The sequence below is a fragment of the Helcococcus sp. SA-HE-C1 genome, from assembly GCF_985670335.1.
Genome location: NZ_OZ484652.1, coordinates 230686 through 346028, shown reverse-complemented (window position 1 = coordinate 346028; position 115343 = coordinate 230686). Strand labels below are relative to the sequence as shown.

Annotated in this window: 109 protein-coding genes and 7 pseudogenes (2 of these 116 only partly in view); 15 read left to right on the top strand and 101 right to left on the bottom strand. The window is 27.4% G+C overall.

Annotation, left to right across the window (positions count from 1 at the left end):
• A protein-coding gene (locus AC4KN9_RS01815; protein ID WP_491016968.1) for an AI-2E family transporter crosses the window boundary here: on the bottom strand, positions 1–581 show its 5' portion. 574 nt of this gene lie to the left of the window's left edge; only the first 581 of its 1155 coding nucleotides appear in the window; its start codon is at positions 579–581; its stop codon lies beyond the left edge, outside the window.
• An 85-nt stretch (positions 582–666) separates the two neighbouring features.
• Here AC4KN9_RS01815 and AC4KN9_RS01810 point away from each other — a divergent pair, with 85 nt between their 5' ends.
• Positions 667–1314: an HAD family hydrolase gene (locus AC4KN9_RS01810; protein ID WP_491016967.1), complete on the top strand. Its 648-nt coding sequence runs from the start codon at positions 667–669 to the stop codon at positions 1312–1314.
• A 309-nt stretch (positions 1315–1623) separates the two neighbouring features.
• Here the strand turns inward: AC4KN9_RS01810 and rho are convergent, their stop codons facing one another.
• From rho to AC4KN9_RS01790, 4 genes and pseudogenes are all read right to left on the bottom strand, one after another.
• Complete coding sequence (gene rho, locus AC4KN9_RS01805) at positions 1624–2976, bottom strand: transcription termination factor Rho (protein ID WP_491016966.1); 1353 nt, start codon at positions 2974–2976, stop codon at positions 1624–1626.
• Between the two features lie 55 nt (positions 2977–3031).
• Positions 3032–3899: pseudogene (gene fba / locus AC4KN9_RS01800) on the bottom strand (class II fructose-1,6-bisphosphate aldolase).
• Positions 3900–3958: 59 nt separating this feature from the next.
• The gene (gene glgP / locus AC4KN9_RS01795; RefSeq protein WP_491016965.1) at positions 3959–5101 is read right to left on the bottom strand and encodes a glycogen/starch/alpha-glucan family phosphorylase; all 1143 of its coding nucleotides are present in this window, start codon (positions 5099–5101) and stop codon (positions 3959–3961) included.
• A gap of 29 nt (positions 5102–5130) precedes the next feature.
• Positions 5131–6339, bottom strand: coding sequence for a glycogen/starch/alpha-glucan phosphorylase (locus AC4KN9_RS01790; protein ID WP_491016964.1), 1209 nt, complete (start codon positions 6337–6339; stop codon positions 5131–5133).
• 113 nt (positions 6340–6452) lie between these two features.
• Between AC4KN9_RS01790 and AC4KN9_RS01785 the strand changes: the two genes are divergently transcribed.
• Entirely contained in the window at positions 6453–6878 is a 426-nt protein-coding gene (locus AC4KN9_RS01785; protein WP_491016963.1) for a deoxycytidylate deaminase, read from the top strand.
• A gap of 243 nt (positions 6879–7121) precedes the next feature.
• On the opposite strand, the gene AC4KN9_RS01780 is transcribed toward AC4KN9_RS01785, so the two are convergent.
• The 4 genes from AC4KN9_RS01780 to AC4KN9_RS01765 all read right to left on the bottom strand — a co-directional run bounded on the left by AC4KN9_RS01780 (position 7122) and on the right by AC4KN9_RS01765 (position 9371).
• Positions 7122–7583: a hypothetical protein gene (locus AC4KN9_RS01780; protein ID WP_491016962.1), complete on the bottom strand. Its 462-nt coding sequence runs from the start codon at positions 7581–7583 to the stop codon at positions 7122–7124.
• An 84-nt stretch (positions 7584–7667) separates the two neighbouring features.
• Positions 7668–7871 carry a hypothetical protein gene (locus tag AC4KN9_RS01775; RefSeq protein WP_491016961.1) on the bottom strand — a complete coding sequence of 68 codons (204 nt, stop codon included), beginning with the start codon at positions 7869–7871 and terminating at the stop codon, positions 7668–7670.
• Positions 7872–7927: 56 nt separating this feature from the next.
• Positions 7928–8302: a helicase HerA-like domain-containing protein gene (locus tag AC4KN9_RS01770; protein WP_491017919.1), complete on the bottom strand. Its 375-nt coding sequence runs from the start codon at positions 8300–8302 to the stop codon at positions 7928–7930.
• Positions 8303–8333: 31 nt separating this feature from the next.
• On the bottom strand, positions 8334–9371 hold the full coding sequence (locus tag AC4KN9_RS01765; RefSeq protein WP_491016960.1) for a helicase HerA-like domain-containing protein: 1038 nt from the start codon (positions 9369–9371) through the stop codon (positions 8334–8336).
• A gap of 134 nt (positions 9372–9505) precedes the next feature.
• Here AC4KN9_RS01765 and AC4KN9_RS01760 point away from each other — a divergent pair, with 134 nt between their 5' ends.
• Both AC4KN9_RS01760 and AC4KN9_RS01755 read left to right on the top strand, forming a co-directional pair.
• Positions 9506–10423, top strand: coding sequence for a polysaccharide deacetylase family protein (locus tag AC4KN9_RS01760; protein WP_491016959.1), 918 nt, complete (start codon positions 9506–9508; stop codon positions 10421–10423).
• Between the two features lie 8 nt (positions 10424–10431).
• Positions 10432–10890 (top strand): hypothetical protein, encoded by a 459-nt coding sequence (locus AC4KN9_RS01755; protein ID WP_491016958.1) that lies wholly within the window; start codon positions 10432–10434, stop codon positions 10888–10890.
• A gap of 186 nt (positions 10891–11076) precedes the next feature.
• Here the strand turns inward: AC4KN9_RS01755 and AC4KN9_RS01750 are convergent.
• Positions 11077–11247, bottom strand: a pseudogene (locus AC4KN9_RS01750) (epoxyqueuosine reductase QueH); the annotation flags it as partial.
• Between the two features lie 68 nt (positions 11248–11315).
• The gene (locus AC4KN9_RS01745; RefSeq protein WP_491016957.1) at positions 11316–11984 is read right to left on the bottom strand and encodes a helix-turn-helix transcriptional regulator; all 669 of its coding nucleotides are present in this window, start codon (positions 11982–11984) and stop codon (positions 11316–11318) included.
• Between the two features lie 198 nt (positions 11985–12182).
• Here AC4KN9_RS01745 and AC4KN9_RS01740 point away from each other — a divergent pair, with 198 nt between their 5' ends.
• From AC4KN9_RS01740 to AC4KN9_RS01730, 3 genes are all read left to right on the top strand, one after another.
• Positions 12183–13385, top strand: a complete 1203-nt coding sequence (locus tag AC4KN9_RS01740) for a MalY/PatB family protein (protein ID WP_491016956.1) — start codon at positions 12183–12185, stop codon at positions 13383–13385.
• Between the two features lie 17 nt (positions 13386–13402).
• Complete coding sequence (locus tag AC4KN9_RS01735) at positions 13403–13771, top strand: Rid family detoxifying hydrolase (protein WP_491016955.1); 369 nt, start codon at positions 13403–13405, stop codon at positions 13769–13771.
• Between the two features lie 159 nt (positions 13772–13930).
• Positions 13931–15346 carry a cation:dicarboxylate symporter family transporter gene (locus AC4KN9_RS01730; protein WP_491016954.1) on the top strand — a complete coding sequence of 472 codons (1416 nt, stop codon included), beginning with the start codon at positions 13931–13933 and terminating at the stop codon, positions 15344–15346.
• A gap of 647 nt (positions 15347–15993) precedes the next feature.
• Here the strand turns inward: AC4KN9_RS01730 and AC4KN9_RS01725 are convergent.
• The 17 genes and pseudogenes from AC4KN9_RS01725 to AC4KN9_RS01645 form a co-directional block, all read right to left on the bottom strand.
• Positions 15994–17163 carry an IS256 family transposase gene (locus tag AC4KN9_RS01725; protein WP_491017918.1) on the bottom strand — a complete coding sequence of 390 codons (1170 nt, stop codon included), beginning with the start codon at positions 17161–17163 and terminating at the stop codon, positions 15994–15996.
• 125 nt (positions 17164–17288) lie between these two features.
• Complete coding sequence (locus AC4KN9_RS01720; protein WP_491016953.1) at positions 17289–17831, bottom strand: restriction endonuclease subunit S; 543 nt, start codon at positions 17829–17831, stop codon at positions 17289–17291.
• A 21-nt stretch (positions 17832–17852) separates the two neighbouring features.
• Positions 17853–18836 carry a site-specific tyrosine recombinase/integron integrase gene (xerA, locus tag AC4KN9_RS01715; protein WP_491016952.1) on the bottom strand — a complete coding sequence of 328 codons (984 nt, stop codon included), beginning with the start codon at positions 18834–18836 and terminating at the stop codon, positions 17853–17855.
• Between the two features lie 50 nt (positions 18837–18886).
• Complete coding sequence (locus tag AC4KN9_RS01710) at positions 18887–22579, bottom strand: N-6 DNA methylase (RefSeq protein WP_491016951.1); 3693 nt, start codon at positions 22577–22579, stop codon at positions 18887–18889.
• A gap of 2 nt (positions 22580–22581) precedes the next feature.
• Positions 22582–22647 (bottom strand): helix-turn-helix domain-containing protein, encoded by a 66-nt coding sequence (locus tag AC4KN9_RS01705; RefSeq protein ID WP_491017917.1) that lies wholly within the window; start codon positions 22645–22647, stop codon positions 22582–22584.
• Entirely contained in the window at positions 22644–22784 is a 141-nt protein-coding gene (locus AC4KN9_RS01700) for a helix-turn-helix domain-containing protein (protein ID WP_491016950.1), read from the bottom strand. Before AC4KN9_RS01700 ends, AC4KN9_RS01705 begins: the two co-directional genes overlap by 4 nt.
• Before the next feature lie 149 nt (positions 22785–22933).
• Positions 22934–23107, bottom strand: a complete 174-nt coding sequence (locus AC4KN9_RS01695) for an IS3 family transposase (RefSeq protein ID WP_491016949.1) — start codon at positions 23105–23107, stop codon at positions 22934–22936.
• 71 nt (positions 23108–23178) lie between these two features.
• Positions 23179–23388, bottom strand: a pseudogene (locus AC4KN9_RS01690) (DDE-type integrase/transposase/recombinase); the annotation flags it as partial.
• Between the two features lie 15 nt (positions 23389–23403).
• Positions 23404–23610 (bottom strand): annotated as a pseudogene (locus tag AC4KN9_RS01685) (IS3 family transposase); the annotation flags it as partial.
• Positions 23611–23958: 348 nt separating this feature from the next.
• Entirely contained in the window at positions 23959–24387 is a 429-nt protein-coding gene (sufU, locus tag AC4KN9_RS01680; RefSeq protein WP_491016948.1) for a Fe-S cluster assembly sulfur transfer protein SufU, read from the bottom strand.
• The gene (locus AC4KN9_RS01675; protein WP_491016947.1) at positions 24377–25597 is read right to left on the bottom strand and encodes a SufS family cysteine desulfurase; all 1221 of its coding nucleotides are present in this window, start codon (positions 25595–25597) and stop codon (positions 24377–24379) included. The genes sufU and AC4KN9_RS01675 overlap by 11 nt, the downstream gene beginning before the upstream one ends.
• A gap of 14 nt (positions 25598–25611) precedes the next feature.
• Positions 25612–25809 carry a SufD family Fe-S cluster assembly protein gene (locus tag AC4KN9_RS01670; protein ID WP_491017916.1) on the bottom strand — a complete coding sequence of 66 codons (198 nt, stop codon included), beginning with the start codon at positions 25807–25809 and terminating at the stop codon, positions 25612–25614.
• Positions 25810–25843: 34 nt separating this feature from the next.
• A complete protein-coding gene (locus tag AC4KN9_RS01665) occupies positions 25844–26644 on the bottom strand; it encodes a SufB/SufD family protein (RefSeq protein ID WP_491016946.1) in 801 nt (266 codons plus the stop codon).
• 9 nt (positions 26645–26653) lie between these two features.
• Positions 26654–28057, bottom strand: coding sequence for a Fe-S cluster assembly protein SufB (gene sufB, locus AC4KN9_RS01660; RefSeq protein ID WP_491016945.1), 1404 nt, complete (start codon positions 28055–28057; stop codon positions 26654–26656).
• Positions 28050–28793 (bottom strand): Fe-S cluster assembly ATPase SufC, encoded by a 744-nt coding sequence (gene sufC, locus AC4KN9_RS01655; protein WP_491016944.1) that lies wholly within the window; start codon positions 28791–28793, stop codon positions 28050–28052. Before sufC ends, sufB begins: the two co-directional genes overlap by 8 nt.
• Positions 28794–28921: 128 nt before the next feature.
• On the bottom strand, positions 28922–29581 hold the full coding sequence (locus AC4KN9_RS01650) for a hypothetical protein (RefSeq protein WP_491016943.1): 660 nt from the start codon (positions 29579–29581) through the stop codon (positions 28922–28924).
• 89 nt (positions 29582–29670) lie between these two features.
• Positions 29671–31527, bottom strand: a complete 1857-nt coding sequence (locus AC4KN9_RS01645) for an acyltransferase family protein (RefSeq protein WP_491016942.1) — start codon at positions 31525–31527, stop codon at positions 29671–29673.
• Positions 31528–31647: 120 nt separating this feature from the next.
• Here AC4KN9_RS01645 and AC4KN9_RS01640 point away from each other — a divergent pair, with 120 nt between their 5' ends.
• Complete coding sequence (locus AC4KN9_RS01640; protein ID WP_491016941.1) at positions 31648–31965, top strand: Asp23/Gls24 family envelope stress response protein; 318 nt, start codon at positions 31648–31650, stop codon at positions 31963–31965.
• Positions 31966–32056: 91 nt separating this feature from the next.
• Here the strand turns inward: AC4KN9_RS01640 and AC4KN9_RS01635 are convergent, their stop codons facing one another.
• From AC4KN9_RS01635 to AC4KN9_RS01505, 27 genes are all read right to left on the bottom strand, one after another.
• A complete protein-coding gene (locus AC4KN9_RS01635) occupies positions 32057–32347 on the bottom strand; it encodes a VanZ family protein (RefSeq protein ID WP_491016940.1) in 291 nt (96 codons plus the stop codon).
• The gene (locus AC4KN9_RS01630) at positions 32337–33146 is read right to left on the bottom strand and encodes an Mrp/NBP35 family ATP-binding protein (RefSeq protein ID WP_491016939.1); all 810 of its coding nucleotides are present in this window, start codon (positions 33144–33146) and stop codon (positions 32337–32339) included. The genes AC4KN9_RS01635 and AC4KN9_RS01630 overlap by 11 nt, the downstream gene beginning before the upstream one ends.
• Positions 33147–33161: 15 nt before the next feature.
• The gene (locus AC4KN9_RS01625; protein ID WP_491016938.1) at positions 33162–33881 is read right to left on the bottom strand and encodes an alpha-hydroxy-acid oxidizing protein; all 720 of its coding nucleotides are present in this window, start codon (positions 33879–33881) and stop codon (positions 33162–33164) included.
• Positions 33878–34162, bottom strand: a complete 285-nt coding sequence (locus tag AC4KN9_RS01620) for a hypothetical protein (RefSeq protein ID WP_491016937.1) — start codon at positions 34160–34162, stop codon at positions 33878–33880. Before AC4KN9_RS01620 ends, AC4KN9_RS01625 begins: the two co-directional genes overlap by 4 nt.
• Positions 34163–34176: 14 nt before the next feature.
• On the bottom strand, positions 34177–35253 hold the full coding sequence (gene prfA, locus AC4KN9_RS01615) for a peptide chain release factor 1 (RefSeq protein ID WP_491016936.1): 1077 nt from the start codon (positions 35251–35253) through the stop codon (positions 34177–34179).
• The gene (prmC, locus tag AC4KN9_RS01610) at positions 35238–36044 is read right to left on the bottom strand and encodes a peptide chain release factor N(5)-glutamine methyltransferase (protein ID WP_491016935.1); all 807 of its coding nucleotides are present in this window, start codon (positions 36042–36044) and stop codon (positions 35238–35240) included. The genes prfA and prmC overlap by 16 nt, the downstream gene beginning before the upstream one ends.
• A complete protein-coding gene (locus tag AC4KN9_RS01605; RefSeq protein WP_491016934.1) occupies positions 36034–36942 on the bottom strand; it encodes a DUF1385 domain-containing protein in 909 nt (302 codons plus the stop codon). The genes prmC and AC4KN9_RS01605 overlap by 11 nt, the downstream gene beginning before the upstream one ends.
• A gap of 205 nt (positions 36943–37147) precedes the next feature.
• Complete coding sequence (locus AC4KN9_RS01600; protein ID WP_491016933.1) at positions 37148–38233, bottom strand: sugar-transfer associated ATP-grasp domain-containing protein; 1086 nt, start codon at positions 38231–38233, stop codon at positions 37148–37150.
• A gap of 253 nt (positions 38234–38486) precedes the next feature.
• Positions 38487–38855: a hypothetical protein gene (locus tag AC4KN9_RS01595; RefSeq protein ID WP_491016932.1), complete on the bottom strand. Its 369-nt coding sequence runs from the start codon at positions 38853–38855 to the stop codon at positions 38487–38489.
• An 8-nt stretch (positions 38856–38863) separates the two neighbouring features.
• Positions 38864–39634 (bottom strand): hypothetical protein, encoded by a 771-nt coding sequence (locus AC4KN9_RS01590; protein ID WP_491016931.1) that lies wholly within the window; start codon positions 39632–39634, stop codon positions 38864–38866.
• A 17-nt stretch (positions 39635–39651) separates the two neighbouring features.
• Positions 39652–40392 carry a C40 family peptidase gene (locus AC4KN9_RS01585; RefSeq protein WP_491016930.1) on the bottom strand — a complete coding sequence of 247 codons (741 nt, stop codon included), beginning with the start codon at positions 40390–40392 and terminating at the stop codon, positions 39652–39654.
• Positions 40393–40494: 102 nt separating this feature from the next.
• Positions 40495–40740, bottom strand: coding sequence for a type B 50S ribosomal protein L31 (locus tag AC4KN9_RS01580; RefSeq protein WP_491017915.1), 246 nt, complete (start codon positions 40738–40740; stop codon positions 40495–40497).
• 77 nt (positions 40741–40817) lie between these two features.
• Positions 40818–41888 (bottom strand): sugar-transfer associated ATP-grasp domain-containing protein, encoded by a 1071-nt coding sequence (locus tag AC4KN9_RS01575; protein ID WP_491016929.1) that lies wholly within the window; start codon positions 41886–41888, stop codon positions 40818–40820.
• Complete coding sequence (locus AC4KN9_RS01570; protein WP_491016928.1) at positions 41885–43102, bottom strand: O-antigen ligase family protein; 1218 nt, start codon at positions 43100–43102, stop codon at positions 41885–41887. Before AC4KN9_RS01570 ends, AC4KN9_RS01575 begins: the two co-directional genes overlap by 4 nt.
• A 12-nt stretch (positions 43103–43114) precedes the next feature.
• Complete coding sequence (locus tag AC4KN9_RS01565; protein WP_491016927.1) at positions 43115–44050, bottom strand: ATP-grasp fold amidoligase family protein; 936 nt, start codon at positions 44048–44050, stop codon at positions 43115–43117.
• An 11-nt stretch (positions 44051–44061) separates the two neighbouring features.
• Complete coding sequence (locus AC4KN9_RS01560; RefSeq protein ID WP_491016926.1) at positions 44062–45216, bottom strand: CapA family protein; 1155 nt, start codon at positions 45214–45216, stop codon at positions 44062–44064.
• The gene (locus tag AC4KN9_RS01555) at positions 45203–46156 is read right to left on the bottom strand and encodes a glycosyltransferase family 2 protein (protein ID WP_491016925.1); all 954 of its coding nucleotides are present in this window, start codon (positions 46154–46156) and stop codon (positions 45203–45205) included. The genes AC4KN9_RS01560 and AC4KN9_RS01555 overlap by 14 nt, the downstream gene beginning before the upstream one ends.
• A gap of 1 nt (position 46157) precedes the next feature.
• Positions 46158–47615: a flippase gene (locus tag AC4KN9_RS01550; protein WP_491016924.1), complete on the bottom strand. Its 1458-nt coding sequence runs from the start codon at positions 47613–47615 to the stop codon at positions 46158–46160.
• Positions 47616–47629: 14 nt separating this feature from the next.
• On the bottom strand, positions 47630–48634 hold the full coding sequence (locus tag AC4KN9_RS01545) for a sugar-transfer associated ATP-grasp domain-containing protein (protein ID WP_491016923.1): 1005 nt from the start codon (positions 48632–48634) through the stop codon (positions 47630–47632).
• A gap of 1 nt (position 48635) precedes the next feature.
• Complete coding sequence (locus AC4KN9_RS01540; protein ID WP_491016922.1) at positions 48636–49715, bottom strand: NAD/NADP octopine/nopaline dehydrogenase family protein; 1080 nt, start codon at positions 49713–49715, stop codon at positions 48636–48638.
• A gap of 9 nt (positions 49716–49724) precedes the next feature.
• Positions 49725–50816: a sugar-transfer associated ATP-grasp domain-containing protein gene (locus tag AC4KN9_RS01535; protein WP_491016921.1), complete on the bottom strand. Its 1092-nt coding sequence runs from the start codon at positions 50814–50816 to the stop codon at positions 49725–49727.
• Positions 50816–51796: an ATP-grasp domain-containing protein gene (locus tag AC4KN9_RS01530; RefSeq protein WP_491016920.1), complete on the bottom strand. Its 981-nt coding sequence runs from the start codon at positions 51794–51796 to the stop codon at positions 50816–50818. The genes AC4KN9_RS01535 and AC4KN9_RS01530 overlap by 1 nt, the downstream gene beginning before the upstream one ends.
• Positions 51797–51812: 16 nt before the next feature.
• Positions 51813–52322 (bottom strand): GNAT family N-acetyltransferase, encoded by a 510-nt coding sequence (locus AC4KN9_RS01525; protein ID WP_491016919.1) that lies wholly within the window; start codon positions 52320–52322, stop codon positions 51813–51815.
• A gap of 11 nt (positions 52323–52333) precedes the next feature.
• Positions 52334–52918, bottom strand: a complete 585-nt coding sequence (locus tag AC4KN9_RS01520) for a sugar transferase (RefSeq protein WP_491016918.1) — start codon at positions 52916–52918, stop codon at positions 52334–52336.
• Position 52919: 1 nt separating this feature from the next.
• Positions 52920–54140, bottom strand: a complete 1221-nt coding sequence (locus AC4KN9_RS01515; protein ID WP_491016917.1) for a nucleotide sugar dehydrogenase — start codon at positions 54138–54140, stop codon at positions 52920–52922.
• A gap of 78 nt (positions 54141–54218) precedes the next feature.
• Complete coding sequence (locus tag AC4KN9_RS01510) at positions 54219–55364, bottom strand: DegT/DnrJ/EryC1/StrS family aminotransferase (RefSeq protein WP_491016916.1); 1146 nt, start codon at positions 55362–55364, stop codon at positions 54219–54221.
• Between the two features lie 8 nt (positions 55365–55372).
• Positions 55373–57355: a polysaccharide biosynthesis protein gene (locus AC4KN9_RS01505; protein WP_491016915.1), complete on the bottom strand. Its 1983-nt coding sequence runs from the start codon at positions 57353–57355 to the stop codon at positions 55373–55375.
• 182 nt (positions 57356–57537) lie between these two features.
• Between AC4KN9_RS01505 and AC4KN9_RS01500 the strand changes: the two genes are divergently transcribed.
• The 5 genes and pseudogenes from AC4KN9_RS01500 (at position 57538) to AC4KN9_RS01480 (ending at position 62486) form a co-directional block, all read left to right on the top strand.
• Complete coding sequence (locus AC4KN9_RS01500; RefSeq protein ID WP_491016914.1) at positions 57538–58761, top strand: aminopeptidase; 1224 nt, start codon at positions 57538–57540, stop codon at positions 58759–58761.
• A gap of 9 nt (positions 58762–58770) precedes the next feature.
• The gene (locus AC4KN9_RS01495; RefSeq protein WP_491016913.1) at positions 58771–59388 is read left to right on the top strand and encodes an aminopeptidase; all 618 of its coding nucleotides are present in this window, start codon (positions 58771–58773) and stop codon (positions 59386–59388) included.
• A 40-nt stretch (positions 59389–59428) separates the two neighbouring features.
• Positions 59429–60013 (top strand): annotated as a pseudogene (locus AC4KN9_RS01490) (aminopeptidase); the annotation flags it as partial.
• A 61-nt stretch (positions 60014–60074) separates the two neighbouring features.
• Positions 60075–61111, top strand: a pseudogene (locus tag AC4KN9_RS01485) (D-alanine--D-alanine ligase family protein).
• 1 nt (position 61112) lies between these two features.
• On the top strand, positions 61113–62486 hold the full coding sequence (locus tag AC4KN9_RS01480) for a UDP-N-acetylmuramoyl-tripeptide--D-alanyl-D-alanine ligase (RefSeq protein ID WP_491016912.1): 1374 nt from the start codon (positions 61113–61115) through the stop codon (positions 62484–62486).
• Positions 62487–62602: 116 nt separating this feature from the next.
• Here the strand turns inward: AC4KN9_RS01480 and murG are convergent, their stop codons facing one another.
• From murG to AC4KN9_RS01300, 36 genes and pseudogenes are all read right to left on the bottom strand, one after another.
• Positions 62603–63679: an undecaprenyldiphospho-muramoylpentapeptide beta-N-acetylglucosaminyltransferase gene (gene murG / locus AC4KN9_RS01475; RefSeq protein WP_491016911.1), complete on the bottom strand. Its 1077-nt coding sequence runs from the start codon at positions 63677–63679 to the stop codon at positions 62603–62605.
• A gap of 12 nt (positions 63680–63691) precedes the next feature.
• On the bottom strand, positions 63692–64960 hold the full coding sequence (gene serS, locus AC4KN9_RS01470) for a serine--tRNA ligase (protein WP_491016910.1): 1269 nt from the start codon (positions 64958–64960) through the stop codon (positions 63692–63694).
• A complete protein-coding gene (locus AC4KN9_RS01465) occupies positions 64938–65606 on the bottom strand; it encodes an NAD(P)H-hydrate epimerase (RefSeq protein ID WP_491016909.1) in 669 nt (222 codons plus the stop codon). The genes serS and AC4KN9_RS01465 overlap by 23 nt, the downstream gene beginning before the upstream one ends.
• The gene (locus tag AC4KN9_RS01460; RefSeq protein WP_491016908.1) at positions 65603–66553 is read right to left on the bottom strand and encodes an ATP-binding protein; all 951 of its coding nucleotides are present in this window, start codon (positions 66551–66553) and stop codon (positions 65603–65605) included. The genes AC4KN9_RS01465 and AC4KN9_RS01460 overlap by 4 nt, the downstream gene beginning before the upstream one ends.
• The gene (locus tag AC4KN9_RS01455) at positions 66550–67377 is read right to left on the bottom strand and encodes a hypothetical protein (RefSeq protein WP_491016907.1); all 828 of its coding nucleotides are present in this window, start codon (positions 67375–67377) and stop codon (positions 66550–66552) included. The genes AC4KN9_RS01460 and AC4KN9_RS01455 overlap by 4 nt, the downstream gene beginning before the upstream one ends.
• The gene (locus tag AC4KN9_RS01450; RefSeq protein WP_491016906.1) at positions 67367–67948 is read right to left on the bottom strand and encodes a GNAT family N-acetyltransferase; all 582 of its coding nucleotides are present in this window, start codon (positions 67946–67948) and stop codon (positions 67367–67369) included. Before AC4KN9_RS01450 ends, AC4KN9_RS01455 begins: the two co-directional genes overlap by 11 nt.
• Positions 67932–68624: a replicative DNA helicase gene (locus AC4KN9_RS01445; RefSeq protein WP_491016905.1), complete on the bottom strand. Its 693-nt coding sequence runs from the start codon at positions 68622–68624 to the stop codon at positions 67932–67934. The genes AC4KN9_RS01450 and AC4KN9_RS01445 overlap by 17 nt, the downstream gene beginning before the upstream one ends.
• Complete coding sequence (locus AC4KN9_RS01440) at positions 68596–69279, bottom strand: DnaB-like helicase N-terminal domain-containing protein (RefSeq protein WP_491016904.1); 684 nt, start codon at positions 69277–69279, stop codon at positions 68596–68598. Before AC4KN9_RS01440 ends, AC4KN9_RS01445 begins: the two co-directional genes overlap by 29 nt.
• A gap of 8 nt (positions 69280–69287) precedes the next feature.
• A complete protein-coding gene (rplI, locus tag AC4KN9_RS01435) occupies positions 69288–69731 on the bottom strand; it encodes a 50S ribosomal protein L9 (protein ID WP_491016903.1) in 444 nt (147 codons plus the stop codon).
• Positions 69728–70663: a DHH family phosphoesterase gene (locus tag AC4KN9_RS01430; protein ID WP_491017914.1), complete on the bottom strand. Its 936-nt coding sequence runs from the start codon at positions 70661–70663 to the stop codon at positions 69728–69730. The genes rplI and AC4KN9_RS01430 overlap by 4 nt, the downstream gene beginning before the upstream one ends.
• A 131-nt stretch (positions 70664–70794) precedes the next feature.
• Complete coding sequence (locus AC4KN9_RS01425; RefSeq protein WP_491016902.1) at positions 70795–71706, bottom strand: GGDEF domain-containing protein; 912 nt, start codon at positions 71704–71706, stop codon at positions 70795–70797.
• Entirely contained in the window at positions 71696–72550 is an 855-nt protein-coding gene (locus AC4KN9_RS01420; RefSeq protein WP_491016901.1) for a DUF2232 domain-containing protein, read from the bottom strand. The genes AC4KN9_RS01425 and AC4KN9_RS01420 overlap by 11 nt, the downstream gene beginning before the upstream one ends.
• 186 nt (positions 72551–72736) lie before the next feature.
• The gene (locus tag AC4KN9_RS01415; RefSeq protein WP_491016900.1) at positions 72737–75499 is read right to left on the bottom strand and encodes a UvrD-helicase domain-containing protein; all 2763 of its coding nucleotides are present in this window, start codon (positions 75497–75499) and stop codon (positions 72737–72739) included.
• 63 nt (positions 75500–75562) lie between these two features.
• Positions 75563–76393, bottom strand: a complete 831-nt coding sequence (locus AC4KN9_RS01410; protein WP_491016899.1) for a purine-nucleoside phosphorylase — start codon at positions 76391–76393, stop codon at positions 75563–75565.
• 215 nt (positions 76394–76608) lie between these two features.
• A complete protein-coding gene (locus AC4KN9_RS01405) occupies positions 76609–78273 on the bottom strand; it encodes an ABC transporter ATP-binding protein (RefSeq protein WP_491016898.1) in 1665 nt (554 codons plus the stop codon).
• Positions 78270–78482 (bottom strand): hypothetical protein, encoded by a 213-nt coding sequence (locus AC4KN9_RS01400; protein WP_491016897.1) that lies wholly within the window; start codon positions 78480–78482, stop codon positions 78270–78272. Before AC4KN9_RS01400 ends, AC4KN9_RS01405 begins: the two co-directional genes overlap by 4 nt.
• A gap of 546 nt (positions 78483–79028) precedes the next feature.
• The gene (locus AC4KN9_RS01395; RefSeq protein WP_491016896.1) at positions 79029–80315 is read right to left on the bottom strand and encodes a C40 family peptidase; all 1287 of its coding nucleotides are present in this window, start codon (positions 80313–80315) and stop codon (positions 79029–79031) included.
• Positions 80316–80526: 211 nt separating this feature from the next.
• On the bottom strand, positions 80527–81093 hold the full coding sequence (locus AC4KN9_RS01390) for a 5-formyltetrahydrofolate cyclo-ligase (protein ID WP_491016895.1): 567 nt from the start codon (positions 81091–81093) through the stop codon (positions 80527–80529).
• A gap of 151 nt (positions 81094–81244) precedes the next feature.
• Entirely contained in the window at positions 81245–82183 is a 939-nt protein-coding gene (locus AC4KN9_RS01385) for an ATP-binding cassette domain-containing protein (protein ID WP_491016894.1), read from the bottom strand.
• Positions 82176–83243 carry an ABC transporter ATP-binding protein gene (locus AC4KN9_RS01380; protein ID WP_491016893.1) on the bottom strand — a complete coding sequence of 356 codons (1068 nt, stop codon included), beginning with the start codon at positions 83241–83243 and terminating at the stop codon, positions 82176–82178. Before AC4KN9_RS01380 ends, AC4KN9_RS01385 begins: the two co-directional genes overlap by 8 nt.
• 12 nt (positions 83244–83255) lie before the next feature.
• Positions 83256–84206, bottom strand: a complete 951-nt coding sequence (gene oppC, locus AC4KN9_RS01375) for an oligopeptide ABC transporter permease OppC (protein ID WP_491016892.1) — start codon at positions 84204–84206, stop codon at positions 83256–83258.
• Positions 84206–85699, bottom strand: a complete 1494-nt coding sequence (locus AC4KN9_RS01370; protein WP_491016891.1) for an ABC transporter permease — start codon at positions 85697–85699, stop codon at positions 84206–84208. The genes oppC and AC4KN9_RS01370 overlap by 1 nt, the downstream gene beginning before the upstream one ends.
• A gap of 180 nt (positions 85700–85879) precedes the next feature.
• Positions 85880–87931 carry an ABC transporter substrate-binding protein gene (locus AC4KN9_RS01365; protein ID WP_491016890.1) on the bottom strand — a complete coding sequence of 684 codons (2052 nt, stop codon included), beginning with the start codon at positions 87929–87931 and terminating at the stop codon, positions 85880–85882.
• Positions 87932–88294: 363 nt separating this feature from the next.
• Entirely contained in the window at positions 88295–89983 is a 1689-nt protein-coding gene (locus AC4KN9_RS01360) for a proline--tRNA ligase (RefSeq protein WP_491016889.1), read from the bottom strand.
• Positions 89983–92100 carry a Tex family protein gene (locus tag AC4KN9_RS01355; protein WP_491016888.1) on the bottom strand — a complete coding sequence of 706 codons (2118 nt, stop codon included), beginning with the start codon at positions 92098–92100 and terminating at the stop codon, positions 89983–89985. The genes AC4KN9_RS01360 and AC4KN9_RS01355 overlap by 1 nt, the downstream gene beginning before the upstream one ends.
• A protein-coding gene (prfB, locus tag AC4KN9_RS01350) for a peptide chain release factor 2 (protein WP_491016887.1) occupies positions 92097–93192 on the bottom strand; the annotation gives its coding sequence in 2 pieces (ribosomal slippage) (positions 92097–93134 and positions 93136–93192; 1095 coding nt in all). Before prfB ends, AC4KN9_RS01355 begins: the two co-directional genes overlap by 4 nt.
• Before the next feature lie 639 nt (positions 93193–93831).
• The gene (locus AC4KN9_RS01345) at positions 93832–94251 is read right to left on the bottom strand and encodes a hypothetical protein (protein ID WP_491016886.1); all 420 of its coding nucleotides are present in this window, start codon (positions 94249–94251) and stop codon (positions 93832–93834) included.
• 256 nt (positions 94252–94507) lie between these two features.
• Positions 94508–97243 (bottom strand): annotated as a pseudogene (gene secA, locus AC4KN9_RS01340) (preprotein translocase subunit SecA).
• A 138-nt stretch (positions 97244–97381) separates the two neighbouring features.
• Positions 97382–97915, bottom strand: coding sequence for a ribosome hibernation-promoting factor, HPF/YfiA family (gene hpf, locus AC4KN9_RS01335; protein ID WP_491016885.1), 534 nt, complete (start codon positions 97913–97915; stop codon positions 97382–97384).
• Positions 97916–98154: 239 nt separating this feature from the next.
• Positions 98155–99522: a S1C family serine protease gene (locus AC4KN9_RS01330; protein ID WP_491016884.1), complete on the bottom strand. Its 1368-nt coding sequence runs from the start codon at positions 99520–99522 to the stop codon at positions 98155–98157.
• Between the two features lie 119 nt (positions 99523–99641).
• Entirely contained in the window at positions 99642–100838 is a 1197-nt protein-coding gene (locus tag AC4KN9_RS01325; protein ID WP_491016883.1) for an LCP family protein, read from the bottom strand.
• A 23-nt stretch (positions 100839–100861) separates the two neighbouring features.
• A complete protein-coding gene (locus AC4KN9_RS01320) occupies positions 100862–103516 on the bottom strand; it encodes an FtsX-like permease family protein (RefSeq protein ID WP_491016882.1) in 2655 nt (884 codons plus the stop codon).
• Positions 103500–104186 carry an ABC transporter ATP-binding protein gene (locus tag AC4KN9_RS01315; protein WP_491016881.1) on the bottom strand — a complete coding sequence of 229 codons (687 nt, stop codon included), beginning with the start codon at positions 104184–104186 and terminating at the stop codon, positions 103500–103502. Before AC4KN9_RS01315 ends, AC4KN9_RS01320 begins: the two co-directional genes overlap by 17 nt.
• A gap of 40 nt (positions 104187–104226) precedes the next feature.
• The gene (locus AC4KN9_RS01310) at positions 104227–105432 is read right to left on the bottom strand and encodes a sensor histidine kinase (RefSeq protein WP_491016880.1); all 1206 of its coding nucleotides are present in this window, start codon (positions 105430–105432) and stop codon (positions 104227–104229) included.
• Positions 105432–106115 (bottom strand): response regulator transcription factor, encoded by a 684-nt coding sequence (locus tag AC4KN9_RS01305; RefSeq protein WP_491016879.1) that lies wholly within the window; start codon positions 106113–106115, stop codon positions 105432–105434. Before AC4KN9_RS01305 ends, AC4KN9_RS01310 begins: the two co-directional genes overlap by 1 nt.
• Positions 106116–106336: 221 nt before the next feature.
• On the bottom strand, positions 106337–107110 hold the full coding sequence (locus tag AC4KN9_RS01300; RefSeq protein ID WP_491016878.1) for a ComEC/Rec2 family competence protein: 774 nt from the start codon (positions 107108–107110) through the stop codon (positions 106337–106339).
• Between the two features lie 113 nt (positions 107111–107223).
• Between AC4KN9_RS01300 and AC4KN9_RS01295 the strand changes: the two genes are divergently transcribed.
• Entirely contained in the window at positions 107224–107436 is a 213-nt protein-coding gene (locus AC4KN9_RS01295; protein WP_491016877.1) for a hypothetical protein, read from the top strand.
• 64 nt (positions 107437–107500) lie between these two features.
• On the opposite strand, the gene AC4KN9_RS01290 is transcribed toward AC4KN9_RS01295, so the two are convergent.
• The 5 genes from AC4KN9_RS01290 to AC4KN9_RS01270 form a co-directional block, all read right to left on the bottom strand.
• Complete coding sequence (locus tag AC4KN9_RS01290; RefSeq protein WP_491016876.1) at positions 107501–108487, bottom strand: ComEC/Rec2 family competence protein; 987 nt, start codon at positions 108485–108487, stop codon at positions 107501–107503.
• A gap of 110 nt (positions 108488–108597) precedes the next feature.
• Positions 108598–109329: an HAD family hydrolase gene (locus tag AC4KN9_RS01285; RefSeq protein WP_491016875.1), complete on the bottom strand. Its 732-nt coding sequence runs from the start codon at positions 109327–109329 to the stop codon at positions 108598–108600.
• Between the two features lie 11 nt (positions 109330–109340).
• Positions 109341–109679, bottom strand: a complete 339-nt coding sequence (locus AC4KN9_RS01280; protein ID WP_491016874.1) for a hypothetical protein — start codon at positions 109677–109679, stop codon at positions 109341–109343.
• 65 nt (positions 109680–109744) lie between these two features.
• On the bottom strand, positions 109745–110491 hold the full coding sequence (gene map, locus AC4KN9_RS01275; RefSeq protein ID WP_491016873.1) for a type I methionyl aminopeptidase: 747 nt from the start codon (positions 110489–110491) through the stop codon (positions 109745–109747).
• 1 nt (position 110492) lies between these two features.
• Complete coding sequence (locus AC4KN9_RS01270) at positions 110493–111407, bottom strand: tetratricopeptide repeat protein (protein WP_491016872.1); 915 nt, start codon at positions 111405–111407, stop codon at positions 110493–110495.
• A 123-nt stretch (positions 111408–111530) separates the two neighbouring features.
• On the opposite strand from AC4KN9_RS01270, the gene AC4KN9_RS01265 reads away from it, so the two are divergent.
• Positions 111531–112337 carry a phosphatase PAP2 family protein gene (locus AC4KN9_RS01265; protein WP_491016871.1) on the top strand — a complete coding sequence of 269 codons (807 nt, stop codon included), beginning with the start codon at positions 111531–111533 and terminating at the stop codon, positions 112335–112337.
• Between the two features lie 52 nt (positions 112338–112389).
• Here AC4KN9_RS01265 and AC4KN9_RS01260 read toward each other — a convergent pair whose 3' ends face one another.
• The 5 genes from AC4KN9_RS01260 to AC4KN9_RS01240 form a co-directional block, all read right to left on the bottom strand.
• On the bottom strand, positions 112390–112962 hold the full coding sequence (locus AC4KN9_RS01260; RefSeq protein WP_491016870.1) for a nitroreductase family protein: 573 nt from the start codon (positions 112960–112962) through the stop codon (positions 112390–112392).
• A gap of 99 nt (positions 112963–113061) precedes the next feature.
• Positions 113062–113883 (bottom strand): Cof-type HAD-IIB family hydrolase, encoded by an 822-nt coding sequence (locus AC4KN9_RS01255; protein WP_491016869.1) that lies wholly within the window; start codon positions 113881–113883, stop codon positions 113062–113064.
• A gap of 15 nt (positions 113884–113898) precedes the next feature.
• Positions 113899–114816 (bottom strand): D-alanyl-D-alanine carboxypeptidase family protein, encoded by a 918-nt coding sequence (locus tag AC4KN9_RS01250; RefSeq protein ID WP_491017913.1) that lies wholly within the window; start codon positions 114814–114816, stop codon positions 113899–113901.
• Position 114817: 1 nt separating this feature from the next.
• A complete protein-coding gene (locus AC4KN9_RS01245; RefSeq protein WP_491016868.1) occupies positions 114818–115102 on the bottom strand; it encodes a serine hydrolase in 285 nt (94 codons plus the stop codon).
• Positions 115099–115343: the 3' end of an aminoglycoside 6-adenylyltransferase gene (locus tag AC4KN9_RS01240; protein WP_491016867.1), read on the bottom strand. The gene runs 580 nt beyond the window's last position; the window shows 245 of its 825 coding nt (coding positions 581–825); the start codon falls outside the window, past its right edge — the gene reads right to left on this strand; it ends in the stop codon at positions 115099–115101. Before AC4KN9_RS01240 ends, AC4KN9_RS01245 begins: the two co-directional genes overlap by 4 nt.

Genomic DNA, 115343 nt, shown 5'->3' with positions numbered 1-115343 from the left:
GATATTGACATTGCTAAAAAAGCTTCAAAAAAACTTGAGAATATTTGACCAACAAAATATAATGTACCACTAAAAACACTCGCACCTTGTGCTCTAATAATTTCAATCCCCCTATTTATTAAATTCCCAACTTGCATAGAATTTATAAATTTCTCAATATTCTTAGCAAACTCTTCAAACCATGCATTTTCTCTCAAATTAATTATTGATTGTTGAATCAACAAAGGCAATTGATACAGCATGCTCACTACTGAATTTATAAATTCTGGGACTACAACAGAAAATACGAATACAATAATTGATAGCAATGTTAAAAAGGCTAGTATCATTGATATTAATCTAGTGGTTTTTGTATTTTTTTTAGTCAAAAAATTAAAAATTTTTTCATATTGATTCATAATCATATTTGCAACGAAAGCTACTATACAGCCAAAAATTATCGGTCTAACAATTGTAGCAATATTTGAAAATATTTTAACAACCATATCGAAATTAAAAACTGAATATACGAATAATACACCAAATATTATTATAGTTAATTTTTTTCTTATATCTCTTTTTTCGTCTTCTGTAAATTTCATATACACCTCACTTTTATAATTATATCATAATAATTTGATGAAGATTATTAATTTATTGTATAATTTTAAGTGCATGGAGGTGTTTATGAAAAAAAAGATAATTGTTTTTGATATGGATGGTACATTATTAGATACAATGTGGATGTGGAAAAATATTTCAAAAATTATCGCTAATAAAGTGCATTTAATTGATAATTTAGAACCAATGGAAACTAACGAAAGTGAAATGGTTAATTATTGCTATTCTATGTCAGAAGAAATATTTAAAAACTATGATAAGGGGAAAGCATTAAGATTACTCTATAATCATATGGAAGATTTTTATACTCAAGATGATTTAGTTAAAAATCATGTAAAAGAAACCTTAAAAAAACTATATGATCAAGGATATAAGATGTACATCGCAACAGCAACAGATAGTACTTTTGCTCCTATAGCTATAAAATCAAACGGTTTAGATGAGTATATAAAATATATTTATACTCCCGATAGACTTGGATACTATAAACATGATATACAATATTTTAAGAAATTAGCTATAGAATTAAATACTGATTATCACGATATCATTTTCTTTGATGATGCATTATACGCTTGTAAATTGGCTAAGGAATTAGGTTTTAGAACTATTGCTGTATTTGATGAAATTGAAAATAAACAGATTGAACTAAAAGAAGTTGCTGATTTCTATATAAATGATTTTAGTGAAATAAATAAAGAAATGTTATCTTAAACATTCCCACTATAAGTAGTAAGCTTATAGTGGTTTTTTATTCAAAACAAAAAAGTTATTACAAAACTATATATCTTGCAATAACCTTTTTCGGAGTTAATTATGATGAAAAAATAAATAATTTGTGCCAGTTCTAATATTTATCTCTTACATTAATATAATACTAAAGTTTTTATATTTTGTCAACGTTTTCAGGTTTTTTTCTTTTTCTTTTTGTTTATGAACATAAATTTAATATCTAAAAAATATTTTAATGAATATATCTCTGAATATTAGAATTTTTACTGAGTTTTTCAAAGCTTTTAATTATTAAATATTTTTAATAGTATTAATTAAATCTTCATTGTCTTTACTATTTTTAAATAATTTAATAAGCTGTGGCAATGACTGATCTGATCTAGTATCTCTATTCATTCTACGAATTTTATCAAAAGCTTTTCTTTCTTTTTCTGTTAATAATAAATCGTCACGTCTAGTTCCTGATTTTACAATATCTATAGCTGGGAATATTCTAAGTTCCGCTAATGTTCTATCAAGATTTAATTCCATATTACCAGTTCCCTTAAACTCTTCAAAAATCATGTCATCCATTCTTGAACCAGTATCTACAAGGCATGTAGCTACAATAGTTAATGAACCACCTTCCTCTATATTTCTAGCAGCTCCAAAAAATCTTTTTGGTTTATATAATGCTATAGGATATAGACCTCCTGAAAGAGTTTTGCCTGATGAAGGAGTCAAGATATTGTAAGCCCTTGCCATTCTAGTTATAGAATCCAACAATATTACTACATCTTTTCCTTCTTCTACAAATCTTTTAGCTCTTTCTAAAGTTAATTCTGATAGTCGAGCATGATTTTCTACTTGTTCGTCAAATGTAGATGCTATTATTTCCGTTTTTAATAATTTATCTCTACCCTTAGTATATTTATTTACTGATCTCTCAATATCTGTAACTTCTTCTGGTCTTTCATCTATTAAAAGAATAAAAATCTTAACTTCTGGATGATTTTTTTCAATAGCGTTTGCAAGGGATTTTATTATTGTAGTTTTTCCTGTTTTAGGTGGAGATACAATTAAACCTCTTTGTCCTTTACCAATTGGGGCAGCTAGTGAAATTATCCTATTTGATATACAATCTTCAATATTTAATTTATTAGTTGGATATATTGGTTTTAATTCTTCAAAATCTGCTCTTTTATTTGCATTTTCTGGACCATGACCATTTATTTGTAACACATAGATTAATGGCGGAAAATTTTCAGAATCCTGTTTAGGCCTTATCAAACCTTTAACATAATCTCCTGTCTTTAGCTTAAACCTTCTAATTTGAATAGGCGAAACAAAAACATCATTATCACCAGATGTGAATTTATCAGTTCTAATAAAACCATATCCATCACTTAAAACCTCTAATATTCCCTCTATTTCTACTGTTTCTTTATTTTGATTGTTTTCGTCACTTGAGTTTTGAATTAAAGATTCTTGATTATTAGATTTATTTTTTGAATTTTGATTGTCAGATTTTTTTTCTTTTATGCTAGCTTTTATTACATTAATTAATTCATTTTTTTTATATGTAGTGATCGATTTTATATTTAACTCTTTCGCTATCTCTCTCAATTCACTAAGAGTCTTACTACCTAACTTTTCTAATTGCATATTTCTCCTTTATACAAATAAAAGGGGCTAAAAAGCCCCTTATAATATTCTTATACTATGCTTTATTTGCTGAACCAAAAATTTCAATTTTTTCTTTTACTTTATTTTTGATTGCTTGTGAAGGTAAATTTAATATTTTTCTTGGATTCGAATCCTTTACCCATTTTATCACTGCCAGCTTCAATATATTTTCTTACTTCTTCTGCAAAAGCCCACTGTAATTCTGTATTTACATTAACTTTTGAAACACCTAATTTAATAGCGTCTTGTACCATTTTAGCAGGTATTCCTGTACCACCGTGTAATACCATTGGGATTTCTCCAACGGTTTTTTGAATTTCTTCTAAAACTAATAGATTCAAACCTTCCCAATTTTCAGGGTAAGCACCGTGAATATTACCGATACCAGCCGCTAGGAAATCTATACCACAGTCTACTAATTGTTTACATTCTTGAGGGTCTGCAACTTCACCTGTACCAATAACTCCATCTTCTTCACCACCAATTGATCCAACTTCAGCTTCTACTGAGATACCTTTTGAATGAGCTAATTCAACAATTTTTCTAGTTTTATCTAGATTTTCTTCTAAATCGTAGTGTGAACCATCAAACATTACAGATGTGAATCCAGCTTCAATAGCATCTTGTGCTCCTTGGAATGAACCATGATCTAAGTGAATCGCTACAGGTACTGTGATATTTAAATCTTTTACTAATCCTGATACCATACCTACTACAGTATTAAAACCACCCATATATTTACCAGCACCTTCAGAAACACCTAAAATAACTGGTGATTTTTCTTCTTCACATGCTTCTAAAATAGACTTTGTCCATTCTAAGTTGTTGATATTGAATTGTCCTACTGCATATTTTCCTTCTAATGCTTTTCTTAACATTTCGCCTGCTTCTACTAATGGCATATTTTCCTCCTATATTTTTAAGTTACTTATATTATATATCTTTATTTTTATTTTAACAATTATATATCCCAAATATCTTCTGCATATTGTAAAATAGTTCTATCTGATGAAAACATACCACTATTAGCAGAATTAATCAAGCCTTTTCTTGCCCATTCTCTTCTGTTTCTAAAGTCGCTATCAATCTTTTCTTGTGCTTTTACATATGCCTTAAAGTCTTCAAGTACATAGTATACATCAGCTCTATTACCATCTTTAGGATCAACTAATGAATTATATATATCTCTAAAATGATTAGTTCCATTATCTGTAATATTTTCTTCATCAATTAAAGCATCTACTACTTTTTTAACTTCTTCATCATTTTCGTAGATTTTTTTAGCATCATATGTTTCTGATAATTCTCTGATTTCATCTTCAGTTCTACCAAATAAATAATTATTTTCCAATCCAGCTTCTCTAAATATTTCAACATTCGCACCATCAAGTGTACCTAATGTTACAGTAGAATTCATCATAAATTTCATATTTCCTGTACCAGATGCTTCCTTTCCTGCTGTTGAAATTTGTTCGGATACATCTGCAGCTGGGAATAATTTTTCCGCATAAGAAACTCTATAATTTTGTACAAATACTACTTTTAACTTACTATTTACTTCAGGATCATTATTTATTAATTTAGCTAATTCATTTATTAGTTTAATAATACCTTTTGCTCTAAAGTAACCTGGGGCTGCTTTTGCACCAAATATAAATGTTCTTGGATGCACATCTAGATCTTGATTTTCTTTTATTTTGTAATATAAGTGCAAGATATGCAACGCATTTAATAACTGTCTCTTGTACTCATGTAATCTTTTAATTTGAATATCAAAAATTGAATCTGGATTTATTTCAATATTTTCATATTTTTTTATATATTTTGCTAATTCAACTTTTTTCTCATGCTTGATTTCATTAATTTTATCTAAGACTTCATCGTCATCTTTGAATTTTTCTAGACCTTTTAGTTTAGTTAAATCATGTTTCCAATCTTCACTTCCTAATAATTCATCAAAATATTTTGTTAATTGTGGATTTGAATATTGTAACCATCTTCTTGGTGTTACACCATTTGTTTTATTATTGAATTTTTCTGGGAATAACTTATACCATTGATTTAATGTATCTTTTTTCAAAATTTCAGTATGAATTTCTGCCACACCATTTATACTTTTAGAAACATATGTTGCTAAAAGGCCATTTCCACTAAATTTCCTCTAACAATTCTATAATTATCTATTTCTGTATGGTTATAACCTTCTTTATTTAGCTTTTCAATTAATCTCTTATCAATTTCTTTTATGATATCAACACATCTTGGAGAAACTTCGTGAATTAAATCTAGGTCCCATTTTTCCAGTGCTTCTTGTAACACAGTATGGTTTGTAAATGCAAATACATTTTGTGCCAAATTAAATGCATCTTCCCATGATAGATTCTCTTCATCCAATAATATTCTTACTAATTCAGGAATCGCAATAACTGGATGCGTATCATTTAGCTGGAATATATAATATTTATGGAATTGTGAGAAGTTTTTATCTTCAGGATGTAATTTTTTGTATTTCTTAATAACTTCTTGCATAGAAGCTGATACAAAGAAATATTGTTGAACTAATCTTAAAAACTTACCAGCTCTAATATTATCATTTGGGTATAGAACCCTTGTAATATCCTCAGCTCTATTTTTTTCACTTACTGATTGTTCATACTTAAATTCATTAAATTCTGTAAAATCAAATCCGCCATATTCAAGTGCTTCGGATTGCCATAATCTTAATGTATTCACTACTCCATTTTCAAAACCAACGATTGGAACGTCGTATGGAACCGCTTTCACGGCAAAATCTCTAAATTTTACAATTTGAGATTCACTTTCCTTTCTTATTGACCAGAAATCTCCGTCTTCAGTCCATGAATCCCCTTCTTCAACTTGGAATCCATTTTCAAATCTTTGTTGGAATATACCTTGTGAATATCTAACTCCATATCCGTGTAGTCTCAATCCTTCTGTAGCACCTGATTCCATAAAACAAGCAGCTAATCTTCCTAGTCCACCATTACCAAGTGCAGCATCTTCTTCTTCGTCTTCTATTTCATCAAAATCTATTTCAAGTTCTTTTAAGATGTCTTTTACTTGATCAAAAATTCCTAAGTTTAATAAGTTGTTACCTAATGATCTACCAATTAAAAATTCAGCAGATAAATAATAAGCGTTTCTTAATTCTTTATTCTCTTTATTTGTCTTAACCCAATTTTCGGAAATTATATCCATAATTGTTTTAGATAATGCATGATATTTTTCATATCTAGATGCTTCATCATAACTCTTAGCATACTCTTTTACTATATTCGACTTAAAATTTTCTAAAAATATTTTTCTATTAAATTCTTTCATTTTACCTCCAAAGTTTAACATAACATTTCTATTATACCATAAGATTGATATTAGTAAATTAAGTTTGTTAATTTTATATGAAATTATGTTAAAATATAAGAAAAGGAGTATTTATGAGAACTAATTGGAATGAATATTTTATGGAAATTACAAAAACCGTAGCAACAAGAAGTACTTGTGATAGAGCATTTGTAGGTTGTGTTTTAATAAATAAAGATAATAGAATTGTTTCTACTGGATATAATGGTTCAATAGCAGGAGATCCACATTGTCATGACATTGGTCATAAAATGAGAGATAACCATTGTATCAGAACTATACATGCGGAAATGAACGCTCTTTTATATTGTGCAAAAGAGGGGATTTCAGTAAAAGGTAGTGTTTGTTATGTAACTCATTTCCCTTGCTTAAATTGTACAAAAGCTTTAATTCAAGCTGGGATTTCTAAAATATACTATTTAGAAGGTTATAGAATAGATGAATATGCAATTGAGTTGTTGGAAAATAATGGAATAGAATTTATACAAATGGATTTTTGATGAATTGTGTATTAATACTTGAGATAAAATTTATTCTCAGCAATTATTTTACTGTTTAATATACTTAATATTTTAGTAAAAAATTTAAACTTTTTATGTCATTTTAGAGATATTTTGTTTTTATGCTTTTTTTAGGCATAAAAACACCTTCTGATTAGCTTTTTATCTCTAATCAGAAGGTTTATATACATAAAATATTATATAGTTTTAAATATAAAATAAGATATCTTATTTTAACATTTTCTATTTTAATCTTTCTTCTAACGCTTTCTTAATTTCAGTTGATGAGGCGTTAACATAATCAAATGCTTTGTCCTCATTTTGTAAAAATAGTAATGGCGTTTCAATTATACCAGTTTTAGTTTTCGATTTAACTTTTTCATTTGATGGTAGTGATTGGGTGTTTTCAAAAACTATTTTAGTTGCTTCCTTTAAATCCTTATTAATTTCATCCCATTTTTTACCACCTAGTTTTTTATAAGTATCTTCAAAAGCTTTTAATCTACTTGAATTTTCATAATTTAATGTAGCGTAGATTTCTGTCTGGACTTCTTTCATAAATGGATATGCAATATTGGGGTCATTTTTAGCAATAGCTAACATTAAGCCTGATAAATCATCTGAATATGTCACATGACTTGGATCATCTTTTTTTCTACCTATAAATGAAATTGGGTTATACTTTATTAAAGTATTGTCTCCCATAATTTCAAGCAGATAGTCTTTAACCTGTTGCTCTAAAGTGTGGCAATGTCGACATCTTGGCTCTGAATACCATTCTAAAATCTTTTAATCTTTAACTTCTCTAACCGGAACTACTTTCCCCTTATTATTAAAATAAAAGCCTCCGTCCTTTATAACTTCATCAAAATTATTTGCACTTATACTCTTATCTACTTCACTTTTCGATTCTTCTTTTTCTTTTTTATTTTCACACGCCACAATTAGTAGTAGCGATAAAATTAAAAAAAATATATATTTTAACTTTTTCATAATACCTCTTTTTTATTTATATTTTAATTCACTATTTTATTTTTTACAAAACCTAATTATTTTCTTGTACCAAATATGCCTCTTGTAATTTCTCTTCCAATTGTTCTACCAATAGAACTGACTATATTTCCTGCAAATCTTTCAAACATAGTCATACGATTTGATCTTCTCGATTGTTCTTTTTCTTTAGTTTTAAGAATTTCTTCTTTATGTTTTTCTTCCTCTATATATCTTAGCTCTTTTTCTTTTTCCAGTATTTCAAAAGCTGATTCATTATCAATATACTCTGCATATTTTTCATATAAATTTGAAGAATTAATTAAGGGTAATATTTCACTATACTCTATATTACCTATTTTAGATTCTGGTGGTGATATCAATGTTTTTATTGCATAAGTTGGTTTTGAATCTTCTGACAATGTAGAAAAAATAGCCTCTCCAACTTTTAAGTTTAAGATTTCATCAAATAAATCGAGACTTTGTTTCCTGTCTGAATGCTGCAGATATAGCTTTCACAGCTTTCTGCTCGTTTGGTGTATATGCACTTAATGAGTGTTGAATTTTTGTGCTTAACTGTGAGAGTACATCGTCTGGTAAATCTGTCGCTTTTTGACTAACAAAAAATATTCCCACTCCTTTTGATCTTATTAATCTTACGATTGATTCAATTTTTTTAGTTAAAGTATGATCATTATTTTCAAAAATCAAATGTGCTTCATCAAAGAAAAATACTATTTTGGGTTTTTCAGTATCTCCAATCTCAGGTAAATTTTCATACATTTCAGATAGTAGCCACAACATAAATGTGACATAAAGTCTTGGCTTTGTTATTAATTTTTCAGAATTTAAGATGTTAATAATCCCTTCACCATTAGAGTTTAGTCTAAAAAAATCTTTTATATCAAAATCTGGCTCACCAAAAAATATATCTCCTCCTTGTTGCTCTAATACTAATATAAATCTTAAAATAGCTCCAACAGATGCAGTTGATATATTACCATACATAGTGGACAATTCTTTTCTGTTTTCTGAAACAAAATTTAGCATCGCTCTTAAATCTTTAATATCAATTAATAAGAGTTGTCTTTCATCTGATATCTTAAAAACTATATTTAATATACCCTCTTGATTTTCATTTAAACCTAATATTTTCGACAAAAGGATTGGCCCCATTTCTGAAATTGTTGTTCTTAATGGGATTCCTTTTTCTCCAAAAACATCAAAAAATTCAACATCAAATTTTCTGTTTTCATAACTTTCAAGCCCTATCTCATTTATTCTTTTTGCTATATTTTCATCAATATTTCCTTTTTGAGTAAGACTTGATAAATCCCCTTTTATATCTGATAAAAAAACTGGTATTCCCGCTTTTGACAGTTGTTCAGTAATAACTTTTAATGTAACTGTTTTGCCTGACCCTGTTGCACCAGCAATAAATCCATGTCTATTTAATTTTGATGTATATAGTTCTGCTTCTTTACCCAGTACCAATTTCGTCATACTTTGACCTACCTTTTATAATATTTTCTATTTATATTATAGTCTAATAAGTGTATTAATTACAATATTGTTATACTATTTGAAAAAAAAAAGGTAAAATGATAAAATAATTAAATAAATATCGGAGGAAATATATGAAAAAAAAATTATTATTAATTCTTTCTTTATCTTTATTTTTAGTAGCTTGTGGAAAAAATTCTCCTAAAGATACTGCTAAAGAAATTGAATCAAAAAATGAAACTAAAATAGAATCAAAAAATGAAACTAAACAGGAAACTAAAGAGGAAACTAAAACTGAAAATGAAACATCATCAAAAGTAACAGGAAAAAGTCACAATGGGACTGCTAAAATTTCCTATAAAGCAGCAGAAATTAAAGAAATGATGACTGGTAGTTATAAAGGTGATAAAAAAATTGCATTTCTTACATTTGATGATGGTCCGAATACATCAATTACACCTCAAGTACTAGATACTCTAAAAGAAAAAAATGTAAAAGCTACATTCTTTGTAGTTGGTAAGTTTATTAACGAAACAAGTGGAGAAGTTCTAAAAAGAATTTATAATGAAGGTCATGCTGTAGCAACACATTCATATACTCATGATTATCAAACACTATATCCTGGAAGAAAAGCAAACGCTGATACGCTAGTTAAAGAACAAAAGAAGACAATGGAAAAGATTAGAACATATTTAGGAAAAGACTTCAATACAGGAGCTTTTAGATATCCTGGTGGTCACATGTCTTGGAATCAAGATTCTTTGAAAAAAGCTGATAAAGCTTTAAGAGATGCTGGAGCTGAATGGATTGATTGGAACACAATGAATGGTGATGCACAACCTAAAAAAGTGGGAGCAAACGATATTGCAAGACCAACCAATGTAAATGAAGTTATCAAAAATTTTGATAAATCTAGAACATATATACCACATGATAAAGTTATCGTAGTACTAATGCATGATGCTCAGGGTAAAGATTTAACAGCAAAAGCTTTACCAGATTTAATCGACCACATCAAATCTGAAGGATATGAGTTTGGAGTTATTGAGTAGGAGTAGTTTTGAATAAATTTTTTAGAAATAAATCTATTATTATTATCTTTTTAATAGTAATGTTTATTCTATATAGCTTTTTTTTCAGAAATAATAAAAGTATAAAAAAAATATCAGATGAAGAAGCTAAAAAGATAATTTCTGATACTTTTGGAGATAAAAATATAGAAAAAATTACTGGTCAAGCCTTAAGTTTAGCTAAAACTGATGGATATATGACTATGGTGGTGAAGGATCAATATTTTCTAATAGACTTTTCTCAAAGACCACCAAAGATACATCAATTTAAATCAAATAAACCAGATATTAAGGTTAAAGTACTTAAAATTGAAAAAGATAGATTTCTTGTAGAGCATGATGATCATGAACATTGGGTCGAAGGTAGTCCTGGTAAGGGAGTAAAAGTAGGAGATTTTATTTATATAAAAGATCCTCACACCTATCTACAAGATTTAAAGAAACATTAATAAAGATAATAATATTATTTAATATTTTATGTAAAAATCCTCATAATTAGATAAAAATTAATCTAGTTATGAGGATTTCTTATATTTTAAATAACATTAATCTATAGTAAAATACATCACAAAAAAGCAATTATGCATTTATTCCCTTAATATCTTCTTTTAGCTCCTCCATTAGTTTTTTCTCTTCTAATTCTTTTTGTTTTCTTCTATCATTGCTTCTTTCAACGAAAAAACACACCCACAATAATCTTGTCTATATATATCAAATTTATTACAAAGTTCTAAAGATAGCTTAAATCCATTTTTTTTCTTGAAATCAGCATATAAATATTTCACATCATATTTTTGTTCTAATTTAAGTTGATAATTAATTTTTTGCATTTGTAACTCACTCATATTTAATTTTTTATACTATCTATTAATATTTATCGTTTGGACTTAATAATTTGAATATATCTGTAAACAGTGGGTTCAGAAATGTTTAATGATTTTGCAATTTCCTGAACTGAGCCCTTTAATAAGAAAAAACCTTTATCATTTAATCTATCAATTATTTCGATTTTATCATCTGATTTAAGATATTCAACTCCAACACCTATAGAACCTGTTACTTCTGATATTATTTGTTCAGATATCTCTTCCATAGAAGATGCAAAATTTTCAGATTCATTTTCTTCTAAATCTAAAGTTGATTCATTAATATAGAAAGAAAATAATTTTTCTAGGCCTTCTTTAGCATTATAGAAAGCTGTTACATCCGTATTTACACAAAGCATACCAACTATTTCTTCTTCATATCTTATAAAAAATGTAGAAGATTTCAATGTTTTAGCGATGTTTTTACTGATACCCTTATAATTAGTTATATAATCTTTTTTTTTCATTTCAGTATCTTTTAGTATTTTTAAGACTAAATCTGTTGCTGGAGCCCCAACCTTTCTATTTGTTATATGGTTATTTCTTATAGCTATTACAGATGAATTAAGATTTGTTAAGTCATGTAATACCACTTCACTATTTTTACCGACAATTTCAGCGATGAAATCAACAAGCGGCACATATCTCTTTAAAAATTCTTTCACATCTTCACTCATTACTCACTCCTAAATTATATTCAATATCCCTACTAAACTACCTTTTACAATATATATGTATTATACAACCTAGTAATAAATAATACAATTATATCGTATTGTTTATTATAAAAAAAAATTATTATAATAATAATTTTTTCTTGACTCATTTTTTTTAAGATGATATAATTTTTTTATCAAATAGCAAAGGAGAAAATAATGACAAAGATATATAACTTTGACACATTAGCAAATCGTGATCATGATTATTCAAAAAAATGGTGTCGAAAAAAAGCTATTGAAAGATTCGGAAATATTCCTGACGATTACATTTCTATGTGGATTGCTGACATGGATTTCGAGTTAGCACAGCCAATTTTGAATCGGTTTAAGGAATTAGTGAATAATAAAACTTTTGGATATATTTATTGTTATGATGATTTTTTTGATTCTGTTATTAATTGGAATGAAAGAAAAACTAATTATAAAATAAAAAAAGAATCAATAACATTAAATTATGGAGTAGTTTCCACACTTTATAATATTGTACAAGCATTTTGCAAAGATAAAAATGATAGCATTATTATAAATTCTCCTGTATATAATCCATTCAGAGAATGTGCTATTAATAATAATGTAAAAATTATAGAAAATAATTTATACATTGATAGTAATAATAGATATCAAATTGATTTTGAACTACTTGAAAATCAAATAAAGCAAAATAAACCAAAAATATATATATTTTGCTCACCTCATAACCCTTCAGGTAGAATATGGAGTAAAGCAGAAGTTACTAGAGTTGCAGAAATTTGTTATAGGCATGGAGTAATTTTAGTTGCAGATGAAGTTCATTCTGATTATATACATAAAGGTTCATTCTATTCAACTTTAAGTCTTGATGAAAAATATCGTAATAACTTAATATTCTTAAATTCTGCAAATAAAGGATTTAATTTTGCTGGATTAAAGACAAGCTATTCTATTATTCCTTCTGATGAAATTAAACAAAAATTATGTAACCAATTTCAACGCAATCATATAGATGAACCAAATGTATTTGGAATAGCAGGCATAGTTTCATCCTATACCGATGAAGGTGAAGATTGGTTAAATCAATGCTATAAATATATAATTGAAAATTACATATATTCTAAAAATTTCATCCACGAAAATTGTCCGCAATTAAAATTGATGGATATGGAATCATCTTATTTACTTTGGATTGATGTATCTAAAACAGGGATGGATGGTGATGAATTTACAAAAAAATTAGCACATTCTAAAGGAATCTTAGTACAAGAAGGGAGTTCATTTGGAGAAATTTCAAAATCATTTGTAAGAATTAATATAGGAACATCTAGAGAAAAAGTTAAAAAAGCTTTATATAGATTAAAAGAATTTTTAGACAAAAAAAATTAAAAATGAAAGGAAAAGAAATGAAAAAAATACCCAAAGCAATCGGTCCATACTCAACACATATAAAAGTTGACAATTTAGTATTCATCTCAGGGCAATTACCAATAAATCCTGACGAAGGGAAAATTGTCGTAAATACAATTGAAGAACAAACTAAACAATCATTAGATAATATAGAAGCAATTTTAATATCAGAAGGATTAGATTTTTCAGATATAAGAAAAACAACAGTTTTTTTAAGTGATATAAATAATTTTTCTGCTATGAATGAAATTTACGGAACAAAATTTAAATCTCCATACCCTGCGAGATCTGCTTTTGAAGTTTCCGCTTTACCAATGGGGGCTCTAGTTGAAATAGAAGTCATAGCTGAAATTAAAAATAAATAATTAACAGGCCATTTGATTCAGAATTTTCTGATTACATTTATAAATTGTTAGAAGAAAAAGGTATTAAGATAGTTTTATGTGAAAAATTTGAAAATTTAAAAATTGAAAAAGAATTTAATATAAAAACAACAACTGTAATTATAAATAAGGAGAAAATTTATGATAAATAACAATTTTTTTACTGGTTTTTTAAAAATCAGTAACTATTATACAGTAATAGCTATAATACTATTAGTAGCAAGTATATTATTGCTTAAGACATTAAAAAATAAGAAAGTTTCATTTGCAAAAAGAATGATAGTTTCTCTTGTTATAGGTTTAATTTTAGGAATTGGATTAGATTTTTTAGGTTCTACAAATACATTATACAAAGAATTTGCACGCACAGAAATATCTACATGGTATTCCCTTGTAGGTAGTGGATTCTTAAAACTTGTTCAATTACTTGCTGTACCGGTAGTATTTTTATCAATTATAGAAGTAATGACTAATATTAAAGGCGATAGCATTAAATCTTTAACATGGAAATCATTTTTAACACTTTTAGGAACAACAGCTATAGCTGCTATAGTATCCATAGTTGTCGTAAATATATATAATTTAAATGCTTCTGGTTTTGCAGCAGAGTTAACATCAGGAAAAGCTGAGTCAATGAAAAATATAGCTTCTCAAAGTTTCCCTCAATTTTTCCTAAAACTAATACCAAATAATATTTTTCAGGTAATGTCTACAAATAGTAGTATTGTATCAGTAGTTATAATTGCTGCTTTATTTGCTTCAGCCTTACGTTTCTTATCAAATAAGAAACCAGAAAAAATAAAACCCTTTAAGGATTTTCTTGATTCAGCAAAAGTTGCTGTAACAAGTGTTTTAACAAATATAATTAAATTTATGCCTTATGGTGTAGTTGCTTTAGTTGCAAATACAATAGTTTCAAATGGGATAAATTCAATTATTGGTATGATTGGCTTTATTGCTGCATTATACACATCTGTAATTGTTATGTTATTGGTTTATGTTGTACTTTTACTAGCATTTGGTGTAAATCCTATTCAATTTTATAAAAAAGCATTTACAACATTATTATTTGCATTTTCATCACGTTCAAGTGTTGGTACATTACCATATACACTTTCAACATTAGAAAATGAAATGGGGGTATCAAATCAAACTGCTAACTTTATCGGAACATTAGGTACAACAATTGGTATGAATGGTTGTGCTGGTGTATTCCCCGCAATGCTTGGAGTTTTAGTTGCTTCTGCAACCGGCGTAACAATAGACATATCATTCTTAGTATTGTTAGTAACTGTTGTAACTATTGGTTCAATTGGAATAGCCGGTGTACCTGGAACTGCAACAGTAGCTGCCACAGTTACATTAAATGGTATAGGATTAGGCGGTGCAATTGATAGTATCGGTGCCGTATTTGGAATTGATCCAATTGTTGACATGGGACGTACAATGTTGAATGTATGTGGTTCAATGGTATGTGCGGTTATTGTAGACCGTTGGGAAGGTAATATGGATATGAATAAATTCAATTCAGAAATAACTTCAAAAAATGATGACTAATACATTATATGGATAATATTAAAAAATATGAACTGACCCTAAAAAGTTAGAACTAAAAAAACTAACTAAAAGGCTCATTGAATTAGGGATTTTAGAAAAACTGATTTAGAGAGACTTTAGGTCGCAAGAGAAAAGGTTAAGAACAGAGATGTTCTTAGCCTTTTTAACTTGATTAATTTTATAATAATAGATATCCATCGTCTTGACTCATCTTTCATAGTACGAAAATATGTGTATATCAAAAAGGGAGAGTTATGGTTGAATCCTCTATTAACTTTTTATACATAGCTGTAACATCAATAAAATGTGCGATAGACTTCATGATGAACTTTGGGAAGTATCAGACGGAAAACTAACAGAGGAAGAATTCAATATTTTTTGCGAAGCCAAAACATTGAATTAGTAAATAAACAAAGTTTATATCAAGTTAAAATAGGAAAGAAAATAAGCAATCACGGGTCTGTAAATAATTTTGTGTATCAACCTATTTCCTGATATTAAAGGGTATGGGTTGATACATTTTTTGTATCAATAGATATTCATTTCTTAAGAAATGAAGCTTAACTTAATTTTACACATTATTAATACACTGTCAAATTTTGTTAAAAATTTGCAGATATTTTTTACTATTGCTTTCTATTTTTTTATTATATCCTCCCTTCAAAATATATTGATAATTGTGATAACACCTTATCCCAACCTATTATTCTACTAGTCCACTTAGCTGAAGCATCTGCCATAGCTAGATAAAGACTTTTTTGTAATGCATAATCATTTGGAAATATTGCTTTATTTTTAGTTACTTTTCTTAACTGTCTATTAAAGTTTTCCATAGCATTTGTTGTGTATATCATCTTTCTAATACCTTCAGGATACTTAAAATATGTTGATAATTCAGCCCAATTATTTCTCCATGAAGATACACATGTAGGATATTTCTTACCCCACTTATCTTCAAATACATCTAAATTGGTTAGTGCTAAATCTTCTGTAGGTGCTTTGTATATTGACTTTAAGTCCTTCATCAACTCTCTAATATCTTTGTATGATACATATTTAGTAGAGTTTCTTATTTGATGTATTATACATTTTTGTATTTCTGCTTTTGGATAGACTGCTTCTATTGCTTGAGTAAATCCTGCTAGATTGTCTGTTGAGAAGATTAATACATCTTCTAGCCCACGTTCTTTTAATTGATTTAATACTAAAAGCCAATATTTACTTGATTCATTTTCTCCAACCCACATACCAAGTATTTCCTTAAAGCCTTCTAAATTGTATCCTAAAGCTATGTAAACAGCTTTTTTAACTACAATATTATTTTCTCTAACATGATAGTGGATTGCATCTAAAAACACCATTGGATAGACTTTATCTAGTGGTCTGTTTTGCCACTCTTCTATTGTTGGAAGTATCTTGTTAGTTATTTTACTTACCATAGTTTCTGATAATCCAAAACCATAAATTTCTTTAATATGAGCTGATATGTCTCTAGTAGTCATACCTTTAGCATACATTGATATTATTTGATTCTCTATATTTGATATGTCTTTTTCATATTTTTTAAGTACTTGTGGTTCAAATGAAGCATATCTATCTCTTGGAATATTAAGATTTATATTTCCATATGAAGATTTAACAGTCTTTTTACTTGATCCATTTCTAGTGTTTAGTGATAGTGGAGCTTGTCCATATTCATAGTCTAGATGCTCATCAAGTTCAGATTTAAGCATTTGTTCTATTGCATCACCTAAAAGGTCTTTAAGTGCATTTTGTAAATCCTGAGCAGTTTCTGGTTGATATTCTTCTAGTAACATTTTAGTTATTTTATTTAGTCTTGTTTCTGGTCTTTTTCTTGGCATAAAAATTCCTCCTAATTAGTTTTTCTTTACCCTAATCAGGAGGTTTCTATACACAAAATTTTACACAGTCTCGCAATCACTCATTTAACACTTTCAAATTTCAATTTGTCGATTTCTTTTACATAAAATGCAAATTCATATTGTAGGTGAATAGGTGCATCTAAAATATTAATATTTCTAATATCACCTAGTGATATAAATTTTCTATTACTACCTCTGTTTGAATTTTCAACAACATTTTCTAAAAAGTCTGAATCAAGAATCTGTTTTACGTATTCTGCTTTAAATTTTGAATCTTTAAATTTAATCAAAGCCACATTTTTTATTGCAAACTCTTCTGATGTATCAACTATAACTGGACTTCCTATAGTACCAATCATTGGCATTACAATATCTCCGACATCTACTTTAGAACGAATATTAATACTATCAAAGTCATCTTTAGATATATAATTTGCATTTGAGAAATCTACAAAACCATTTGTAAAGTTTTGAGAAGTTAGTAATGGGAATCCTTCCTTAACATATTTTGGAGATTCATGTGTTCCATCTCTAACATCACAAATATCATGTAATTTCTTATAGCCCCATTTATTATAGTCAATATTTATATCACCAAACATCTCGACAAATTTTGATTTGAATTATCCTATATATTTTCTATGTGACTGTTTTACATTATTTTGGTTTACCATTGCGTAATGTAAAGTGGTGTCTATTTTTGTATGTCCTAAAAGTATTTGGACTTGCTCTATAGGCATACCCTTATCAATAGCCTTTGTTGCCAGAGTTCTTCTAAATTTATGAGGATGTACTTTATCAATGTTAAGTTTTTTCCCAAGATTTTTAAGTCTAATTTCAACTCCTGATATATTTAGTCTACTGTGTGGTCTATTTAAAGACACAAAAAGAGCTTCATTATCATCAGTCCTACTATCAATATAATCTAAGATATGAATTTTAGTTCTTGCATCAAAATAAACAATTCGTTCTTTATTTCCTTTACCTAGGACAAGACATTCCCTCTTATCAAAATCTATGTTTGAAATATTAATTTTTACAAGTTCACCAATACGCACTCCAGTAGAAGCTAGAAAATCTATAATAGATAAGTCTCTTATATTGTTACAGGAATCTCTTAATAGTTCTAATTCTTCATCTGTGTAAACGGATTTTACAGTACTTCCAGTTCTAATTTTATGAATACGTCTTGCTGGACTTTTAATTATATGATTTTCTTCTTCGAGCCAAGAAAAGAAACTAGATATAATTCTCCTTATATTATCTAATGTTGTTTTACTTATATTTTTATTATCTGAATAAGATGCTATGTAAGAACGTAAATCGCTGGTTTCTATTTGTTTTACGAGCTTGTTTATACTATTCATCATTTTTTTTATAGTACTTTTATAATAGGAAAGAGTTCTTTCAGAGCAACCTTCAACTTTTTTTGCGGATAGAAACTCAGCTAAATAATCAAAATCATCACTTAGATTTAAATCATCCTTCTCTATGATTTCCTTATTCCAGAGTGAATAATTTAAAGTTTTTTCAAGTATTTCCAACTGTTCATTATTTAAATAGCCCACCATTTCTTGCATAATTTTTGTAATAACTAAATTTTTCATAATTTCCTCCTTAAAAATTTGAATACAGATAGTAAGATGGTGGACCTATTTTATCTAAAATATTTCTCTATTAAATTTTCCTTTTCTATTTCTGATTTTTTCTTTCTTTCACTCGCTTCAAATTTCAATTTGTCGATTTCTTTTACATAGGATGCAAACTTGTCTTGTAGTTCTTTAGGTGGAATAGATATATCTATTCTTTTTAAATATTTATAATGTCTTTCATACTTTTCTGAATTTTCAATCTTTACAGAATGTAAAAAATAATATAAATATAATAAATTAATATTTTTATCATCAACTTTAATTAGCTGAGTTCCATCTGCTCCCCTAACAAAATCAAAATCAATATATTTAAAACAACAACTATGATCTCCAAACAAAATTAACGGATAGTCACTGATAGCAATCTCTTCATCTGTAAATCCAGATATTAAATAATTAGACTCCTGTGTAATAACAGGATATTTGCCATCCGTCATTATTTTTTCCTTTGGTAACTTTGTTTCACCATTTTTTACAGGCAATAGCAAATTCTCTAGCGAAATTTTTAAATAATTACCACCTTCAAACATCTCGACAAATTTTGATTTGATGTCTTCATCATATTTATCAATTGCATATTTTTGTTCTTCTATTACTAAATCTACTTTTTTAATTTCTTCGGTGATTTTTTCTTGTTCTTCAATAGGTGGAACTTGGATAATTAACTGTCTAACTTTTTGTATTGATGCTCTATAGTTTCTTGAAAATCTCTCATATTCTCCCTCAACCTGTAAGGCATAGACTAAATAATCAAGTAAAATTTTATCCGTTTTTAATCTCAAAACGCCACAATGGTCTGTGGGATAAAACTCTTTATTTGCTGAAATAGAATTGACCATCCAGTCGCCATCAATACCCCATAAAATCGATGGTTTTGAAAAATCAGTAATATTTTTCTTGTTAATCCTACCAAATTCTTCAAAAACATTAGCACTGTAAACAGGTATTTTCCCATCTTCTTCAAGTTCGTCATTTAGAATTCTATCTCCTATTGATAAATCAAATATTTTTTTATCAGATAGGTAATAGGTTGTTAAAGTTGGATCATCTTTTAAAATTTTAACCTTTCTAGTTTTTATTCCCTTATTAAATTGCACACTCCTAAAGTCTATCATATCTTTAGTATTTAGATAATAGTAGTATTCATCTAAGTCATCAATAGAGTATTCTTCTCCATAGAATGACTTTCTAATCAAAGATGCAAGGTTATTTTTGTCTCGCCTATCTTCACTATTATACAGCTTCCCACCAGAATTTGTTATCTGTATTCCTTCTTGTCCCTTTCTATTAGACCATTTATAGCCTAAAAATTCTTCTTGTTCTTTATTGTCGTTTGGTGCATTTATTATTAGAGTCCTTTCCTTATAAGTTAGGGAAAAATATTTAATTTTTTCTCTTTCAATTTCAAAAATATAGTCATAGAACATTTTATTTAAGATGATATCCTGCTCAGTTTTTTCTTTTTTTGTGAAAGTCTTTTGTTTTTTCTTTTTTTTAACAGAACTTAAGCCTAAAAAGCTTGACATATAATTTTTAAAATATTTATTTTTATATTCGTCATAGTTTAAGCCTTTATCAATGAATTTTTTATAATCTTCTATTTCTACGCCTATTGTTTTTAGATATTCCTTAAATATGATTTCATCTTCCCAATCTTTAAGAGCTTTCCCTTCTATAATAGAGTTCACGCTATCTTTTATCAAATCTACTTTTTTAGGCGGTTCATCAAACTTTTCTAAAAATAAAATTACTGTATTTGTTCCAGTTGCCCCAAAGGTTTTGCTAGATAAGGATACTACAGATCTAATTTTAAAGTTTTCTAGAATTGATTCACGTGCTACAATAAAGCTTTCATTTTCTTTATTTAGTATAGAGGAAGGAAGAATAACAGCAGCAACAGCCTTAGGCTTTAGAAGTTGTGAAATTCTTTCTACAAAAAGAGTTTCTATTTCAGAGCCTGTATTTTTAACTATATCCAAAACTTTAAAATCATTATTTTTAAGATTTAAATGTGGTTTGAAAGCAGAAACAGAATAAGGTGGATTTGCTACTAAAATATCAAAACTTTCAGGAATAATCTCTTTTTCCTTATAGTTTTCCAGTCCATCACCAAATACAATATTTCCTTCTCCAGCTCCATGCATGAATAGCGATATTTTCGATACTCTAGCAAGTCTATAATCTTTTTCTATGCCATAAATGTTGTCTCTTGCCCACGAGAAATCAATATTCATGTCTGGATCAAGAAAAATAAAAATATCATTGATAGCTTCAAAACCTTCTGTCAAAAAATGTCCAGCACCACAAGCATAATCAATTATTTTTGGAAAGTTTACTTTTTCATTCTGTCTTATTATTCTTTCTAAAGGAAGACTATCCCAAATAAAATGAGTGATAGGTACTGGTGTGAAAAATTGCCCTTCATTTTGCTTAAAACCCTTATTTAAAAGCTGTTCAAAAAGGTCTCCTAACATTTGTAGATTTTTTGATCCAATAATCCTATAGTTTTCAAATAGTTTTACAACTTCTACTAGAATTTTACCATTTTGAAGGAATAATTCTTCATTATGGACATCCTTAAATGCAAAGTCGTTATTTGTGTAGAACTTTAAGATACGTAGAGTATTGTCAAGCTCCTTAATTAATTCAGTTCTATTATTGCCTGTATATTGCTCTATGGTTCTTTTTGCATAATCTTCAGGTATGTAAAAAATATCTTCTTTCATAAATTTTTCCATACCTTCTTTGTGTAGACGTTGGAGTCTATCTTGTAAACTTTCATAAGTATCTGTTCCAACTTTGTATTGAAAATCGACAATATCTGTATCAGTTTTTTGTATTTCATCAACTAGTTTACATATAAAAAGTGCTACTAGCCTATTGAAGGCATTTTCTTTATCAGATACATTATTATGTCTTAATATCTCTTCAAATCTATTTACTTCCTTATCTTTTTCTGAAAAATCAATAAGATCTTGTTTTCTTAATGGTTTAACGCCAACTTGATAAGCTATAGAATCATCTCTAAATATAATGTCGCCCAATAATCTTTTTTCATAAGTTTCTTTCCAAACAGTATATAAATCTGGAACTGTATATGCATTTTTATAAAGAAGAATTGATAAATCCTTTTTTGCGAGTTCTATTAAGTTTTTATCATCACTACAGTTAATTGCACATGTTTTATAGTTAACTTCATTTCTATCAAGTGTGGATGCATATAGAACAAGCCATTTACAGTATTTTTCTTGTTGCCAATAAGAAAATAATTGTGCTCCATCGTTTAGAGTGTCTTTTAGGGCTTTATTATATTCTTTACCATAAGTTTTACATTCAATTATAAAAAGAGTTTTTCCGCTACTTTCTTTTACTAAAATATCTGCTCTACCACTTTTCTGATCATGTCCTAAAGACCATGTCTTTTCAATTTCTATATGTTCTGGTCGATAGCCTTTATCCATTAATCTTGTCACACATTCTAAAACAACAAAATTTTCAGAGTCAGAAAAATTACATGTACTTCTTTTATATACCATTAGACCTTTGTCTTCAGGATAGTTTATTTTTTCATTTTCAAAATCAACAGAAATGGAGCAATCAAATTCTGGGTACTTTTTTGTTAAATATCTTTCTTGATTTTTATTTTCTTCATATCCGATTAATTTTAGAACGTCTTTTAAATTTGATTTTGTTATCACTCCTAATCCTCCTTGATATCTATAATATCCTCAATTTTGCAATTCAAAGCTCTACATATTTTCTCTATTGTTTCAAGAGAAACGTAATCATCATTTTTAATCTGGTTGATATATTAGCACTATATCCAGCTTTCTTTTGTAAATCTGAAACACTCATATTTTTGTCTATCAATAAATGGAATAATTTTCGATATGTTATAGCCATGTGTACTCCTTGTAACAATACATAATTCACGAATAAATGAAAATATTCAATGAAAATATTATAACACATTTTACAACATAATCTTCACCTATTTTTTAAGACGGATATATTAATCTGAACCCGTAAAAACGGAATAATTTAATAATATTTTAAGCGGAATGTAATCTGTAATCAACAGGTGACATTCCGTTTAATTTTGTCTTTATCCTGTCTTCATTGTACCGTTTGATATATTTTTCTATCTCATTAATTAATTCATCATAACTTTTAAATTCAGCTCCATAATACATTTCTTGTTTGAGCACACCAAAGAAGTTTTCCATTGGAGAATTGTCTAGTCAATTCCCTTTTCTTGACATACTTCGAACTATGTTCATTTTTCCAATCGATTAGTTCATGAACTATGTTGGTAGTGAAATCCCTGATCTGAGTGTATAGTTAAGTTTTTAATATCTTTGTTTTTATCTAACGCTTTTTCTAGCATTGCATTGGTTAAGTTAATTGTTGGGTGATTACTTAGTGTATAGCTAATTACTACGCTATTGTATATGTCTAATATTGGTGATAAGTAAAGTTTCTTTTCTTGGCCTTTGATTCTAAATTCAGTTACATCTGTTAGTCATAACTCATTTGGTTTACTTGCTTTAAATCGTGTTTTTAAAAGAGTATTCGCTACCTTACCTATTTGTCCCTTGTACGATAAATATTTTCTCAATCTAGTCTTAAATTTAGAGCATAGTAAGGATTCTTCTCTCATAATTCTTAAAACTTTTTTATGATTGATATTAAATCCTTTATTCTTTAATACAATAGTCACTCTTCTATATCCGTATCTACCTCATATATTGTTAGAATTCTTTGCTTCTGTAATTTTTGATTCTAAATTATCACTAACCACCCTATAATTTCTTAAATCATAAATAATCTTATAGCTTCAAAATAATTTGGTACAACACAAATCTCAAATAAAGTCAAGGTCATAAATAATGATATTTTTTTAATAAACTATTTAAATGTTTTTTCATTTTATTCTCCTTAAAATATTTCTAAAGACAACGTAAATAACTATATTTCATAAAAATATCCTCCTTACTGGTTTGTCCAATAAAGAGGATACATATCAAAACCAAGTAAGAGAAATTTTTATGTTATTTTGATATATTTAATATTTTCACTATTTTTCTTCAAGCATATTTTCAAGCGTTCTCCAAGTAAGAACTGCACATTTTACTCTTGCTGGTAATTTACTTATATTTTTCAAAACTATTGCATCTTGAAGCTTTTCTAATTCTTTTTCATCAGTGATTTCATCCTTAATCATTTTAAGAAAAATTTCTACTACTTTTTTTGCATCTCCTATAGTCCTACCTTTTATAACATCTATCATCATAGATGTTGATGCTTGAGAAATAGCACAACCAACTCCTTCATATGTAGCATCTTTTATTATTCCATCTTCAATTTTTAGATTTAGGATTAATTCATCGCCACAAGATGGATTAAATCCTAATTCTGAATCTGTTTTATCGTCTAAAGATCTCTTCTTTGATTTATCCATACTATGTTCTTTTATAAGTTCTGTGTATAATTGATTAATTTCCATAAAAGACCTCTCTAACTTTTTTTAGCGTATTTATAAATTTGTCGATTTCCTCAAATGTATTGTAAAATGCAACTGATACTCTACAAGATGAATTTATTCCTAAATATCTGTGAAGTACCTGTGCACAATGATGCCCTGCTCTTATCGCAACATTTTCAAAATTAAAAATTTGAGAAACATCGTGAGGATGCACACCATTAACTGTGAATATTATATTCACTCCAGAAAAGTTTTTTGTTGGTACATATATTTTTATAAAGTCTAATTTTTGCATTTCTCTTAAAGCATATAAAATTAGCTTATTTTCTCTATCTCTAATATTTTTTAAACCAATATTATTTATATAATCAATCGCAACTGCAAGTGAATATGCTGCCGAAATATTTTGACTTCCTCCTTCAAATTTGTTTGGGGCTGGTGTAAATGTAGTTTTTTGCTCATGCACATACTCTATCATATCACCTCCATATATTAATGGATTTATATAGGATAATAATTCTTTTTTACCATAAAGAACACCAATACCCTGCCCAGAGTAAATCTTATGCCCTGAAAAAGCTAAAAAATCACAATTAAATTTTTGAACATCAATATCTTTATGTGCTACATATTGTGCCGCATCCACAATTGTTATAGCCCCTATATCTTTTGCTCTTGAAATCATTTTTGTAATAGGAACATCAAATGAAAGTACATTTGATTGAGCTGTGAAAGATACTATTTTGGTATTCTTGTTTAATTTTGATTCAAAATCATTTATATCAAAGTTTAAGTACTCATCAAGATAGAAATAAACTAAGCTTGCACCAGTCTGCTCACATATGAACTGCCAATTAACTAAATTGGCATGATGTTCTGCAACGGATATTAATACTTCATCACCTTTTTTTAGTTTTTTTAACCCATATCCATATGCAATTAAATTTATTGATTCTGTAGTACCTTTTGTAAATATAATATTATCCGAACATGGTGCATTTATAAATTGTGCAACTTTTTTTCTTGCTTTTTCATATAGTTGCGTACTTCTTACAGCAATTTCATATGCACCTCTATTAATATTAGAGTTATGGTGAATATAATAATCAGAAATAGCATCAATTACAACTTTTGGCTTCTGTGTGGTTGCCGACGAATCCAAGTATACTGTATCTTTATTTAATTCACTTGAAAAGAAGGGAAACTCCCTTCTTACTTTATCTATATCCATATTTTCCCTTAAATTTATTTTTTTATACCATCTCTTATTTCTTCTAAAATTTCTTCGGCAATTTCTTCATTTTCTATTAAGTCTAGAACCGGTTTAATCTTAGATTCAATTATAATTTTTTTTGCTGCAAGTGAATCAAATCCTCTTGAAGTTATATAAAATAACATATCTTTATCTATTCTACCGGCTGATGCTGCATGATTTCCTACTATATCATGTTCTCTTGCTAAAAGTATTGGTACTGCTCTATTGACTACAGTCGGAATCTAAAAGCGTCACAAACTCTTCTTCATTTCCTTCTGAAAGAGTACATCCTTTCTTAAAGTCTAATGTACCCGCAAATCTTTTTTTTGCTTTATCCTTTAATACTCCATTTACTACCATATCGGATATTGTCTTTTGTCCTATATGTGTCATTACATATCCTAAATCAAGATATCTACTTTTATCTACAAAATATGCTGTTCTAATCATTGAGTTAGCACTTTCTTCTTTAAGATTTACTGCATAATTTGAATAAGACTTATTAAATCCAATCTCAATATGAATTAGTTCTACATTTGCTCCTGACTCAATGTCTGAAACAATTGAAGTATAACTTTCAGATTCTTTTGATAGTCTTTGAATTAAAATAATTTTTAATTTAGAATTTTTTTCTGCTTTTATTTTTATAACGGTATTTCTAAGTGACTTTTGCCCCTTAGATGATTGATAATCAAGAAGCAAACTTGCATTTGATCCTTCTTTTACATTTATAGCATGTAAATCTGATAAATAAAATTTATCGTTATCTAAAATATATTTTTCCTCAATCTTTTCTTCATCGGTAAATTCATAATATTTTTCATAATTTCTATAGATTTCATTTATCTTAAGTACTTCTTCGCTTAATCCATATTTAATGTTATTAAATTGTGAATGAAATTCATCAGAAACTTTCTTTTCTATTTTATCTTGCTCTATTTTTAAATGTTCTAAATTTAGATTCACATGATTAGAATCTAAATATCTCCAAGTAATTGTAGGAAGTGTATTAACTTTTGTCATTTTGCCCCCCTATCCAATTGAGCCTACAAGCTCAAGGTTTATTAAATTATTCATTTCTACAGCATATTCCATAGGTAGTTCTTTTGCAATAGGTTCTGCAAATCCACGAACTAACATTGCCTTCGCATCTTCTTCTGAGAGTCCTCTACTCATTAGGTAGAAAATTTTAGACTCATCAATTCTACCAATTTTAGCTTCATGTCCTAAGTCTACATCATCATTTTCTATAATCATTACTGGAATGGTATCCGAAACAGATTCTCTATCTAACATTAAAGATTCACAATTTACATTTGATTTTGAACCTGCTGCATTTTCCTTAAAATGAACTAATCCCCTATAATATGCCTCTCCGCCAGATTTTGAAATAGATTTTGCGTTTATTGTTGAATATGTGTTTGGTGCTGCATGCTCTACCTTTGTGCCTGTGTCTAAAATTTGTCCATTATTAGCAAAAGAAATACCAGTATAATCAGATTTTGCATTTTCACCAATTAGTACCGATGATGGATAAAGCATAGATACTGCTGACCCAAATGATCCTGATATCCATTCAAGATGTGCATCTTGCCAAACAATACCTCTTTTAGTGTTTAAGTTGTACATATTTCTAGACCAATTTTCTATTGTAGAATATCTTAAATGTGACTCTTCTCTAACAAATAGCTCAACTGCTCCGGCATGTATATTTACAACATTATATTTTGGTGCTGAACAACCTTCTATATAATGAACATATGCTCCTTCATCTACATAAATAAACGTGTGTTCAAATTGTCCTGCCCCTGGTGCATTTGATCTAAAATAAGATTGTATTGGAATATCAACATAAGTTCCTTTTGGGATGTAAACAAATGAGCCCCCCGACCATACAGCATAATGTAGAGCTGCATATTTGTGTAAATCTGGCATTACAGCTTTTCCAAACCATCTTTTTAGCAATGCAGCATACTTTTGAACTGCTTCTTCCATATTTACATAAATAACACCCATATCTGTTAAATAATTTTTAACATTATGATATACTGTTTCTGAATCATATTGTGCACTAACTCCTGCCAGAGAATCAATCTCTGCTTGTGGTATACCTAAATCGTAAAATGTTTGTTTTATATCATCAGGCAATGTATCCCATACATTACTATCTCTAGCTTCTGGTTTTATATATAAAGTGATTTCATCCATATCGATTTCTGATAAATCTGGTCCCCATGTTGGATTTTCTTGTTCATAATATAACTTCATACCTTCAAGTCTTTTTTCTAGCATCCATTCTGGTTCATTTTTTTCTTCTGAAATTAATCTAATCACATGTTCTGTTAGACCTTTTTCAGATTTTTTAGAATATTTAAATTCATTTTTCTTATCAAATATACCTCTATCGATATCGGCAACTTGAGTTCTTTTAGTCATTTGTTACCTCATCTCTAAATTTTTGGTAACCATATTTTTCAATCTCTTGAATTAAGCTTGAATCACCTGATTTAACTATTTTACCATCTATTATTACATGAACTTTGTCTGGTACAATACTCTCTAAAATAGAACTATGATGAGTAATTATTAATGCTGATTTTTCCTTATTTAAAAATTTATCAACTTCTTTTGACACAGTTTTTGTAGCATCAACATCAAGTCCTGAATCAGTTTCATCAAGCATAACAAATTTTGGATCCATCATTTTCATTTGTAGTATTTCATTTTTCTTTTTTTCACCACCAGAAAATCCCACATTTACATATCTATTTGCATAATCTGCCTTAAAGCCTAATTCTTCCAATTGTTTTTTTAATCCTCTTCTAAAATTTAATAATTGAGGTTTTTCTCCAGTTAAGTTTATCTGAGCAGTCCTAATAAAGTTATCTACACTAACTCCTTCTATTTCTTCTGGATTTTGAAATGATAGAAACATCCCTAATTTAGCTCTTTTATCTGTAGATAATTCTGAAATATCTTCTCCTTCGAAATATATCTCACCGTCTGTAACTTCATAGTCTGGATAATCCATAAGTACCTTGGTTAATGTAGATTTTCCTGAGCCATTTGGGCCCATAATAACATGAACTTCACCTTTTCTAATTTCTAAATTAATTCCTTTTAATATCTTCTTTTCTTCAATTTGAGCATGAAGATTTGTAATTTGTAGCATATATCCCCCCTATTAATGTCTACTAATTTAGTATGAATTAAGTTTAAATTTTTTAATTCGATAAGCTATTATTATTTTCATTTATTTGCAAATATACTCTAGATAATAAATCTACAGAATTTGTATTTTTAATAATATCTTTTTTTAGATCTAATTTTTTTTTTGTTTATTTCTTCTTGATTTTCAAAGTAATTCCAAAGATTATATGGATGACTTCGTTCTAATTTTTTCATTAAGTTTTCTATTTCGTCTATACGTATATTATATGTTTTTTTATCAATTTTGTATGTGCTACTAGATAATTTTTTAGCTTTTTTGTTAAAATAATTGATTTTCTCAAATTTAAATTCTTTTAGTGACTTAAAAAATTTATTTCCTAAATCTATATTATTAGAATTATCATTTACAAAATATGATGTTTTACTTAATATATGCTTAATAGTATCATAAATTTTATTGTTTCTAATACTATTAATAAATTTTATATTTTCAACGTTATATTTAAGTTTATACTTTAATTCATCTATTTGTCGTTGTAAATCATAAAATTCTATTCGGCCTAATAAATCTGCTATAATTTCAACTTTCTGATTATCTTCAATATAATTTGATAAAGAGTTCATTTCTTGAATCTTAAATTCTAGAATTAGAAATTCTAATATTTTTTCTTTATTTTCTAGCTCTAATCTTCCAAAGTGATATGTGTATATTTCTTCATGATAAATAGACATTATATATTTTTCAACAACCCAATAAGTTAATAATTTTATTAATTTTTCTTTGTACATTTTTTCTTTCTTCATACGTGTTATTATATCATAAATATGATTATTTCAATAATATAAAATAATTGGACAGAAATTTCTGTCCAATTATTTTAATATTTATTTAATACCTTTTGTACTTCTTTTATAATTACATCTACTCCATCTCTTACTAAATGGGTCCTATCTGATGCTAAATATTCTGGATGTTCGTTCGCTATACTATACCAGTCTATTACTTCGACATCAGATTTATCTTTTGCATAACTTTTTAATAATTCATTAGCTTTTCTTTCCCATGCAACCGGAGCTTTTATTGTAAAAAATATTTTTTTTGATTCTGGAAAATATGAAATTATTTTATCTAAATGCATTTCAGTAAACATTCCATTTGTGCCTAGTGAAAAAATAACTGCTGTATTTTTAGAATCATAATTTTTATACTTTTCTGCAACATCAAATGATCTATACAACTGTCTACTAACTTTTGCGTCTACAATTGTGTTTGGATATTCTTGAAGTAATTTATCGCCTATATTTACTCCAAGTGAATCTCCAATAAGTACTAACTGATTATATTCTTTTGTTTTTTCTTTTTGTGTTTCTTTTTGCGTTTCTTTTTCTATTATATTATCTTCTTTTTCTTTTTTAGTTTCAGAATTTGGTCTATTATTTTCTTTTTCTTTTTTAGTTTCAGAATTTGGTCTATTATTTTCTGGTTCTTTGTTTTTATTTGGTTTTCCATCTGCAATTAATTGATCTTCCAAATCAACATTTCGTTTTGTATTAATAAAAGCTGTTGAGACAACAGGAACAGATATCCCTGTTAATCCTAATATAAAAAGTGCTAAAAATGGATAAAATACTATAGACTTGAATATTACAGTCCATCCATTTTTATCAATTGTTTTCATAAATCCATATTTGTTTATCGGTTTTTCAATGTACCTATAGGAAACTCCAGCAATCATTATAACAAATAATAATCTTATTAATGTAAGATATATATTTGGTGATGCTCTTTCTCCAACAGTTTGAGTTAGTACAATAATCGGATAATGCCATAAAAATATCCCATATGAATATCGTCCGGGTAATGTAAGAAATTTTAATTTTGAAAATATTTTAGTGATTATATTTGCATCCGATCCAATAGTATATATCAACAATAGCGAATTTAATGCAAATAGTAAGAATCCATATCTATAAACCCAACTATAGAATTCTGATGCATTTAGTACAAAAAACACGAACACTGCTAGTGATAATATTCCACCTAAGTTAATTAGTAAAAATTTTTTGGTATCCGGCTTACTTTTTAAAAAGTCAATTGGTCTAAAATAATATCCTAACACCCCAATTATAATGGTATATATTCTTGTATCTGTACCATAATATACTCTGCTTACATTATGCTCATCAAATAATATATTTTGCAATAAAAAACTTCCTATTGCCATTATTATCATTAAACCTAAAAAGGCATTGTATTTGTTAAAAATATTTAATCTTCCAAAAGCCCTAAAGAGTATATTAATTATTAAAAATGATTGCAAGAGAACTGCTATATACCATAAATGTTTGAATGGGTTCACTATAAAATTATCAAAATATCCTATATTTCTAAATATTAATCCCCAGTTGGAGGTAAATGTAAGACCAGTTATTGCATCAATATTAGAATTTTCTAATACTGGTTTATTAAACATAGTTATAAATATCATGATTAGAAATATCATAAAAAATAATCCAGGCCATAATTGTCTAAATCTCTTCATAATGATTTGTTTAAGGCTGATATCTTGATTTTTAGACATTGAATGTGCTAGTAAATATCCAGATATAACAAAAAATAAATCTACTCCTATGAATCCTCCTGGTAATAGCCCCTTGTCGACATGATAAATAACTATAAAAATTATAGCTATTGTTTTTAATAAATTTAATCCTGCTGCTTCTCTTTTCTTCATATTAACCTCTATACCTTTATATTTTAACATATTTAAAAGATTATATAAAATAAAATCTAATTTGCATTAAATTATTATTTTACATATAATAAACTATAGAATAACAAATAGGAGGTTATTATGACCGATTTTAATAATGGTTCTGTGAAAGTTTCTCATAATATTATTGAACAATTAATCGCAGAAACAGCACTTCAAGTTGAAGGCGTTAAACACGTGATAGGATATAAAGGAAATAAAATAGAAAAAAATAAAAAAGATGGCGTTATTGCAGTAGTTGATGATAATGATATCAAAATTGCCTTAAGTGTTTCTTTAGATGGCATGAAAGATATTTATGCTACAACTGAAAAAATACAAAAATCTATTAACGAACAAATTCATACAATGTTAGGATTTGATGTAAAGGAAGTTAATGTATTTGTAAAATCTGTATAGTACTAATTATAGTGAATACCAAAAACATTTTTGGTATTCACTTTTTTGTTTTAATTTATATAAAAAGATTCAACAAATATTTGTTGAACCTTTATTTATTCATTAACCTATACGATATAACCATTATTCCCAATAATAAATAGAGTACAAGAAAAATAATATTTTTCTTTTTATTTAATCTTTTATAGTAAATAAACTGATTAAATGCCATCATTATAAAAACTATCCCTAAGAGTAAATACGAATAAAAATGTGGTATTTTTTTATATGATTCATATATAATAACTCCCATCATTATAAATATAACTATATTAGTCATTCTTATAAATTTAATTTGTTTTTTTAATTGTGATTTTGAATCATTTGTCTGATTATTTTCCATCTTTGTAAAACTCCAATATTTTAGTAATCGTATTATTTAAATAAATTCCCTCTATTTCTTCTAACTTTCCTGAATCTACTTTTTTTACAATTTCTTGATCTAATGGTATTTCATCTAATAAATCTATATTATTTTTCTCAATAATGTTTTTCGTATTACTTTCTCCAAAAATATTGTATCTTTTCTTTGTGTCTGGGGCGACAAAATATGAATAATTTTCAACTAATCCAATAATAGGAATCTCTACTTTTTTTGCCATATTCATTGCTTTTTCAACTATTACTGAAACAAGTTCTTGAGGACTAGTTACTACTATAATACCCATCAATGGGATAGATTGAAATACTGTTAGCTGTGGATTTGTGGTACCTGGTGGTAAATCTACAAACATAAAGTCCACATCTCCCCATGCTATATCAGTCCATAATTGCCTTATTGCTGATGTTAATAATGGAGCTCTCCAAATTATAGCTGAAGATTCATCATCTAAAAGTAAGTTTGAAGAAACAACTTTTATACCATTTTTAGTTAATAAAGGTTCTACTCCTTTATCTGTCATAATCAATCTATCTTTAAGACCATAGGCTCTTGGTATTGAAGGACCAGTAATATCAGCATCTAGTATGGCTGTTTTATAACCTCTTTTATTCATTTCAGATGCTAATAGAGATGTTACAAAAGATTTTCCAACTCCACCCTTACCACTTACAATTGCTATAACATTTTTTATATTACTATTTTCATTTTGATCTAAGCGAAATTGTGCTCTTTTTTCTCTGTCATCTAAATTTGAATTCATAAATTATCCCCTCAATTACAATATCTCTCTTAATTTTCCAGTTATTTTATACTCTACTTTTTTTAATTCAGATATGTTTTTTACTCCTAATAGAAACATAACTAATTTAGTGCTGTAAATAAGATTTTCTAAATAATCTTTGCCTTGATCATATCCTCCATGTAATACATGTTTTAATAATTCTCCAGCCACTGAAACATAATCTGCACCAATGATCAATGCTTTCACAATATCAAGCCCTGTTTTTATGCCTCCACTTGCAATTATTTTTAATTCATCACTTACGCTTCTAGCATTCAAGACTGATTTTGCAGTAGGCACTCCCCATTCATACAAATATGAGAAATCATTTCTATAATTTTTAAGATTTTCCATTTCAACAATATTTGTTCCACCGTATCCACTAATGTCTATATACTTAACCCCACAATCAAATAAAGTTTTTACAGTTTTTTTACTCATTCCACTTCCTTTTTCCTTAACAATTAGGTGGTTAGAATGAACATCTGCTATATTTTTTATATTTTCAATAACTTTAGTAAAATCTTTATCTCTATCATAACTAACGGCTTCCTGTGTACTATTCAAGTAAATACTTACCGCTTTAGCATTTATCTTATTCATTGCAATTTCTATTTCTTCTAGACTTGCTCTGTACGAAAGATTTGAAATCAAAATATTATCATAACAGTTATTTCTATCTATATATAATTGTGATAAATCTTCATCTGTCAAATTTTCCTGCTGAATCCAATCCCAAGTGGTAAATTAAAGTTTTTCGCTAAAAGATGTAATTTTTCATTTATATCATATCCTAACTCTGAACCACCAGCAATGGGACTAATCAACAGTGGAAATGAAATTTCCTTTCCAAATATCTTAGTTCGTGTGTCTATTTCATCAAATTTTATTTCTGGAAGGGAATTATGTTCGATATATATATCCTTAAGTAGAGTATCTCCCGATGTTTGCGTTAATAGCGTATTATTAATATATAAATCTTTTTTGTAGTCCATAATGTACGCTTTCTTTATTTACTTTGTGATAATTCTAATTTTTTTGTTTGGTCTTCTAGTACTAGAGCATCTATCATGTCCTCAATATCCCCATTTAAATATGAGTCAAGTTGATAAATCGTTTTATTTATTCTATGATTTGTAACTCTTCCTTGAGGAAAGTTATAAGTTCTAATTTTTTCGGATCTATCTCCAGTTCCAACTTGAGATTTTCTATCGTCAGCAAATTCTTTTTGCTGTTCTTCTATCATATGTTCATAAATTTTTGCATAAAGAACTTTTAACGCCTTTGCTTTATTTTTATGTTGTGATTTTTCATCTTGACAGCTTACTACAAGTCCTGATGGTATATGTGTAATACGTACAGCTGAGTCTGTTGTGTTGACATGCTGTCCACCCGCTCCTGAAGCTCTAAAATAATCAATTCTTAAATCTGTTGACTCATTAATTTCAATATCTACTTCTTCCGCCTCAGGCAATACCGCAACAGTTGCTGTAGACGTATGAATACGTCCTGATGTTTCTGTTTGAGGTACTCTTTGAACTCTGTGCACACCTGATTCGTATTTTAATCTTGAGTATGCCCCTTCACCTTTAACCATAAATATAACTTCTTTAATTCCACCAATACCCTGTTCTGAAAGTTCTAAAAGTTCTGTTTTATACCCAGACTTAGATGCGTACATTTCATACATTCTATATAGTTCACCTGCAAAAAGTCCTGCCTCATCACCACCTGCTCCAAATCTTATCTCTACAAATACATCTTTATGATCATTTGGATCTTTAGGGATTAATAAAAATGTGATTTTATCTTCTAATTTTTCTAATTTTGACTGTGAATCCTTTATTTCTTCATTTAATAGATTTATCATGTCATCTTCTTCAGCAATATCCAACATTTCTTTATTCTCTTGAATTCTTTGCTCATTGCTTCTATATTCTTCAAGAGCCATTACTATCGGCTTTAATTCGTTATATTCTCTATTAACTTTTTTCCACTCATCCATCTTAGTTAATAATTCTGGATCAGCTAGTTTTTTTTCTAATTCATAATAATTTTCTCTAGTTTTCTCTAATTGTTCAAACATAATTCTCCTACCACTACTCTATCTAAGTTATTATAATCTTTTAGTACTTTTATTTTATCATATCCATTATCTTTTAGTAGATTCGTAACTATTTTTGATTGCTGATATCCTATTTCAAAAAATATCTTCCCACCCTTGTTCAGGTGATGTATAGAATCTTCTATTATTTTTTTATAAATTTCGTAACCCTTAATCCCACCTACAAGTGCATTCTTAGGCTCTTTGTATAACAATTTATCAACTTTTTCATATTCTGATTCGGTAAGATATGGTGGATTCGAAACTATAATATCAAACTTCTCAGTTATATTATCAAACACATCAGAAAGTATAAATTTAACATCTGCTTTATATTTTTCTGAATTTTTTTTAGCTATATCTATAGCTTTTCTTGAGACATCTGATGCATAAACTAATATTTTTTTTTCTTTTGAAATACTTATTGCTATCGCTCCACTTCCCGTACCTATATCTAAAACTTTCTTATTTTCAATATCTTCTTTTAAGACTTCTTCTACCAATATTTCTGTTTCTGGTCTAGGAATTAAAACATCTTCATTTACAATAAAATCTCTACCATAAAAGTTCCACTTTCCAATCGCATATTGTAAAGGTAAATCGTCTTTGATTTTTCTTTGAATTTCTAAAAATTCTTCAACTATGCATTTATCTAGTATTCTATTTTTATTTAATTTAATATATGATGACGTACAATCTAATAAATATTGTAGTATAATTTCCGAATATCTATAATCAGAATTAATTAGCTCAGATATTGTCTTACCACTCATCTGCGTGTTCATCCTCAGGTATAACCATTTTCATAGCTTCTATCGCTACTTCTATCATATCATCTTTAGGTTCTCTAACAGTCCCGATATATTGGACAAACATACCTGGTTTAGCAAGTAATTTTGATAATAGAGAGTCCGATTTACCCATCCATCTATTTAACTCATATGTTATACCTACTAAAATAGGAATAATTATAATTCTAGTGATAAATCTAAGAATAGGATTTGGCCATCCAAAAAGAGCTAAGACTAAGGCTGATATAATAACCATATTAAACATAAAGCTAGTACCACATCTTGGATGTAGCATAGAGTACTTTCTTACATTTTTTACAGTTAACTCTTCTCCATGTTCATAACAAGTTATTGTTTTGTGTTCTGCTCCATGGTATTCAAAAACTCGTTTTATATCTTTTAATTGAGAAATTACCATTACATATATTATAAATAAAGCCACTCTTATCAATCCCTCTAATAAATTTAATAAAAATACAGATTTTATGCTATCTCTAAAAAGATTAGATACCCATGTAGGTCCATAAAAAAAACCTACTATAAAAACAATAATCATAAAAAAAGATAACATACTATTAAATATATTTTCAATGTTTTGTCTTAATTTAGATTTTTCTTTTTTATCTTCTTCAATAAAACTTACAGAATAATCTATAGCTTTAATACCATTAGTTATGGCGTCATATAATGCACCCATTCCTCTGAAAAAAGGATATTTAAATATTTTATATTTTTTATCTATTTCTGTTCTATCGATAATTTTAGTCTCTATTTCTCCATCTGGTTTTCTTACTGCTATTGAAGTTTGGTATGGACCTTTCATAAGTATACCTTCAAATAGTGCTTGTCCACCTATGGTTGTTTTTTTTATTTTTTCCATATTGTTTCTCCTTATTGACATTATAACATTATATCATATTTAATGATTAAGCTCTAACCTTAATATAAATATATAGAAAGTTTTTTAGCAAAATAAATAGTTTTATTCTCAATTAAATTCATGAAAAAAGAGATAGCTATCAACTATCTCTTTTTTCAAAGTTATAAAAATATTTTAATTTTATCAATATATTTTTTACTATGTTTTATTTAGATTTTTTTCGTTTTTTCCTATATTCGAAATATTCATCTAGAACTTGCTCTGTAAATTCCTTAAACATAGGTCCGTCATTTCTTTGGCTATCCCCAGCAAATCCATTTAATTCAATAAATATTGTTTCTAAATTTTCTCCAATTGCAAAATCCCATCCTATCCATCTTAAATGAGGAAATCTTGGATGATACTTTTTAATTTCTTTTATTACCCCCTCAAAACCTTCCAATTTTTCAGGTTTTAATTCATTGCCTTGTCTATCAGTATATGAAAATCCTTTTTTACTGTATAACCAAGGGTTTAGCATTCCTTCTGGAGTAATAGTTCTTTCTTGACCACCTAAAGAGTAGTTGTCTACATCTGAACCTTCTGGACCAATTCTAATTATTCTTGAAAGAATTTCAACTTTACCATTTATTAATAATGATATAACTCTTACCGTATTTACACTAGACTTATTAAAAGAACTTAATTGATTGCTTTGTTTAATCACTTCTTGCACAACAAAATCTGCTTCAAAATATTTATTTAATATTTGCAAAGACTCTTTTTTGTTATTTCTTAAATCTATAATCTTAACACCTTTTCCACCACCGGCATTAGTAGGTTTTACTATTACTTTGTCCCAATCATTTAATAATCTTAAACCTTCTTCTTTGGTAATTATTTCATTTTTATTATTTAATATTAATCCATTCACTTGCTTAAAGACTGTATAAGGTTTATTAAGTTCACTTAAAATTAAATCAAAATAAAATTTATTTTCTAATGTAGGCTGCATATTCAAGTTATTCAAAAATGGAAGTAATTTACTTTGGAAAAAATCCCCTGGTATTATTCTAGGATCAAATTCATTTAATATTTCTCCATAATACTGAAACCACTCTTTGTCAGGTATATAATTATATCTCTTCCAAAAAGGAATAACCTTTTTTTCATATTCCTCTTGAGAACCTTTATATCCGCCTCCTCTTTCAAGCTCTTCCTTCATATCTTTTTTTACATCTAAACCATTTTTATAAGTCCTGATAGTATTTATATATTCAATTGCCTTATGTCTAATTTTTCTTAAATTCATTTTAACTCCAATGCTATATTTTCTATAAATATTATATAACAAATATTGATTTTTAGGTAATATTGTCTAAAAAAGTTTATTTCAAAAAAACTAACCTAAAAATTAATTTACTTTCAAGTTAGTTTTCGTTAAATTATTCAGCAAATGAATAGTGTACAAATTTTACACCATTATCATAAAATCTATAATACTCTCCAATTCGTACCGTGTAAAACTTTTCACCTTTGTGTTTAACTCCTATAATATTAAAGTCTTAATCTCTAACATATACATCATCTGTGATAGTTCTATATTGTCCGCTAAGATTTGATACATCATTTTTATTAATCTTAAACTCTAAGTTACTGTATGATGAATAAAAATAATCATCCTTAAATGTTCCTTCTAAATATCTACCAATCTTCTCATAAGAAATTTTTGAGTTGTTGTATTTATCAATTAAATAAGATCCTTTATTCATATATACACCAATTTTTATAGGTTTCTTTTGTAAATATGAATAATGTATATATTTTTCACCATTGTCATAATATTTATAGTAATCGCCAACCCTTACACCTTTTATATGTGTTCCTCTTTCAGCAACACCTATTACATCTCTTTTTTTATTTCTAATATTCACTTGAGAGTCTACATATAGATTTCTTTATTATTATTTTGAAATATATTAAAAAAACTATAATGTGCTTTTGCTAATGTATTTTTACTTGCAAAATAAATATAATCACCTTCTTTATATCCTTGTACTGAGGTTCCTGAGAATAATGTTCCCATTATTGAATTATTATTTGCATTTCTAAAGTATACACTTTCCTCAACTGTAAATTTACTTAGTTCTTTACCATTTGGTATTGGTGTTTCATTTTTTTCTGGTACATATTCATCCGCTGGCATATCAGGTAAATTGATCATATTAAATGGCAATTTTACTATTTCATTTTTCCCATTATGTTTGATATTTGTTACAAAAATTTTTCTATAAAGTATATTTGGGTCCCAATCTATATTTCCTGTAAATTCTTCATTTTTATGTGAATATCTAACAATTGAGTCGTCGGAAAGTCTTCGTAAATTTTGATAATCTTTTTTCAATGATACTTTTATCGGTACTTTATTTGAAGTAACATTTGATGCTAATACATACCTATCTTTCCCTTCATCTTCATTGTAAAATCTTATATATTTTTCGTCATCTAGATTTATCTCAACACCTTTTATTACTTCTCCTTTATTTAATTTTGTAATTGAATTTAATCTTCTATCATATACATATGATGTATTTTTGATATATAAATTTGAGATAGTAGTGTTATATGAATTTGTTTTCACATATGTGGTTAGATCACCAACTGTTGTGTATTCTCTTATGGGCTCTACTGCAACTTTTCTTAAATATACCATTTTACCGTAGTATTTTTTTATTGGCCCGTATATGTGAAACGGATACTTGATGTACCATCATCTACTGCATTTTTTATAATTTCACCATTTTTTACCCCATCAGGAATGTTTTCGTATGAATTATACTCGTATGAATTATCAAGATACAAACGGTATGATTTCTTAACTTGATAATCTCCAGTTTTTATTTTATTGTTCCCGTATGGTCTATATACTTTAAGTTTTTTACCAGCATGGCTGAAGAAACGACTTTTTGTAATATAATCAACCCCTACATCTGATAGACTTGTATTTGCTAAATCTCTATTTCTCTCATCTGGTGCTGAGTGTATAATATATTCTGTTCCATTACTTGAGTATTGTCCTGTTTCTTTATTTATCTTACCTAAATATAATCCCATATGAGTTATTCTATCTATTCCATCATCCTTAGCATCATAACCAACAATATCTCCTGGTCTTAAATCTTCTACAGGAACTTCATCAAGATATTTAGATAGAGTTTCTGTTCCTAAAGGTAAATCTATATTTACCGCTTTTTTATATACATAGTATATCAAAGCATCACAATCAAAACCTGTTTCTGGTAAAGTTGACTCCGGTCTATATTTTGTACCAATTACACTTTTTGATATTTTTCTCATTTCTATCAAATCTCGAGAAGTTAACGCACCATTTTCAATAGCGTAAGTTGATGTGCTCAGATATGAAATAAATATAATTGATATAATTAATACATAGTTAAATAATTTTTTCATTTTTTCTCCTATAATTTATTTTTTATATGACATATTATAGCATATATGCAAAAAAAATATGCATAGAAACTTCATTCTAATGCATATCTTAAATTAATTTGATTAATCAATTTTATATTTTTTCTTGAATCTTTCCACTCTACCACCACGTTCTGCAGTTCTTTGTTTTCCTGTGTAGAATGGGTGAGAATCAGAGCTAACTTCAACTTTAATTAATGGGTATGTTTTACCATCTTCCATCTCAATTTCTTCCTTAGAAGTCATTGTTGAACCACTAATAAATTTGTAACCGCTAGTAATGTCCATAAAAACAACTTTTCTATATTCTGGATGTAAATCTTTTTTCACTATCTCACCTCTTTTCTTGTAAATTTTCAATTTACTAACTTAGAAAGTATACCATACTTTATAGTATGTTTCAAGTGTTATTTTCTATTTTCGAAATATTCATCTAATACCTTTGGTGTTAATTCTCCAAAAGTTGGACCACACTCTCTCTGATTATCTCCGGAATAATCATTAATTTCAATAAAAACAGGTTCGTAGTCCTTTCCTATAGCAAAATCCCAACCAACCCATCTTAAATCTAATAAATATGGATGATATTTTTTAGCTTGTTCAATAACTTTATCAAATCCAATAAGTTTTTCTCTTGTAAATTTATCACCCTGATAATCTTCATAGATCATAAGCTCATTTTGCATTGCAAATTCACCTAAATATCCATCTTTATCAATTGGTCTAGAATACCCACCTTGACTGTAATTATCTACTTCTTTACCTGCTCCACCAACTCTTAATATCGCCGATAGAGGCTCTACTTTTCCGTCGATTAATAAAGTAATCAATCTAATTGTATTTACACTGCTTAAATTAAATCTTGCTAATTGATCACTTTGTTCTACAACTTCTTGAACTATAAAACTTTCTTTTTCTTCAATTTTTTTATTAATAAAATCTATTTCATTACTAAAGTTAGCTTCTAATTTTAGTATTCTTACTCCTTGTCCTTTTAACAAACCAGAAGGCTTATAAATTAATTTTTTATGTGAAGAAAGTATTTTTTTTAAGTTATTTTTATCAATTAATTCTATATTTTCATCTACTAAAAAACCATTGTTAAATCGTAATATAGTTTTAGGCTTATTTATATCCTTAAATAAATAGTCAGCATAAATTTTATTTGTTATAGTCGTACCAACTTCAATATTTGTTAAACTAAATAGTAATTTTGAATAGAAAAAATCTCCTGGAATTATATATGGATCAAATTTTTGAATATTGTATCCAAAATATTGATACCATCTTTTATCTGGCTTCATATTATATTTTTTCCAAAATGGTAAAACTACATTTTTATATTCTTCATCAAATCCTTCATATATTTGAACTGTTTTAACTTTTTTTCTTATAAATTTTTTTTCTTTGTATGAGAGAATTATAGATCTTAAAAAATTCATTATATTTATCACAGCTTGTTTTGATTTTCCTATCATTTATTATCCTTTCTTAAACTTAATAAATACGGAATGTATAAAATAAAAAATACTACATTTAGGGTATACACTTCAGATAAACTCATTATTATTAGGACTATAATAAATAATATCGATTTATATTTCATATCTTTAAAATAATTATTAAGCGACGTTTTTATTGAAATATATAGTAATGAAGAATATGATAATAATAACAATCCTCCGCCTCTTAATAATGTTTCTAAGAAAAAATTATGAGAATCATAATAATGTCTATATTCGAAGATATAAATATATCGTCCATCAATAGCCCCATGACCTAAAATTGGCTTATTTTTTATTAAAGTTAATGCTTCATCCCAAATTAAAGTTCTAGAGGATAGCGTTGCATCTTTTTTAAATAACAATTCTATTATTGGATTAAATAACCTTTGAATGTTTACTACCGTCATTAAAATATTTAATACTAAAAAAATAGCTACTATGGTAACAGCCCAGTTATTTTTATTTTTTCTAAAAATATCTATTTGTAATATATCTAGTATCGCAATAGCTATAAATCCTAAAAATAGTAAACCTAGTCCTATTTTCCCATTAGATGATTCTATTAAAAAAATAGATAGAATTGATAAAATTGTTGAAAAAAATACTAATAAATTATCTTGTCTTGAATTTATACCTTTTGTTAATATTACTCCTAAATAGCACATTATCACTATAATTGTACTTTGATTTGATTCCCCAAAAATATGTATCCCTTTATTAATACTTTGACCAACTTCTGTTACTATAACACCATCTCTATATAATAAAAGCAATATAGTATGTAAAAATAAAGAAAAGAAGCTATAGTATTTTATTGCTTTTTTAAAGTCTGAATTAGAGAGTAATAATAAATAATAGAAAAGAATTACAACTCCGATTGTCGAGGTTGTAAGCGATATATATAATTCATATCCCTTTCCTCCTAAATAAGTAGACACAAAAAAAGTTATAAAATAAAGGAAAGTAAAAAAAATAAATTGATTAATCTTTCTAATTCTTAAAAGCAGCAATACTGAAATAATACTTAACCCTGTTTGTGTCAATCTTATATATCTAAATATCGATAGATTTTCTACTAGTTTAGGCGGAAAAAAAATAAGCATAATGAATAAAGTAGATATAAAGGCAAAACTATCTCTATTTTTAAATATTAATTTTTTAATTTTATCCTCTATTCTTAAAATCATGTATACCCCATATTATTTGCTAAATTTTTTAATTTCATTAGATATATCAAACATTTCTCCAAATTTCCAGTCATATTCGATTGGATCTAATTTATCGCAACCACTTGCCGAAAGAAATGTTAATTCTCCAAATATTGTTTTTCCAAATTCACTATATAAATCAACCCTTACTAAAGGAAAATCTTCAGATAGTTTTGATGCTATGTCCAGCATCTCATCCCAATTAGATGGTTTTTTTATATTTCCACCCGAATTATTATCTCTTGTTGTTTTTACGTCTATCCACTCAAAATCCGGTGTAAAATAATCGTAATAAGTTTCGTCTCCATCTCTATTTGATGCAGTATATATAAATTTAGGCTCACCATAAGAACAAAATATTTTATAATCTATGGGTTGTCTTCCACTTTCAGTCTCAATATATTTTTCTGCAATTATCTTGTTTTCAATATCATCATAACTAAACTCAACGTTTCTTGGACCATATGATTTATCTTTTAATAGTTTTTTTAAGTAGGGTTTATGTTCTTCGAGATTAAATTTAGATTTGTCAGTTACTAATACATTCCCTGTTGATCCTGAATTACTTTTTAATACAAATTTTTTTGGTAATATCGATACATCTATATCCTCTACATCATCCACTGCAAAATATAATTCCGTTAATATATGTCCTAGCCCTTTTGATTTTACAAAATCTCTCACAGCATATTTATCTGAACATTGTGTTACAAGTGGATTTTTGTAATATGTATTTAGCTTTAACCATTGCATTTTTTCATTTAATGTTTGTGGATTTTTTAAATTTAAGTCATAACCTAAATATCTTTTATGTCTTAGTTTAGTTGCTCCAACTTTATCCACTTTAGTATAAACTGACCAAACTAAATCTTTTAGATTTCTGTACAGATCATTATCCTTATAAAAGGGTATTTTACTATTTCTCATTTTTTTATCCTTTATTCGATTATTATAAACTCATTATCATTGTATTCTAAATCAACGGCTAATCTTTGTTCTAACCACAATTTTATATTCAATGAATCTATTGTATCATATTTATTCAAAATAGATAATCTTAATTTTTTATCGTCTGATATGATAAATGGAGATATCGAAATATTCTTAAAAGTCTTATTTTTTTTAAAAAAATTCAAGTGGACTATTATACCTATTTCTGGATTATTTTCCTTTATAATATATGCTGAATTTTGAGCCATTGACACATTACCAATTGAAAAGAAGCATCTTGCATTTTCTTTTTTTTCATATTTTTGAATAATATGTGGATGTGATCCAATTACAAAATCTGCTTTATTTTTATCAAAAATATTCATATACATCTCGCTGAAGCTTCCTGGGTTTAAATTAAATTGTCCTCCCATATGTGGTAATACAATTGTATAATCAGAGTGCTTTCTTGCATATGCTAAATCTTTTTCTACTCTCTCAATATATGAATCAATTGATTTATTTTCATTTATATTATCTGCATAGGCTGAATTAGCTCTTTTACCTAAAGCCTTCAATAACTTTACGGAATTTTCATATCCAATTGATTTTTGTATGATATTAAAAATCTTTTGTTTTGTAGTTTCTTCCTGATTATCACTAGTACTATAATCATATTGACATAATAGCCTAACTTCACTTTCTTCTTCTTTCGTTAAAGCAACTTTATTGTCTAAATAGTTTGTAGTTGAAGTGTAAGGTAGCAGCGAAAACTTAATTCCCTCGTATTCAAACAAATCAATTTTATTATCTTTAGCTAAAACTTTTATACCATTTTCTAAAAGTTTTTCTATAGTTCTTGTTCTACCTTCCATACCTCTGTCTAGAATATGGTTATTTGTAATTATTGCATAATCAAGTCCTATTTCTTTCAATCCTTCAATAGCATTATCTGGCGTGTTAAAAGAATACATTTCATTTGTATATACTTTATCTTTTCCTGCGAAAGTTGTTTCCACATTACCAATCAATATATCTGTTTTTTTTAATAGAGGTTTTATCCCTCTTAACATAGCCTTAAAATCTGTATTTTCGTGATTTTTTTCTAAAGAATATTTTTCAAACATTATATCGCCTAAAAAACTTAATCTAATATTGTCCATTAGCCTTACCTATTACTTTTTTTATTTTATGCTTAAGTCTTGGTAAGAAATTTTTTTTATTATATATATTTATACCGGCATCCTTAAACATTTTTTTTGAAATATCTATGTATTCTTTTTTGATATTTACACTTTCGAGTTCTTCAATAAAATAATATGCTATATTTTCATATCTTATTATTTCCAAATCTTCTTTAGACAGATTTTCTTCAAAGAATTTTAGTAATTTTATTCTTGATTTTGTGCTATCTGTAACAAACTTTTTATCTTTTCTTTTCGTTACATTCCCCTTATTATGCCATGTTGCACAATATATAACATCTGTTGAGAGTGTAAAATTTCGCATATAATGCCCTACTTTTATAGAAAAAAGACTATCATTCTTAGCCACAACTTCATGAAATCTAATATTGTACTTTTCTATAAATGATTTTTTAATCATTTTTGACCAAGGTGTATAGAAATAGTATCTAATTTGATATTCATTTAGCTTTGTTGGATTTTCTAGAAAATCTTTAATTTCATTTTGCATAAAAATATGTCTATTAGATACTTTTCCTGTATCTAGGTCGATACTAGTAGGAGTAAAATATATCACTTCGTCATCACTGTCAATATATTTTTCTAATATTTCGTAATATCCTTCTACAAAATAATCATCTGAGTCGGCAAAAACAACCCATTCACCAGTCGCATTATTAAGACCAATATTTCTACCTACTCCAGCTCCTCTATTTTCTGATTTATTTTCTAAGAATAATACTTCACTATATTGGGCATCTTTTTGTAATTTTTTATATTCATCTAAATTTTTATCACTATGATCATCGACTACTATAACTTGTATCTTATTAAAATGCTTGATTGAATCTAAAAGTTTTTTCAAAAATTCAATATTATTATGATACGGAATAATGATACTTATTCTTTTTTGTTCCATATTATCCCTTTCTTTTTATCTTTAAAACAATTTCCTTCAATATTTGCTTTATCTGTGCAATAACACTTTGTTTATTATCATATACCAAGAAACTCAATAATAAGTAAAATATTCCCCCTATTACTGCTTGTATAAAAATAGAAATCAAGTTTACGCCAAGGAAATTTTGAGAAAATCTTATTACAAAATACATTATCGCACCAATGAATATATATTTCGAATTTTTTACTATAATTTTTTTGTATTCGATATTATTTTTTGAATAATACATTTCTACTGCAAGTACTGAAAATTCAGATAAAATTGTCGCAAATATTGCCCCTTGAGCATTAAATCTAGGTATTAAAATTATATTTAATATTAAATTTGTAACTGCTCCTGTAATTACTGCTAGTGAAAATTGTTTTTCCATGTCAAATGGTATTAAATATTGAGTTCTTATTACACTATTCCACGATTTAAATAATATGGTTATCGCTAAGAAAACGGTTAATTGTCCAGAAACTGCAAACTCTTGTCCAAAAAATATTGGTGCAAATAATGGTCCAACTGCCACTATCCCAAACATAAATAAAGAACCTAAAAATGTGCTAAATTCCATAGAAATATTTATGCTATCTTTAACTTTTTCAAAATCTCCGCTTCTTGCTAAATATGAAGATTTAGGAAGCATTACTGTTGCAAATGCTCCTATAATACCCATAGGAATATTAGTTATTTTTTCAGCATTACTATAATAGGCTACTTGAGAAACTGTTGCTAGCTGACCTATCATAACCTTATCCATAATAATATATGCTCCTACAGCAAGATTTGGGATGAAAAATATTAACGCCGGTCTTAAATTTTTTATTACATCATTAAAATTAAATCTTACGAAAAATATATATTTTCTTAAAAAGATCCATAAAGAAAATGTAGTTAGAAGCGAGCTAAATGCTATTATTGAAGTATGTAACCATAAATGTTCTGGCCCTTTTACAAAAAATATTACAGCTAATAAAACTAATATTCTAATTACTATATTTCTAAACACCATAATCTTAAATTCTTCCATACCATAGAAGAACCAACTCACATCAAAAAATGATGAAAATATAATCATAATGTGAATTAAATAAATCCAAAAATAATTTTTTGCGATAAAAAATATATATATTAAATATACTACTGTAACTAATAATGTTACTATGAGCTGAAGGTAATATATGGACCAAAATTGTTTCGAAACTTTTTCCTTATCATCCCTAACTCTTGATATTGATCTAATACCATGATTTTGAAATCCTAACATAGCAAATAGTAAAAAATACTCCACTATTGATGTTGTATATGTGAAAATACCTAATCCTTCAGATCCTAAGGCTCTGGATATTATTGGAGCTGTTATAAGTGGTGTTAAAAGTATAAGTATTTGATATATTACATTATACATAAAGTTTTTCTTTACTGAGTTCATTTTTTTCCCTTTATTTAAATACGGTTTAACTTATCTATTTTTTTTAGTTCTTCACTATACATATCCCATTTGCCACATTGATCTGGTATTTGAGTAACATCAGGATCCGCCCCTGGATTTCCTTCAATTAACACAATTTGTCCATTTTCTTTTAAAGAAACATCCCATCCAACATATCTAACTTCAGGATGGACTTTTGCTGCTTCTATGCATAAAGCTTTTATATCTTCCCATTGAGGAATCTTAAAACCACAAATTGTTTTTTTTGAATCTGGATGTATAACATATCTATCCCAGTTTCTATCAACTCCATCCGTATATACTATTCCTGTTTCTACATCAATTAATGAGGCTATTCCATAATGATGAAAATTATCTGCACTTTGTCCTTGTCTTCCTAATCTTAAAACTCCACACATGATTTGAACTTCATTTTTAGAATTTATTAGTGTAACAACTCTTAAGGTATTAACAGAGCTAGCGTTAAATTCCTTAAGTTCAATATTTTGAGTTAAAATTTCCTCAAGTAAGTATTTGTTCTTTTTAATTAAATTAAAAAAATCTTCATCAAATTTAATATCTTTTACTTCAAAAAATTCTATTCCCTTTCCAAACATACCATCAGGACTTTTTGCTATTACCCTATTATGTTTTTTTATAAAATTTTCTATTTCTTGATCATTTGAATTAGTTGTATCTAAATAATCTCTTCCTAAATATTTCTTAAATTCATCATTAAATAAAGGTTTACTATCAAATATTATTCTTGAATTAGGATCATTGCAAATTCTCATAATTTTTAATAATTTTGAATGTGTTACAAATTTATTTCTTTCAGGTCTAGTTTTATAATAAAATCTGTATTGAATATAATCTATTAGCTCATTTTTATTTATTATTTTTTCCCATAGAAAATCTAATGTAATTTTTAACTTTAACCACATTGATGGATTAGAATCAATATCAGTCTCTATATAATCATATAATCTTTTAAATCTATCCTTAAATGATTTTTGCATTTTATCCTCTATTTTTTGCGTCTTTCAAAATTTTATCAATATTATCTTGACCCAATTTTTCTAAAGTTCTTCCTTCTAATCTTAAATTTCTATTCAAAGCTGCAGAAGCCATTTCAATTAAAGATGTTGTTATTGGTGTAGGTATATCGAGTGATTTCCCTAATGCTTCAAGCATAACTAGTCCCTGAGGAACATCTTCACTTATATATCTTGAATCTACTGTTGTTGGTCCTTTTGCTCTAGTTGGCATCATTGCATAGTTCATAAAACTTTGCTTTGCATCCAAACTATCGTCAAGTGTATTTCTATATTTAGCCATTTCCACGTATGAAATTCTCTCAAATCCTAATTTTTCAATTACATCCATTTTTTCAGAATCTAAAGCTTCTAATATATTCCAAACTGAAGGAGTAAATACTTCATGGTACATTACATAGTCTCCATTTGTTTTTTCAATTCTTGGAATGCTCATAATGGCTCCAACAGTATGAACTATCAAATTTGGATTATGTAAAGCAGCTTCTACTACAAATCCATAATACTCAAATGGAAATCCTAGATGACTTAATACTTCCTTAACTTCAGATGTTTTTGAAGAAGGATATACTCCCAATGGATTTCTAACATTTCTAAATCCTACCTTTATAAGCCCTGGCTCGATTATTCTACAATCTATAAACGAACTTGTTGCCTCTACGACCGTTAGTTTTTTAGATCCTGAATGTTTAAGTATATAAGCTGTTGATAAATATCCTGGATTAACTAATATTATCTGATTTTCACTTAAATACGGTACTATTCTCTCTATTACAGGCTCATGATACTTTGTTTGTAAAATTATCAGCACAACTTTTGATTCTTTTATAGCTGATAAATCTCTAGTTATTTTATTTATTTTAGCCGTTTTCTTAACTCCAAAGTCATCTAATGTCATTTTTCCATCATTATTGACTAGGAAATTAAAATTTTGATTGTGCATTGAATCTGATGTTTTAACTAAGGTTACGTCATGTCCTCTATAAGCTAAATCTGTTGCAGTTGCTGTACCTGCATTTCCTGTTCCAACTACTGATATTTTCATATAATCTCCTTAATTTTGTGCGTATTCCAAATTTTTATCAACAAATACATCTCTTAAAACTTTTTCAGTTAAATCCCCAAAAGTTGGTCCAACTGTAATTTGATTCGGACCTGGACATGAATTAAACTCAATAAAAATTGGCTGTAAATTTTCGTCTATAGAGAAATCCCAACCTATAATCTTAAAGTGTGCCTGTTTTTTATGAGTATTAACTATCGTTTCAATTAATTCGTTATAGTTAGGAATTTTTATTGAACTAAACGAAATGCCATTATTATTTTCTGAAACCCATTCAGCTTTTCTATTAACTCCTTTGTCATATAAACATCCATTTTCATGAATTGGAATAGCAAAACCTCCAGCTCCAATATTATCTACTTTTGAATTTTCAGCTCCAACTCTCAATATAGAAGACAAAATATGTACTTCCCCTTCAAATAAAAACGAAATTGTTCTAATAGTATTTAGAGATGTTTTATTCAATTTAGATAGCTCTTCGTGCTGTTTTACTGCTCCTTGGATTATAAAATTCGCTTTTAATTCATCAATTGTTTCTTCCACATCATCTAATGTATATTTTCCATTTTCAAAAAATTTTATTAATCTACCTTCACCACTATCTATAGAAGGTTTAATGAGAAACTCACCATTATATTCTTCACATATTTTTAATACGTATTTTTTGTCTATGATATTCATTTCACTATCATAAAAAACTCCAGCTATATTCTTTGCTAAAGTATCGGGTCTATTTAGATTTGAAAAATAAATATCATGCAAACATTTATCCTCTCCTAATCTTCTAAATTGTGGATTACTATAATATGGAACAATTTTTCCATACCATAAATCGTCAGGAATATATCTCGGATCAACTTTCTGTTCCCTATCACAAAATATTTGAAACCAATATTTTTTAGGTTTAAGTCCAAATTGTTTCCAATATGGGACAATTATATTATTGTAGTCATCTCCCAAGTCATAACCGTTATTCATTCTTTTTAGTCTAGCCTTTGCTTTTCTTTGATAACTATACATTCTATATATTGACTCAATTTTTCTATTAAAGTCATCTAATTTTTTTCTTAATCCACTTCTCATTATACTTCCCTTACCATGAGTTCAACATATTTCATCATACTCATATTTTCCTTATATTTTCCAATATTTTCTTTATTTGTATTTCCCTTGATATTATTAATTATTAATTTCATATGATCAACACCACATTCATATGCATGAGGATACCCACCACCAAACCTTGGATTAACCTCTGAAATATAGTATTTTCCATTTACATCAAATATATCAATATCTATTTGACCTTTATACCCAAATTTCTTAACAAAATCTTTAACAAGTCTAAATAGCTTCTCATCCTTAAATGAAACCGCTTTATCTGTTTCCCCTGCTCTCATAATTAATTTTCTTTTTGCAAATATTGAAACAATCTCTTCACTTATTAAGTCAATATAGACGTCAACGCCTAATTCTTGTCCATCCAAAAATTCTTGAATCATTAAATTATCTTCTTTTTCAAATAATAAATCAATTGTTTCCTTATCAGTTACTTTACTTATAGATATTGACGCACTCCCTTTGATTGGCTTTACGAAAACTGGGAAATTAATTTTTCCTAACTCTAAAGCTTTATAAAATTCATGTTTTTTTGTATATGTTTTTGCTGTGTTAAAATTATTTTCAACTAACCAATCATACATTTTTTTCTTATCTAAAGAAATATCGCATTGCTCTTTGGCTGAACCAATTATTGTAACACCTAATTCATCAAACTTAGCTTTGTTATCAGCTAAAATATTTAATTCTGGATCAATCAGGCTTAATACTGCTCTTATATTTTCTTTTTTACAAATATCTAAAATTTGATCAAAGTATCCATCTTCATCAATTCTTGGAACTGTATAAAATTTATCGGCATCATATATAGCTGGCGAATATTTACTTGCATCTGTAGCTATAACTTTACCTGTTTTTTCACCATTTTCATTAATAAGTGCCTTCTTAAAATATTGAACTATCTTATTTCTAGTTCCTACACTTAAAATTAAAATATTAATCATATATTTCTCCATATTGTTAAATGAATTTCTCCATTATACATAAATCCTTAAATTCACCGTCTATAAATCGCTCTTTCTTAAATGTTCCAATTTTCTTAAATCCTACATTTTCCCAAAATTTTAAAGCAGCTTGATTATCTAGAACTACATTCAATTTAATCTTTTTTAAGTTTAAATAATTCTTCGCATAATTTTCAATCAAATTATATGCTTCTTTTCCTAATCCCATAGATTGAAACTCTAATTCTCCAATATACATCCCAACTTCACAGTTTTGATTTATATGATTAATTGAATATAAACCAATCATACCTATTGCCTTATCTTCAAAACATATTATAAATCTTTTATTTTTATCATCGATTTTTATTAATGAATCTATCCAATTTATATGTTCGTCTATTGATGTTGGATTAAATCCACCACCTAAATATTTAAATATTTCTATATTATTTTTCCATTGATTTAATTTTTCTAAATCACTTTTTAATATAGGTCTTAATAATACTCTTTTATCTTGTAACATATCTTCTCCTATCAATAGATAGTTTCTGAATCAAATAATTTTAAAAATGTCTTAAAAATTATTTTAACATCTAACCAAAAATTAAACTTGTCTATATATTCATTATCAACTACTATTCTCTCATTCCAAGTCACACTATTTCTATGTTTTACCTGAGCTAATCCTGTTACTCCCGGCTTCATTTCAAATCTTTTTTTTGCCCAATCTGGATAATTTTCATATCCATCATATGGTGAATATACTACAGGAGGTCTAGGACCTACTAAACTCATATCTCCTATTAATACATTTATTAACTGAGGCAACTCGTCTATAGATGTTTTTCTTAAAAATCTGCCTAATTTTGTAATTCTAGGATCTTTATCAGATTTTATAGATAAACCATCTCCTATTTTTTCAGCATTCACAATCATTGTTCTAAACTTAAAAATTGAAAATACTTTTCCATCTTTTCCAAGTCTTTCCTGTTTGAAAAAAACTGGGCCTTTTGAATCAATTTTTATCCAAATTGCAAAAAATATAAGGATTGGACTTAATATTATTAATCCTATCAAACTTGAAAATCTATCAAAAATCTCCTTAATTACTTTATTCATACTAATCTCTCTTAAAAATATCTCTAGTATATACTTTATCTAATACATCATCTAAATTTTCATGGTATCTATTTGCAATAATTGAATCAGATATTTTCTTAAATTCTTCTAAATCATTTATCACTTTATAACCTTCAAATTCCTGTTCGTCCTTTATGGTTGGCTCAAATATAACTATATTTACACCTTTTTTACTTAATCTTTCCATAACTCCTTGTATTGAGCTACTTCTAAAATTGTCACTATTTGATTTCATTGTAAGTCTATATATACCGATAGTTAATTTTTTTGAACTATTATTTTCTTCAGCTTTTTTCAATGCACTATCTGCTATGAAGTCTTTTCTTGTTCTATTTGCATCTACAATTGCTTCAATTATATTATTTGGAACTCCTTCAAAATTAGCTTTCATTTGTTTTGTATCTTTTGGCAAACAGTATCCACCATATCCAAATGAAGGATTGTTATAGTGTAATCCAATTCTTGGATCAAGTCCAACACCTTCAATTATTTTCTGAGTATTTAGGTTTTTTAACTGTGCATATGTATCTAATTCATTAAAAAATGCAACTCTCATAGCTAAATAAGTGTTTGAAAATAGCTTGACAGCTTCTGCTTCTGTTGTATCCATGAATTTTATATCAATATTTTCTTTTAAGGCACCTTTTACAAGTAAATTTGTAAATACTTCAGCTTTTTTTGCTAATTCTTCATTATTTTGATTATATCCCATTATTATTCTTGAGGGATATAAATTATCTTCTAAAGCCTTTCCTTCTCTTAAAAATTCTGGGCTAAAAATTATATTTTCTAGTTCATATTTTTCTCTAATTTTTTTTGTATAACCAACAGGTATTGTTGATTTTATGACAATTGTTGCCTTTGAATCTGATTTTATTATTTCTTCAATTACGCTTTCTACAGACGAAGTATCAAAGTAGTTTTTTTCTTCATCATAGTTTGTAGGTGTTGCTATAATTATAAAGTCAGAATTTTCATATATTCCTTCTGTAGATAATGAAGCTCTTAAATTTAACTCTTTTGTATCAAAAAATTCTGTTATTTTCTCATCAACTATTGGTGAAATTCTATCGTTGATTTTATCTACTTTATATTTGTTCCTATCAATTGTTACAACTTCATTTTCTTGTGCTAGTAATGTTGCATTAGCTAATCCAACATAACCCGAACCTACAACTGTAATCTTGTAATTTCCTTGCATTATATACTCCTTTCAACATTTCATCTATATAAAAAAATTTAGATTTGATAAATTAAAGAATTTATCAAATCCATTTTTTTATGAATTGAAAATCTCTTTAATATTTTCTATTACAATTTCTTGCTCTTCTTCGGTCATTTTTAAATCACTAGGCAAACATAAACCTCTTTCAAAAATATCTTCAGATACACTATGAGATTTAACTTTAATATAATCGTATTTTTCAAATACTGGTTGTAAGTGCATTGGTTTCCAAACTCTTCTAGACTCAATATTAAGTTCATCTAGTCTGATTCTTAATTTTTCAGCATCAAATCTATCAGTAATGGCGTCCTTTTCTATCAATATACAACTCAACCAAAAATTTGGAACTGTCATCATTTCGTATGGATTCATAAGAAGAGGAAGTCCTCTAAAACTTAAATTATATTTGTTGAAAATTTTAGTTTTTATTTCCTTGTGTTCTTCTAAATGCTCAAATTGTCCTCTACCTATACCTGCACACACATTACTCATTCTATAATTGTAACCAATTTCTGAATGTTGATACCATGGAGCTGGATTTTTTGATTGTGTAGACCAGAATTTTACTTTTTCTGCATCTTCTTTACTCTTACTTAATACCATACCACCACCTGATGTAGTAATGATTTTATTTCCATTAAATGAAATAACTCCATATTTACCAAATGTTCCTGTTTGTTTCCCCTTATAAGTTGCTGATAAACTTTCTGCAGCATCTTCGATTAATGTTACATTATATTCATCACATAATTTCATGATTTCTTCTAATTTAGCAGGTGTTCCATATAAGTGAACTAAAACTACCGCTTTAACTCTTTCACCATATTTTTTAAGTGCTAATTCAAGTGCTTTTGGATCCATATTCCATGTATCGTATTCCGAATCAACAAAAACAGGAATAGCATTTTGATAGATTATGGGATTTACCGTTGCTGAGAAGGTTAAATCTTGAACAATAACTATATCGTCCTTACCTACTCCTGCAAGTTTATATGACAAATGTAAACCTGCCGTTCCTGATGAAACGGCTGCTGTTCCTTCTATATCTAAGTAATCTGAAAAAGCTTTTTCAAGCTCATCTACATTTGGTCCTAATGGAGCAATCCAATTTGTATCAAATGCTTCATTAACATATCTTAGTTCTTCTCCATGCATAGTGGGAGTTGCTAGGGGAATTCTTTTATCTAATCTTTTTGTCATAATAACCTCTACTTTGATTTTCTATATAATTCTTCGAATTTATCTTTATTATCCTTAATATCAGACTCAGAACTGTGATAATTTGGTACTATTTCTATTATTTTTTCAACAACCTTTTCTACTAAATTGTATGCTGAATATTGAGACATATCTTCCAGTTGACTAAAAAATACTTCATTATTAAAATCAATAGGTTTAGCTATATGAATTAAATCATTTGGTGTTTTTTCTAAACCTTCTTCAGACATAAGTTTTTCTTCATACAATTTTTCGCCTCGCCTTAATCCAACATATTCTATTTTTATATCTTTATCCGGTTTTAATCCTGATAATTTTATAAGGTTTCTCGCCAACGTGTCTATCTTTACTGGTTCTCCCATATCTAATACAAATATTTCCCCACCTTTAGCGTAAAAGCCTGCTTCAATTACTAAACTAACAGCCTCAGATATAGTCATAAAATATCTGATAATATCTTTATGAGTTACTGATATAGGGCCACCTTCAGCTATTTGTTTCTTAAATAATGGTACTACTGATCCGTTACTTCCCAATACATTTCCAAATCTAACAGCCACAAAATCTGTTATAAATTTAGTATTAAATTCTCTAATTTCACGATTATTTATTGATTTTAATTTTGGAATCATATTTAGGTTTTTAGTCTTAGACACAGCAGACATACTTTGTATAATCATTTCGCAAATTCTCTTAGTTGCCCCCATTATTGAAGTTGGATTTACAGCTTTATCTGTACTAATTAAAATAAATCTTTCAACATTGTATCTAAGAGCTGCATACGCTGTATTGTATGTTCCATAAATATTGTTTTTTATAGCTTCATTTGGACTTGTTTCCATTAAAGGCACATGTTTATGTGCCGCAGCGTGATAAACAATATCTGGTCTATATGTGTAAAAAATATCATCAACTCTTAACTCTTCTCTAACCGATCCAATTAAAGCAACTAAATTTAAGTTTGGATATTTTCTTTTTAACTCTTGTTCAATCTCATACGCATTATTTTCATAAATATCAAATATTAACAATTGTTTTGGATTATGAGACGCTATTTGTCTACACAATTCACTTCCTATCGTTCCCCCACCACCAGTCACTAACACAACTTTTCCTGTGATATTTCTTAACGCCGATTTGTTATCTATCTTAATAGGTTCTCTTTCTAATAAATCTTCAATTTCTACATCTTTTAATTCTTTTACAGTAATTTTATCACTAGTAATCATCTCTGGTATTGATGGAGCTATTTTTAATTTTGCTCCCGCTTCATTACATTTATTTATAATTATTTGCTTGGAATGATTATCGGAAGAGGGAACAGCAATAATTATTAAATCTATATTGTGCTTTCTTACAATTTCTGTAACTATATCAATTTCGCCAAATATTGGTAAATTTGAAATATATCTTCCCCATTTATTGGGATTATCATCTAAAAAACCTACTACTTTATAGTTTCTTTCTTCATAATTTATTATGTCATTATATATTAGTCTTCCTGCTTCGCCAGCTCCAACTATAAGAACTCTTTCAACTTCTCTATTATTATTTGTAGAACGGGCCAATAATAGATATATTCTATATGACAATCTTATACTTGTAACTAATATATATTGAGTTATTGCTCCTATTATATAATATGATATTGGCATTCTACGAATAAATAACATAGTACCTAAAACATGAAAAGTAGTTGTAATTACAAAAGCATAAGATGATCTCACCAATTCTGCTACACTCGCAAATCTCCACATACTTTTATACATTTTAAGAAAATAAAATGTCAATATTGAAAATATGGTATAAAATGGTGCAAACTTTATAAATGCATCTAGATAAAAACTAGATATTTTTGTATACTCAAAATCAAATCTTAAAAGTAGCGCAAAAAAATACGCTATATTAACAGCGAAAATATCAAATATACCTATCGTTAAACTTACTTTTTGCCAATGCTTTAATTTTTTCATATCTTTCTCCTAGTCATAAATTTACTAGTATTTATTAATTATATTTATTTATCTATTTAAGCCTATATTAAGTGTAAATTTATAAATAAATAATACCATATCACCATATTATTATCAATAATCGATAAATCATCTAATTAATGGTATAATAAGTGAAAATACAATAAAAAAATGGAGGTATTATGAGTTTTGATAATAAACTAGAAAAATATGCAAAATTAGTCGTAGAAATTGGTTCTAATGTAGGAAAAGGAGATATTGTAACAATTAATTGTCCTATTGAAAGATTTGATTTTTGTAGGTTTCTTGCAAAAAATTCATACAAAGCTGGGGCAAGTGAAGTGAATATAAATTGGGGCGATGATGCAATAACCAAACTTTCATATCAATACACACCTGTGGAGGTACTTGAAGATATACCTCAATATAGATATGATAAGCTAGAATACTATGCTAAAAAAGGCGAAAAACGAATCTCAGTGAGTGCTTCTGATCCTGAATTGTTAAAAGGAATAGATTCTGAAAAAATTTTAAGAGCTTCAAAAGCAAGTAGCGAAAAATTTCAACCTTTAAGAAAATATACAATGAATGATATAAATTCATGGACTGTTGTATCTGTTCCAACCAAAGCTTGGGCAAAAAAAGTGTTCCCTAACAGTGAAAATCCTGTAGATGATTTATGGGATGCAATTTTTGAAACTACCAGAGTTAATACAGAGGATCCTATTGAAGCTTGGAAAAAACATTTAAAAGTTCTTTTGGATAAGGCTGAATGGTTAAATAATTTAGATTTAATAAAATTGAAATACAAAGCATCTAATGGTACAGACCTTGAAATCGGGTTACCAGAAGGTCATATCTGGACTGCTGCTTCATCAAAAAACTCAAAAGGTGAAGAATTTGTTCCTAATATACCAACAGAAGAAGTGTTTACACTTCCTCACAAAGATAGAGTTAACGGTATAGTTTATTCTTCAAAACCTTTGGTGTATAACGGTAATGTAATAGATGAATTTTGGCTAAAATTTAAGGATGGTGCCGTTACAGATTTTGATGCAAAAGTTGGAAAAGAAGTATTGGAACAACTATTCAAAAAAGATGAAAGAGCTAGAAAACTTGGAGAAGTTGCTTTAGTTCCTTACAACAGCCCTATCTCAAATTCAAAAATTTTGTTTTTCAATACTCTATTTGATGAAAATGCATCTTGTCACTTAGCTTTAGGAAAGGCATATCCTACAACTATTAAAGGCGGTTCCGATATGTCTAGTGAAGAACTTGATAAAAATGGTGTTAATGATTCTTTAGCTCATGAAGACTTTATGGTCGGAACTCATGATCTAGATATTGTAGGCATAAAGAAAGATGGGAGTGAAGTTCAAATCTTTAAGAATGGAAATTGGGCATAAGGAGATATTATGATTTTAAACAAAAAAACTTTAGAAGAAAAAATAGAAAAATTAGCAGAATTAGCAGTAAAGATTGGTGTCAATGTAGGTAAAGGTGATACAGTAGAAATAAATATACCTGTTGATAGAGTTGATTTAGCTAGAAAACTTGTAGAACAATCATATAAAGCTGGAGCTCATAAAGTATTAGTTAATTGGAGTGATGACTATAATACATTGTTAGCATATACCTACCAGACATTAGAAACATTACAGGATGTTCCCGACCATAAATTTAATAGAGATGAAACACTATTGAAAGAGGGTGTTAAGCAAATTTTTGTAAAATCAACAGACCCTGAATTACTAAAAGATATCGATTCAGCAAAAGTAAAGGCTGTTAGTGTTTCCTTAGCAAATAAACTTAATCCACTAAAAAAATATAGAATGAATGATATTACATCTTGGACAATTATTTCTGCTCCAAATGAAGCATGGGCAAAAAAAGTTTTCCCAAATAGTAAAGATCCTGTAAATGATTTATGGGAAGCGATATTTGAAACAACAAGAGTAAATAAAGAAAATCCAATTGAATCATGGAAAAATAATATTGATTTATTAACAACAAAAGGCCAAATGGTTAAATGAACAAGCTTTTGAAACACTTCACTATAAATCTTCAAATGGAACAGATTTACTACTTGGATTACCTGATGGTCATATTTGGAGAGCTGCATTTACTAAAAATAAAAAAGGGGAAGAATTTGTTCCTAATATGCCAACAGAAGAAGTTTACTCATTAGTAGATAGAAATAAGGTTGAAGGTAAAGTTTTTTCTTCAAAACCTCTAGCTTATAACGGTAATATTATAGAAGATTTCTGGGTAGAATTTAAAGATGGTAAAGTTATAGATTTTGATGCAAAAAAGGGCAAACAAACTTTTGAGGACTTATTAAATTCAGACGAAGATAGATCTAGAAGACTTGGAGAAGTTGCTTTAGTTCCTTTTGATAGCCCTATTTCAAATTCAAATATTCTTTTCTTTAACACTTTATTTGATGAAAATGCATCATGCCACATTGCATTAGGTGCTGCGTATCCTACCACTATAGAAGGAGGTGCCGATTTATCAAGTGAAGAACTTGAAAAAAGAGGGGCAAATCAATCAATCGTTCATGTTGACTTTATGATTGGTACAAAAGATTTAGATATAACTGGTATAAAAAAAGATGGTACAAAGGTACCTGTTTTCAAAAATGGAGACTGGGCATAAATGCCCTTTTTAATTTATAATATATATTTAATAATAAATTAATTTAAATATTGGAGGAATTTTGGAAATTCATATTTTATGTGGTGGAATGAGTACAGAACATGATATTTCACTTAGATCTGCACGAACTATAATAAATAATTTAGATAAACAAAAATATAATGTCAGCTTCACTTATATAACAAAAGAAGGAAGATTTGAACCAATAGGATTTTTTACAAAGGAGATTGAAAAGCCTGAAGATTTAATCAGGGTTTCTCATCTAAATACAAAAGAATCAATAATGAAATTTATTGACTTTATAAATCAACTAGATAATCCTCTCATTATTCCTTGCATTCATGGTACTACTGGAGAAGATGGACAAATACAAGGATTTTTAAAAACCTTAGGATTAAATTTTTTAGGTAATTCTTTACTATCATCTGCAATGTGTTTTGATAAAGCCGTTGCTAATGATATGTTAGCTAAGAATAATATACCTCAAGCTAAATATTTTGTAGTAAATAAAAAAAGATATATGAGAACAAATAACAAAGAATCCATAATTTCAAATATTTTTGATACTTGTGGAGAAAATGTATATGTTAAACCTGCAAATAGCGGGTCTTCAATTGGCGTATCTAAAGCTAATAGAAATAATATTATAGAAGCCTTAGAAAATGCATTTAAGTATGATAATAAAGTATTGGTCGAGGAAGAAATGTCTTCATTAGAACTTGAAGTTTCTGTTATTGGTAATGTAAATCCACAAGCATCATTACCTGGATCTACTCATCTTCAAGAGAAATATTTGACTATACAGCTAAATATTTAGATGCCAAACTAATTAGAAATATACCTCATAAATTAAATCAATCGGATGAAGCTAAAGTTAGAGAATTGGCCATTGATTCTTATATTGCACTTGGATGTGAAGGTTTTGCCAGAGTGGATATATTTATGGATGAAAATCATAATTTCTTTGTAAATGAAATAAATACTTTCCCTGGAATGACTCCATCCTCTCTATCAGCAGATTTATGGAAAGTTACAGATGGAACAACTTATAGTGAGTTTTTAGATAAATTAATCACGTACGCATTAGAAAGAGCTTAAAATGTTAAACCTAAAATTATCTCAAATTGCAAAATATGTAAACGGAGAATTAAACGATGAAAAATATTCTGGTTTAATTACCAACACTATTTCAAATGATACCAGAACATTACAAAAAAATGATCTTTATTTTCCAATAAAAGGTGAAAACTTCGATGGTCATATTTTTATAGACAAGGCTTTTGAAAATGGTGCTATAGCTTCTATATCCGAAAGAAATAAAATTAAAAATATTGATAAACCTATAATCTATGTCGATGATGTCAACAAGGCATTTACCGAGCTTGCAAAAAATTATCGTTCTTCATTAAATACTAAGATTATTGCATTAACTGGATCAAATGGTAAAACAACAACTAAAGACCTTATTTTTTCAGTACTTGAAGATAACTACAACACGAAAAAAACAATTGGTAATTTGAATAATCTAATCGGCGTTCCAAAAACTATTTTTAGATTTGATAATAAAACTGAAGTTGGAGTTGTTGAAATGGGAACTGATAATTTTGGAGAAATTGAAATTTTATCAACTACTGCTATGCCTGATATTGCAATTATAACAAATATTGGAGATTCTCATTTAGAACAATTAAAAACTAAAGAAAATATAGCCATACAAAAGTTGCATATTTTAGATGGGTTAAATAAAAATGGTGTTTTTATCTATAATAATGACGATGATATTCTTAGAAGAATGGTAAAAGAAAAAAATATCAAGCAAAGAACTATAAGTTTTGGTACTAGAGAGGATTCCGATTATAGAATCAATATAATAGAGTCAAACTATAAGGGATTTGTATTTTCAATAAATGATACTATTTACAAAATAAGTTTAATTGGAAAACATCAAGTTTACAATTCTGCTATTGCAATTATTGTTTCCGAATTATTTAATATTCCGAAAGAAAGTGTTATTATATCACTTTCTAAAAAGGATATTACTAAAATGCGATCCGATTTGTTAAATTGCAACGATTTTGATATATTGGATGATTCCTACAAATCAAATCCACAATCTTTAAGATTCGCTCTTGAAACACTGTATATATTAAATGAATACAAACAAAAAATTGCAATACTTGGCGATATGCTCGAATTAGGAGAAGATGAAGTAGAACTTCATAAACAAATTGGACAAAAAATTGATCCATCTAAAATTGATTATCTTTTATTATATGGACCATTGAGCAAATATATTTATAATGAAGCCATAAATATATTTTCAAAAAATAAAGTGTTTCACTTTAATACAAAGGATAAATTAATTGTTAAAGCTAAAAATCTAATAAAAAAAGATTCAATTGTACTTGTAAAAGGCTCAAGAGCTATGAAACTTGAAGATGTCATTAAAGAATTAACGAACTTAAGACTTTAAAATAATTTTACTCTAATATTTTATTTGGTAAATTTATACCAAGATTAAATATTAGAGTTTTTTAGTTTAGTTATTAAATAGGTAAATATTCTAATTTAGAAAACAATCCAAAGATTTCATATCTTTTTTTTTATTAATTTTATTTTATTATAAATTTTTTGAATATTATTATTAAATTCAATATTTTCCATACTATTTTTATAGAAATCTATTTTTGAATAGAATTCATTTATACTTTCTAAGAAGAATGTATCTGTTAATTTATCTTCCTCAATCATACTTGCAAATCCTTGCTTTTCAAACGATAAAGCATTTTCCACTTGATCACCTCTTGATTTATAAGCAGGTAATGGTATCAAAATCATTGGGATTTTATAATAAAGAAATTCAAAAATAGAATTTGAACCCGCTCTAGTAATCGCAAAATCTGAGTACGCTATAATATCTTTTAATTCTTCATTTATATATTCAAACTGATGATAACCTTGCATATCAAAATTATGGTCTACTAAATTCTTACCACATAAATGAATGATATTAAAATCTTTTGTTAGCTCAGTTAAATTATTTCTTATTATTTGATTTAAAAAATCTGCTCCTAAGGATCCTCCCATGATGAGAATTGCAGGTTTTTCGTTATCTATACCTAAGTATTTTTTAGCTTTTTCACCATTCCCACCTTTTAAGGAATCTCTAATTACAGGCCCTAAATATTCTCCTTTTCCTGACTTTATATATTCTGTAGTTTCTGGAAATGTTGTATATATTGTATTTACAAATAGTTGAGCTATTTTATTTGCCAATCCTGGTGTTAAATCTGACTCATGTGATATTATTGGAATTCGATTTAACCAAGCTCCAACAACTACTGGAACTGAAACAAATCCACCTTTTGAAAATACTACACTAGGCTTAATCTTAAATATTTTCCATATAGATTGAATAATTCCTATAATGATTTTAAAAATATCTAAAAAATTATCTAAAGAAAAATATCTTCTTAATTTCCCAGTCGATATCTCATGATACATAACACCATCTATATTCAAAATTAGTTCTTTTTCTATACCTTTTTTCAATCCTATATAGTGGATTTTCCAACCATCTTTTTTTAATAATGGTATCAAGGCAAGATTCACGGCTACATGCCCCGTGGATCCTCCACCAGTTAATACAATAGTGTTATTTGCCATAATTTTTCCTTACTATTTTTCAATTTTATCTTTCAAGAAATATTTTTTTAATACTTCTGGTATAGTTATACTTCCATCCTCATTTTGATAGTTTTCAAGTATTGCTGCAAAAGTTCTACCAACAGCTAAAGCAGACCCGTTTAATGTGTGTAAAAAATTTACTTTACCATTTTCATCTCTATATCTTAAATTTGCTCTTCTAGCTTGATAGTCTTCAAAGTTTGAACATGAAGATATTTCAACATATCTTCCATATGAAGGCATCCAAACTTCTATATCATATGTCATTGCTGAAGAAAATCCTAAATCTCCTGATGATAACATTACAACTCTATATGGTAACTCTAATAATTGCAAGATCTTTTCAGCTGATTTGGTTAGTGTTTCCAATTCTTCGTATGAATTTTCTGGTTTAACTAATTTTACTAATTCAACTTTATCAAATTGATGATTTCTTATCAAACCTCTTGTATCTCTACCAGCTAATCCGGCTTCTTCTCTAAAGCAAGGGGTATATGCTGTATAATACAAAGGCAATTCTTCATTTGCTAAAATTTCATCTCTTCTATAATTTGTAACTGGTACCTCTGCTGTTGGAATTAAAAAGAAATCCTTACTTGGAAGATAAAAAGCATCTTCTTCAAATTTAGGTAATTGTCCTGTTCCTATCATTGAAGATTTATTTACCATATGTGGTACACTCAACTCTGTATATCCTTCTTCTAGTGTATGTGTATCTAATAAAAATGATATAATTGATCTTTCTAGTCTTGAGCCTAATCCCTTAAAAATAGAAAATCTTGAACCTGATATTTTAGCAGCTCTATCAAAATCAAGGATATCCAAGTCAATTCCTAAATCCCAATGTGCTTTTGGTTCGAATTCAAACTTCTTTGGTTCTCCATATTTTCTAACTTCAATATTATCGCTATCATCTTTACCAAATGGAACTTTTGAATTTGGTACATTTGGAATATATAAAAGTTTTTCCTCAATTTTCGTATCTAGTTCTTTAATCTTATCATCTGATTTTTTTATTTCATTTGATAACTCTCTCATTTGTTCAAAAATAGGTTGAACATCTTTTCCTTCTTTTTTTAATTGTGGTATAGATTTTGAAACTGTATTTTGTTCAGCTTTTTTCTCTTCTACCTTAGTAATTAAAGCTCTTCTTTCCTCGTCCAATTCAACAAGCTCATTAATTGGAAATTCAGCATTTCTTTTACTTAATGCTTCAATAAATTTTTCTTTATCTTTTCTAATAACTTTTATATCTAACATATTTTTCCCTTTCTAGCAATCCAATATTTTCGATTTTTACTATAAACCTATGTAGTCCAATATTTTTTTTAATACCTTTTTTGCTCTTAAAAAATGTTACAACTAAGTCAGACATAATACATGCTATCTTTGTTTCTCCAGTATCATAATCCATTCCTGATGGTATATCAATTGAAATAGTATAAATTCTAGATTTATTTATAACATCAATTATATATTCTGTAGTACCATGAAATTTGAAATCGTATTCCATCCCTGTTATAGCATCTATGATAGTATTAACACTATTAATTTTTTTTGAAAAATTTTCTAATTCTTCAATAGTTTCTAAATAGTTTATTTTTATATCAGTATTTTTTATAATTTCAAATTGACTAGAAAAATCTTCATTTTTTTTATTATCAGTTTCAACAATAAAAACCTCTACGTTTTTCCCTTCAGATGCTAGATTTCTAGCAAGTGCTAGACCATAAGATCCATTCATATTTACACCACATATTATGGCGAATGTCTTTCTATTATTTAGATCAATGTGTTTCATAACTTTTTGTGCCGCATTTTCAATAATAATAGATTTTGTTATTCCAATTTTTTTTATATTATAATCTAATAAATCATAAAATTCTTTTTTTGAAATAGTACTCATGGCAACATCCTTATATCATTTCCGTAAAATTTTTTTATAAAATATTGACCCATTATTCTTGAGTATAATCTAGCATCATATTTAATCGCAAAATTTTCCGGCTCTAAATTGGAAGATATTACTACTGGCAATTTTTTTACAAGTCTGCTATTTATAACCTCTAATAATGCAGCTTTTGTATTTTCATTTACAGCATTTGCTCCTAAGTCATCAATTATAAGTAAATCACAATTAAATATTGCATCTATTTTAGGTTTTAATTCTGTTTTGTCTGAAGAGTAGGCAAATTTATGTTCTAATATCGTATTAATCAATTCTGATTCAGACATATAAATCACTGAATATTGTAAATCAAGAACCTCTTTTGCTATGCAATTAAGCATATACGTTTTTCCAGTTCCTACTTTTCCAAAAATATAGATATTGGCTGAATATGCACTAAAATTTTTAGCATAGGATTCAAATTCTTGCTTTATTTCTTTCATATTTTCGTAGGGACTAATTTTTTCATTCCCTTGAATACTCTTTCTAAAAACATTTAGATCAAAATTCTTGAAATTTTGTTCTTCAATTATTTTTTGTATATGACTATCTTCTTGTAATTTTAATACTTTAAGACTTTTCCAACATTGACAATTCTCTGTACCAACAATACCAGTGTCCTTACAAATGTCACAATGATATTGTAATTTTAAGTAATCATGTGGGATATTATTTTTTTCAAATATTTCATTTCTTCTATTTATTAATGATTTTATCTCATCAGTTAGTCTTGATACAGAATTCCCTTCTAAAGATAATGAAATTCTTTCAATGTTTTTTCTAGTAATTTCTGTTTTTATTTTTTTAATTTCAGGAAATTGAGAATAAATCTCCCTTTTCCTTTTCTCCAATTTTATTTCATTTTCTCTTCTTCTATCTTGATAAATTTCTTGAATCTCTTTCATTTGTTATTCCTTCTACTAATTGGAAGTTTTTTATTTAACTTCATTTCAACAAATGCATCTCTATCTTCTTTTGACATCCTATTATCTTTATTTATTAAGTTGTCTCCTTTATTATCCTTAGATATATAATTAGTTTTTCGCTCTTTTTTATCTTCTTTTTTCTTTTCTTTATTCTCTAAATATATTTCTAATTTTTCAAAATCAGTCGCACCATCTATTAACCAATTTCTAACAGTTGCTATTACTGGGTCTACCGCCCTTAATCCTCTTATATTTGAAGCCATCATATATGCTGAAGATAGGAACTCACTAGAGATATTAAATTCATTCATCAATTCTATTATTATTTTTATTTCTCTAGTATTTAATTTTGTTTTTACAGTATTTCCTTGAGATATAAAATCTTCGATATTATTTATTAATTCTCTGGATGCAACTGCATCTTCACTATTATCAAGCCATTGTGGATTAGCCGAAGTAACATGTATTTTAGGTGTATAAGTCATTTCTGTTTCACTTTGACTTACAGCACTAATATATTTATATACTAAAGACTTAAATATATAGGTATCTCCTACTTTTTCTACTATATCCTGATCTATCCAATATTTCCAAGCATCTACCACTTGGCCCTCTGTAAGATTCATTTCTCTAGCAATATTTTCATTACTTATATTTTCACTTTTATTATAAGCTTGAGATAGAGCGTAAATATAAACTTTTATCTGTACTTCATTTGCCTGATATAGATATGTGTTAATGAACATATTTTCTATAGGCGTACTTCCCAAGTCTAGCTGATTATTTTGTAACTCAATTCGCATTTAAAAAATCCTCTCTCTCTAAACTCATTTTATAAATTTTGGAATAAATATCATTTCTTATATACTTAAAATGTTCTTCGTAATTGTCATATTTTTCTAAATTCAATTCTTGATTTTCAAATTTTTGATATCTATGCGAAATATTTTTAAAACCAAATTTTTTATATAATTTTATAGCTCTAATATTCCAACTATTAACCTCTAAATCTAAACGCTTAAATCTTTTTAATTTAAAACAAATCTCTAAAAAATCTCTAAATATAAATGTACCGTATCCTTTTGATACAAAATTGGGATCAATTACTATCCCTATTTTCGCCGTCTTGTTAATGTAGTTGATTTCTTTTAGACCCACATATCCAATTAATTTATTTTCTTTGGATATTGCAGAATAATATTGACAAGAATTTATTTTTGTTTTTAGTTTATACCATATTTCTTTCTCTTTACTATTAAGGTCGTTATATTCATATCCATAAAATAGAGGATCATCAAAAGTTCCCCAATATTTAAGTAATTCTGCATCACTTTTTTTTAATGGACGAATAATATAATTACATAACTGGTCCATTGTTTACATGGTCTAAATCGTAAAATTTAGTACACTCTTTCTTAAAGTATAGTTTGACGTTTCCTGTGGGGCCATTTCGATGTTTTGCTATTATTATTTCTATTATATTTTTCTCTGTACTTTCTACATCATACTCTTCGTAATAGTCCTCTCTATATAGCATCATTGCAACGTCAGCATCCTGTTCAATAGCTCCTGATTCTCTAAGATCTGAAAGCATCGGTTTTTTATTAGATCTTTCCTCCGTCTTTCTTGATAATTGTGAAAGTGCTAAAACTGGGATATTTAATTCCTTTGCTAACGCTTTTAATCCTCTTGAAATATTAGATATTTCTTGCTGTCTATTATCATTTCTACCAACATCATTTACCATTAACTGAAGATAGTCAATAACTATAAGATCAAGGCCTGATTCAACCCTTTTTCTTTTTGATTTAGCTCTTAACTCAGTTAGTGAAATACTTGGTGTATCATCAATATACATTTCTAAATCAGCCACTTTATTTGAAGCATTAAATAATAATGACCAGTCTTCTTCTGTAATATTCCCTGAAATTATGTCTTGTACATTAACATTACTCAAAATAGATAAAATTCTTTGTAAAATTTGTCTTTTACTCATCTCTAAAGAAAAAACTGCTACTTTTTTACCAGCTAATGCTGCATTCAGCGCCATATGGATTCCTAAAGCTGGTCTTCCCCATAGATGGCCTTGCTGCTAAAAGAATAAAATCTGAATTTTGTAAACCCGATAAAATATTATTTAAATCATGAAATCCAGTTGTCAAACCAGTAATTTGCCCCTCATTATTGGCCATTTCCAAAATGTGTTCAAAAGTCTCACCAATAGTTTTTCTTAATATGACTAATCCTTCTTTATTGTCAAATGTACTTAGCTTAAAAAGTTTTTCTGAAAATTGTCCTATCAATTCTTCTGAATTAAGATTTGTAGATCTTACGGTATTTATAACAATATCCCCATATTCTAGTAATTGTCTACGCATTGATTTTTCTTTTACAATGTCAATATATGATATATAGTTTGCTTTATAGTATGATTGATCCATAAGACTTGTTAGGTAAGAACTATCTCCTATTTCAGATAATTTCCCCATAGATTCTAGTTTATTGACTATTGTGTTGATATCGATAGGTGAATTTTCAAAACTAAGGGATTCTATAGCCTTAAAGATTATCTCATTTTTGATATCATAAAAATCTTTACTTTTTATCTTTTCAAGTAACACATTAACTAAATCGTTATGAACTATCGCCAAGGCAAGTATTGCTTTTTCAGTTTTTATATCGCTTGGCATATAATTTATTTCCATTTTTAACTCTATTCTGGTTTTACTTCAATCTTTAAATTCGCAACCATTTCTGGAAATACTCTCACTCCTATAGTGTAGTTACCTGATTCTTTAAGATTTTCGTTTAATTCTATTTTTTTCTTATCAATTTCTATCCCTTTATCTGCTAATGCATCAGATATATCGTTAGAAGTCACTGAACCGAACAATTTACCATCTGCTCCAGATTTTTTCTTAACAATAATAGCTACATTTTCTAGTCTAGATTTTAAATCTTCAGCCTCTGCTTTACTTGCCTCAAATTTTTCTTTTCTTCTTTGGAGCTCTTCTTGCCACGCTTTTTTATTTTCTTTTGTTGCTTCTACTGCTAGGTCATTTGGAAACAGAAAATTTCTTGCATAACCAGTCTTAGCATTAACTAATTCCCCTTCATTTCCTAATCCCTTAACATCTGCTTTTAATATAACTTTCATTTTTCCTCCTCAATATATTCTGAAATTGCTTTTTTAAGCAATATTTTTGCTTCTTCCATAGTAGTATCTAATTGTGTAGCGGCCATAGTTCTATGTCCACCTCCGTTAAGTTTTTCCATAATTAATTGAACAGACACCTTACCTGATGATCTTCCAGAAATATGAATCTTATTTTTAGATATAACCATAACAAATGATGCTTCTATATTCTGTACACCTATAAGCTCATCTGCTGCAAGAGATGCTATAAGTGTAGAGCTTTCATTTTCTTCATCATAACTACCTAAAATATAATTCTCTTTATACACTTCCACACTACTAATTATTTCTGATTTAATTCTTAGTGTATCTAAATCATCACTAAATAGTTTCTTAACTATAACAGAATCGGCACCATTTTCTTTTAATAATGCGGCTGATTCAAATGTTCTTATTCCTGTCTGTTGACTGAAATTTTTAGTATCTACCATGATACCAGCTAATAATCCTTCTGCAACAACTTTATCTATTTTAACATTTTCATTCATGTACATAATCATCTCTGTAACTAATTCTGATGCTGACGATGCAGAAGGTTCTTCATATGTTAATATAGAATTTTCAATATAATCACTACCTCTTCTGTGATGATCTATAATCACAATATTGGAATTTTTATCTAATAATCTTGGTTCTTCAATTGAATTTCTTCTATGGTTATCTGTTATAATAACTAATGAAGATGGCTCTATCTTTTCGTAAGATTCTTCTGGTGTAATTATAAACCTCTGTAATCCATCAATTTTTTTTATCGCATATTCATATAAATTCTTTATTGCAGGTGTAACCTCAGATAATATAATATATGCCTTTTTATCCTGATCTCTAATCATACTCCATAAACCAAGTGACGAACCAAATGAATCCATATCAGGATTTTTATGCCCAGATATAAATACGCTTGTCGATTTTAATATATACTGTGATAAAGCATGTGCTACAACTCTTGCCTTTACCTTACTTCTCTTTTCTGTTGCTTGACTATTTCCTCCAAAGTAATCTAATGTATCCTTTGTTTTTATAACTACCTGATCTCCCCCCTGCCCAATGCTATATCTAGAGCTGCGTTTGCCGATTTTTCTAATTGTCTAGGGTCACTCTCAGATACTCCTATACCTATAGAAAATGTGGGTGGAAGAGAGTTTCCAACTTTAATATTTCTTATTTTATCAATAAAAGAAAATCTATCACCTTTTATGTCGTCTAAATTACTTTTTTGAATAACTGCATAATATCTACCATTTTCACTTTTCTTTAAAAATCCACCATATTTATGAATATAGGTATTAATTATACTGTCAATTTCTGCAAATAGTATTGGCCTTTTATCACTTGAAATACTCGAATTTAATTCCTCATAATTATCATTTCTGATATCTAAGATAACCATTTTTTCATCAGTATATTTTTTGAAGATTAATTCTTTTTCAGTATTATCAATAAAATATAACATTGTCATTTTTTCATTATGAGTATTTGTCCTAACCTTATTGACTTCATATGTTTTTAGTGAAAATTCTAAAATAAACTTTATTATTTCATTATTTTCGAGTTGTTCTTTATTTATTTCAGGAATTAAGTTAGTTATTTTCTTTTCAACTAAGGATTCCTTTTCTCCAATCATATTTTTAAATAATGAATTATACCAAGCAAGTTCGTTATTTTCATTCAATACCGCAATAGGAAATGGCATCATAAATACAGCATTTCTTGTAAAACCTTCAATTGCAATATCTAAATTGTCAACATATTCCTTAAATTCATTTGTTTTCTTTTTATATTTTTCATAAGAAGTAAATATAGATATTATTGAAAAAACAATGCCTATAACACCTATATAAATTTGTACTATTAACAAAGCTATGGTTAAAAGGACAACAAATATAGGACCAATCCATATTGCTATATTTTCTTTATTAAAATATTTATATTCCATATTTTTTCTCTTTTCTTAAATCAAATATTACATCCATAAATCCTACTATAACAAACAATATTATCCCTTTAAAAATAAATATTATTGCTATTATCGCAATATATGATAATACCTTATTCACTTTACTTTCTAGTATATAATCAATAACTAAAATTCCATTTATAAATAATAAAAAGTAGATTATTGTATTTAAATTCGAGTTAATTAGTTCTGCGTATGGATATTTTATAATCAATGAAATTATCCATACAAGCAAAACAACTTTTATAAAAGGTTTTATTCCATTGCCCATCTTTAATTTATTTAATTTTAAACTTAAATTAAAATTATTATATGTTTTATTTAATAATTTTATACTTAAAACTGTGTTTATACTTGCTACTATAAATGAATAACATATCATCACTGCAACTACATTGTTTAGTAAGTAATTAAATGTCAATTTTATTTGTACCATTAAAGCGTCTATCTGTTCTTTAGGTAAGTTTGCTTCCATATTAAACATACGTTCAATTTCAGTTGCACTTAAATTAAACGATACTTTCAAGTCCTCAATTATATTTATTTTCATAACAAAAATCGTAAATAGTGAACCTAAAATTATAAGAATAGAGCTTACAATCGTCCCATATAAAATTATATTTCCAAATTTATATTCCCTTTTTATCAATTCAACTATTAAGACCGTCATTAATAAAATAAACAAAAATTCCGTAGCTAATTTGACTATGTTCATAAATAATAAAGAACTAAGTGCTGTTAAAATAAATAGTATAAAGAATTCTTTATACGAATATTTTACACTTATTACAACAAATGGTATTAATATAAATAAATTTACCAAACCTACATCAGCTAAAAAAAAACAATATCATTGATGAAAACAAGCAACTAAAAACTATATCTAATATTTTTTCTCTGCTATTTGTTATTTTTTCTTTCATAAATACCCCATTCCTATATGGTACATTATATCAAAAATAGGCTGAAAAATAAATCTTACATATTATTTTTAACTTTCTATTATACCTCATGATTTTAGTTTATTTAAAAAGAATTTTAAGTATCTGTGTTCGGAGTTTTTTATCATATTATATTCTTCGTTTTCAATCTTTTTAATTGTTTTCTCAATTAATTTTATGGTATCTTTATTAATATTTTCATCGTAATTAAATATATATTTGTGCTTTTGTGTCGATAAATCTGTAAAATACAATGCCATACTCTCTATTTTTACACCTTTTGTTTTTTCGTATAAATAGCAATATAAATTTAATTGTTTAACATAGTCTTCTAAAAAATCTTGATTTTCTGATCTATCAGGCGGAGTTCCCGTCTTAAAATCCATAATATTATATGAACCATCTTCCTTTTTATAGACCATATCTATATTACCTACTAAAATATAATCGTCTGTAGAATATTTGATTTCTAACTCTGAATATATTGGTTCTCCTATATTATTTAGATCTTTGTAATATCCTAAGACCTCATCCAATGCTTTTTTTAAATACTTTCCTTTTAATAAAAAGGCCCCATTCTTTTCTTTTTTTGTTGCATTTTCAGTTAAATTATCTCTTATTATACTTTTATCAATTTTTTTCCCTATTATTATAGATTTATTAATAAACTCTATTGTTTCATGGACTAGTGAACCATAATGTAAACCTACATCCTTAGGAAAGCTAAATTTTAATACATTTGTATAATAGTATTCTATTGGATTTTTTAAATATGGAACTATATCAGTTGTAAAAGCATACAAACTTTTTACTTTGTTATCTTTCTTTTCTTTTTTATCTATATTTAATTTATTAATATCATAAAAAGGTAAATTTTCTAGTATAGTTCTATATTCTTTTGAGACATTATCTTTTTCATATTTTATACCCGCTAAAATCAACAATTCTTTCGCTCTTGAGAATCCTGTATAGTTTTTTCTATAGAAATCTAATGCATTTGCATACTCCATTGGTTCTTTGCTATTACTATTACTAAATTGTTTTATAAAACTGTTCGATAATTTATTGAATGAATTTTCATAATATTTATATATATCTTCCCATAGGGAAGCCATTATAACCACCGGATACTCCATTCCCTTAGAAGCATGTATAGTCAAGATACTTATAGTGTTTTCATCTGGTATAATCGTATTTTCTTCATATTCTGATATTTTTTGTCTTTTTATAAAATTTATAAATTCATAAAAATATAAATTTATAAATTTATCAATATTTTTCGCATTAATTTTATGCATACCGCTAATTAATGAGAAACTATTAAATAATTCTAAAAATCTCGATAAATTTTTAGCTTTGCTCTCTTCTTTCATATAGGTATAAAACGGGTCATAAGCAAAAAGTCTATATGCTATATCATACAGATTTACAGGGTGTTTCTCCGTAGATATGAAATTTGACATTTTTTTAATATAATCATCTATATCTTTAGTCTTATTATTGGACTTATTAAACTCTATATATGTATTTTCTAAAAATATCCTCGTTTCCTCATCATATTTTTTTATATTTGTATCCATATATTTCTTAAAGACTGCATATATTGCCCCGATTAACTTTTTTACTTCGATTTTACTCAATAGTGTATTTGATTTCGGGATATAAACATCTATACCTTCTTTTTTGAATAATTTAATTAGTTTAAGAATATTAGGATGATTTACAGAACCACACAATATTGCTATTTCATTAATTGAATTAACTTTATTTTTTGCTTTCAATTCTCTAACTGTTTGTAAAATTTTATGACTCCATAAATCTTCTGAATCTTCAATGATTTTTACGACCCTATCTTCATTAGATACATAATCTGTATATAATAGTTTTGGTTTTCTAAATTCACTAATATTTTGATTTTGGTCAATATTTTTTTTCATATAATCTCTATAAAATTTTACTATACTATCTTCCGATCTATAGTTTTGACTCAAATTAACTACTTCAACATTTGAGAATCTATTTTGAAATTCAAGAATATTACCTACAGTTGCACCTCTAAACCTATATAACGACTGATCATCGTCCCCTACAACACATATATTTTTATTATCATTTAATATACTAAATATTATTTTTTCTTGTACGGTGTTTGTGTCTTGATATTCGTCGACCATTATATAATTTATTCTATTTTGTAAACTTTCTCTTACTTCTTTATTTTTTACAATTAACTCATATGTATAAAAAAGAATATGGGGAAAATCTATCATGTTTCTCTCTATTAAAATTTCTTCATACATTTTTACTATATCAAAAATAACTTTATATTTTTTATCTTTAGTATCCCTTTCTAATATTCCATATTCACATACCTTATTTACTAATTGTTGAATATTATTTGTAGCATATTGGGGATAAATTACAGTATCAAAATTTTTTATATTGATAAATTTATGTAGATTTCTCTTTATTAAATATTTTTGTTCAATGTCATCTATATTAGTAAAGTTAGGAGATAAGGGTGTAAGGTGAATATATTCATTTAAAATTCTTCTACATACTCCATGAAAATTACCTAATAACATTTCATTTACATCTTTAGTAATATTTTTTTCCTTAAATTTTAAAGATAATCTATCTAAGATTTCTATTGATGCTTTATTTGTAAAGGTTGTTACCATTATTTCTGATGGTTTTATACCTTGTTCTCCCACCATATATGCAACTCTTTCTACAAGTGTATATGTTTTTCCTGTACCCGGACCAGCAATTATTAATACTGGGCCTTTAAGCTGCTTTATCGCTTTTTCTTGATGAATGTTGTTTCGCATTTAATTTCCTCTATTAATTATAAAAATTGGGAATATCTAAAATTTAGATTTTCCCAACGACAATTATTTTAATGTTTTTATAAAGTCCATTATCAAATCAATAAAGTACTCTGAAGCTTTTTCACCTTCATCTATAACTTCCTGTTCTGATAATTCTACTTCTGATATACCTGATGCTAAATTTGTTATTAATGATACACCACAAACCTTCATTCCCATGTGCTTTGCCGCCATAACTTCTATAGCAGTTGACATACCTACTGCATCAGCTCCTAATATGGATGCCATTCTAACTTCAGCTGGTGTTTCATAAGCTGGTCCTGAAAATTGGCAATAAACTCCTCTTCGCACTGGTAATTTCTTTTCCTTAGCTAATTTATAAATTTTATCACTTAATTCATGATTATATGGTTCACTCATATCTGGAAATCTAGTTCCAATTTCATTAATATTAGCCCCTATTAACGGAGATTCTACAAACTGTGCAATATGATCTTTAATAACCATTAAATCACCAATATTAAACTCTCTATTTACTCCCCCACATGCATTAGAAACAATCAGAGTCTTAGCTCCCATAAGTCCCATTAGTCTTGTTGGCATAACAGTATCACTTGATGTGTATCCTTCATATCTATGCACTCTACCTTGCATAATTACAGTTGCTATACCATGTATATGAGTAAACACAAATCTACCCTTGTGTCCTGGAGCAGTCGATACTGGAAAATCTTTTATATCTTTATATGCTATCTCTTCTTCAATTTCAACAATATCTGCTAATTTTCCTAGACCTGAACCTAATGTAATTGCTAATTCCGGTTTAAAATCTGTCTTTTTTCTAATATCTTCGTATGCTGAAATTAATTTAGAATAAATTTTATTATCGTACATTAATTCCTCCTTAAAATTTTTAACAATATTATATTTCTTATTATATCAAGTTTAACAAAATTAAAAAAGTTGTATTTTTTTTGATATATTTAACTAATAAAAATTTATATAAATTTACGATATTAAGTATTAAATATAATATAAGGAGGACTATCTACTAAATAGACTATCCCCCTTATATTTGTTATATAAATTTACTATAGAATTTTGAAAAATTAATTTTTTGAGATATTTTGTAATTCAATAAATTGTTTATATCTCGGATGATTTTTATATAAATTCTCATGATTATCATTTCCTGTTATTTTTCCATTTTCAAAAAATATAACTCTATCTGCATATTTTACAGTAGATAATCTATGTGTAATAGATATTATTGTTTTATCTTTTAAGCGTAAAATATTTTCAAAAACAGATGATTCTAAACTTGAATCTAGATTAGATGTAGATTCATCCATTAATATAAATTCAGAATCAAACATTAACGCATTTATAATAAGCAATCTTTGTCTTTCTCCTGAAGAAAGATTTTTACCACCAACTCCAATATCTGTATCATTTTCTATATCTATTATCTCAGAAAGACTAAACTCATCTATATAGTACTGCAATTCATTTTTATCAACCCCATTTTTCCCTAGATTAATAAATTCCCAGAATTTATCATATACAATTCCATTATCTTGAGGTATCATCCTTATTTTATTTCTTATTTGCTTTATATTTATCAAGTTTATTTCTTTGCCATTAAATTCTATAGTACCATTTGTTGGTTTATATAGACCTAAAAGTAATTTATATACAGTTGATTTTCCTGAACCAGAGTCACCTACAATAGCAATTTTTTCGCCTTTATAAAAGCTTAAATCTATACCATTTAAAACTTTTTTATCATCTAAATACGAAAATGTTACACCCTTAAAATCAATTCTCTCGATTTCTTTTAAGTCAATCTTATTATCACTATTTTCTAAACTTTCAGCACTTATATTTAAATACTCATCAAATTCTTTTATATTTGACTTATACTTAGCTAAGCTAGAAAAGAATCCACTTATTCCTGTTACTGGTGGCAATAATTGAAACACATATATTAAATATGCAATCAATGCCCCTATCGTGATTTGTCCACTTGCAACTTTTTCTCCACCAAAAATAAATATAACGGATAGTATCGCAATCAATAATACAGTTAGAAATGGTTGCGCAAATGCTTCAACTCTATTATTTTCTGTAGAATATTTTTTGATTTTTTTGTTGTGATTTTCTAAATTATTTTCAACTTCTTTTTCAGCATTAATAATCTTTACATAAGGTATATTACTAAATATATTTATTAACTTTTCTATATAGCTTGAATACTCTTTTTGAAAATTATTAGAGTATTTAGCCGAAAGCATAGATACTGGAACTATGACTATTGCTACAATTGGCAATAAACAAATAAGTACAATGGATAAGCTTACATTTAATATAAATAAATTATATATAGATATAATTAAGATAAATAATGCACTGATTAATTTGGGTATGCTAGTTGCAAAAAATTCATTTATCACCATAATATTATTATTTAGATGACTGGGCAATTTATTTAATTTTATTTTATCTATCTCTAACATTTTCCCCTTTAATATTTTATTTATAACATTTTTTCTAATTTCAAATACTTTTTTTTCTGCTGTATCAATAAAAAAGAAATTACCTAAAGTGACAAATATAGTTTGAGATAGAAACATTAATACTAAAAGAATTCTATTGTCTATTTTTAATATATTAGGATTACTATCTATGACTTTCCCTGCAATCAATGGGGTAAAACCTGCTAAAATAGAAGCGACTATAATAAATAAAGTCCCCAAAATAAAATTTTTTTTCATATTTCCTCCCCATAAAGTTTTTTTATTGCTAAATAACTTAGTAAGTTAATTTTATAAAATTTTTCAATATCTAGTTCACTATTTTGTATTAGAGGATTTATATATCCAACCTTACTGTCATTTCTTTTTTGGTTCATTATAAATTGTATATGTTGTTTGATTATAGGATCATCTTTATAATAAACTAAATCCAATGTAATTTCTACCACTTTGATCTACTTTTTTATATTTTTTTATAACATTCATTTCGACCTCCAATAATTGTTTTACATATAATATTTATTTTTATATATACGGTATATTATACAAAAAAATATATCATATCTGGTATAATAAATCAAGTATTTTAAAATATATACTGAATTATAATATTTAACGAATTTCATCTATAATCTATGTATCGCCTATTTCGTACTCTACAAATATTTCATATTTTAAAACGTTAATAATTATATATTTTTTTATTTATAACATACTTTATCTGTATAGTCTATATTAGAAATTTAATTTTTCATTTGCTTAATTTCGATAATATAATATAGGGTATATTGTATAAATGATTTATGAAAGAGTATCATATGAATGGAGAATTTAAAAATATCCTTAGATTTATTAATTAATAAATTTGATGTTTTCAGATTTAAATTAGAATCTAAAAAAATTTGATCAAAATATTACTTTTAATTTGCCTTAAACAATGAAAACCTCTCGATTAGTTTTTAATTATACTAATTAAGAGGTTTTTTATATAAATTTTATTTAATATATCTTGCCGCACCCTTATAATTTTTTACATACCATGATCTATTGATATTTACAGTTTCAACATCACTTCCCTCATCTCTGGCATGTATCATTTCATTATTTCCAATATAAATACCTACATGAGTAACTTTTGAACCTGATCCAAAGAACAATAAATTTCCTGCTTCAATTGAATCCCTAGATACATATTTACCTGAGTTAAACTGAGCTCGTGAAGTTCTCGGAATTGAAATGCCTGCGTACTCTCTAAAAACATAACTTGTAAGACCTGAACAGTCAAATCCAGTATGTGGAGTATATCCACCCCATTTATATTTAATACCTAATAAACTTTTTAATCCTGATACAATTGAATTAACTTTATTTGTATTGGAGCTAGTTTTGCCTATAAATGTACTACTTCGCTCTAAATTAGAAGCTAGTTGATTTACAGTAAAAGTTTCACTTATATCTTCATTTACTTCTGTCACATATGAATGCCATACTTTTTTTATCCCATTATCATTAAATACGTAATAATTACCTTCTCTATATCCGTAAAATGTTGTACCTGATGTAAAATAACCAACTAAATTTAAATTATTATCTCTTACATTTACGCTACTAATAACTTTTAATGCAACTACGTTATTTTTCGAAGTATAAGACTCGTGTAATTTTAAAATTTTACCATTTTCTTCAAAAATTACCCACCCGTCAACTAAATCACCTTTTATAGTTTCTCCAGCATATTTAACTCCAACGATTTCATTTGTATAGTTATCTCTAACATTTACAGCTTCTTGAACAATATAGTTTTGTTTTGTTTTTGTTTCTTTAGCGAAAGATACATGTAGTTTTAGATTTTTATTTCCTTCAGTAAAATGTATCCAATCACCTATAACTGTACCACTTACAATTTCATATTTGTTTTTATATGTTACAACTTCATTGGTAATTCTATCTCTAACATTCACAGGCTCAACTACAACAAATGTTTGATATTTTTTTGTGTCATCAGTAAAGTTATCTGATGGATTTATCCATGCACCCGCTTGTCCTCTTACTTTAGATATATTTAAGTATCCTTTGTATTCTTTATATACATAATATTCACCTTTTGAATATCTTCCTACATTATTTGCTCTATTTCTAATTGCATCGACACTTAAATATGTTGGTACTTCATTATTTAATTTTATTTTATCTGTCGCACTTGCGTTAGAGATAAATAATGAACAAGCTAATAAAGATGTTCCGAATATAGATGCACCAATTTTCTTCAACGAGGTTTTCATTCTTTCCTTTACTCCTAATACATTTTTTGATTTTATAATATAAATGTATTATAACTTATTTGTAACTTTTTTGCAACTATTTGTAACTTTTTTGTGTATTTTGAATATCGTTGGAATTTAGCCATTATTAAACGGATTATCTTACTTAAAATAATAAAAAAATAATTGTTTTTAATTTTTTTGTAACTATTTAATAATCTTTATTAATTTTCTACTTTTCATTTGATAATTCTTTTTCAGTTAAAACGTGCTTAAATTTTATATCGTGAATTTCAATTGGAATATCCTCATAAATCATTTGCTCTCTACATAAAATAAAAGTATTATCAATATATTTTTCTTTGTAAAATCTATCATAATAACCTCCACCATATCCAAGGCGATATCCATTTTTATTAGCTGATATACATGGTATCACTGAAAAATCTATTTCTTCTAAATTTATTTTTAATGAATTTCTTGGAGGTTCTAATATTCCAAACTTTCCTACTACAAGTTCATCTATACTTTTTATTTGCCTAGCTTCAATGATATTTTCATTTAAACATAAGGGTATAAAAAGATTTTTATTATCTAATAATACTTTTTTTAAAAATTTAAGTGTTGAAACTTCTCCCGTCATACTTACATAACAAAATATATTTTTTGAATTTCTATATTTTTCTAACGCAATTAATTTTTCATATATCAATTCATCTGATATCCTAATATATTCTTTAGATAAACTTTTTCTTTTCAGTAATAATTTTTTTCTCAATTCACTTTTTAATTTCTTCATAAATTCCCGCCTGTCTACTAAATTTATTTTTTTAATACATTTTCTATCATTTTACAGATATTCTAAATCGCTTATTTATACCTAAAAGAGGCTAGAAACAAACTTGTTTCTAGCCTCCTAGTAATTTACCAATATAATTTAATAAATTTTATTATTTTTCAATTAATGATTTATAATGTTCTACCTCTTGTTCTGTACAGTATACAAAATGTTCAGGTTCTATTTCTCTTAATTTATGATCCGGCGTTGGTGTGCTTACTTGTGATTCATCGTAAGTTATAATTTCCTTAGCTTTCTCAATTGTTGGATTTGGAATAGGTACTGATGCTAATAATGAACGAGTATATGGATGAAGTGGATTTGCAAATAACACTTCTGTCGGAGCAACTTCCACTATTCTACCTTTTGTAATAACAGCAATTCTATCAGAGAAATATCTCACCACAGATAAATCATGTGCTATAAATAAATATGTTAAACTATTTTCTCGCTTAAATTTATTTAATAAGTTTAATACTTGAGCACGAATAGATACGTCCAAAGCAGAAGTCGGTTCATCAGCAACAATCAATTTAGGTTTCATAATTATTGATCTAGCAATACCAATTCTTTGTCTTTGCCCACCTGAAAACTCATGAGGGTATCTTGACTTATGTTCTGGCAATAATCCTACTGAATCTAACGCCTCATTAACTTTATTTTCTCTATCAGTCTTATCTTTATAAAGTTTGAAATTATCAAGTCCTTCAGCTACAACATAATCAACTGTTGCTCTTTCATTTAATGAGGCTGCTGGATCTTGGAAAATCATTTGAATATCTCTTTTTAATTTTTTAGATTCTGATGACGATAAATTATCATTAATTTTTTTACCTTCGAATAAAATATCTCCATCAGATGTTTTATTTAATCTAACTATTGCTCTAGCAATAGTTGTTTTACCAGAGCCTGATTCACCTACAAGCGAAAATGTTTCACCCTTATAAATCTTAAAATCAACATTTTTAACAGCCACAAATTTCTTTTTACCATTTGTAAAAGTTACTTCAAGATTATTTACATCAACGAGCACTTCTTTTTTATTATCCACTGTAAGCACCTCCTTTTGATGTAGCTTCTAACATTTTTTCATGCAAATTATTTAATGCAGTAGGTTTTTCTACCTTAGGTGCATTCTCATGCAGCAACCATGTTTTAGCATAATGTGTATCAGTTACCTTAAACATCGGTGGCTCCTGTTGAAAATCAATTTTCATAGCGTAATTACTTCTTAAGGCAAATGCATCTCCTTTTATTTCTGAAAATAAACTTGGCGGCGTTCCCTTAATCGCAAAAAGCTCTTTATTTTTTTCTTCTAATTGTGGTAGTGAAGATAGTAATCCCCATGTATATGGATGTCTAGGGTCATAAAACACTTCTTCGGCTGTTCCATATTCTACTATTTGTCCAGCATACATAACCGCAACAATGTCAGCAACTTTTGCTACAACACCCAAATCGTGAGTTATATAAATTGTTGTAAATCCATATTCTTCTGATAAATCTCTTATTAATTGAATAATCTGAGCTTGAATTGTAACATCAAGAGCAGTCGTTGGCTCATCACATATTAAAATTCTTGGTCTACATGCCAACGCAATAGCGATTACAATTCTTTGTCTCATACCACCAGAATACATAAATGGATATTCATCAAATCTTTTTTCAGCCTCTGGAATACCTACCTTGTGCATCAATTCAATAGCGATTTTTTTAGCTTCACTTTTTGATTTATTTTGATGTTTCATAATTACTTCTGATATTTGATATCCGATAGTTCTTACTGGATTTAGAGATGTCATTGGATCCTGAAATACCGTAGCAATTTTTTTACCACGTATATTCAACCAATCTTTATCTCCTTCGTATTTAGTTAAATCTTTACCTTCAAACCAAACTTCTCCATTACTAATTCTACCATTATCATCAAGCATACCTGTAAATGTTTTTGTAAATACTGATTTACCTGATCCTGATTCTCCTACTAAGGCAACTACTTTACCTTCTGGAAAATCTAATGAAATTCTTCTAATAGCTGTTAACTCTCTGTCACGAACCAAAAATTTAACTTCGAGATCTTTTACAGAAAGTATATTTTTGTTGTTTTCCATAAAGTCTCCTTTCTAAACTTCGTGGTTTCTTGGGTCACTAGCATCAGCCAATGTTTGCCCTGTTATATAAAGCGAAACTGCAATAAGTGCAATAATTGTTACTGGTATTATAAATAAGTAGTAATCAGATTGCATATACTGTGCATGTTCTTGTATTGTTCTACCTAAAGATGCTTCAGCTTGTGATAAACCAACACCGATAAATCCTAAGAATACTTCTGTTGAAACATACGCAGGTAATCTTGAAGCTGCTGATGTAACAATAACTGAAACCAATTGTGGTAATATATTATTTTTAATAATTTTTAGTGTACTTGAACCTAATACTCTTGACGCCATGTTATATTCTCTATCACGAATAATAAGCACTTGAACTCTCATAAAATATGCAAATCCAATCCATGATGTACATGATAAAGCGAATATTAATTGCGGAATCCCTGGTCCCAAAGTATATGAAAGTATCATAACTATCAATATATAAGGAACATTAGAAACAACATTATAAATATCAAGTAGTAAAAAGTCTAATTTTTTATTGAATCCCCAAAGCATACCAACAAACATACCTATTGTCATAACAATAATTGTTGTAGTAAATGAAATTGTTAGTGATGTACGAGCTCCCGCCCATACCATATCAAACAAGTCACGACCTACTGAATCTGTACCAAATAGGTGTTGTGCATTTGGCCATATAAAGTGTGTTTCTGGTTTATTAATATTGGGTTGTGATAAGTGATTATATTTTGAAAATAGTGGTTGTATAAACGACATCGCCAATACAAGTGTCAATATAATCAACATAAATACTGCAACTTTTGATGAGAAAAATTTCTTCCACACCAATCCCCAATATGAGTACTTAGGAGTTTCTATTTGTTCTGATTCTTTTTCATCAACTTCTACGAACTCAAATAGCTCTGGAGATAAAACTATATCTTTTAATTTTTCGTCTGACATTATATATCTCCTTTCTTTGCGTTAAGTGATATTCTAGGGTCGATTATTGTTAGCAATATATCTCCTAAGAATAATGAAAAAATTGATAAAGCGGTGAAAATAAATGTCAATGTAATAACCATATTGTTATTAGCAGATGCAATAGCATCAGGTAACATCTTACCCATACCCGGGATAGCAAATACTGTTTCCGTTATAATCGCTCCCCCAATAGCTAATACTATAGATGCCGGAATACCATTTACTATTGGTATAATTGCATTTCTAAATATATGTCTTTTTGAAATTTCTGATTTAGACAAACCTTTAGCTCTAGCAAATTTAACATAATCTGAGGATGATTGATCTATCATATATCTTCTTATCCATGTCATCAATCCAGGCATACCTAAGATTGTTAATATAAATATTGGTAAAATGTATGACTTTATATTTCCTGCCCCTAAATGTGGATACTTATCTGGCAATCCTAAAAATAGTCCAGCAAAGTTAATCATATAAATCAAAGCTAGTGAAGGAATAGCTATAAATAAATTGATATATACGATACCTAATTTATCAACAAACTTACCTTTATTTTTAGCCATTGCAATACCAAATGGTACAGCTAATGAATATGATAAAATAATCGCTATTATATTAAATAGATAGGAATTACCAATCATTGATCTTTCTGTATAGTTTAATTCAGCAGTAACGTAATTATCTGTAAATTTTTTCTTTTCAAGAAAACCTGGTTTTTTCGAATATTTTAATGTGTGGAAATCTTCCGCACCTTTTGCTACAAATCCTGATGGATATGTAATTTCTCTCGAATCTACTTGTCCTTGCCCTGTTGTTATTACATCAAGAGTTGGAGTTCCTGCTCTCATTGGATATGAGTTACCAAAGTTTAATCTAAACGCATTTGTATGGATAAATGGGAAGCTTCCATTAAAATATAATTGATATTTATATTCACAACCTGTACACATAAGTGCAGGAATCCCATTGTGGTCTTTTCCAAAATAGTATCCTCTAACTTTATCAAGGCCCTTATTATCTTCATCTTGTATTTTATTTGGATGATCAAAAACAAATAAGTTCGCAAAATAATTTCCAATTAATTCAAGAGCACTGAACCTTCTAATACCAACTATTTCTCCATTTAATTTACCAGGTTGTGAGTATTCTTCAATTCTGTATCCTTTATTCTTAAAAACTTCTAAAACTTTCTTTTGTTCTTCTGAATCTTTTTTAAGACAAGATTCTGAGTTATTTGATGCTACCGAACACATTTCACCTAGACTAACAAAATCTAAGTATCCTAACTGTTCAAGTTGTGCATATTTATATGCTGTTCTCTCATTTCTTGTTAACTTTGCAAATGTTGGATCCTTCTTGAAAATTTCTGATTCTGGTATCATTGTATATACCATTACAGTTACAATACCAACTACAACAAAGATAGCAATAATGGATTTTATAATTCTAAGTAAGATATATTTTTTCATCATTACCTTCCCTTCTTTTTATTACATTTTAAAGTAATATATTGTGACCATTATATAATAATTTTAGCTTTTTTTCAAATTTTTATGGTATTAGAAACATTAAAAAAATTGGTATTTCATCGAAATAAATAGAGGTTGAACAAATATTCAACCTCTAAAAATTATTTCAATAATTATATATTATTGTTTCTTTGAAGATTTTGCTGCTTCTTCAACTTTCTTTTCCCACTCAGCTTTTGCCGCTTCATATTCTGAAGTTTTAACTGCCTTATCTAATAATCTTGTATTTTTATATTTGCTTCCAGACATACCAACTGAAGTATATGCTTTTTCAAATGGTTTATATTTTGAAACAAGTTCAACTCTTGTTTGCATTGATGTTGGGATAAACAATGCTTTTTCTAATAATAATGAATCTGCTTTTGCAAATGCCTTAAATCTAGCGTCATGATCGTCTACGATATCATTAGCTTTTTTATATAATTCATTATATTCTTCAAATCCAAGTTGTTTTTTCAATTCAGCATCAGCAGGTGTTCCATCTTCTTTTACACTTCCCAATCCTATTGACTTCATATAAGTACCATTATTTGTGAATGTTCCAACAAATGATGATGGGTCATTATAATCTGGACCCCATCCTGTAAATGTTGAAATATCATAATCTGATCCAGCTGGATCTTGATTATTTAAAGTTATTTGATAAACATCTTTTTGTGGTATAGCTACTCTTTCAACAATAATTTGTCCATCTGTATTATCTTTTACTGATTGAATCAATGATGATGCACGCTTCATTAATCTATCATCTGTTTCTATTACTGGAAGATCTAAGTGTACTGGGAACTCAACACCCTCAGCCTTTGCTGCTTCGATATATTTTAACGCTTCTTCTTTACTTAAAAATGCATCTTGTCCGTCAGACAAGTTTCTTTTTTCACCAGTTTTCTTATTATATTCTTCAGTTACTAAATCAAAATAACCTTTACCATCTGTAGTATTTCCTACTGTTGGGAAGTTGTTTATATTTCTTAATGTTGCTTTAGCTAATTTTTCAGGCACTGTGGAAGCTATAGCCGCTCCTTTATCAGCTGCTGCTCTTAAGGCTTTTCTAAAGTTTTCATTTAATAACGCTTTTTTAGTTCTTGCTTTTAGAGTTTCATCTGAAGCATATTTTGTGTAATCATATTTTTGTCTATTAAAGTTCATTACAATTCCGAATGTTGTACCATTTGGTAATTCCTCTTTAGTATATTCTTTATACTCTTCAGCAATTTTATCATAGTCAGACCATGATGATCTTAATGCGAATGATGAGTATGTTCCATTTTCGTAACCTGATTTGATTGAATATGGATTTTTACCATCATCATAAATTTCTGTTACTTTTGTTAATTGAACGTTATCTTTATCCCAAAAATGTTCATTTTTAGCTATAACTAATTGTGATTTTTCATCAAAGGATTCTAAAACAAAAGCCCCGTTATATAAGATTGAGTTTGGAGTTGTGTTACCAAATGTACAACTTTCTGGATTTGGTTTTCCCAATGCACACCCCTCACCTTTTGATTCTAAAAATTCTTTATTTACAGGCATCAATGTTACATATGTTGCAATATCACCAAAATATGGTGCCGGAGTTTTTAGTGTATATCTAACAGTATAGTCATCTACAGCTTCTACACCAACTTTTTTCCATTCTTCATCCGAAAAACTTGAAGACATATATTTATCAAAACCTTTTACTAAATCACTAACAATCCAACTTGTTTGTGATTTAAATTCTGCAACGTGTCTTAAACCTGTTACAAAGTCTTGTGCCTTAACTTCACCAACAACGTTTTGTTGATAATCTACCCAGTTAACGCCTTTTCTTAATTTAAATGTCCAAACTTTACTATTATCAGATGATTCCCATGATTCCGCTAGAGATCCAACTAATTGTCCTACATTGTTATAGTCAAGTAGTGTTTCAACGAAGTTAACATTCCATCCGTTGTCAGCTTGTTTACCAGAAACTAGATAATCCATTGTAGTAATAGAATTTGCTCCAGCTACTTTTAATTCTTTAGGCTCTAATTTAGTACCTTCAGTTTTTGTTTCAGTACTTTCAGATTTTGATTCTCCTGTACTTTCTTTCTTCTTTCCCCCACCTTGTGGTCCACCACAAGCCACTAAAAACACCATTACGAAAGCTAGTAATAGTGATAATAATTTCTTCGTTCTGTTCATAATACCCTCCTATTTTTTTATAGTTATCTCTAAGGATTTCTATATTGTTTATAATTATAGGTAAATTATTTTATAATGTCAAGTGTTTTTTGAAAATAATATAGATTTTATTTTATAATTTACAATTTTTTTTGACTAACATATGTTAAGTCGCACAAAAAAACAAATATCAACATCATCGCATCGCCTTAATTATCACTTTTCTATTTAACTACTTTTTTTTATATGTAAATATAATTCGATGTATGAATGAATTTTTATACATATATGTGCTAAATAGTAATATCTATTCACCTTATTGGTGGTTTATATCAACAAAAAAATAAAAGTGATAGGTGTCACATATGAGCCTATCACTTAAATTTATAATATATTCAATACTTCTTCTATATTCATTTTTTTATTCTCTTTTTCTAGTCTAGTTGAATATTCTACAATTCTTTCACTAGCATCTCTACCGATAGTTATTCTATGAGGAATACCAATTAAATCTCTATCCTTAAATTTAAAACCTGGTCTTTCCTTTCTATTATCTAATAAAACTTCTATCTCTCTTTCTTTTAAGGTATTATATATTTCTTCAGCTAGTGCGTCTTGATCTTCATCTCCAACCTTTACAACCGTGATTATAACTTTATATGGAGCTATTGATTCTGGCCAAATAATTCCATCTTGATCGAAATTTTGTTCTATTATAGCTGCCATAGTTCTGGTAATACCAATACCATACGAACCCATTTGAAAATATTTTTCCTTACCATTTTCATCTAAGAAAGTAGCTCCCATAGTTTCAGAATACTTTGTACCTAGTTGGAATATGTTTCCAATTTCCGTCCCCTTAGTAAATAAAAGTTTTTCACCATTCGGACCAAGATCGCCTTCTTCAACAAGGATTAGATCCTTAGCTACTTCACCATTAAAATCTCTTCCATAGTTAACATTTTTATAATGCTTATCATTTTGATTTGCCCCAACAATAAAATTAGACATCTCTATAATTCTTGAATCTACGATTATTCTTACATCTTCTTTTAAATCAATACGCCCAGTAAATCCAGCATCTGCTCCAGTCATTTTTTTTATATCTTCATCATTCATTTTTTCAATTTCAGTTTCTGATATTTGAATAAACGATAATAATTTATTTATATTTAGTTCTCTATGTCCAGGAATTAATACAATAAATTTTTCACCTTTAATAGACTTTAACGCTATCGCTTTTACAAATTTTGATTTTTCAAAACCCGTAAAATCAGATAATTCTTGTATCGTCTTCACATTTGGTGTATCAAATATTTCTAAATCTAAAACTTCTTCTTTTTTATTTTTAGGTAAAAACACCTCGCACTTTTCATCAGTAGATGCAAAATCACTTTCTTCAGTATAAACTAATGTTGCTTCTCCAGAATCAGATAAAGCCAAAAATTCATGGGACACTCCTGTTCCCATTATTCCTGCATCACCTTCTGCAACTCTATAATCTAATCCCATTTTATCAAAAATATACTCATATGCTTCCCACATTTTATTGTATGATTTTTCTAAACCAATTATATCCTTGTCAAATGAATAGGCATCTTTCATTGAAAACTCTCTAGCTCTTATAATCCCAAATCTAGGTCTTTTCTCATCTCTATATTTCGTTTGAATTTGATATAAGTTTAGTGGTAATTGCTTATATGATTTTAATTCATCTCTTATTAAAGAAGTAAAATATTCCTCAGCTGTTGGTCCTAAACAGAAGTTTCTACCATGTCTATCTTTTACCCTGAACATTTCCTCTCCAAATTTTGACCATCTTCCAGATTCTTCCCAAATTTCTTGTGGCTGAACAGCAGACATTAATATTTCCTGAGAGTCAAATTTTTCCATTCCTTCTCTAACTATTTTTTCAATATTTTTAATTACTTTATATCCTAGAGGCAAATATGAGTAAATACCTGATGTTGATTTTCTAATCATGCCAGCTCTCATTAAAAGTTTATGACTAATCACATCAGCATCAGATGGGTCTTCTTTTAACGTTGGCATATAAAATTTATCCATTTTCATTATTTTACTCCTTTCATACTTAATCCAATCTTATTTCTTTTTTTATCTATAGAAATAATTTTAACTTTAATAATATCTGAAACTTTTAAGACTTCGCTTGGATGCTTAATAAATTTGTCACTTATTTCTGATATATGAACAAGTCCATCACTTTTAACTCCAATATCTATAAAAGCCCCAAAATCAACTACATTTCTTACAGTTCCCTTTAATACCATACCATCTTCTAAATCATCTATAGATAAAACATCTGATTTTAGTATTGGAGCCGGCATATCTTCTCTAGGATCTCTACCCGGTTTTTTAAGTTCTTTTATAATATCGTTTAATGTAGGCACACCCACATCAAGTTTTTTAGCAACTTTTTCTACATCTATAGTATCTAAATCTGCTCCCATCAATTCTTTTGCTATTTTATATGATTCTGGATGAACACCCGTATTATCTAGAGGATCATCACTTTCAGGTATCCTTAAAAATCCTGCCGCTTGTATAAATGTCTTAGGACCAAGACCTTTGACTTTTTTAAGTTCACTTCTATTCTTAAACATACCATTTTCAATTCTATAATCAATTATATTTTTTGATACGCTAGAATTTATCCCTGATACATACGATAAAAGTGATGGAGAAGCTGTATTTAAGTTTACCCCAACACTATTTACACAATCTTCAACAACATTTCCTAAAGTTTCAGTTAATTGTTTTTGATTTACATCATGCTGATATTGTCCAACACCAATATGTTTTGGCTCTATTTTAACTAATTCGGCTAGTGGGTCTTGAACTCTTCTAGCAATTGAAACAGCACCTCTTACAGTAACATCTTTATCTGGAAACTCTTCTATACCAACTTTTGACGCAGAATAAATAGATGCTCCAGACTCACTCACTATAGTATAAAATACATTTTTCTCAAACTCATTTTCAGATATCATTTCAGAAACTACGGCTTCAGTTTCTCTTGAAGCTGTACCATTACCAATCGTTATAAGTCCTACACCATATTCTTTCACAAGTTTAGCCATAGTTTTTTTAGAACCTAAAATGTCTTCTTTAGGCTTTGCAGGATAAATTATAGTGTCATACAGTAAATCTCCATTTTCAGACACGACAACAAGTTTACAACCCGTTCTATACCCTGGATTAAGTCCCATAACAATTGTTTTTTTTATAGGAGCTTGCATTAAATACGGTTTCAAGTTTGTTGCAAAAACATTAATAGCTTGAGTTTCTGCAATTTCTGTTAATTCACTTCTTATTTCATTTTCAACTGAAGGAAATAACAATCTTTTGTATCCATCTTCTGCCGCTTCAAAAATATACTTATACGCCTCACTTCTCCTATCTTTTTGGATACTTATTGCAATAAGAAATATATTATCTTCATCAGATAAAGATACCGAAACTTTAAGATATCCTAATTTTTCCCCTCTATTAATAGCAAGTATCCTATGAGACGGTATTTCTGAAAGTTTCTCGTTAAAATCAAAATAAATTTCAAAAGTCTTTGATTCTTCCTCTTTACTTTCTTCTATTTTTGTCTTTTCAACTACTAATACCCCATCTCTTTTAGCATCTTTTCTAAGTATATTTCTAAATACCGCTGTGTCAGAGATTAATTCTGCTATAATATCTTTCGCACCATTTAATGCATCTTCAACAGTCTCCACTTCTTCAGTAATAAACTCTTTTGCTTTTTCTAAAATCGACCCATGCTCTTCTTTCCATGTTAAAATAAAATTTGATAGAGGTTCTAATCCTTTTTCCTTAGCTTTTGTCGCCCTAGTCTGTTTTTTCTGTTTATATGGACGATATATATCCTCTACATCTTTAAGTGTTTCAGCATCTCGTATAGCTTTCATAAGTTGATCCGTCATTTTATCTTGATTTTCTATTGAAGAAATAATTTCTTCTTTTCTTTTCTCTAAATTTCTTTGATAAGATAATAACGACTCTAATTCTCTCAAAACTTCATCTGTCAAATTTCCGGTAACTTCTTTTCTATATCTTGCAATGAATGGAATTGTATTTCCTTCATCAATTAATTCAATAGTTTTTTTTACTTGACTTTCTTTTATATTTAATTCTATAGCAATTTTATTAGTTATACTCATCTATTTTCTACTTCTTTCATATTTAAATACGCATTAATAAATCCATCAATATCACCACCCATAACTTTGTCTACATTTCCAGATTCATAGTTTGTTCTATGATCTTTGACCATAGTATATGGTTGAAATACATATGACCTAATCTGAGATCCCCAAGAAATTTGTGAATACTTTCCTTGAATATCTTCTATTTTCTCTTTATGTTCTTCTTCCCTAATTTGTATCAATTTTGCCATCAACATAGTCATAGCAGTTTCTCTATTTTTTATCTGAGATCTCTCACTTTGACAACTTACTGTAACTCCGGTTGGTATATGTGTTATCCTGACCGCAGAATCTGTTGTATTTACGTGCTGTCCACCTGCACCACTGGCTCTAAATGTGTCAATCCTTAAGTCCTTTTCTTCAAACTCTATTTCTATATCTTTGTCTAATTCTGGATAAACATCTATACTAGCAAATGAGGTATGTCTTCTAGAATTAGAATCAAATGGTGAGATTCTAACCAGTCTATGCACTCCTTTTTCTGCTTTAATATATCCATAAGCATTTTTACCTTTTACAAGCATTGTACAGGACTTAATACCTCCACCCTCTTCATTATTAAAATCTAGTATTTCATATTTAAAATTTTTACTATCCATCCATCTAGTGTACATTCTAAATAACATCTCAGCCCAATCAGTAGCTTCTAAACCTCCTGATCCTGCATGTATCGATATAATAGCATTATTTTTGTCGTACTCTCCAGAAAGTAAAGTCTCTATCTTTAATTTAGAAACTCCATCTTTAGTTTTTAGTAAATCTGAGGTTAACTCCTCTTGCATATCTAAAAACTCTTCTAGCGACATGATTTCGAGAAGTTCGTAAATGGAATTTACACTATAACTTAGATTTTCAAAAGTCTCTATGGTATCTTTTAAAGAATTAATTTCAATCATAATTTCTTGTGCCTTGTCACTATCATCCCAAAAATCACTTTCAAAGCTTTTTTCCTGTAAATTTTTTAATTCTATTTTTTTATTAGCAATGTCAAAGAGAGTCTCCAAGATTTTCAAGCGTCTTTAATAACTCATCAATTTCATTGTTCATTTCAAATTGTTCGATAATAATCACCTCTTAATTTTAGTCATATTCTTAAATATTATATCATAGATGGCTATTTTAATTAAAGTAAAATAAAAAGATACTATAAACTGATTTTATCAATTTATAGTATCTACAATTTCTATCTTATTATCTTATATTATTAATCTGTTTTCATTGTCATATCTCTTATCGCACCAAAAAGTATAGCTAAAGAAACACTTAAACTTGAAAATATTGAATAATATATTATATCTATTTTTATATAATAATATAGTACTAAAAAAATTATTAAACTTGTAATACCTAATATTAAATTTCAATATTATTTTATTTTTAATGCATTTAACAATATATATATAGAAAAACCTAAATATAAAAATATTGAATAATATATTTCATCTATTTTTAAATAATATAGTAATAAAGAAAATATTAAACTAGTAATACCTATTATTAAACTATATTTTTTTATCTTTTTTCTTGTATTTATATCTAGGTTTTTTATATTTTTTTTGTGTATATACGTAAATATAAGAAAAGTCAATAAATGTATATAAAAGTAATCAATATTAAACCTTGCTGCTACATAAATAACAATAGTCGAAAGAAATGTTATTAAAATAATACTATATTTTTTCATAATCATTTTATCCTTTTACGTTCAATAAAGACCTTAGGGTATTCTCCAGATAGATTTTCGTATATTTTTAGTTCTATATATCTAATTTCCCCTTTAATCATCATAGCTAAAGATTCAGATAACCATTCAACTTCTTTTTCCGTCCTATAATTATATAATTTTGACAAAAAAATTGAAAAAAATGTAAAACTTTTTCCAGTAAGATAATCGGCTAAAGCTGTTGTTGCATATGTTAAAGGGTTGTTAAGTACTTCATTTATTATTTTTCGCCCTTCTTTAGTTGATTCTAATCTCTGTTTAACTTGTTTACTATACATCTTATCAACTGAAATTAATTTTCTACTTGGTTTCTCTGGTTTTTCTGGTAACACATAATAAGGGGTAATATTATTATCTATCCTTACTATTATTATATTACCCACTTTTAACTTTTATAAACATTTTCTTCGACCTTGTTGTTGAAATTTCAAGCATATAGCTATTTAAATTTATGATTAATCTAATAAAAACTTATAGATATAGGTTTAAATTTTAATATATTTTATAAAAAAATACAAACATGGGAAGAATTAATTAGAACATAAAGGAATGTCTGAGACTCGAATATTCGAGTTCATCAAACTTTATTTAAGTAACTAAAACCACGTTTGTATTTAAATTTCTATTCGTTATTATATCTTACTTTCCATGACAATTCTTGTATTTCTTACCTGAACCACATGGACAAAGATCATTTCTTCCTACTTTTCTATCTACAGTTCTCTGTCTATGTTCTTCTTCTGGAGCACCTTCTAAAGATTCTTTTTCAGCTTTTGCTACTTTTTCTCTTTCAACTTTAGATTGAGATTCCACTCTAAATAGGTATCTTACAGTATCTTCTTGAATAGAATTATTTAATTGTGTAAACATTTCAAAACCTTCATTTGCATATGCTCTTACTGGATTTTCATTACCAATAGCTCTTGCACCTATATTTTGTTTTAACTGATCCATAGCATCAATATGATCTACCCATTTAGAATCTACCATTCTTAAAAGAATAATTCTTTCAAGTTCTCGCATGTGTTCAGAACCAATTTCTTCTTCTTTTTCCTCATAGATTAAGGTTGCGATATTAATTAAATCTACTTTTAATTTTTCTGCAGATGTAATTTCTATGTCTTCCCATGATTCTACAGGTATACAGATACTTGCTAAATGTGTCTTTAACCCCTGAATTTCCCATTTATCCTTAGAAATAGATGAGTTACAGAATGAATCTACAGAATCTCTAATTACCTGTTCAATCATTTGAATGATATTAGATTTCATATCATCATTGTCCAAAACAGAGTTTCTTTCACCATATATAACTTCTCTCTGCTTGTTCATAACATTATCATATTCTAAAACTCTTTTTCTGGTTGCAAAATTATTCCCTTCAACTCTAGCCTGTGCTTTTTGAATAGCTGAAGATAAAATACCTGCTTCAATAGGTTCATCTTCGGGGAATGAAGTAAACTTTTTAAGTGCTTGTCCACCAAATAATCTCATTAATTCATCTTCAAGAGATACAAAGAATCTTGATTCCCCAGGATCTCCCTGACGTCCTGAACGACCTCTTAATTGATTATCTATACGTCTTGATTCATGCCTTTCTGTACCAATAATCAAGAGTCCTCCTGCTTCAAGCACTTTTTTTGCGTTTTTATCTGTTTCTTTTTTAAATTGAGATTTCAATTCTGCAAATAACTTTCTAGCTTCAAGTATTTCCTCGTCCTCTGTTTCTCCGAATCCATCAGCTTCATCAATTAGATATTCTTCATATCCTCTTTTTCTCATTTCTTTTTTAGCCATAAATTCGGGATTACCACCAAGTACAATATCAGTACCCCTACCGGCCATATTTGTAGCTATCGTAATCTTTCCAAATTCACCTGCTTGAGCTACTATTTCAGCTTCTCTAGCATGTTGTTTTGCGTTAAGTACTTCGTGAGGAATCCTTTCTTTCTTTAATAGTTTTGAAAGAAACTCTGATTTTTCAATATTTACAGTACCTACCAATATCGGTCTACCTGTTTGATGAGCCTGTTTTATTTCTTGGACTACAGCTTTAAATTTAGAAAGTTCCGTTGGATAAACTCGATCATTTTCATCATTTCTTATAACTGGTTTATTTGTGGGAGCTTCAACACAATCGATTCCATAAATTTCATAAAATTCATCTTTTTCTGTCATAGCTGTACCGGTCATACCTGAGAGTTTTTTATACATTCTAAAGAAATTTTGAAATGTAATTGTAGCTAATGTTTTTTGCTCAGATTTAATAGAAACCCCTTCTTTAGCTTCCAAAGCTTGGTGTAGTCCATCTGAATATCTTCTACCTTCCATTATACGTCCGGTAAATTCATCAACTATAAGAATTTCTCCTTCCTTAACTACATAATCTATATCATTATGCATCGTATTTCTTGCTTTTAATGCTTGATTAATGTGATGTGCTACTTCCATATTTTCAGGAATCGGATAAATTTTCTACCACAAAATATGCTTCAGCTTTTTCTGTACCTATTTCAGTAAGTGTTGCTGATTTTCTCTTTTCATCAACAACAAAATCTACTGTTTCTTCAACGACACCATCAAGTAACATATCTAATTTATTTTTTTCTGTTTCGTCAGGATCTAAAATTCTACCTTCTAATGTGGCTACAAAGTTATCAGCCTTAAAGTATAAGTCTGTGGATTCTTCACCATTACCAGAAATAATTAGTGGAGTTCTCGCTTCATCGATTAATATTGAATCAACCTCATCAACAATTGCAAAATTTAATCCCCTTTGAACAGTATCTTCTTTATAGATTTCCATGTTATCTCTTAAGTAATCAAAACCTAATTGATTATTTGTTGCATATGTTATATCAGCATTATAAGCTTCTTGTCTTTCACTTTGTGTTAATCCATAAAGTACACACCCTACTGTTAGTCCTAAAAATTTATAGACTTTACTCATCCAATCTTTATCACGCTCTGCAAGGTAGTCGTTAACAGTAACAACATGTACACCTTTACCCTCTAGAGCATTTAAGTATGCTGGTAATGTAGCAACCAAAGTCTTACCCTCACCAGTTTTCATTTCAGATATTCTGCCTTTGTGCAGTATTATCCCCCTACTAATTGAACTGGATAATGCTTCATTCCTAAAACTCTCCAAGACGCTTCTCTAACTGTAGCAAAAGCTTCAACTAAAATATCATCTAGTGTCTCTCCATTTTCTAATCTAGTTTTAAATTCTTGAGTTTTATTTTTTAATTCTTTATCAGTCATTTGTGAATATTCATCTTCTAATGATAAAATATCATCAACTATAGGCTGAATTTTATCTATTTCTTTATCACTAAAAGATTTAAACATATTCTTAATAAATCCAAACGCCATATTTCCCATCCTTCTTGCTTATTTTCATAGTTGTACTATTATAATATACCATATTGTTTGTTAGTAATAAAGTTATTTACTAATTTATTACATAAATAAAAATAAAGGAGAAAATCTCCTTTATTTTTATTTAATATTTTATTCTTCTGTTATTATAGCATAGTTTCCGTCTTTTCTCTTATAAACAACAGAAACAGCTTCAATTTCAGCGTCTCTAAATACAAAGAAATTATGTCCTAAAAGTTCCATTTGCATTATAGCATCTTCTATAAACATTGGTTTCAAACCAATACTTTTAACCTTTACAACTTTTGGTTCATTATCTGATTTAAGTGTCGTATCATCTATAGGAATTTCTTCATATCTTATTGACTCACTAGATTTTCTTGTCTGTAACTTAGTCTTGTATTTCCTTATCTGTCTATCTAGGGAATCTACAACTCTATCTACTGAAATCAGCATTTCATCTGAGGTTTCTTCTGCTCTTAAGATAGTACCCTTTCTTAGCCATATAGTTACTTCTGCTGTATTGAAATTACCATGTACTGAAAATGAAGCTTTTGCTTCCACATCGTTTTCAAAATATTTATCTAATTTCTCTAGCTTTTTAGCAACTTCTGCCTTGAAGTTATCTCGAACATTTATATTTTTACCTATATATTGAATTTTCACAGGTACCTCCTTTAATATTTATTGCTTATATATTTTATATACCCAATAGAATTAAATTTTAACTTTTATAGAAATATAAAATAAATTCATATAAAATTTATTTTATAACATCATAGTTATCAACATTATCCACAACAAATTTATTTATAGGTGGATAATTATATTTGAACATATTTTTCTTTAGGAGAAGAATGTGGATAAATGTTGATAACTTTAATCTAATGTATTATTAAACATTATTATACATCTGGATTTCCTTGTTTAAATGTTAGATTTAAATCTACATTTTTTCCATCTCTGTGTACATTAAGTTTAACTGTATCTCCGGTCTTATACTTTAATAATATTTGTTTCAATTTATTCATGGAAATAACTTCTTCACCGTTAATTCCAACTAATATATCATTTGGTTTCAACCCAGCTTTTTCAGCCGCTGTTCCTCTTAATACTTCTGAAATAAATATACCTTTATCGTCTTTAATGTCATAATTAGCAAAATATTGCTTATAGTTAAGTACATTTATTCCTCTTATACCTAGTGTGACTTGTGAAAATTCACCTTTATTTATAACTGACTCCATTACTCTTTTCGCAACATTTCCAGGGATTGCAAATCCTATCCCATCTGTATTACCAGCTTTAGCTGTATTTATACCTATCAATTTACCTTCAGAATTTAACAATGCTCCCCCGCTATTTCCTGAGTTTATTGATGCATCTGTTTGGATTAAGCCATTCATAATATTTCCGCCTTGAACTGTTATGGATCTGTCCAGACCTGAAATATAACCTGAAGTTAAAGTTGATTGTAGATTTAATCCAACTGGATTTCCTATCGCTATAGCTTTATCTCCGATTTGAATCTTGTCTGAATCTCCAAATTCAATAGGAGTTAAATTGTTTTTATTTACTTTTAGTATAGCTAAATCTAATGTTGTATCTCTCCAAACCACTTTAGCTTCCGCATTTGAATTATCTGAAAATAACACTGAAATTAAACTAGTATTTTCACTTACTACATGAGCATTTGTTAAAATATATCCATCTTTACTTACTACAACACCTGATCCAATTGCTTCCCCTTGTGAAATGGTTCCTCCAAAACCAGATTCTCTTTGAACTTTAGTTCTAATTCCAACCACTGATGGTATCGCTTTTTTAGCTACTGCATTTTCTACATTTGATTCTTTTTTTGTTAAAATGTTTACCGGATTAGAATTTTGAGTTCCATTATTAGTTGTTCTTTGGTTTCCAAATTGAGTATTTGCAAGTGGACCAGCAAATGCTCCTACAATAGCACCAACTAAAACTAAAGCTACTGCTTTTAAGAAACTCTGTTTTGGTTTGTTTTTTCTTATCTGATCATCAACATATGTTTTATCAACATATTCTCTATATTCATTTTTATTATCATTAAAATCATCTTCAATAAAATCATTATTTTCATTTTTATTAAAATCATCTTCAAAGGAATTCGAATTTCCATATTCAAAGTTTGATGATTCACTAATTATATCTATTTTTTCTGTTATTTGATTTTCTTCTAAATCTTTTTTTCTTCCATTTAACCAATTATCAAAATCGTCTATTCTTCTATTATCTGCCATTTAGTCCTCCTATATCTTGTCTTTGAGTTAATTATATGAAAGTCTTATATTAGAAATATGTTTATTGTGTTTAAAATGTGAAAAGACTAAAGTTTTACATAAAACTTTAGTCTTTTCATCTAATTACCTTTAGTAGATGTATTATTATCTGTATTTAACACTTCTAAAATATTGTTTCTATTTTTTTTTAAACTTTCCTTATCTATTATTAATACATATAGTCTTTGATTTCTCATAGCATACGAAGGTTTTTTTGCTCCTTCACCATTTATATCTTGTGAGCTTATATTTAAATTCCCACCATTTGATATTGCAGAATTTAATAACTCTATAGCTTTATTTGTAGGAATATTTGTATTTACAGAATTTTCTAAAACTTTTAATATTTCATCTAACTTTAATAAACTAGCTGGGTTTGCAATTTTTTTAATCATAGCTGCAATTACTCTCTCTTGATTTCTACCTCTATCATGGTCTCCATCAGGCAAATTATATCTTTCCCTTACAAAGAATAATGCTCTTTCTCCATTTAAATGAATTTTACCTTTTTCATAATAATGTTCACTAACTCTAGACTTAAACGCAACAGGATTATCTACATCCACGCCCCCTAATACATTAACCATTTTTATTAAGGAATCGAAGTTTATTCTTGCATAGTATGGAATTTTTATATCCAAGGCATTTTCTAATGTTTTAACAGAGGTTTGCACTCCATAAATACCTGCATGAGTCAATTTATCATATTGATTTTTACCTTCACCGGGTATCTTTAAGTATGAATCTCTAGGTACAGATGTTAGTAATACTTTTCCAGTTTTAGGATTAAATGTTGCAATTATATTTACATCTGATCTTGATACTGTGTTTACATCACCATATGTATCAATTCCTGAAATATATATATTAAAAGGTTCTTGAGGTTTAACATGACTTCCCTCAGCCCCAACATTATCCTTATTTAATTTGTTTATAGTTCTATCTACCTTCGTCATAACATTAATAGCCATTACAGTAGCCGCCGTTAAAGCTATCATTATTATAAAAGCTAAAATATTTAGCTTTTTCTTACTTTTGTCCCTTATTAATATATACATAATTATTTCAATTATAAGGAGTATAACTATTACAATAAGTCTTTCTACGAAAGGTAGAATGTTCTTAAAATTAATAAAAAAAATAAAAGTAACAACTACTATTAAATTTATGGCGAATAATAGTTTTGCTAATTTTGAACTTTCCACATTAACTGCTCTTTTACTTTGCATGCTATATCTGTCGCCATTTTTTCTTCTATTAAAATTTTTATTTTCCATTTTATCTCCTGCCTGTTTATTTTCTAAAATTTATTTAATGCATTTTTAACAATTTTATCATATGGAATTACTATAGAAATATAGATAACAATATATATAATTATTGTAGTGAATATCCAAATCAAAATTATTTTCCAAAATAAATTTAACATAATTCTGAATAGCGAAATTGAAATTTGACTATCAATAAAAATATAAGTCATAGTCGTTAATATTATAGCACTTATAAATGCTATTAGCGATATAAATGTGATTATTATTATATTTTCTAATATTATAAATTTTTTTAGCTCTTTTCTTCCTATTCCTGCACTTAATTTAAGTATTATTTCTTTTTTTCTATTTAATATAGTAGTATAAGTTGTATTTATTATATTCATTATTAATATTGGAATTATAACCATTAGAAATGCTGTAATAATAATTTTTATAATTCTATACTCTTGAAATGGCATAAATGTTTGATAAGTATTTGGATACTTACTAATAATTGAATTTATCTCGTATCCTATTTTTTTATCAAATTTTTGCCTGTCTAATCCCAATATAACTCTAGATGAATCTATATCCATCCCCAATTCTTTAGATATAACTTTGAATTTACTTTCACTCATAATCATTATTTTTTGATTTTGAGCATATGTATTGTAATTTTTTCTTTTACTTTCCATATATTCCACATCTATGGTAAGAGATGGTTCATTAGTGCTTTTCTTAACATTATTTAATAAATTTATATCTATTTTTCTATTTTTTTCTATACTAATATTTTTAGAAAGTTTACCATCTAATTTATCTTGTTTATTTTGTTCTGTTATATAAATCTTATCCGATTTATATATAGTCTTAAACGCTTCATCATCATAACTTAAAATGGTCCAGCTATCAGTTTCGATTTCTCCATCTTCTTTTTTAATTTTAAGCGTTTCATTTTTTTGTGTTATTTTATATTTAGTCTTTAACCCAACAATTTTATCTAAATCCATTTTTAAATCTTCAGAAAAATTATAATTTGTTTGAAAAACTAAATTTGCTCTATGTGGATTAGTTGAGTTTATCAATGGAGAATCCAGCACTATTAAATAAAATCCAATTATTAAAAATAGTGTTAACCCAATTGTTGTAGCAATAAATCTACCATTAAATATTTTAATACTTTTTTTCATCCTCCTAAAATTATATAATACCACATTATCCTTAAAAAATTCATTTATTTTAAATTTATTTATGATAGTTTGATTTATCCTTCTTGATTTATAATTTTTAAACGATGAATTTTTTAATACTGGAAGAGTTGATATAGCATTTACGACAAATAATACTACTATAACAGAAACCAATACTAACCAAAATACTTTCTCATCATTTGCCCACTCTAAGTTTATATTGGAAATAACCGAAGATTCAGACACTATATTGTTTACACTGTTATATATAAACTTCATTACAAACTTTGTAGATATATATGAAACAGGGAAACATATTATTAGATAAAGTATAGTATCTAAAAAAATCATTTTCCATAATTGACTGTTAGTTAAGCCTATCATTTTTAATGTCGTAAAGTCCTTTATTCTTTCATCAAAATTTAATGAGAATATATTGTATATAAATGAAAACACTGCTACCAATATAAAGATTAATAAACTTAAAATTACAATCGATGTCACATCACCATATTTTATTAATGAACTGTTTTTTATCGATATTAGTTGGTGGTTAAAATCAGCTTCCACTCCATATTTTTTTATTTGAGCATTTATTTCATCACTAGATTTTCTTAAATCCTTATAAGATTCTAAGACTCCATATATATTATAATCATTTTTTATGTGTGAATTATATTCAAAAATATCCCCTTGATAAATTACATCTTTCATAGGAGATATTATATTTACATTATTTCTAGTTACTCGAGAATAATAAAGAGGATTATATGTGGTTTCTATTGATGGTGAACTATGAAAACCAACAATTTTATATTTTTTAATACTTTTATAATTGTCGACTATAGTATTGAAATCCTGCTTTTTTAACGAATATAAATCAAAAATATCTTCTGTATTGTTAGGCTTATTTAATTTTGACTCAAAACTTTCTAGCGGTTCTTTTCCTTGAATCTTTCTCAATTCATTTATTGTAAAATGATTTCCTGAATTACCTATATTGTCTTTACTGACACTAGGTCTTATACCTAACTCCACTATATTTCCTATATTGTTAAATGCAGGGTAGACATCCTTCATGTCATAAGGCACTAGAATTTCTCCTTGTCTTGATGGCATTTCTCCTTCAACTAGAAAGTCTGGCATAGTATATTTTCTGAAAAATTTATCTTCAGCTTCAACAATGTCAAACCCTAAATAGTAATCTAAACCTAAATCGATATTTTTATTGAGAATTTTTACAGTATCAACAGCTTTTAGTTTGTAATAATCTTTTACATTTTCAACTTTTCTAATTTCTTTTTCTATTTCTATATTTGAACTTTTTATCTTAAAATCATAGTCTCCGTCAACTGAAATAGACGTATTTTTATATATTTTATTTAGTGATAGAATAAGATTTCCTAACGCTATAACCAATCCGATTGATGCTATAATACTAAATAATGCAAATATAGTTCTTAACTTATTATTTATTAAATATCTAAACGTTATTTTATTTATTATATTCATCATTTTTATCCAGTATTATTCCATTTTCTAATTTTACAATTTTATCCGAAAAAGAAGCATATGTGAGATTGGAAGTGACCATTACAGTAGTTATCCCATACTTATTCTTGAATATTTTTATTAAATCAATTGTATCTTGACTATTTTTTTTGTCTAAATTTTTAGTAGGTTCGTCTAATAACAATATGTAAGGTTTTGTAATTAGAGCTCTACAAATTAAAACCTTTTGTTTTTCTCCTACAGAAAGTTCATCAGGAAAATGATCTAGTCTTTCATTCAATTTAAAATAATCTATTAAATAGTTAAATAATTCTTTATCAACTTTTCCGTTATCAAGACTAACTGGGAGCTCAATATTTTCTTTAACAGTTAATAATGGTAATAAATTAAAAAATTGTAAGACTACCCCCATATTTCTACGTCTATATATAATAAATTTTTCATTATTCATATCCAGTATATTATTTTCTTCGATGTATACTTCTCCACTAGTAGCCTTTTCGATTCCTGAGAGTATGTTTAATAGTGTAGATTTACCACCGCCACTTTCTCCAACTATGGATACAAATTCTCCCTCATTAATAGTTAAATTAATTTTTTTTAGAGCAAAAACTTCTTTATTTCTTTTTTTATAAGTTTTATTAAGATCAACAATTTTTATAATTTGCATATTTCCTCCAACTATATAAATTTAAATAGCTCATATAAAATCATCTTAGAAAGATTAAGCTAAATTTAATTTCATTATCTAAATTTTGAACACTGATTGTGCCAAATTGTCTTTCTACAATTTGCTTGGATAGATTTAAGCCAATACCAACAGACTCCGGATTATTATTTTGGGGGGATTTATAAAATCTTTGAAATATTTTATTCAATTCCTCACTAGGTATATTGTCTCCCTGATTTGTTACATCAATCTTTACCATCGCAACATTTACAGTGTAATTTATATTTATATCTGTATTTGGATAGGCGTGTTCTGTAGCATTCTTAACAATATTTAATAAGGCTTCACTTGTCCAGTTGAAATCGAGTTCGACTTCGGCATCTAAATTCCCAGTATGTGATATAGTCAGATTATTTACGTTTAATTGCCTTAAAAGTAATGATTCAAAATTCTCAGAAAGAGCAGCAATTTCAAACTTTTCTTTTTTTAATGTAATTGAATTCGCTTCAAATCTTGAAATTTTTAAAATTGATGTAATGAGCCATGTGAGTCGTGCTATTTGACCTTCACTTAAACTTAAGAATTCTTTATTCTGTTCACTCATATTTTCATCACCAAGTAAAATTTCATTGTACATACTTAATGCTAAAATAGGAGTTTTAACTTGGTGCGAAATATCTGTAAGTACTTCTCTCATTTTTAAATGTTCTTTTTCTAATTTTTGGCTATTTTTTCTTATAGTGAGTCCAAGTTTATTAAATCTATTATTTAACTTAGAAATTAAACCCTGATCAATTTCTGGTAAATGTTTATTAAAAGAATTATCTGCCACAGAGTTAATAAATTCATCTATATCATTAATATATCTTTTCTGACTACGATTTAAATATATAAAATTTATAATATGCATAATTAGAAAAATACTTATTGTACTAACTAACAATATCATGATATTGTTAGAAGTTAATTTTTCATCTACTCTGGAATTATACTTGTTATTTTTTAATTCATTTAATATTTCATTAGTTTCTTTCTGAGACCTTGAATTTGCTATTTCTTTTACAATATCTCTGTCTTCAAATCTTTTATAATCAACGATTTGCACAATAAGTTTCTCTTCTATATTAAATAAATTTTCATTTATCTTTGAATTCAAGTATCCTACGGCAATAATACTTGCTAAAATAATTAAAACTAAATTAATTAAAACGATTTTAAAATATCTTCTTCCCTTAAATAAATACACTATTTAACCTCTACTGACCACTTATAACCACTTCCTCGTTTAGTTATAATGTATTTAGGATTTTGTGGATCATCTTCTATTTTTTCCCTAAGTCTATTTATATACACTGATATAGTAGAATAAGCTTGAAAATCAGCGTCGCTATCCCATAAATATTCTAATAATTTTTCCCTAGATAATATTCGATTATAATTATCCATGAAAAAATTAATTAGTTTATATTCAGTTTTTGTGAGATCTACAACAATACCAGATTTTACTAATTTAACATCCTTTATATCCACCAATAAATCTCCAGATTTTTTGTAATTTACTTCTTGTTCTTCAATTCTTTTTAACAATCTATTTATCCTTACTTCTAAAATTTTTAAGCTAAAAGGTTTTGTTATATAATCATCAGCCCCAAAATTAAAACCTTTTAAAATATCTGATTCTTCATCTTTTGCGGTTAAAAAGATAACGGGTGTATTCTTTTCTATTCTTGCTAATTTTACTAATTCATAACTTTCACCATCAGGTAATGTAATATCTAGCAAAACTATATCAAATGTATTATTACGTAACGTCTCTTTTGACTCCTTTAAGGTTTCACAATGTGTAATTTCAAAATTCTTTTTATTAAAATAATATTTTATTCCTATACTTAGTGATTTGTCATCTTCAACTAACAATAATTTAGACATTTCCCCTCCTGTGTTAAATTATTTTATTTGAATCTTTTTTTATTATATATCATATTTACTTCTATATGTTAACAATAATAATTAATATAGTATTTGTGATGATAATAGCACCATTTAAATATATATTTAATTTCTCACAGATATCTCTATTTTCTAAACATATTACTTCTATCTTAACCTCAATTTATTTGCAAATATCAGAAAATATATTAGTTATTTTCTTAAAACAACACTAACCTAATAAAAATTTGAAAAATATCATATTTTGATTTATATGCGTGTATAAAAGATCCAAATCTATTTATCCTAATTTCTATATTGCCTTGTGTATCTGTTCTATAAATTTTAATTTTTTCTTTATCCAGTCTATTCAAAACTTCAGATGTTGGATGTCCATATCTATTATTTTTACCCGCTGAAATTATTGCCGTATCTATTTTATTATTTTTTAAGAATTCTTTTTTGGTAGAATGTTTACTTCCATGATGTGCAACTTTAAGAAAATCTATAGTATCATTTATTTTTATATTAACTTCATTCTCCTCTACATCACCTGTCAATAAAATCTTTTTTCCATAAATTTCCAATAATAATACTAGCGATGCATCATTTGAGGTTTTTCTTTCTAACCCATCTAAAACAACCAAAAAGTTTAATCTTGATATTTTGATTTTTTCTTTTTCTCTCAATATATTTCTTTTATATTGATTCTTAGAATTATTGTATAAGTTCTTTATCTTCATTTTTTTGACTAAATATTCTAGATTCCCAATATGATCAAAATCTGAATGAGATATAAATATTGAATGAAAGTTATATACTTTATTATTTATCAAATATTTATATAGTTTTTCTCCACTAATCTTTGGATTTAATGGATTCCCACCAGTATCATACATTATATTTATTCCATTATCTCTAATGAGTAGTGCATCTCCCTGTCCAATATCAATAAAATTTAATATCACCACGGGTAGAAAAAGATATTTAATCATCACAATAAATAATATACTATATATATACGTTCTATATTTTCTTGTTCTATTAAGTACAATTCTGTAATTTAATATTACTATTAAAATTACATAGTAAATGACTATATCAATAATTGAAAAACTTAATCTTATTGAAAAAGTATCTTTTACCATTAAAAAAGGAGAAAGTAAAAGAATCAACTAAATTAAATACTATTTCTACCATTTTTGCAATCAAATTAAAATTAGTTAATATAAGTAAAAATCCTGAAAATAATCCAAAGCTTATTAATGGTAAGGTTAATAGATTTATAAGTATTGTAAGTAAATTTATTGAATTAAAATAATAAATCAAAAATGGAAGAAGGCCAATTTGTACCGCAATCATAGTTAATATTTTTTTATCTACTGTTATAAAAATATTTTGCATTCTTTTTTTATATATGTTAAAGAAAATATTGATGCGTATGACAAATAGAAAGCTGCTGAATAAATATAAAATGGATTTATAATTAGGCATATAAGTATTGATAAGATAAATATATTTATATCATCTTTTATATTTTTTGTATAAATAGCTGATACTGATATTATATAGATTGATAAAGCTCTAATAAGTGATACGGGAAAATTTGTAATATATCCATAAAATACAAGTAAAATAATTATAATGATAGAATAATATTTTTTATCAATTTTTAGTTTTTTTCCAATTATATCAAGAAATAAAATTATAATATTAATATGTAGACCTGATATAGCAAGTACATGTGCAAGTCCAAGTTCTTTATAATTTGAAAAATCACTCTCGTTTCTAATTCCCAATATCATAGATTTCAATAGATTTGAAGTTTCGGTGCTTAAATTTTTTTCTAAAATACTCTCTACATGTCTATGGATAAAGTATTTTATACTTTTACTTTCACCAATTTTACTTATACTGTAAGGTTTAATTTCATAAAATATTTTTTTAGATTTATAATATTTTTCTTTATTAAAAACATTAAAATTATTTTCACTTTCTGGAATCTGAAATTTTCCTTTTATATTCAAAATGCTTCCCAGGTTAAAATTTTCATTACTTTGAATTAAATAATTATATTCTTTTGAAGTGATTTCATAGCTATATCCAAATTTATTACTTTTTTTTGAAATTACTTCTGCCTGAATTGAATATTTTCCACTTTTTATAGTTTTATTTTCATATTTCAAACTCATAGAAATTAACGATATAACTAAAATAAAAATAGAAATTAATGCTGTTTTAGGATATTTTATAAATAATACAAAATATCCTATTACAATAAATATGACTAGATTTAGATTCAATTTTACAAATTCATTTATAAGAATAGAAATTGTATAGGATAATAGGATAATAAATATTGGACGCTTCATACCTTTTCCTTATAGTAAATTGTTAAAGATTTACTATAATTATATAAAAAAGAAAAAGTGAAATATTGTCAAAATTATTACCAATTCGACTTATTTCACTTTTATATATTTTATTCACTAACAGTATAATGATTTACATTTACATCTAACTTATAAATAATATCTTTTCTTTCTACAATTATTTCTGTTCTTTTACTTAATTCTTCATCTTCCTTAATCATATCAAAAAATATTTTTGAAGGATTTATTGCTACTGCATTTTTAAATGTTTTTAACATTGAAAAATCTCCGTTTGTATCTCCATAAGCATATGAATTTTCTACATCTATATTATATTTTTCAATCAATTTTGTAATTTCAGCTTTTTTTGATTTACTATCCCAGAGTTGGATTATTTCTCCTGTAAAATAATCCTCTTCATTAAACAGATAGTCTGTACCTTGTCCATCATCTATGCCGTATACTTCGCCTAACATTTTAACTAGATATGTTGGAGATCCTGAAACGAAAAATACCATGTGTCCTTGTTCTTTATGATATTTAATTCTATCTCTTGTGTATCTATATACTAATTCTCCACCTTCTTCTATTACCTGCTTTGCTGTTTCTAAAATTAAAGCCTTACTAATTCCTTTTAGTTTTTCTTTATATAAAATTCCTACTTCACTAATAAAATCGTCATAGTTTCCATATCTTTTTTCAAACGCTTCATACTTAGCTTTAATGTTTTTATAATAAGACTCTTCATCAATAATTCCATACTTAACTAACTTCTTAAAATGCTTTAACATTATAGATTCTCTTACAAGTGTACCATCTATATCAAAAAATGCTCCTATCATCAATACTCCTTCTATTTACTTTTAGTTTTACTAACAATTTTATTTTTATTTAATAACAACCCACCAACGTCCAAAATCATAGAGGATAAAAGCCCAACAACTGCAAATGTTATTATTTTTATAGATGTCTCTATGGAATTTAATCCTGATTTTTGTAATATTGAACGAGCTCCTATAAATAAAAATATTAATCCTACCAATAAAATAAATGAAGATACAGCATATTTTAACCATTTTTTCTTAGTCAATACATTTAATAATATTATGGCAATAATTGAAATAATTGCAATTATTGGAATAATTGCAGTTGCTCCACTATTTTCGGAAATTATATTGAATAAACTTTTCATTTTCACTCCTAAAATTTGTATTTTTCAATCCATTTTAATTCTTCATCATTTAATGAATACTTTGTTTAATCTGTAAATACAATAGCTTTATCGTTTTTAATTACTAGTGTATGTTCAAATTGACATGATTTTTCTCCGTCAATTGTTCTCGCCACCCATCCATTTGATTCTAGTTTTTTTTGCCATTTTCCAATATTTATCATTGGTTCAATAGTTATTGTCATATTTTCTATAAGTCTTTTTCCTCTACCCGCAGTTCCATAATGTGGTACTTGTGGATCTTCGTGCATCTCTTTTCCTATTCCATGTCCAACGAAATCTCTTACAACAGAGAAACCATTTTCTTCAGCATAGGTTTGAATTGCATTTCCTATATCTCCAAGCCTATTTCCTGAAATAGCTTTTTCAACACCCAAATTAAGACATTTAAATGTCACATCCATTAGTTTTTGATCCTGTTCTGAAAGCTTTCCGATTGCATATGACCAACAAGAATCAGATAAATAGCCATTATATGATATTACATTGTCAATTGATAAAATATCTCCTTCCTTAAGAATATCTTCTTTTCTTGGAAAGCCGTGACAAATTACATCATTAAGAGATGTACATAATGCGTAAGGAAAACCCGAATATCCTTTTTGCAACGGAATTATCCCTTTATAATTCATAAATTTTTCTGCAAAATCATTTATTTGCATAGTACTCAATCCTGGTCTTAAAATTTTTTGTATAGCGAGATGAACTTTACAAAGCATCTCACCCGCCTTTTCCATTCCATTAAGTTCTTCTTCACTTTTTATTACTATCATTTTATTCTCCAACTAACTCAATAAATATTTTTTCTTCTTTTATCCCCTGAAAATCCTCATCCTTTAGGGCAAATTCTCTTAAATCTTCATTTAAGGATATTGATTTTCTTAAATCATTCATAGAAAGTTCTATTTCTCCCAATTTCATATATGAGCATAATCGATTATAGTATAAATTTGCCTTGGAATCACAAGCACTTTTTATCCCTTCATTTAATATTTTTATAGAATTTCGATGCATGGATTTTTCTATATATAATGCAGAAATATTTAAATATATATTACAATAGCTGGGATTCAATTCTTTAGCAATATTATATTGTTCAATAGCTTCCTTAAATTTCTTCAATCTACCTAGCACTACCCCTTTGTTAAAGTATGGTCTAAAATAATATGGTTCAATTTCTATAGCCATATTTAATGAAGATAAAGCCTCATCAAATCTATTTGTGTTTTCAAATATTGCTCCCATGTTGTTATATGCCATATAATCTAAAGGATTTAGCTCAACAGTTTTTTTATATTTTTCTATAGCTTCATCAAATCTTTCCTGATAATCATATAAATTAGCTAAGAAAAAATATGCTCTATCATAATTAGGGTTTTTATCAATACATAGTAAATAATATTTTTCTGCTTTTTCATAATTCTTCATCTTTTCATAAGACATAGCAATACCGTATATTGCCGCAGGTTGATTTTTGTCAAGTCTATATATTTCAAAAAATTTATTATTAGATTCTCTAAAATTTTCTAACTCATCATTTATTAAAGCTTGAAAGTAAAGTATCTCAATCTGTTCTTTTTCATCCGCAAAATCTAAAGCCTTATTAAATAGTACATATGCTTCTTCTAAATTTCCTTTAGAATAAAGTTCTTCTGCTCTTTTCCTAAAATTAAAATATTTAATATTCATAATTACCTCTTATTTACAATTATACCAAATAAATTAGTACATACTCAAATTAATTAATTTAATTTGATTTAGTAATCTTATTTTGATATTCTATAAAGAATATTATATAAAAAGGGAGTATTTATGAAAAAAAATAATTTAAATGCAATCTATTCAATGATATTAATAGCATTGTTTGGACTTAGTATAGGTAGTTTATTTGATTTACAAATTAATAAGATTTTCTATCTAAAAGGAAATTTTATACCCGAATTTTTTAAAATTACCGGAGAAATGCCCATGATAATTTTAACTATAACTTCTTCTCTTTTAATTATAAAAAATGAATACACAAAATTAAATAAATTTCAAATCGGATTCCTAACACTAGTTTTTATAGTTTTACCAATAGGATCATCGTTAAGCATACAATCTTATTATGGAATTAGAAATACTTTTCTAATCTTCTTAATTTCTTTTTTTTATTTTATGATAGCTATTTCAATTACTAAAGTTATTAAAATAAAAAATAATGAATTTACAAGATACCTTTTATTTGTAATCATATCAATAATTACAATATTCCTTCTTTTTAATATTATGAAAAATATTTGGGGAAGAATGAGATTTCATGTAATGCTGTCAGAAAATAGTTTTTCCGGATTTACAAATTGGTGGAAAATAAATGGGCTTCCTAAGTCTGATGATTTTAGATCATTTCCATCTGGACATACAGCTGCAGCTGCAACTACGCTTGTACTAACTCTTGTCCCCTTTGAAGCTGATTCAAAATTTAATCTTTTTTTCAAATATATGCCTGTTTTTTGGACAATTTTTACTGCAATATCAAGAATAATGGATGGAGCACATTTCCTAAGTGATGTTTCCATGTCTATAATAATATCAGGGCTAGTTATTATTACAGTACATAAATTGTTACAAAAAAAATAATTTTTTATTGAAAATAGGGAAATAATGAAACATTATCTCCCTATTTTTGTGATTATTTTATAATCTTAACTCTTTTATTTATGTCTTCTTTTTCTTTTTCATCTGGTTCACTCACAATACCACCAAATGGCATTTCTGCTAATAATTTATAATTTTCAGGAATACCAAACATTTCTTTAATTTTAGAATCTATAATAGGATTATAGTGTTGTAATGATGCACCAATATTTAATTCTCTGAGCATACTCCAAACTGAAAGTTGTAACATACCATTAGCTTGATTTGCCCAAATTGGGAATTTATCAGCATAAGTAGTAAATTCTACTTGCATATTATTTATTGTTTCTAAATCATAGAAAAATAAAACTGTTCCAGCTCCTGATTTAAATGAGTCAATTTTGTCTCTTGGAACCTGTCCTTCAAAAATATTATATATTTCATCCCATAGTTGATCATGTTTTTCATTAAAAACTATAACTACTCTAGCACTTTTCATATTAAATGCATCTGGTACTAATTCTGTAACTATTTTAATTTTGTCTTCTATTTCTTTTTCTGAAACTGGTAATTCTTTGTTAATATTATAATATGTTCTTCTTTTTTCTAGTGATTTTATAATATTCATTAATTCTCCTTAATTTTAATCGTTTGTATGGCTTACAAAACATATATACCCTCTTTTATTATAATATAACATCAATTAAAACTTTATTAAAATTATATCCTAGATTATATCAAAATGTTTTAATGCATTATAAATTCCATCATTATCTATATCTTCAGTCACATAATTTGCTATCTCTTTGACGGTTTTACTTGCATTGCCTACGGCTATACCTATATTACAATTTTTTATCATTTCATAATCATTCAAACTATCTCCAAAAGATACAGTTTTATCTATATCTGCATTCAAATATTTCATTATCTTTTGAATTCCTGTAAATTTGTTTACACCTTTGGCTATTAGTTCCGCATATTCGCTATATTTAAGCAAATAAAAATCTTTATCAATAAATTTTTCAAACTCTGCATATGAATCTATATCTTTTCCATAAAGAGTCATTTTACTAATTTCTTTTCTCTCATTAAAATAATCATCTATATTTTTTAATCTCTCAATTCTATAATCATATGCTGAATGCTCATAATTACTTTTTTTCTTTTTAGCTAAAAGTTTTTCATTTCTTGTTGCTTGAGAATATATTGCCTCTTTATGAGAGTACACTTCATCTACTCCCTCAAGAACATAAGCTATATCTGTTTTTGATAATTCGTAAATTATATTGTCAACAAGATGTTCTGGCATGACCTTATTGTATATAACTTTATCTCCAACTCTAACATAACCTCCTGCCGCTGCAATAACACCGTCAAAATTAAATTTATACATTATAGATGGTATCTCAGCATATGATCTACCCGTACAAATAAAGATTTTGTGCCCCTTCTCTTTAGACTCACTTAATCCTTTTATAGTTGATAAAGATATTCCTTCTTCATGACTTAGTAAAGTTCCATCTATATCAAAAAATAGATATTTCATAATTTACTCCTTTTCTTAAATTAGCAATAAAATGTTTTCAAAAAATTCTTTAATCCCATCATATATGTTTGAAAAAAAATTTAATTTAGTAACATTTCCTCTATTTACTAATTTTATAGTTTCAATAGTTTCATTTCCTACACTTAGCTTCAATTCACCTAATTGTTCTCCATCTTTATATGGTGCTTTTTTATCATCATATATTTTATATTCAATTTTTAAGTTTTCTGATAAATCTATTAATTTACTAAAATCTTTTTCTGGATATAATGGAATTCGTCTTTGTTTAACTCCACTATCGTATTTATCTGTAAATGGTATATCTTTTTTTAATATATCTACCTGAGAATAACCATCTCTTATTTTAGAGGCCATTTCTAATGTTAAATCATCTCTATGTTTTATATCGTTAGCACCTATTACAACAGTTATAATCCTTAAATTATTTTTTGTATTTTCTTTACTAAAATCAAATAATCCTGTATAACACGCTCCTGCCTCTTCTGTATAGCCTGATTTTAAGCCTAACATAGACTGCATACCTAAATTATTAAAAAAAGGCTTTTTCTCTAAATTTCCTTTTTCAGGAATAAACCAAGTTGAATATTTTGAAAATTCTTCTACTTCTGGATATTTTTTCACTATATATCTAGCAAGATCAAACATATCTTTTGCAGACATTTTATTATATATTAATTGTCCTGTAAGTCCATTTTCAGTCAAACCCGATGGATTTATAAATTCAAATTTTTTTAATCCTATTTCTGTCGCTTTTTGTTCCATCATCTTTACAAAGTTTTTCAAATTTCCCGCAATATATATCGCTAATGCATTTGCAGCATCATTCGCAGAAACTAACATAAGCCCTTCAATTAATGTTTTAACAAATATCACGTCATCTTTATTTAAAAACATCCTAGAATACCCTGGTATATTAAGAATCAGCTGCTTCCTTAGTAATTATCACATTATCAGATAGTTTTATACTTCCCTTAGATATTTCGTCTTTTACAACTAAATAAGTCATCAATTTAGACATGGACGCTATAGGTAACACTTGCTCTTCATTTTTCTTATATATGGCTTCTCCAGTCTTTGCATCACCTACAAATACAGCCTTAACATCCTTGTCGTTTACAAATTTTTTCGCAAATGAAATAGGCATAAAATTTAGAAATATTACAAATATTAGCGTTATTATAACACTCTTTTTTTTCATTTTTTCTCCTCGTTATATTTTCTCCTTAAATATTCCATAACCTCAACATCTTGCTTTTTAGGATAAATATAATTTTCTTTCTTAGCAATAGCCATTGCTATTTTTCTAAACAACTGTGCTGATTTAAACATAAATGTCCACGTATCCTCTTGAATATTAGTTATTTTAACCAACTCTTCATAATATTCTTCATCCAGATATATTTGTATGTTTTGACCATATTTATTCAAAATAATTTTAT

What these genes read in the sequence shown, in the direction of transcription:
- AC4KN9_RS01810 (WP_491016967.1), top strand. Translation starts at nt 667, where the DNA reads ATGAAAAAAAAGATAATTGTTTTTGATATGGATGGTACATTATTAGAT.
- rho (WP_491016966.1), bottom strand. Translation starts at nt 2,976, where the DNA reads ATGCAATTAGAAAAGTTAGGTAGTAAGACTCTTAGTGAATTGAGAGAG.
- AC4KN9_RS01790 (WP_491016964.1), bottom strand. Translation starts at nt 6,339, where the DNA reads ATGAAAGAATTTAATAGAAAAATATTTTTAGAAAATTTTAAGTCGAAT.
- AC4KN9_RS01785 (WP_491016963.1), top strand. Translation starts at nt 6,453, where the DNA reads ATGAGAACTAATTGGAATGAATATTTTATGGAAATTACAAAAACCGTA.
- AC4KN9_RS01780 (WP_491016962.1), bottom strand. Translation starts at nt 7,583, where the DNA reads ATGGGAGACAATACTTTAATAAAGTATAACCCAATTTCATTTATAGGT.
- AC4KN9_RS01775 (WP_491016961.1), bottom strand. Translation starts at nt 7,871, where the DNA reads ATGAAAAAGTTAAAATATATATTTTTTTTAATTTTATCGCTACTACTA.
- AC4KN9_RS01765 (WP_491016960.1), bottom strand. Translation starts at nt 9,371, where the DNA reads ATGACGAAATTGGTACTGGGTAAAGAAGCAGAACTATATACATCAAAA.
- AC4KN9_RS01760 (WP_491016959.1), top strand. Translation starts at nt 9,506, where the DNA reads ATGAAAAAAAAATTATTATTAATTCTTTCTTTATCTTTATTTTTAGTA.
- AC4KN9_RS01745 (WP_491016957.1), bottom strand. Translation starts at nt 11,984, where the DNA reads ATGAGTGAAGATGTGAAAGAATTTTTAAAGAGATATGTGCCGCTTGTT.
- AC4KN9_RS01740 (WP_491016956.1), top strand. Translation starts at nt 12,183, where the DNA reads ATGACAAAGATATATAACTTTGACACATTAGCAAATCGTGATCATGAT.
- AC4KN9_RS01735 (WP_491016955.1), top strand. Translation starts at nt 13,403, where the DNA reads ATGAAAAAAATACCCAAAGCAATCGGTCCATACTCAACACATATAAAA.
- AC4KN9_RS01730 (WP_491016954.1), top strand. Translation starts at nt 13,931, where the DNA reads ATGATAAATAACAATTTTTTTACTGGTTTTTTAAAAATCAGTAACTAT.
- AC4KN9_RS01725 (WP_491017918.1), bottom strand. Translation starts at nt 17,163, where the DNA reads ATGTTACTAGAAGAATATCAACCAGAAACTGCTCAGGATTTACAAAAT.
- AC4KN9_RS01720 (WP_491016953.1), bottom strand. Translation starts at nt 17,831, where the DNA reads ATGTTTGGTGATATAAATATTGACTATAATAAATGGGGCTATAAGAAA.
- xerA (WP_491016952.1), bottom strand. Translation starts at nt 18,836, where the DNA reads ATGAAAAATTTAGTTATTACAAAAATTATGCAAGAAATGGTGGGCTAT.
- AC4KN9_RS01700 (WP_491016950.1), bottom strand. Translation starts at nt 22,784, where the DNA reads ATGGCTATAACATATCGAAAATTATTCCATTTATTGATAGACAAAAAT.
- AC4KN9_RS01695 (WP_491016949.1), bottom strand. Translation starts at nt 23,107, where the DNA reads ATGGAAAACTTCTTTGGTGTGCTCAAACAAGAAATGTATTATGGAGCT.
- sufU (WP_491016948.1), bottom strand. Translation starts at nt 24,387, where the DNA reads ATGGAAATTAATCAATTATACACAGAACTTATAAAAGAACATAGTATG.
- AC4KN9_RS01675 (WP_491016947.1), bottom strand. Translation starts at nt 25,597, where the DNA reads ATGGATATAGATAAAGTAAGAAGGGAGTTTCCCTTCTTTTCAAGTGAA.
- AC4KN9_RS01665 (WP_491016946.1), bottom strand. Translation starts at nt 26,644, where the DNA reads ATGACAAAAGTTAATACACTTCCTACAATTACTTGGAGATATTTAGAT.
- sufB (WP_491016945.1), bottom strand. Translation starts at nt 28,057, where the DNA reads ATGACTAAAAGAACTCAAGTTGCCGATATCGATAGAGGTATATTTGAT.
- sufC (WP_491016944.1), bottom strand. Translation starts at nt 28,793, where the DNA reads ATGCTACAAATTACAAATCTTCATGCTCAAATTGAAGAAAAGAAGATA.
- AC4KN9_RS01650 (WP_491016943.1), bottom strand. Translation starts at nt 29,581, where the DNA reads ATGTACAAAGAAAAATTAATAAAATTATTAACTTATTGGGTTGTTGAA.
- AC4KN9_RS01645 (WP_491016942.1), bottom strand. Translation starts at nt 31,527, where the DNA reads ATGAAGAAAAGAGAAGCAGCAGGATTAAATTTATTAAAAACAATAGCT.
- AC4KN9_RS01640 (WP_491016941.1), top strand. Translation starts at nt 31,648, where the DNA reads ATGACCGATTTTAATAATGGTTCTGTGAAAGTTTCTCATAATATTATT.
- AC4KN9_RS01635 (WP_491016940.1), bottom strand. Translation starts at nt 32,347, where the DNA reads ATGGAAAATAATCAGACAAATGATTCAAAATCACAATTAAAAAAACAA.
- AC4KN9_RS01630 (WP_491016939.1), bottom strand. Translation starts at nt 33,146, where the DNA reads ATGAATTCAAATTTAGATGACAGAGAAAAAAGAGCACAATTTCGCTTA.
- AC4KN9_RS01620 (WP_491016937.1), bottom strand. Translation starts at nt 34,162, where the DNA reads ATGGACTACAAAAAAGATTTATATATTAATAATACGCTATTAACGCAA.
- prfA (WP_491016936.1), bottom strand. Translation starts at nt 35,253, where the DNA reads ATGTTTGAACAATTAGAGAAAACTAGAGAAAATTATTATGAATTAGAA.
- prmC (WP_491016935.1), bottom strand. Translation starts at nt 36,044, where the DNA reads ATGAGTGGTAAGACAATATCTGAGCTAATTAATTCTGATTATAGATAT.
- AC4KN9_RS01605 (WP_491016934.1), bottom strand. Translation starts at nt 36,942, where the DNA reads ATGGAAAAAATAAAAAAAACAACCATAGGTGGACAAGCACTATTTGAA.
- AC4KN9_RS01600 (WP_491016933.1), bottom strand. Translation starts at nt 38,233, where the DNA reads ATGAATTTAAGAAAAATTAGACATAAGGCAATTGAATATATAAATACT.
- AC4KN9_RS01590 (WP_491016931.1), bottom strand. Translation starts at nt 39,634, where the DNA reads ATGGTATATTTAAGAAAAGTTGCAGTAGAGCCCATAAGAGAATACACA.
- AC4KN9_RS01585 (WP_491016930.1), bottom strand. Translation starts at nt 40,392, where the DNA reads ATGAAAAAATTATTTAACTATGTATTAATTATATCAATTATATTTATT.
- AC4KN9_RS01575 (WP_491016929.1), bottom strand. Translation starts at nt 41,888, where the DNA reads ATGATAGGAAAATCAAAACAAGCTGTGATAAATATAATGAATTTTTTA.
- AC4KN9_RS01570 (WP_491016928.1), bottom strand. Translation starts at nt 43,102, where the DNA reads ATGATTTTAAGAATAGAGGATAAAATTAAAAAATTAATATTTAAAAAT.
- AC4KN9_RS01565 (WP_491016927.1), bottom strand. Translation starts at nt 44,050, where the DNA reads ATGAGAAATAGTAAAATACCCTTTTATAAGGATAATGATCTGTACAGA.
- AC4KN9_RS01560 (WP_491016926.1), bottom strand. Translation starts at nt 45,216, where the DNA reads ATGGACAATATTAGATTAAGTTTTTTAGGCGATATAATGTTTGAAAAA.
- AC4KN9_RS01555 (WP_491016925.1), bottom strand. Translation starts at nt 46,156, where the DNA reads ATGGAACAAAAAAGAATAAGTATCATTATTCCGTATCATAATAATATT.
- AC4KN9_RS01550 (WP_491016924.1), bottom strand. Translation starts at nt 47,615, where the DNA reads ATGAACTCAGTAAAGAAAAACTTTATGTATAATGTAATATATCAAATA.
- AC4KN9_RS01545 (WP_491016923.1), bottom strand. Translation starts at nt 48,634, where the DNA reads ATGCAAAAATCATTTAAGGATAGATTTAAAAGATTATATGATTATATA.
- AC4KN9_RS01540 (WP_491016922.1), bottom strand. Translation starts at nt 49,715, where the DNA reads ATGAAAATATCAGTAGTTGGAACAGGAAATGCAGGTACAGCAACTGCA.
- AC4KN9_RS01535 (WP_491016921.1), bottom strand. Translation starts at nt 50,816, where the DNA reads ATGAGAAGTGGATTAAGAAAAAAATTAGATGACTTTAATAGAAAAATT.
- AC4KN9_RS01530 (WP_491016920.1), bottom strand. Translation starts at nt 51,796, where the DNA reads ATGATTAATATTTTAATTTTAAGTGTAGGAACTAGAAATAAGATAGTT.
- AC4KN9_RS01525 (WP_491016919.1), bottom strand. Translation starts at nt 52,322, where the DNA reads ATGTTACAAGATAAAAGAGTATTATTAAGACCTATATTAAAAAGTGAT.
- AC4KN9_RS01520 (WP_491016918.1), bottom strand. Translation starts at nt 52,918, where the DNA reads ATGAATAAAGTAATTAAGGAGATTTTTGATAGATTTTCAAGTTTGATA.
- AC4KN9_RS01515 (WP_491016917.1), bottom strand. Translation starts at nt 54,140, where the DNA reads ATGCAAGGAAATTACAAGATTACAGTTGTAGGTTCGGGTTATGTTGGA.
- AC4KN9_RS01510 (WP_491016916.1), bottom strand. Translation starts at nt 55,364, where the DNA reads ATGACAAAAAGATTAGATAAAAGAATTCCCCTAGCAACTCCCACTATG.
- AC4KN9_RS01505 (WP_491016915.1), bottom strand. Translation starts at nt 57,355, where the DNA reads ATGAAAAAATTAAAGCATTGGCAAAAAGTAAGTTTAACGATAGGTATA.
- AC4KN9_RS01500 (WP_491016914.1), top strand. Translation starts at nt 57,538, where the DNA reads ATGAGTTTTGATAATAAACTAGAAAAATATGCAAAATTAGTCGTAGAA.
- AC4KN9_RS01495 (WP_491016913.1), top strand. Translation starts at nt 58,771, where the DNA reads ATGATTTTAAACAAAAAAACTTTAGAAGAAAAAATAGAAAAATTAGCA.
- AC4KN9_RS01480 (WP_491016912.1), top strand. Translation starts at nt 61,113, where the DNA reads ATGTTAAACCTAAAATTATCTCAAATTGCAAAATATGTAAACGGAGAA.
- murG (WP_491016911.1), bottom strand. Translation starts at nt 63,679, where the DNA reads ATGGCAAATAACACTATTGTATTAACTGGTGGAGGATCCACGGGGCAT.
- serS (WP_491016910.1), bottom strand. Translation starts at nt 64,960, where the DNA reads ATGTTAGATATAAAAGTTATTAGAAAAGATAAAGAAAAATTTATTGAA.
- AC4KN9_RS01465 (WP_491016909.1), bottom strand. Translation starts at nt 65,606, where the DNA reads ATGAGTACTATTTCAAAAAAAGAATTTTATGATTTATTAGATTATAAT.
- AC4KN9_RS01460 (WP_491016908.1), bottom strand. Translation starts at nt 66,553, where the DNA reads ATGAAAGAGATTCAAGAAATTTATCAAGATAGAAGAAGAGAAAATGAA.
- AC4KN9_RS01455 (WP_491016907.1), bottom strand. Translation starts at nt 67,377, where the DNA reads ATGCGAATTGAGTTACAAAATAATCAGCTAGACTTGGGAAGTACGCCT.
- AC4KN9_RS01450 (WP_491016906.1), bottom strand. Translation starts at nt 67,948, where the DNA reads ATGGACCAGTTATGTAATTATATTATTCGTCCATTAAAAAAAAGTGAT.
- AC4KN9_RS01445 (WP_491016905.1), bottom strand. Translation starts at nt 68,624, where the DNA reads ATGGCGCTGAATGCAGCATTAGCTGGTAAAAAAGTAGCAGTTTTTTCT.
- AC4KN9_RS01440 (WP_491016904.1), bottom strand. Translation starts at nt 69,279, where the DNA reads ATGGAAATAAATTATATGCCAAGCGATATAAAAACTGAAAAAGCAATA.
- rplI (WP_491016903.1), bottom strand. Translation starts at nt 69,731, where the DNA reads ATGAAAGTTATATTAAAAGCAGATGTTAAGGGATTAGGAAATGAAGGG.
- AC4KN9_RS01425 (WP_491016902.1), bottom strand. Translation starts at nt 71,706, where the DNA reads ATGGAATATAAATATTTTAATAAAGAAAATATAGCAATATGGATTGGT.
- AC4KN9_RS01415 (WP_491016900.1), bottom strand. Translation starts at nt 75,499, where the DNA reads ATGCGAAACAACATTCATCAAGAAAAAGCGATAAAGCAGCTTAAAGGC.
- AC4KN9_RS01410 (WP_491016899.1), bottom strand. Translation starts at nt 76,393, where the DNA reads ATGTACGATAATAAAATTTATTCTAAATTAATTTCAGCATACGAAGAT.
- AC4KN9_RS01405 (WP_491016898.1), bottom strand. Translation starts at nt 78,273, where the DNA reads ATGAAAAAAAATTTTATTTTGGGGACTTTATTTATTATAGTCGCTTCT.
- AC4KN9_RS01395 (WP_491016896.1), bottom strand. Translation starts at nt 80,315, where the DNA reads ATGAAAACCTCGTTGAAGAAAATTGGTGCATCTATATTCGGAACATCT.
- AC4KN9_RS01390 (WP_491016895.1), bottom strand. Translation starts at nt 81,093, where the DNA reads ATGAAGAAATTAAAAAGTGAATTGAGAAAAAAATTATTACTGAAAAGA.
- AC4KN9_RS01380 (WP_491016893.1), bottom strand. Translation starts at nt 83,243, where the DNA reads ATGGAAAACAACAAAAATATACTTTCTGTAAAAGATCTCGAAGTTAAA.
- oppC (WP_491016892.1), bottom strand. Translation starts at nt 84,206, where the DNA reads ATGTCAGACGAAAAATTAAAAGATATAGTTTTATCTCCAGAGCTATTT.
- AC4KN9_RS01370 (WP_491016891.1), bottom strand. Translation starts at nt 85,699, where the DNA reads ATGAAAAAATATATCTTACTTAGAATTATAAAATCCATTATTGCTATC.
- AC4KN9_RS01365 (WP_491016890.1), bottom strand. Translation starts at nt 87,931, where the DNA reads ATGAACAGAACGAAGAAATTATTATCACTATTACTAGCTTTCGTAATG.
- AC4KN9_RS01360 (WP_491016889.1), bottom strand. Translation starts at nt 89,983, where the DNA reads ATGAAAATGGATAAATTTTATATGCCAACGTTAAAAGAAGACCCATCT.
- AC4KN9_RS01355 (WP_491016888.1), bottom strand. Translation starts at nt 92,100, where the DNA reads ATGAGTATAACTAATAAAATTGCTATAGAATTAAATATAAAAGAAAGT.
- AC4KN9_RS01330 (WP_491016884.1), bottom strand. Translation starts at nt 99,522, where the DNA reads ATGGCAGATAATAGAAGAATAGACGATTTTGATAATTGGTTAAATGGA.
- AC4KN9_RS01325 (WP_491016883.1), bottom strand. Translation starts at nt 100,838, where the DNA reads ATGGAAAATAAAAATTTTAATAGAAGAAAAAATGGCGACAGATATAGC.
- AC4KN9_RS01320 (WP_491016882.1), bottom strand. Translation starts at nt 103,516, where the DNA reads ATGAATATAATAAATAAAATAACGTTTAGATATTTAATAAATAATAAG.
- AC4KN9_RS01315 (WP_491016881.1), bottom strand. Translation starts at nt 104,186, where the DNA reads ATGCAAATTATAAAAATTGTTGATCTTAATAAAACTTATAAAAAAAGA.
- AC4KN9_RS01305 (WP_491016879.1), bottom strand. Translation starts at nt 106,115, where the DNA reads ATGTCTAAATTATTGTTAGTTGAAGATGACAAATCACTAAGTATAGGA.
- AC4KN9_RS01300 (WP_491016878.1), bottom strand. Translation starts at nt 107,110, where the DNA reads ATGATTAAATATCTTTTTCTACCCGTGGTGATATTAAATTTTATTGAT.
- AC4KN9_RS01290 (WP_491016876.1), bottom strand. Translation starts at nt 108,487, where the DNA reads ATGAAGCGTCCAATATTTATTATCCTATTATCCTATACAATTTCTATT.
- AC4KN9_RS01285 (WP_491016875.1), bottom strand. Translation starts at nt 109,329, where the DNA reads ATGATAGGAGCATTTTTTGATATAGATGGTACACTTGTAAGAGAATCT.
- AC4KN9_RS01280 (WP_491016874.1), bottom strand. Translation starts at nt 109,679, where the DNA reads ATGAAAAGTTTATTCAATATAATTTCCGAAAATAGTGGAGCAACTGCA.
- map (WP_491016873.1), bottom strand. Translation starts at nt 110,491, where the DNA reads ATGATAGTAATAAAAAGTGAAGAAGAACTTAATGGAATGGAAAAGGCG.
- AC4KN9_RS01270 (WP_491016872.1), bottom strand. Translation starts at nt 111,407, where the DNA reads ATGAATATTAAATATTTTAATTTTAGGAAAAGAGCAGAAGAACTTTAT.
- AC4KN9_RS01265 (WP_491016871.1), top strand. Translation starts at nt 111,531, where the DNA reads ATGAAAAAAAATAATTTAAATGCAATCTATTCAATGATATTAATAGCA.
- AC4KN9_RS01260 (WP_491016870.1), bottom strand. Translation starts at nt 112,962, where the DNA reads ATGAATATTATAAAATCACTAGAAAAAAGAAGAACATATTATAATATT.
- AC4KN9_RS01255 (WP_491016869.1), bottom strand. Translation starts at nt 113,883, where the DNA reads ATGAAATATCTATTTTTTGATATAGATGGAACTTTACTAAGTCATGAA.
- AC4KN9_RS01245 (WP_491016868.1), bottom strand. Translation starts at nt 115,102, where the DNA reads ATGAAAAAAAAGAGTGTTATAATAACGCTAATATTTGTAATATTTCTA.